Origin of the sequence: Ancylobacter mangrovi (assembly GCF_024752335.1) — a bacterium.
Taxonomy (GTDB): domain Bacteria; phylum Pseudomonadota; class Alphaproteobacteria; order Rhizobiales; family Xanthobacteraceae; genus Ancylobacter; species Ancylobacter mangrovi.
This window is the reverse complement of the sequence record NZ_JANTHY010000002.1, coordinates 341,554-454,594: the sequence shown is the minus strand read 5'-3', so window position 1 is coordinate 454,594 and position 113,041 is coordinate 341,554. Positions and strand designations below refer to the sequence as shown.

The following is a 113,041-nucleotide window of genomic DNA, read 5'->3' as shown; positions in this document are numbered from 1 at the left end:
AGAGCTCCTATCGCAAGCTCGCCATGAAGTGGCACCCGGACCGCAATCCCGACAATTCGGATGCGGAATCGCGCTTCAAGGAGATCAGCGAGGCCTACGACGTCCTCAAGGACCCGCAGAAGCGCGCCGCCTATGACCGCTTCGGCCACCAGGCCTTCGACGGCGGCATGGGCGGCGGCGCCGGTCCCGGCTTCGGCGCGGATTTCGCCTCCACCTTCTCCGACATCTTCGACGACCTGTTCGGCATGGGCGGCCGGCGCGGGGGCGGCGGCGGGGGCCGTGGCCGCGAGCGCGGGGCGGACCTGCGCTACAACATGGAGATCACGCTGGAGGATGCGTTCAACGGCAAGGACGCCACCATCCACCTGCCGACCACCATCGTCTGCGAGACCTGCTCGGGCTCGGGCGCCAAGCCCGGCACCCAGCCGACCACCTGCCGCACCTGCCAGGGTTCGGGCCGCATCCGCCAGGCGCAGGGCTTCTTCACGCTGGAGCGCACCTGCCCGAGCTGCCAGGGCCGGGGCCAGGTGATCGACGAGCCCTGCCCGGCCTGCGCCGGCGCCGGCCGCACCACCAAGGAGCGCACGCTCCAGGTGGCGATCCCGCCGGGCGTCGAGGACGGCACGCGCATCCGCCTCGGCAATGAGGGCGAGGCGGGGCTGCGCGGCGGCCCGCCGGGCGATCTCTACATCTTCCTGTCGATCGCCCCGCACGAATTCTTCCAGCGCGACGGCGCCGACCTGTTCTGCCGCGTGCCGATCTCCATGGTGACGGCGGCGCTCGGCGGCTCCACCGAGGTGCCGACCATCGAGGGCGACACCACCAAGGTGAAGGTTCCCGAGGGCACCCAGTCCAGCCGGCGCTTCCGCCTGTCCGGCCGCGGCATGCCGGTGCTGCGCACGCGCAATCGCGGCGACATGTATGTGCAGGTGGTGGTCGAGACGCCGCAGAACCTCACGCGCCGCCAGCGCGAGCTGCTGGCCGAGTTCGACGCCGAATGTTCGAAGGAAACCCACCCCGAGGCAAATGGGTTCTTCGCCAAGGTAAAGGATTTCTTCGCCGGGGATGCCGACTAGCGGGGCGGGGCCGCGGGTAATCCCGGCCGGCCGGTCCTGTGATCGTCATGTTGTCGTATCGTAATCGGGTCGTCACGACCGGGTCTTAACATCGCCGGCCAAGATCATTAGGGTCACCGAGTCTCTCGACCTGCATTCCGGCTCGACACAGGTCCATCCGGCTCACTGGAATCCACGTGGTATGTTGCATCGTCCCGCCTCCGATTGTTCCAAGTCGCGTCCCGACGAAGTCCGCTTCTTCCAGTCCTGGCTGCAGAACCCGCTACGAACCGGAGCGGTGTCGCCCTCGGGCCGGGCGCTGGCGCGGACCATGGCGGGCTATGTGGATCCCCATTCCGACGGTCCGGTCATCGAGCTCGGGCCCGGCACCGGCCCGGTCACCTCGGCGCTGCTGGCGCGGGGCATCGCGCCCGAGCGGCTGGTGCTGATCGAGTACAATCCGGAATTCTGCAAGCTGCTGAAGGTGCGCTTTCCGGCGGCGACGGTCATTCGCGGCGACGCCTACGACATGAAGGGCACGCTCAACGGCGCCCTCGGCAAGCCGGCGGTCGCAGTCGTTTCCAGCCTGCCGCTGTTCACCCGCCCGGTTCACGAGCGCCACCAGCTGCTCGGCCAGGCGTTCGAGCTCTCGCGCCCGCGTGCGCCCTTCATCCAGTTCACCTATGCCGTGGTGTCGCCGGTGCCGCTCGAGGCTGGCCATCTCGACGCCCATCGCAGCCAGCGCATCTGGGCCAACCTGCCGCCCGCGCGGGTCTGGGTGTACCGCTCGCGCCAGGCCGAGGCGGTCGCCGCCTGATCGGCCGGCTGGCGGCCATCCACGCCCGGCCCTAGAGTGGCGAGGGCCAGCGGTGCGGGTTCTGTCCAGCGGGGCCCATCCGCCGCGGAGCCGAGCGACCGCCACCCACGGAGACCCGCATGCGCCCCCCGAGGATCCTGACCTTCGCCGGATCGATCCGCACCGGCTCCTATTCGGCGAGCCTTGCCGCGCTGGCGGCGAAGGAGCTCGCCCTGCTCGAATGCGAGCCGGTGCTGATCTCGCTCGCCGATTATCCGATGCCGATCTATGACGGCGACCACGAGGCCGCCGAGGGCTCGCCGGAGGCCGCCCGGCTGCTGCGCGAGCAGCTTCTCAGCGCCGACGGCGTGTTCATCGCGACGCCCGAATACAACGCCGCCGTACCGCCGCTGCTGAAGAACGCCATCGACTGGACCAGCCGCGTCAAGGGTGAGGGCGACCCGTTCCGCAAGCCCGTGTTCTGCATCGGCTCCACCTCGCCGGGCGCGCTCGGCGGCTACCGCGCCTCGATGATGCTGCGCCAGGTGCTGGCGCTCGGCCTCGGCGCGCTGGTGCTGGCCGAGCAGGCCATGGTCGCGGGCGCCTCGCAGGCCTTCGCCGAGAACGGCGACCTCAAGGACGAGCGCGCGCAGGAAAGGTTGCGCGCGACGCTTCGGGCGCTTATCGAGCAGGCGGCGCTCAGGGCGGGTCTGCGCGTCTGAGTCGCAGGAAGCCTCGAACGATGAGCCGTGAGCGATGAGCGCGCCAGTCCCCGACCCCCGCGACCGGCTGATCGTCGCGCTCGACCTTCCCTCGGTGGGAGCGGCGGAAAGCGTCGTCTCGCGCATCGGCGAGGCCGCGACCCTCTACAAGATCGGCTATGAGCTCGGCTTCGCCGGCGGCCTCGGCTTCGCCCGCGAGCTGATCGCCGACGGCAAGAAGGTGTTCATCGACTTCAAGCTGCACGACATCGGCAACACGGTGGCGCGCGGGGTGGCGAGCCTCGCCGCGCTCGGCGCAAGCTTCGCCACCGTCCACGCCTATCCCCAGACCATGCGGGCGGCGATGGAGGGCAAGGGCGCGAGCCCGCTGCGCATCCTCGCCGTGACCGTGCTCACGTCCTATGACGAGGCCGACCTCGTGGAGGCCGGCTACGCCCAGGGCGTCGACGCCACTGTCGCCGCGCGGGTGGCGCAGGCGCGCGAGATCGGCGTCGATGGCATCGTCTGCGCCCCGACCGACGCCGCCTCGGTGCGTGCGGCGCTGGGGCCGAAGCGCGCCATCGTCACGCCGGGCGTACGCCCGCACGGCGCCTCGGCGGGCGACCAGAAGCGGGTCGCCACCCCGTCCGAGGCGATCCGGGCCGGCGCCGACCATCTCGTCGTCGGCCGGCCGATCGTCGCCGCGCGCGACCCCGCCGCCGCCGCGCGGGCGGTGCAGGCGGAGATCGCCGCCGCGCTCGCCGCTTCCTGACATGTGAGAAAGGTGCGAAATGGCCAAGGGCTACTGGATCAGCCGGCTCGATGTCACCGATGCCGAAGGCTACAAGCCCTATATCGAGGGCGCCAACGGGGCCATCGCCGCCCATGGCGGGCGGTTCCTGACCCGCGGCGGGGCCTTCGAGGCGCTGGAAGGCGCCTCGCGCTCCCGCAACGTGGTGGTCGAGTTCAAGGACTACGAGACCGCGCTCGCCTGCTTCCATTCGCCCGAATATCAGGCCGCCTACGCGCACCGGCTCGCCTCCTCCGAGGGCGACCATCTGGTGATCGAGGGTTATGAGGGCGACCAGCCGGCGGCGGGCGTCGTCGACGGCCCGGCGGAAGGGCCGGGCGCCGCCTACTGGATCATGCGCATCGACGTGCACGATCCCGAGACCTACAAGTCCTACATCGTCGCCGACGCGGTCGCGATCGAGGCCTATCGCGGCTGGTTCCTGGTGCGCGGCGGGCGGCACGAGGCGGTGCACGGGCCGGCGCGTTCGCGCAACGTGGTGCTCGCCTTCAAGGACTACGAGACCGCGCTCGCCTGCTACCGTTCGCCTGAATATCAGAAGGCCTTCGCCTTCCGCTCCAGGTCGGCGGTCGCCGAAGCGATCGTCATCCAGGGCGGCTGACGGCGCCTGAGGCAACGGAATCGGCGCTGATTCGCGGCGCCGGGCGGCGCGGCGCCGGACTCCATGTGGACAAGTCTGGCGCGGTCTGCTAAGTGCGCCACCTTGACCGTCGGCCCGTGGTGCCACGCCCGTGTGACGCCCGCTTCCGGTCTCCTTACATTCAACGCATGCGCGCAAGCGAAGGCACGAAGAGGAAGCAACGTGCAGGTTCTCGTTCGGGACAACAATGTCGATCAGGCGCTCAAGGCGCTGAAGAAGAAGATGCAGCGCGAAGGCATTTTCCGCGAGATGAAGCTGCGCGGCCACTACGAGAAGCCGTCCGAGAAGCGCGCCCGCGAGGAGGCCGAGGCCATCCGCCGCGCCCGCAAGCTGGCGCGCAAGCGCGCCCAGCGCGAAGGTCTGCTTCCCTCGAAGCCGAAGCCGGCCGGCCGCTGAGCCTGCGGCCCCGCATCGCGGGGCTTCGCTTCATCTGACGAGACGCAAGGCGCGGTGACCGATGTCGCCGCGCTTTTTGTCGTTCCGGGCCAGCCCGCAACGTTTTGGCTCTACCGCCGACGGGCCGGACGAGCCAAGACACGGCTGCTCGCGGCAGCCGGCCAGGTTGGGGGGGAAGCTCAGAGGCGCTGGAAGGTTCGGAGGCGCGGGAAGAAGGCGTCGCCGCTCACTGGCGGTTGAAGGGCACCGTGTATTCGCCCGCGCGGATGCGCACGGCCAGCCGCTCGGCGAATTCGGCGGCGGCGTCCTCGCCATAGGTGGCGACCAGCGAGCGGATCGCGGTGAAGAGGGCGGCCTGGGCCAGGCAATCCTCGTCGAGGCCGTCATAGACCGCCTCGTTCCACGCTTCATCGAGATAGGCGAGCGCGGCGTGCCGCGCGTCCTCATGGGCCTGGTCGGCCTTCTCATCGATGTCATGCGTCTCGGGAAGCTGGGACAAAATGTTTCCTCCGCGCGGCGGTGACATGATCTAGGGGGACACTAGCACGCCAGCCGCGCCGTTCCGCCCAAGAATTGAAGGACGGTTAACATGGTGAGGCAAAAATGGGGCGAGCGCCATTGCGTCGCATGCTTTTTGCCGTCAGTTGCTCCCGTACCGCGCGGCGATGTCGCGCGAGAGCTTCGCGCCCGCCTCCAGATAGCGCTGGCTGGCGAGTTCGGCCGAGGGCGTGCAGCTCCGGTAGACCTGCTTGTAGCTCTCATAGCCGCGGTTGAAGGCGGCGATGAGCTGGCTGCGCCGCCCGTCGGAGGGGTGCTCGGAATTGAGGATTCCGGCCATCTCGTCACGCCAGCGGGTCGGCTCCACCGCGCCGCAGAGCGGGCGGATATAGTGCAGCGCGCCGAGGATCTCCGACAGCCGCAGAAGGTCGCCCTCATAAGGCGGCGGCGCGCCTTCCGTCGTCTGGGCCCGCGCCGGCGCGCCCGCGAGCGTCAGGCCGAGCACTAAGCCGAGCGCCAGTGCCGCGCCGAGCGCGACCCGCGCCGCGTGCGGGGAAGGGCCGAGCCGAAGCGGTGAGGGAAGGAAGGCGGTCATGAGCGATTGGTGGTCTCCCATCGGGGCGTCGTCAAGGCCGGTTCAGCCGAGCGCGTCGGGCGCGTCGTCGGCGATGGCGAGGGCATGGGCCGCCTCGACGATGCCTGCGAGGCCGGGCGTGACGTCGTCCGGCAGCGCATCGGGCGCGAACCAGCCGATCTCGGCCGCCTCCGGCCCGGTCGCCGGCTCGCCCGAAACCCACCGCGCGGCGTGGCTGACCACCACGTAATGCGCGCTCAGGCTGCCCGCCTCGTCGTGCCGGATCACGTCGACCGCACCGGCGACGCCGAGAATGGCGCAGGCGACGCCCACCTCCTCCATCACCTCGCGCATGGCCGCCTGCGCCAGCGTCTCGCCCGGCTCGACCCGTCCGCCCGGCAGCGTCCACAGCCCGAGCGAGGGGCGCTGGCCGCGCCGCGCCAGCAGCACGCGCCCGTCGCGGAACACGGCGGCGCTGGTGGCGAGGACGGGGCGCGGGGTGTTCATGCCAGTCGTCTCAGCGGCCGAAGGTGGCGAAATAGCGCTCGATGATGCCGGCATAGACCCGCGTCAGCGCCTGGATCTCGTCGACCGGCGTCGATTCATCGACCGCATGCATGGTGGTGCCGACGAGGCCGAACTCGATCACCGGGCAGTAGTCCTTGATGAAGCGCGCATCCGAGGTGCCGCCCGTGGTGGAGAGCTCGGGCGTCTGCCCGGTCGCCTGCGCGATCGCCTCCACCGCGAGCTCGACGAAGGCGCCGGGCGCGGTGAGGAAGCTGTCGGAGGAGCGGGCCTCGAAGTCGACGCTCCAGCGCACCGAATTGCCCGCCGCCTCGCGCAGGCGCTTCTCGATCTCGGCGGCCAGCGTCTGCGGCGTCCACAATTCGTTGAAGCGGACGTTGAAGCGCGCCCGCGCCTCGGCCGGAATGACGTTGTAGGCGGGATTGCCGACATCGACCGAGACCACTTCGAGGTTCGACGCCTGGAAATGCGTGTTGCCACTGTCGAGCGGCTCGCCGGAAAGGCCCGCCAGCAGCTTCATCAGGCCGGGAATGGGATTGTCCGCGAGGTGCGGATAGCCCACATGGCCCTGCTTGCCGTGCACGGTGAGCGTGCCCGACAGCGAGCCGCGCCGGCCGATCTTGACCATGTCGCCCAGCACCGCGCGGCTGGAGGGCTCGCCCAGCACGCAATGGTCGAGCCGCTCGTCGCGGTCGGCCAGCCAGCGCAGCAGCTTCTCCGTGCCGTTGATGGCCGGGCCTTCCTCGTCGCCGGTGATGAGGAAGGAGATCGAGCCCGGCGCCATCTCGCCCTCGCTCGCCGCGCCGCCATGGCTGTGCGCGAAGTCGATGCCGGCGGCGACGAAGGCGGCGACGCCTCCCTTCATGTCCACCGCGCCGCGCCCGTAGAGCAGCCCGCCATGGATCGCGCCCTCGAAGGGTGGGAAGCGCCAGTGCGAGGGGTCGCCGGGCGGGACCACGTCGGTATGGCCGGCAAAGCACAGGTTCGGCCCCTTGGTGCCGAAGCGGGCATAGAGGTTTTCGACGTCCGGCGTGTCGGGGCCCGTCAGCTTCACGCGGTGGACGGTGAAGCCGGCGGCGCCGAGCATGCCCTCGAGACAGGCCAGCGCCCCGCCCTCCTGCGGCGTCACCGAGGGGCAGCGGATGAGCGACCGGGCGATCTCGACCGGATCGGTCCCGGAAGGGGCCGTCCCGGCGGCGTCCGCCCCGGGCTGAACGGGAGTTGGGTCGGCCATGCGACATCTCCTCGAACCGTCGCCCCGGCGCGGCCGAGGCCGGTCGGGGCTGTTGGGAAGGCTCGGCGCTCTACCGCCTAGCCGGTGTTTCGGCCGGGATGACGGCAGAACCGCCCCCGGCGATCAATCCCTCAGGAGGTCGTTGATCGAGGTCTTGGAACGGGTCTGCGCGTCGACCCGCTTCACGATCACCGCACAGTAGAGCGAGGGGCCGGGCGTGCCGTCCGGCAGCGGCTTGCCGGGCAGCGAGCCGGGCACCACCACCGAATAGGCCGGCACCTCGCCGACGAACACCTCGCCGGTGCTGCGGTCGATGATCTTGGTGGTGGCGGAGATGAACACGCCCATGGAGAGCACCGAGCCGGTGCGCACGATCACGCCCTCGACCACTTCCGAGCGCGCGCCGATGAAGCAGTCGTCCTCGATGATGACCGGGCCGGCCTGCAGCGGCTCCAGCACGCCGCCGATGCCGACGCCGCCCGACAGGTGCACGTTCCGGCCGATCTGGGCGCAGCTTCCCACCGTCGCCCAGGTGTCGACCATGGAGTTCTCGCCGACATGGGCGCCGAGATTGACGAAGGAGGGCATCAGCACGACGTTCGGCGCGATGAAGGCCGAGCGGCGCACGATCGCGCCCGGCACGGCGCGGAAGCCCGCGGCGCGGAACTCGCCCTCGCCCCAGCCCTCGAACTTGGAGGGCACCTTGTCCCACCAGTGCGCCCCGCCCGGGGCGCCGGGGATCGGCGTCATGTCGTTCAGGCGGAAGGAGAGCAGCACCGCCTTCTTGAGCCACTGGTTGACGGTCCAGTTGCCGTCGGCACCCTGCTCGGCGACCCGCGCCTTGCCGGCATCGAGCAGGGCGAGCGCCTCGTTCACCGCATGGCGCACGGCGCCGCCGGTCTCGAAATTGACCTCGGCGCGCTTTTCGAACGCGTCCTCGACGATGCTCTTCAGTTCGCTCGACATCCGGCCTCTCCTTTATCCGGCGCGTCTTGTCCGGGCGCGGACGGGTTCTGTCAACGGCTGATCGGCGCGCGCATGCCTATGATCGGCGCAGCCCGGTGAGGAAGCCGGTGAGATCGTCGGTCACGACGTCGATATGGCCCGCGTCGCGCCCCTCGTGCTCCCACGCCTCGCGGTCGGCCGGGTTGACGGCGAGGCCCGGCGGGACGACCAGCACGGTGCGCATGCCGAGCGTCGCTGGCACTTCGAGATTGCGCGCCAGATCCTCGAACATGGCGGCCCGTCCCGGGTCGACGTCGAAGCGCCGGAGGAAGCCACGATAGGCCGCCTCCTGCGGCTTGGGGTGGAACTCGGCCGAGACGATGTCGTGCACGTCGGCGAAATGGTGAGAGATGCCGAGCTTGGCCAGCACCGCCTCGGCATGGCGGCGCGAGCCGTTGGTGTAGACGAGCTTGCGCCCGGGCAGCGCGCCGATCGCCTCGCCCAGCGCGGGGGCGGCGTCGAGCTCGGACAGGTCGATGGCGTGGACCTCGGCGAGGAAGGCGTCGGGGTCCATCGCGTGCTCGATCATCAGCCCGCGCAGCGAGGTGCCGTATTTGCGGTAATAGCTCTTCTGCAGCGCGAAGGCCTCGTCGAGCGACAGGCCGAGGAACGCCGCGATATAGGCGCGCATCTTCATGTCGATCTGCCGCCACAGGTCGAGCCCGGGCGGGTAGAGCGTGTTGTCGAGATCGAACACCCAGGTGTCGATCCGCGTGAAGTCGGCCCCGGGGGCGGCGGCGGATTCGGGCATGGTCCCGCCTCAGCGCGTGATCAGCGTGCCGGCGCCGTGGTCGGTCAGCAGCTCCAGCAGCACCGCGTGCGGCACCTTGCCGTCGAGGATGACGACCCCCTCCACGCCCTGCTCGAGCGCGTAGATGCAGGTCTCGACCTTGGGAATCATGCCGCCCGAGATCGTGCCGTCGGCGATCAGCGCGCGCGCCTGCGAGATGGTCAGTTCCTTGATCAGGTTCTTGTCGCGGTCGAGCACGCCGGGCACGTCGGTCAGCAGCAGCAGGCGCTTGGCGTTCAGCGCGCCGGCGATGGCGCCGGCGAAGGTGTCGGCATTGACGTTGAAGGTGCCGCCGTCGCGGCCGGTGGCGACCGGGGCGAGGACCGGGACGAGGTCGCGGCCGAGGATCTGGTCGAGCACCGTGGTGTCCACCTTCTCCGGTTCGCCGACGAAGCCGAGATCGACCACCTTCTCGATGTTGGAATCGGGATCGCGCACGCTGCGCGTCACCTTGGAGGCGACGACCATGTTGCCGTCCTTGCCGGACAGGCCGAGCGCCTTGCCGCCGGCCTCGTTGATGAAGCCGACCAGGGATTTGTTGATCGAGCCGGCCAGCACCATCTCGACGATCTCGACCGTCGCCTTGTCGGTGATGCGCAGCCCGGCGGCGAATTCCGACTTGATGCCGAGCTTGGCCAGCATGGCGCCGATCTGCGGCCCGCCGCCATGCACCACCACCGGGTTCACGCCGGACTGCTCGAGCAGCACGATGTCCTGCGCGAAGTCGCGCGCCACCTGTTCGTCGCCCATGGCGTGGCCGCCATACTTCACCACGATGGTGGCGTCGTCATAGCGCTGCATGTGCGGCAGCGCCTGGACGAGCACGCGCGCCTTGGCGTGGTCATCGATGGGGTCGATGTTGACGTCGTCGGTCGGGGTGGCGGTGGTGGCGGCGGTCATGGCGGATCCGTCTCGCGGGAGGATGCGGGGCTTGCGGCGCGCCGCCGTCCGGCGGGCCGGCAGCGGTGTCGAGGCGTGCCCTTCTAGCCGATTTCGGTGACGCTTCTCAATAATCCGCCGAGGTTTCGGCGCCTTCCCTTCGAGGCGCGGCAGCCGCGCAAGCGCTCGATTGCGGGCCCATGCCTGTCGCGCGCGGCCTTTCGATGCCATATGCGCCTGCATGAGTGCTCCGTCCGCCGGTACCCCCTTCCGCTCCCCGATCAGACCTCGCTTCGTCGAGGGCTCCACGCTGCGTCACGTTGCGGTGATGACGGCGACCGGCTCGATCGGCCTCGTCGCGGTGTTCGTCGTCGACCTGCTCAACCTGTTCTACATCTCGCTGCTCGGCGAGGAGGAACTGGCGGCGGCGATCGGCTATGCCGGCACGGTGATGTTCTTCACCACCTCGGTCGCCATCGGGGTGATGATCGCCGGTTCGGCGCTGGTCTCGCGCGCCATCGGCAGCGGCCACGCGCAGGACGGGCGGCGCCTGTCGACCTCCTCCATGGTCTACATGGTGCTGGCGACGGTGCTGCTGGTCGCGGTGATGCTTCCCTTTGTCGGGCCGATGCTGGCGCTGCTCGGCGCCTCCGGCCGCACGCTGGAGCTCGCCCGCGGCTTTCTCCTCATCGTGCTGCCCTCCACGCCCCTGCTCGGCATCGGCATGGCGGCCTCGGGCGTGCTGCGCGGGGTGGGCGATGCGCGTCGCTCCATGTGGGTGACGCTGTGCGGCGGGCTCGCCACGGCGGTGCTCGATCCGCTGCTGATCCTGGCGCTGGGGCTGGGCGTCGAGGGCGCGGCGATCGCCTCGGTGATCTCGCGCGCGGCGATGACCGCCTACGGGCTCTACGCGGTGGTCCGCATCCATCATCTCGCCGAACGTCCGCGCCTGTCCGCCTTCCTGGCCGATGTCGGACCGCTCTCGGCCATCGCCGTGCCGGCGATCCTGACCAATGTCGCGACCCCGGTCGGCAATGCCTACGTCACTTATGCTCTGGCGCCGCATGGCGACGCGGCGATCGCGGCCTGGGCGGTGATCGGGCGCATCATCCCGGTCGCCTTCGGCCCGCTCTTCGCGCTCACCGGCGCCATCGGCCCGGTGGTCGGCCAGAATGTCGGCGCGCTGCGCTACGACCGGGTGCGGCAGGCGATCCGCGACAGCCTCAAGCTGATCATCTCCTATGTCGTGCTGATCTGGCTGGCCCTGGCGCTGGCGCGCCTGCCGCTCGCCGGCCTGTTCGGCCTGTCGCCGGAGGGCGAGGAACTGGTCGCCTTCTTCTGCCTCTATGCTGCCGGCAGCTTCGTGTTCCAGGGTGCGCTGTTCACCGCCAACGCGGCCTTCAACAATCTCGGCGCGCCGCTGATGTCGACCGGCTTCAACTGGGCGCGGGCGACGATCGGCACCATTCCGCTGGTCTGGCTCGGCGGGCACTGGTTCGGCGCCGAAGGGGTCATCGGCGGACAGGCGATCGGCTCGGTGGCGTTCGGCGTCGCGGCGCTGATCTGCGCCTTCTCGCTTGTGGCGCGGCTGCAGAGCCAGGCCCGTCCGCCCGAGCGCGGCACGCCGCTCGCCGGCGCCGAGCTGCCGCCCTTCTCGCGCGGCGAGGGTGCCTCCGCCATCGAGCAGGAAGGGCTGGGCTGAGAGGCGATTGCCTCAGATGAGGCCGGCCGCCCCCAGTATCGCGCCGCCGGCCATCAGCCAGATCGGGCTGATGCGGGTCAGAAGCAGCACCACCATGGTAACCGCGGTATAGGCGGCGGTGGCATAGCTGCGCGCCGCGCCCTCGGCGAGGATCAGGCCGCTGGCGATGATCAGGCCGACGGTGAGCGGCACCAGCGCGCCCTGCACGACGCGGCGCCAGCGGGCGGCGCGGAAACGGTGCCAGATGCCGCCGACGACATAGGCAATGACGCAGGTCGGCCCGGTCATGGCGAGCGTCGCCACGATCGCGCCCCACACGCCCGCGACGTGCCAGCCGATCAGCGTCACCACCAGCATGTTGGGCCCGGGCGCCGCCTGGGCGATGGCGTAGTTCTGGGCGAACTGGACGTCGCTCATCCAGCCGGCCACGTCCACGACCTGCCGGTGGATTTCCGGCAGCACCACATTAGCGCCGCCGACGGCGAAGATCGAGATCGCCAGGAAGTGCAGCGCGAGCGCGACCAGCGGGTTGGAATCGTTCATCGCGGGCGTCTCTCCACCCACCAGGACAGGGCGATCGAGATCACCCCCAGCGTCAGCATGACCACCGGCAGCGACAGGCCGAGCACGGCGATGGCGATGAAGGCGGCGGCGGCGATGGCGATGGTGTGGACCCGCGGGCGGCGATAGATCGGCTCCGCCATGCGCACGCCCATCGCGAGCACCAGCCCGGCGGCGGCGGCGGCGAGGCCCGCCAGCATGTCCGACACCGCCTGCACGTCCGCATAGTGGCTGAACAGGATGCTCGCCAGCACCACGCCCGTGCCCGGCACCAGCACCAGCCCGAGAAAGGCGACGACGGAGCCGGCCGGACCGCAGAAGCGCCCGCCCACCACGATCGCCAGGTTGATGATGTTCGGGCCGGGCAGGAACTGGGCGAGCCCGATCAGCTCGGTGAACTCGTCCGGGGTGATCCAGCGATAGCGCTCCACCAGCGCGCGCCGGGCGATCGGCAGCACGCCGCCGAAAGCGATCACGGCGACCGACAGGAACCCGACGAAAAGCTGCACCAGTCCGGGCGGCGGACTGAGCGGCTCGATGGGCGATGGCGACTTGTTCATGGAGGCGATCACGGGAGGGAGTGCGTGCCTATTAGACGAATCGCGCGCGGCACGTAACGCCCGTCTGCATTCAATTTACATTGCACGTCGTGTGGCAGGGCGCCGCCTTCCGTTCGCGAATGAGAACGGATAGGGTACGAACATGGATCAGGCGCTCGCTTCCCTCTCCATCGTCATGCCGCTCGACGGACGCCAGTCCGAGACCGCCCGCGCGATCCAGCGCGGCGCGCTGCGCTATCTGGCGGCGCGCGGGCTGGTCGGTGTGCCCGAGTTCTCGCTCGCCTCAGGACGGCGCGCCGACATCGCCGCCATCGACGGGCGCGGCGAGGTGTGGGTGGTGGAGATCAAGTCGTCGGTCACCGATTTCCGCACCGACCGCAAATGGGCGGACTATCGCCTGCATTGCGACCGGCTGTTCTTCGCGGTCGGGCCGGACTTTCCGGTCGAGATCCTGCCCGAGGATGCCGGCGTCATGGTCGCGGACCAGTTCGGCGCCGGGCTGCTGCGCGAGGCGCCCCGCCACCCGATGCCCGGGGCGACGCGGCGCGCGGTGACGCTGCGCCTCGCGCGCACCGCGGCCGGCCGCCTGATGGGGCTGATGGACCCGGACGGCGTGCGCGGCATCGAACTCTAGGAGGGGATAACCGGCGCGCGTGCTTGCATCGCGGGCCGCGCCTCTGCCAGCGTCGTTCCATGGATGCGAGAGCGAATGACACCACGTCCGGCGAGGTGAAGCGTGCACCCGGCGCGGGCGGCGCGACCGACCGCGTCACGCCGATGATGGCGCAGTATGTGGAGATCAAGACCGCCAATCCCGGCAGCCTGCTGTTCTACCGCATGGGCGATTTCTACGAGCTGTTCTTCGAGGACGCCGAGATCGCCTCGCGCGCGCTTGGCATCGTGCTCACCAAGCGCGGCAAGCATCTGGGCGAGGACATCCCGATGTGCGGCGTGCCCGTGGACCGCGCCGAGGAATATCTCAACAAGCTGATCGCCTGCGGCCACCGCGTCAGTGTGTGCGAGCAGACCGAGGACCCGGCCGAGGCGAGGAAGCGCGGCCCGAAGAGCGTGGTGCGGCGCGACGTGATCCGCCTCGTCACCCCCGGCACGCTGACCGAGGACGCGCTGCTCGACGCCCGCCGCGAGAACGTGCTCGCGGCTGTGGCCCGCATGCGCGGCAGCGAGGGCGAGGACGGCTATCTCTACGCGCTCGCCTTCGCCGACATTTCCACCGGCTCGTTCCGCGTTGCCGAGACCGATGCCGGCCGGCTCGCCGCCGACCTCGCCCGCATCGAGCCGGCCGAACTCCTGGTGGCCGACGCCGTCTATGAGGAGCCGCATCTGCGCCCGCTGTGGCGTGCCCTGCCGGCGGTGACGCCGCTGCCCAAGGAGAGCTTCGACGGCGCCAGCGCCGAGAGGCGGCTCGCCGGCTTCTTCGGCGTCGCCACGGTGGAGGCGTTCGGCAGCTTCACCCGCGCGGAGCTCGCCGCCTCCGCCGCCATCGTCGCCTATATCGAGCGCACCCAGCTCGGCGCCCGCCCACCGCTGAACCGTCCGCAGCGCGAAGGTGCCGCCGACGCCATGGTCATCGACCCGGCGACGCGCGCCAATCTCGAAATCCTGCGCACCACCACCGGCGAGCGCACCGGCAGCCTGTGCGCGGCGGTGGACCGCACCGTCACCGCCGCCGGCGCGCGGCTTCTCGCCCGGCGTCTCGCCGAGCCGCTCACCGATCCCGCCCGCATCGCCGCCCGGCTCGACGCGGTGGAGCACCTTGCCGACGAGGCGGCGCTCGCCGGCGCGCTGCGCGAGCGTCTCGCCGGGGCGCCCGATCTCGCCCGCGCGCTCTCGCGCGTGGCGCTGGGCCGCTCCGGGCCGCGCGATCTCTCCGCCATCGGGCGCGGTTTAGCCGAAGGCGGCGCGATCGCCGAGTTGATCGCGGCCTCTCCCGCCCCCGCCGAGCTCGCCGCGGCCGTCCGCGCGGCGAGCGGCGTCGACCCCGCGCTCGCACGGATGCTCGGCGCCGCGCTGGCCGACGAACTGCCGCTCAACCGCCGCGACGGCGGCTTCGTCCGTGCGGGCTATTCGGACGAGCTCGACGCCACCCGGGCGATGCGCGACGAGAGCCGGCGCGTGGTGGCGGCGCTGGAGCGCCGCTACGCCGAGGAGACCGGGGTCCGGTCGCTCAAGATCCGGCACAACGCCGTGCTCGGCTATTTCGTCGAGGTCTCGCAGCAGAACGCCGAGCGCCTGCGCGAGCCGCCGTTCGACGCCGTGTTCGTGCATCGCCAGACCATGGCCGGGGCGATGCGCTTCAAATCGACCGAACTCGCCGAGCTGGAGGCGAAGATCGCCAGCGCCGGCGAGCGCGCGCTGGCGCTGGAACAGGCGATCTTCGACGAGCTGGCCGCCGCGGTGCTGGAGAATGCGGAAGCCATCCGCGCCTGCGCCGAGGCGCTGGCGGTGATCGACGTCGCCGCCGGCCTCGCGCGGCTGGCGGTGGACGAGGGCCATGTGCGCCCGGAGGTCGACGACGGGCGCGACTTCGCGATCGAGGGCGGGCGCCACCCGGTGGTCGAGCAGGCGCTGCGCCGCGAGCACGGCCCCTCGGGCGGGCCCTTCGTCGCCAATGACTGCGAGCTCTCCCCGCCGGAGAACGCGAAATCCGGCCGCATCTGGCTGGTGACCGGCCCCAACATGGCGGGCAAGTCGACCTTCCTGCGCCAGAACGCGCTGATCGCCATCCTCGCCCAGGCGGGCGCCTTCGTGCCCGCGCGGGCGGCGCGCATCGGCGTGGTGGACCGGCTGTTCTCGCGCGTCGGCGCGGCGGACGACCTCGCGCGCGGGCGCTCCACCTTCATGGTCGAGATGGTGGAGACCGCCGCCATCCTCAACCAGGCGACCGAGCGCTCGCTCGTCATCCTCGACGAGATCGGGCGCGGCACGGCGACCTTCGACGGCCTCTCCATCGCCTGGGCGAGCCTTGAGCACCTGCACGAGGTGAACCGCTGCCGGGGCCTGTTCGCCACCCATTTCCACGAGCTGACCGCGCTCTCCCAGCGCCTCACCCGCCTCGTCAACGCGACGGTGAAGGTGAAGGAGTGGGAGGGCGAGGTGATCTTCCTGCACGAGGTGGTGCCGGGCGCCGCCGACCGCTCCTACGGCATCCAGGTCGCCAAGCTGGCCGGCCTGCCGCCGGCCGTGGTGGCGCGGGCCAAGGCGGTGCTGAGCGAGCTCGAGGACGCCGACCGCGCCGCGCCCGCCCAGCGCATCCTCGACGACCTGCCGCTGTTCGCCGCCATCAACCGCGCGCCCGTGGCCGAAGCTGCGCCGGCGCCGAAGGCCGACCCGGCCGCGCAGGCGGTGAAGTCCGCGCTGGCGGGGCTCGACCCCGACGAGATGACCCCGCGCGAGGCGCTGGAGGCGCTCTACCGGCTGAAGGCGGCCGCGAAGGGCGGGTAGGCGCGCGCCGGAACGTCCGTAGCGCTCACCCCGTCCGCCCGGCCAGACGCTCGGGCGGGCTCTCGGCGAAGCAGGTGCGCAGGTTTTCGATGAAGAAGGTGGCGAGCCGCGACAGCCGCTCCGGGCGGCAGACGGCGTAGAGCCGGATCGTCATGCGCGGGGCGAAGCGCAAGCGCTTGACCTGCGGGTATTCGCGCCAGTTCAGCATGTCGCTCGGCAGCAGCGCCACGCCGACCCCCGCCTGTACCAGCGACATGGCGACGGTGGGGTGGTTCGCCTCCACGCCGACATGGAACGGCACGCCCGCCTCCTCGAAGGCGGCGGCGACGCCCACCGCCCAGGGCAGGTTGAAGTTGAACGAGATCAGCCGCTCCCCGGCGATGTCGCGCGGGGTGATCTCGTCGCGCCGCGCCAGCGGCGAGTTGACCGGCACCGCGCAGATGACGTCGAGCCCCGTGAGGTCGATCGCCTGCAGCGAGGCGTCCGGGATCGGGCCGTAGAGCACGCCGAGGTCGACCTGATTGCGCGCGATGCGGGTCACGATTTCGTGCGACGAGAGGATCCGCATCGAGAAGTTCACCTGCGGGCGCTCGACCAGGAAGCGGGCGATCGGCGCCAGCAGCAGGGTCGTGGTGATGCCGGGCGTGGCGGCCACCTGCAGCCGCCCGGTATGGCCGCGCTGCAGGTCCTGCACCGCGCGCTGCATCTGCTCCACCGTGTCGAAGATGCTCTCCGACAGCGCGAACAGGTCCTCCGCCTCGCGGGTGGGATGGAGCTTGCCGCCGCGGCGGGTGAAAAGCGGCATGCCGATCAGGTCTTCGGCGTGCTGGAGGATCTTGCTCGCGGCCGGCTGCGACAGGCCGAGGAACTTGGCCGCGCCCGTCACCGTGCCGGTGCGCATGATGGCCCAGAACACCTCCATCTGCCGAATGTTCATGCCGCTCACGGACCGTGCGCTCCCCGTCCCGACGGTTGCCCGATGCCACCCATTCCTCAGGTTATGGGCGGCGTCGGATTTGGAATTGGACGGCAGCGAAAGTCGAGTGTTTTTCGGGGGTGCCGCGTTATTCGCGATGATCCCCCTTGCAGCCGGTCCAGTTCCTTGCACGCTCCTTATACAGCCCGCACGCCCTTCCTCACGCTGTTTCCCGCGATCATGCTGCCGATGTTCCTCGCGATCATCGACCAGACCATCGTGGCGACCGCGCTGCCGACCATCGGCCAGGAATTCGGCAGCGTCGGGCGGCTGTCCTGGATCATGGTGTCCTACCTCGTCGCCATCACCATCTCGGCGCCGGTGTTCGGCGTACTGGGCGACAGCTTCGGAAGGCGGCGCCTGCTGCTGATCGCGCTGTTCCTGGTCGCGGTGTTCTCGCTGATGTGCGCCATGGCCACCAGCGTCGAGATGCTGGTGATCGGCCGCTTCGCGCAGGGGTTGGGCGGGGGCGGGCTGATGACGCTGTCGCATGCGCTGATCGGCGAATCCGTGCCCCCGCGCGAGCGCGGCCACTACCAGAGCTACACCGCCTCGATCGCCGTGACGGCGAGCACGCTCGGGCCGGTGATCGGCGGCATCCTCGCCGAATATCTCGGTTGGCAGTCGGTGTTCCTCATCAACCTGCCGATCGCCGCGGTCGCGGCGATGCTGGTCTGGCGCCTGCCCTCGCCGCCGCTGATGCCGGAGGATTTCCGCTTCGACTATCCCGGCGTCATGCTGTTCTCGCTGCTCGTGACCTTCGCGCTGGTGGCGCTCGAGCAGCTCCAGAACCCGGCCGACCTCTCGGTCCCGACCTTCAGCGCGCTGGTCGCGGCCGTACTGGTGCTGCTGCCGATGCTCATCTGGCGCGAGCGCCGCGCCCTGCTTCCGCTGCTGCCGCTGAACCTGCTGCGGAGCCCGGCGATCTGGCGCAGCGACACGCTCGCCTTCATGCACGGCGCCTGCATCGTGTCGCTGCTCACCTTCGTGCCGATCTATCTGTGCGTGGTCCACGGCGTCTCGGCCGGGCAGGCGGGCCTCATCATGCTGCCGATGACGGCGGGCGTCGGCATGGGCTCGATCCTTACCGGCCGGCTGGTGAGCAAGACCGGCCGCACCGCGATCTTCCCTACCGTGGGGCTGACGGCCGCCGCGCTGAGCCTGATGGGCTTCGCCTGGCACTCGCCCGACATGTCGACCACCGCGGCCTCGATCTCGCTGGGCGTGACCTCGTTCTTCATGGGCAGCGTGATGGCGGTGGTGCAGATCACCGTGCAATGGGCGGCGGGGCCCGAGCGGCTGGGCCGCGCCGCCGCCTCGGTGCAGCTCTCGCGCTCGCTCGGCGCCGCCTTCGGCACGGCGCTGGTCGGCACGCTGATCTTCATGATGATCAATCTGGCGCACAGCGACGCCTCGCGCATGCTGAGCGACCTGCTGCGTGCCGATCCGGCGACGCTGGCCGCGGTCACGCCGGCGATCCGCCACGACATCGCGGTCGCCTTCCGCGCCGGCTTCATGATGATCGGCGCCATCGCCCTGTGCGCCGTGGCGCTGGCCTCGACGCTGCCGCTGCGCCGCCTCTAGGCGGAAAAACCGACCGGACGGGCGAAACGCAAATGGCCGGGCAGGCCCGGCCATCGCGTCGTCATCGGGTTCTGGCGAGGCGCGTCCTTGCGGGCGGGCCTCGCGTGACCGCGCCTTACGCCTGGCTGGCGGCCTGCGTGCGCAGCGCGGCCTGGGCCGCGGCGAGCCGGGCGATCGGCACCCGGAACGGCGAGCACGAGACGTAGTCGAGCCCGACCTCCTCGCAGAAGGCGACCGAGGCCGGGTCGCCGCCATGCTCGCCGCAGATGCCGAGCTTCAGCTTCGGGCGTACCGAGCGGCCGCGATCGGTGGCGATCCGCACCAGCTCGCCCACGCCCTCGGTGTCGATCGAGACGAACGGGTCGACCTCGAAGATGCCCTTGGCGACATAGGTGCCCAGGAACGTGCCGGCATCGTCGCGCGAGATCCCGTAGGTGGTCTGGGTGAGGTCGTTGGTGCCGTAGGAGAAGAACTCCGCGGTCTCCGCGATCTCGCCCGCCTTCAGCGCGGCGCGCGGCAGCTCGATCATGGTGCCGACCTGGTAGTTCAGCGTGGCGCCGGTCTCGGCCTCGACGAGGCGCGCGACGGTGTCGATCGACTCCTTGACCAGGTCGAACTCCCGCTTGCCGGTGATGAGCGGCACCATGATCTCCGGCACCACCGGCTTGCCGGTGGACTTCTCCGCCGCCACCGCGGCCTCGAAGATGGCCCGCGCCTGCATCTCCGCGATCTCCGGGAAGGCGATGGCGAGGCGGCAGCCGCGGAAGCCGAGCATCGGGTTGAACTCGTCGAACTCCTTCTTGCGGGTCGCGAGCTTGGCCGGGCTCACGCCGAGACCCTCCGCCACCTCGGCGATCTCCTCGTCCGTGTGGGGCAGGAACTCGTGCAGCGGCGGGTCGAGCAGGCGGATCGTGACCGGCAGGCCGTCCATGATCTCGAACAGCTCCTGGAAGTCCGAGCGCTGGGCGGCGAGCAGCTTGGCGAGCGCGGTGCGCCGGCCCTTCTCGTCGTCGGCGAGGATCATCTCGCGCACGGCGCGGATGCGCTCGCCGTCGAAGAACATGTGCTCGGTGCGCGAAAGGCCGATGCCCTCGGCGCCGAAATTCTTCGCCGTGCGGGCGTCGAGCGGGGTCTCGGCATTGGCGCGCACCTTCAGGCGGCGCACGCCGTCGGCCCAGCCCATCAGCGTGCCGAACTCGCCCGAGAGCTCGGGCTGGAGCGTGGGCACGGCGCCGGCGATCACCTGGCCGGTGGCGCCGTCGACGGTGAGGATGTCGCCCTTCTTGAGCGTCACCCCGCCCGAGGTCAGCGTGCTGGCGGCGTAGTCGACGCGGATGGTGCCGGCGCCGCAGACGCAGGGCTTGCCCATGCCGCGCGCCACCACGGCGGCGTGCGAGGTCATGCCGCCGCGGGTGGTGAGGATGCCCTCGGCCGCGTGCATGCCGTGGATGTCCTCCGGCGAGGTCTCGATGCGCACCAGGATGACCTTGCGGCCCTGGCTCTTCAGCAGCTCGGCGTCGTCGGCCGAGAACACGATCTCGCCCGAGGCGGCGCCGGGCGAGGCCGGCAGGCCGGTGCCGATGATGTTCTTGTCCGCCTTCGGGTCGAGCATCGGGTGGAGAAGCTGGTCGAGCGCGGCCGGGTCGACGCGGGCGATCGCCTCCTCGCGGGTGATGACGCCGTCATTGGCGAGCTCGACCGCGATCCGCAGCGAGGCCTTGGCGGTGCGCTTGCCCGAGCGGGTCTGCAGCATCCACAGCTTGCCGCGCTCGACGGTGAATTCGAGGTCCTGCATGTCGCGATAGTGCGATTCCAGCACCCCCGCGATACGCCGGAACTCGGTGAACACGTCCGGCAGCGCCTTCTCCATGGAGGGCTTGTCGGAGCCCGCCTCGATGCGCGCGGCCTCGGTGATATTCTGCGGGGTGCGGATGCCCGCCACCACGTCCTCGCCCTGGGCGTTGATCAGGAACTCGCCATAGAGCGCGTTCTCGCCGGTGGACGGGTTGCGGGTGAAGGCGACGCCGGTGGCGGAGCTGTCGCCCATATTGCCGAACACCATCGCCTGCACGTTCACCGCCGTGCCCCAGCTCTCGGGAATGGTGTGGAGCCGGCGGTAGACGATGGCGCGCTGGTTCATCCAGGAGCCGAACACGGCGCCGATGGCACCCCAGAGCTGGTCGGCCGGCTCCTGCGGGAACGGGCGGCCGAGCTCATGCGCGACCAGCGCCTTGTAGCGGACCACGATCTCCTTCCAGTCGTCGGCGGTGAGATCGGTGTCGAAGCCGTAGCCGTTCTCGGCCTTGAAGCCGTCCAGCACCTCTTCGAAATGATGGTGCGGGAAGTCGAGCACCACGTTCGAGTACATCTGGATGAAGCGGCGGTAGCTGTCATAGGCGAAGCGCGCATCGCCGGAGGAGGCGGCCAGCGCCTCGACGGTGACGTCGTTCAGCCCGAGATTGAGCACCGTGTCCATCATGCCGGGCATGGAGGCCCGCGCGCCCGAGCGCACCGAGACCAGCAGCGGGTTCGCCGGGTCGCCGAAAGTCCGCCCGCTCAGCTCGCCGACATGGGCGAGGGCGGTGTCGACCTGGGCCTTGAGGTCGTCGGGATAGGAATTGCCGTGGGCGTAGTAGTAGGTGCAGACCTCCGTCGAAATGGTAAAGCCGGGAGGAACCGGCAGACCGAGATTCGACATTTCCGCGAGGTTAGCGCCCTTCCCGCCGAGCAGGTTGCGCATATCCGCTGCACCTTCCGCAGTGCCGTCGCCGAAGGTGTAGACCCATTTCGTCATTTCGGAAGCCCTGTTGGTGTGAGGCGCCAGCCACCCCATCGCCCTGGTGGAAATTGCGATGAGGCCAAAAATTAAGCACCGACAATAGGTTCGCACGGGAGAGGACGAGCGTGCCGGACCCTTTCCCAAGGAATGGTCTAGCCCGTTGAGGGGTTTCGTTCAATCCATCATTCGCAGTGCATCATGGCCTCCTCCTTTCGCACCGGAATGTGAGCGGTGCCCGATTGCCGGCCGGTCGCGGCTGGGGCAGGTTCTGCGCGCCGGAATCATCCTCGCCGCGAAGGGGCCCCACATGATTGGCTTTCTCAACCGACTCGCACCCCACGCCCTCAGCCTGCTGCGCGTCATGTCCGCGCTGCTGGTTCTGGAGCACGGGACGACCAAGATCCTCGGCTTCCCCGTGACCCAGATGTCGGGCATCGGCCTCACCACCATGCCGGGCATGGCGGGCATCATCGAGCTCGTCGGCGGCCTGCTGCTGCTGATCGGCCTGTTCTCGCGCGCGTCCGCCTTCATCCTTTCGGGCATGACGGCGGTGGCCTATTTCCTGGTCCACGCACCGCAGGACTTCTTCCCGGTGGTGAACGGGGGCGAAACGGCGGCGCTCTACTGCTTCGTGTTCTTCTACCTCGTCTTCGCCGGTCCCGGCCCGTGGAGCGTCGACTGGCTCCGCGGCGCCGAGAGGGCATGAGCCTGCGGCGGAAGAGGGATCAGCGCACGACATGCCCGGGCCTTCGGCCCGGGCATTTTCACGTTCAGGGGGTGAGGCTTTCGAGCCCGCCATGGCCGAGCAGGCCGACCACGCCGACGAAGATCAGGTAGATCGCGACGATGAAATTGAGCAGGCGCGGGATCACCAGAATGAGGATGCCCGCGATCAGCGCGACGAACGGCTGAAGGGTAATGATGTTGATGTCCATGAAAACGCTCCGAAGGGTGGCAACGCCTTAAGCGAGCGGGCCGGCGGAAGGTTCCCCCATGCGCTCATGACATCGGCACGTTCTTCGGACGCGTTTCCCGGCGCGCGGCCCCTGCGGGGCGCGCCCGCTCAGCCTTCGATGCGGTCGAAATCGGCGATGGCGCGCGTGGCGGTACGGATATCCGCGAGCAGGCGCAGGCGGTTGGCCCGCAGCGCCGGATCGGGCGCGTTCACGGTCACCTTGTCGAAGAAGGCGTCGACCGGCGCGCGCAGCTTTGCCATCTCGGCCATGGCAGCCTCGAAATCCTCCGCCTCCAGCGCCTTCTCGATCGGCTCGCCGACCTTGGCGATCGCTTCGGCGAGCGCGCGCTCCTCCGGCTCGTGGAGGAGCACGAGGTCGACGCCGCCGGCATAGGAGACGCCGTCCTTCTTCTCCTCGATGCGCAGAATGTTGGCCGCGCGCTTGTAGCCGGCCAACAGGGTGCGTCCGTCATCGGTGGCGAGGAACCGGCCCAGCGCCTCGACCCGCTTGACGATCAGCAGGATGTCGTCCTGCCCGGGAAGGGCGAACACCGCGTCGACCAGATCGTGCCGCGCCCCCTGCTCGCGCAGGTGCACCTTCAGCCGGTCGGCGAAGAAGGTGAGGAGCTCCGGCTCGACGATCTCGGCGAGCCGGAGCCGCAGCCCGTTCTCCAGCACGAGGCGCACCACGCCCAGCGCCGCGCGGCGCAGCGCATAGGGATCCTTGGAGCCGGTCGGCTTCTCGTCGATGGACCAGAAGCCCACCAGCGTGTCGAGCTTGTCGGCGAGCGCCACCGCCACCGAGACCGGGGCGGTCGGCACGCGGTCGCTCGGCCCCTGCGGCTTGTAGTGCTCCTCGGCCGCCAGCGCGATTTCCTCCGGCAGGCCCTCGAGGCGGGCATAGTACTTGCCCATCAGCCCCTGCACCTCGGGGAACTCGCCGACCACTTCCGTGCGCAGGTCGCTCTTGGCGTAGAGCGCCGCCTCGCGCGCCAGCTTCGCGTCGGCGCCGACGAGGGGGGCGAGCGTCTCGGCCAGCGCGGCGATGCGTTCGATGCGCTCGAACTGCGAGCCGAGCTTCTCGTGGAAGGTGACGTTGGCGAACTTCTCCAGCCGCTCGGCGAGCGGCACCGTCGCGTTGGTCCGGCGGTCCGTGTCCCAGAAGAACTTGGCGTCCGACAGGCGGGCGCGGATGACCCGCTCATTGCCGGCGATGATCGCCTTGCCGCCGTCGCTGGCCTTCAGGTTCGAGACCAGGATGAAGCGGTTGGCGAGCCGCCCGCTGGCCGGGTCCTTCAGCACGAAGCATTTCTGGTTGGCGCGGATGGTGGCGCGGATCACCTCGTCCGGCACGTCGAGGAAGCTCTCGTCGAAGGTGCCCATGAGCACCACCGGCCATTCGACCAGGCCGCAGATCTCGTCCAGCAGGCCGGCGTCCTCGACCAGCTCCAGCCCCTGCGCGAGCGCGAGGTCCTTGGCGTCGGCGAGGATGATGTCCTTGCGCCGCTCGCGGTCGGCGACCACGAAGGCGGTCTCGAGCTTGGCCATCCAGTCCTCGAGCCGGCGCACGCGGATCGCGCCGGGGGCGAGGAAGCGGTGGCCCTGTGTGACGGCGCCCGAGGCGATGCCGTCGACCTCGAACGGGACCACCTCCGGCTCTTCGGTCTCGGGCCCGAAGGTGCACAGGATCGACTGCAGCGGGCGCACCCAGCGCAGGCTGCCCGAGCCCCAGCGCATCGATTTCGGCCAGGGGAAGGAGCGGATGATGGCGGGCACGATCTCGGCCACTACCTCGGGCGTCGGCCGGCCGGGCCGGTGGATGCGGGCGAGGTAGAAGTCGCCCTTCTTCGGGTCGCTCTCGACGATCGCCTGCTCGATCGATTCCAGCCCCGCCGCCTTCAGGAAGCCCTGGATCGCGCCCTCGGGCGCGCCCACGCGCGGGCCCTTGCGCTCCTCGTGGCTGTCGGGCTGCCCGGCGGGCAGGCCGTGCACGGCGAGGGCGAGGCGGCGCGGGGTGACGAAGGCCTTGGCGCCCTCATAGACGAGCCCGCGCTCGACCAGCGCGTCGGTGACGAGCTTGCGCAGGGTCTCCGCCGCGTCGGCCTGCATGCGGGCCGGGATTTCCTCGCTGAAGAGTTCGAGCAGTAGATCGGGCATGGAACGGTTCGATGCGCTGGCGGGTGGGCGGGCGCCCGCCCCGGAGGAATGTCGCCGGACGCCCTAGCACGGGACGGCGCGCGACGGGAGTGCGGATTTGTCTCGCGCTCAGCCCAGCGGCCGGCCGCGGGTTTCCTTCAGCGTCAGCGCGGCGATGAACGACACCGCCGAGATGGCCATGAGGTAGAGCGCCGGCCCCATGTCGAGCTGCTCGCGGTTGACGAGGTAGACCGCGACCATCGGCGCGGTGCCGCCGGCGAGGCCGAGCGCCACGTTGTAGCTGAGCGAGAGTGCGCTGCAGCGCGTGGCGGGGCGGAACATCTCCACCAGCACGCAGGGGATCGGCCCGGCGAAGGAGGCGATGAGAACGGCGAAGCCGAGCTGGCCGATCAGCGCCTCCTCGGCATTGCCGGCGCTGAGCAGGCGGAACAGCGGCCAGGAGAACACCACCATGCCGGCGAGCCCGGCGCAGATCACCGGCTTGCGCCCGACGCGGTCGGTCAGGGCGGCGAACACCGGCGCCAGCACCAGCACCACGATCATCGAGATGGTGTTGATCTGCAGCGAGAGCCGGTCGGGCAGGCCGTCCACCTGCTGCATGTAGGTGGTGAGGTAGACGAACAGCATGTAGAAGCCGGCGCCGAGCGTGAGGTTCAGCGCCACTGCGCGCAGCATGCTGGCCCCGTCCGTGCGCAGCGCGACGAGCAGCGGCAGCTCGCGCATCGCGGCATGGCCCGGGCCGGGCCGCGGCGGCTCGTGGGCTTCGGCGTCGATGGCGGTGCGGCGCAGATAGAGCGTGAAGCCGCCGAGCACGATGCCGAGCAGGAACGGGATCCGCCAGCCCCAGGCGAGCAGGGCGTCGCTCGACATCATCATCGCCGTGACCGCCCCGACCATCGAGCCGAGCAGCGTGCCGCCCGAGGCGCCGCAGCCGGCGAAGGAGGTGAGCAGGCCGCGCCGGCCGGGGCGCGCGTTCTCGGCGAGGAAGATGGCGGAGGTGGTGTACTCGCCGCCGATCGACAGCCCCTGCAGCAGGCGCAGCAGCAGGAGCAGCACCGGCGCCAGCACGCCGATGGTCGCGAAGGTCGGCAGGAGGCCGATCGCCACCGTCGAGCAGGTCATCATCGCCGCCGAGATCAGCAGCGCCTGCCGCCGGCCGTAGCGGTCGCCCACATGGCCGAACACCACGCCGCCGATCGGGCGCATCAGGAAGGAGGCGGCGAAGATGCCGAAGGCGGAGATCAGCCCGACGAAGGCGTCGCTCTCGGGAAAGAAGTTCTTCGCGAAGATGGCGGCGAGGAAGCCGTAGGCGGCGAAGTCGTACCATTCGAGCGCGTTGCCCAGCGCGCCGGCGACCAGCGTGGCCGGGCTCACGCCGCCTTCGGATGGACGGGTAACGCGGTAGGATGGCTGGTCAAGGCTCGTCACGGACACGGCGAAGCTTCCATGAGGCGCGGTGGAGGGAAGGTGGATGGATCAGGCGGCGGGGGCGCCGCCGGCATCGGTGGCGAGCCAGGCCGCCCCACAGGCCTTGGCGAGCTCGCGTACGCGCAGGATGTAGCTCTGGCGCTCGGTCACCGAGATGACGCCGCGCGCGTCCAGCAGGTTGAACACGTGGCTCGCCTTGATGCACTGGTCATAGGCGGGCTGGGCCATGAGATGGCGGCTGCGGTCGGCGCTCCAGCCGGCCTCGAGATATTTCGCCGCCGCGCCTTCGGCCATGCGGAACTGCTCGAACAGCATGTCGGTGTCGGCGAACTCGAAATTGTGCCGGGAATATTCCTGCTCGGCCTGCAGGAACACGTCGCCATAGGTGACCTTCTCGTCGCCCTCGCGGCCGTTGAAGTTGAGGTCGTAGACGTTCTCGACCCCCTGCACATACATGGCGAGGCGCTCCAGCCCGTAGGTCAGCTCGCCCGAGACCGGGGTGCATTCGAAGCCGGCGACCTGCTGGAAATAGGTGAACTGGGAGACCTCCATGCCGTCGCACCAGCATTCCCAGCCCAGCCCCCAGGCGCCGAGCGTCGGGCTTTCCCAGTCGTCCTCGACGAAGCGCACGTCGTGCAGGTTGAGGTCGATGCCGATCGCCTCCAGCGAGGCGAGGTAGAGGTCCTGGAGGTTGGACGGGGAGGGCTTCAGGATCACCTGGTACTGGTAATAGTGCTGCAGCCGGTTGGGGTTCTCGCCGTAGCGCCCGTCCTTGGGCCGGCGCGAGGGCTGCACATAGGCGGCCTTCCAGTGCTTCGGGCCCAGCGCGCGCAGCGTGGTCGCGGGATGGAAGGTGCCGGCGCCGACCTCCATGTCGTAGGGCTGCAGCACCGCGCAGCCCTTGTCCGCCCAGAAGGCATGGAGCGCGAGGATGAGCCCCTGGAACGACTTGTCGGGGCGCATGTGCGGCGGCAGGGCGGGATCGATCATTGGAGAGGCCGGCAGTTGGCGGGAAAGGGGCGCAACCTAGGCTGCGCCGGGCGTGCGATCAAGCGCGGCGGGCGCTCCGGCAGCGGTAGATGGTAGTCTGACGCCCTCGACACATCCAACACAGGCTCCACCATGCCCCTCGTGCATCAGATGAAAGCTATTCAATTGATCGAGGCGGCGACGGGTCAGCAATTGCTAAAGGCGACTCCACCGTGGCTGCTGCGGCCAGGAGCCCAAGAATGTGCGGGGCGTTGGTACCTCCTGTGCGATATTTACCGTGCACTCACCGGTCTCAATTTGCCGGAGCAGATGCCACGTCGCGAATCGAGGCGCATCGATGCGATATTGCCGGAGCAGGCGGGACCGCGGGTCGTCGAGATTGACGAAGGTCAGCATTTCAACCTCCACAGGAAGCTGACGCTGGATACGTACCCAGCTGATGTGCCGCTAGCCTTCGACCGAAATGTATGGTGCGTACGATCGAACCGTGAACCCCGTCCCCGGAGTGGGGGATGGGCAGCACCCAAGCCGCCGTTGTTCCCGGGTAGCGGAGGGCGTCATCTGCAGCGGGCGTTTCGCGACGCGCTGGCCGATATACTGCCGCCGCTACACGGCTATGCTCCCACGTTGCGTATAGCTGATTTCGAGGTCGCGTTCTGCGGTGCGGCGGTCAATCCCGTTGCTGCCATGCGGGAGCTCCTGGTTGCCAAGGGGGTGCTGTGAAGTCTAGGGGTGGCGGCCGTTTCCGCTCGTCCGCGAAACCGGTTATGACATCATCATGTCTGACTTTTTGACAGAATCACCAACCTCCAATGCCGCCGACTGGACCGTCTCCGAACTCTCCGGGGCGCTCAAGCGCACCGTTGAAGACGCGTTCGGCCATGTGCGCGTGCGCGGCGAGATTTCCGGCTATCGCGGGCCGCACTCCTCCGGCCACGCCTATTTCAGCCTGAAGGACACCAGCGCCCGGCTCGACGCCGTGGTGTGGCGCGGCACCTTCCAGCGCCTGCGGCTCAAGCCCGAGGAAGGGCTGGAGGTGGTCGCCATCGGGCGCATCACCACCTTTCCCGGCAAGTCCTCCTACCAGATCGTCATCGAGCAGCTCGAATTCGCCGGTGCCGGCGCCATCATGGCAATGCTGGAGGAGAGGAAGCAGCGCCTCGCCGCCGAGGGCCTGTTCGCCGCCGAGCGCAAGCGCCGCCCGCCCTTCTTGCCGCGCGTGGTCGGCGTCGTCACCTCGCCGACCGGGGCGGTGATCCGCGACATCCTGCACCGCCTGTCGGACCGCTTCCCGCGCCACGTGCTGGTGTGGCCGGTGCGGGTGCAGGGCGACACCTGCGGGTCGGAAGTCGCCGCCGCCATACGCGGCTTCAACGCGCTGGAGCCCGGCGGCCCGGTGCCGCGCCCGGACGTGCTGATCGTCGCCCGCGGCGGCGGCTCGCTCGAGGACCTGCTCGGCTTCTCCGACGAACAGGTGGTGCGCGCGGCGGCGGAGAGCGCCATCCCGCTGATTTCCGCCGTCGGCCACGAGACCGACGTGACGCTGATCGACTTCGCCTCGGACCTGCGCGCCCCGACCCCGACCGCCGCCGCCGAGATGGTGGTGCCGGTGCGCGGCGAACTCGTCGCCGAGGTGGAGGGCCTGCATGCGCGGCTCGGCGGCGCGCTCGCTCGGGGCGCGGAATACCGGCGCGCCGAGCTGCGCGCGCTCGCCCGCCTGCTGCCGAGCGCCGACGCGCTGCTCGCCGTGCCGCGCCAGCGCCTCGACGTCGCCGGCCAGCGCCTGCCGCGTGCGCTGAAGGCCAATGCGAGCGCGCACCGCCTTCGCCTCACCCGCGCCGAGGGCGGGCTGGCGCCGCAGCGCCTGTCTGTGCTGGTCGAGCGCCGGCGCGAGCGGTTCGAGCTGGTCCGCGGGCGGCTGGCGAGCGCGCTGCGCGCCAATGAGAACGCCCATCGCGAGCGCATTGCCCACGGGCGCGAGCGGCTGATGAGCGTGCATGCGCGCCTCGCACCCTGCCTCGTCCGGGGCAATGAGGAGCGCGCGCGCCGGCTCCGCGCGCTCGAGCAGCTCATGCAGGCGCTGTCCTACAAGGGCGTGCTGGCGCGCGGCTATGCGCTGGTGCGCGACGCTTCGGGCGCGCCGGTGCATGCGGCGCGCGAGGTGGTCGCCGGGCAGGGGCTGGAGATCGAGTTCCGCGACGGCACGGTGGCCGCGGTCGCGGCGGGAGCCGGAGACGTTCCGCCGGCCGCTGCGCCCGCGCGCGGGGCAGGGCGGGGTACGCGCAAGTCCAGTCGGGGCTTGCCGAAGGAGCCCGCGCAGCCCACCTTGTTCGAGACCTGACGCGCCCGGTCCGGGCGCATCGCCGGCCGATGCCGGCGGCCCGACTTGCGGCCGGGGTCCCCGTTTCATTATGTTGTCCCGCCGGCCACAGGAGGGCGCCGCCATGCGCCGCCACGCACGATGAACCGCTTCGAACGATTTTCCGCCTCCGGCGAGGCCGAGGTCCGCTATCTCGACGGCGACTTCCGCGTCGTGCGTCCGGGCACCTATGTGCGCTGCGCGGTGACCGGCCAGCCGATCCCGCTCGACGAGCTGCGCTACTGGAGCGTCGACCTGCAGGAAGCCTACGCCACCCCCGAGGCCGTGCTCGCCCGCCTCTATCCCGAGCGCGTGCGCGCGCGCTGAATGCGCGTCAGGCGATCGCGCCGGCCAGCATCCGGTCGAGCGCCTTGGCGCTGTGCGGCTCCAGTGCGAGACGGACCGGGAGCACCTCGGAGGCTTCGAGCAGCCCCTCCCCCGCCTCGCTTCCGGCAAGGCGCACCGCGTCCTTCTCCGTGGTGACGAGGAGCAGGTCCTCCTCCTCCGCCTGCTGGCGCAGCTCGGCCGCCTCCGCCGCCGTGAAGACGTGGTGGTCGGGAAATTCCCGCGTCACCACCGGCAGCACGCCGAGGCTCTTCAGCGTCTCGAAGAACTTTCCCGGACGGCCGATCCCCGCATAGGCCAGCACCCGCCGGCCGAACAGCCGCGCCACCGCCTGCGCCTCCGGCGCCAGCCGCCCGCGCAGCACGACGAGGCCGGCCGCGTAGCCCTCGCGCGCGACCCGCTCGCCCGGCGCGCCCTCGCCCAGCACCAGCAGCGCCTGCGCGCGCGCGAGCTGCGGGCCGAGCGGCGCGCGCAGCGGCCCGGCCGGCACGCACAGCCCGTTGCCCACCCCCACCCCGGCATCGACGACGAGGATCGACAGCGACTTGGCGAGCGCCGGATTCTGGAACCCGTCGTCCATCAGCAGGATGTCGGCGCTGTCTTGCACCGCGGTCAGCGCGCCGGCGATCCGGTCGCGGGCGACATAGGTCGGGGCGGCGCGTGCCAGCAGCAGCGGCTCGTCGCCGACATCCTCAGCGTGGTGATGGGCGGGGTCGACCTGCACCGGCCCGTGCTCGCGCCCGCCATAGCCTCGGGTGAGGATCGCCGGGCGCCGCCCCTGCCGCGCGAGGCGGCGGGCGAGATGGATCGCGGTCGGGGTCTTGCCGGCGCCGCCGACGGTCGGGTTGCCGATGCAGACCACGGGAAGCCCGACCGAGGCGCCGGTCCCGCGCATCCGCGCCAGCGTCAGGGCCCCGAGCACGGTGCCGAGCGGGGAGAGCAGCTTCGCCATTGTGCTGCGCTCGCGTCGCCACCAGAAGTCGGGCGCCTGCATGGTCGCTAATGCCTTTCCAGCCTTATCTGCACCAGGTAGGGATCGATGGCCGCGAGCGTGCGCTCCAGCGCGCCGCCGAAGCTCGCCACCGTCGTCTTGCCGGCCTCGATCATACGCTGGCGCACGGCCCGTTCCGCCAGCAGGGTGAAGGCGGTGGCGGCGAGCGAGCGCGCGTCGGTGACCGGCGCGGCGCCGCGGCTGGCGTCGAGCGCGCCGTAAAGATCGCTGAAATTGGTGACGTGCGGGCCGTGCAGGATGGCGGTGTCGAGCTTGATCGGCTCGATCGGGTTCTGCCCGCCCTTGCGCACCAGCGAGCCGCCGAGCAGCGCCACCGGGCCGAGCCGGTAGAACAGGCCGAGCTCGCCGATGGTGTCGGCGACATAGATCGAGGTGCCGCGATCGGGCAGGTAGCCGTCCGAGCGCAGCACGGCGGGGCAGCCGGCCTCGCTCGCGAGCGCGATCACCGACAGGCCGCGCTCGGGATGGCGCGGGGCGATGATGGTGAGCAGGTTCGGCCGCTCCTTGGCGAGGCGCTTATGGGCCTCGATCACGATCTCCTCCTCGCCCGGATGGGTGGAGGCGGCGACCAGCACCTCGCGCCCCGCCGAGGCGGCGCGCAGCGTGTCGAAGGCGGCGAGGTCGACGGGCGGCGGGGGCGAATCGAACTTCAGGTTACCGGTCACCGCCACCCGCGGCGCGCCGAGCTGCGTCAGCCGCTCGCCGTCGTCCGGTCCCTGGGCGAGGCACAGGTCGACCCGGCCGAGCAGCGCCTTCACGCTGGTCGAGATGCGCTGCCAGCTGGCGAAGGATCGCGGCGACATGCGCGCGTTCACCAGCACCAGCGGCACGCGGCGCGCGTTCACCTCGATCAGGATGTTGGGCCAGAGCTCGGATTCCACCAGCAGCACGAGGTCCGGGCGCCAGTGCTTGAGGAAGCGGCGCAGGAACAGCGGCGAATCGAGCGGCACGAACTGGTGCACGATGTCGGGCGGCAGCCGGCTCGCGGCGAGCTTGGCCGAGGTGAGCGTGCCGGAGGTGAGCAGCACGTTGAATCCGCGCGCGCGCAGCCGGTCCATCAGCGGCAGCACCGCCAGCATCTCGCCGACGCTCGCCCCGTGCAGCCACACCAGCGGTCCCTTCGGCCGCGGCGCGCTGGCATGGCCGTAGCGCTCGCGCAGCCGCGCCGGGTCCTCCTTGCCGCGCTTCAGCCGGCGCGCCAGCAGCAGGCGCACGAAGGGCGGCGCCAGCCAGGTGCCGAGCCGGTAGAGGCGGATCAGGAAGGTGGAGCGCGGTCTAGCCATGCATGCTAGCCCTGCGTGTTTCCGTCGGCGATGGCGGAAGGATGGGGAAGCTGCGGGGCGCGCCGGCCGACCAGTTCCTCGGCGCGGGCGGTCGCGACCTCGAGCTGGCGCTGCACCTCGCGCCGCGCGGCCTCCATCTCCTGCGCGTCGGCATCGGCGGGCACGCGCACGCCGTCGCCCGCGACTACCGCCGCCCGGCCGAACGGCAGGTGGATCGCCGCCCGGTCCCAGGAGCGCGCGAGGATGCGGTTCGAGGTGGCTATGGCCACCGGATAGATCGGCCGGCCGGAATGCTTGGCGATGGTCACCACGCCGAGCCCGGCATGGCGCGCGATCTTCGGCACGTCCGCGGTCATGGCGACGTTGGTGCCTTCCGACAGGTGGCGGATCATCTCCAGCGTCGCGTTGAAGCCGCCCTTGGTGCGGAAGTCGCGCCCCTGCGCGCCGGAACCGCGCACGGTGCCGATGCCAAGCGCCTCGGCGGCGATGGCGTTCACGTCGGCGTCGGCGCTGCGCGAGATCATGACCCGTGCCTTGTGGTGGGGCTTTACCAGGAACGGGGTGAGGAAGTGCTGCCCATGCCAGAAGGTCAGGATCATCGGCAGCTGCACTTCGGCGAGATCGTACAGATCCGCCGGTTCCATCACCACGCGCTGGGTCCGCCAGACGAAACGCAGATACGATGCCATGCCGCGACCGAGCGCGGTGCGCACCGCCTGCGACGTACGCAACTTACGCCACATGGACCCGGGCCGGGCTCAGCGGCTGCCGGTGCTGGTCTCGGGATCCAGCAGGCGGTGGAGATGGACGATGAAGTAGCGCATATGCGCGTTGTCCACGGTCTGCTGCGCCTTCGCCTTCCAGGCGGTATGGGCGGTCGCGTAGTTCGGATAGATGCCCACGATGTCGAGCGAGTCGAGATCCTTGAAGGTCACGCCGCTGATGTCCTCGAGTTCGCCGCCGAAGACGAGATGGAGAAGCTGGGGGCTGTTCATGTTCCCGGTCGATTCCCGTTGCATAGCGATCCTGCGAACCCGCCTCAGCGCGCCCCGCCCGTCAGGGAGGGATGCAGCCGCAGGCCGGCCGAAACCAGCGCTCCATGACGAGGCACGGGCGCGTTATAGGCCAGGGCGAGGCCGTCGAGTGTTGTCAGGCGTCCGCCTGCTTCGTGCACCAAAAGGTCGGCGGCGGCAAGGTCCCAGTCATTGCCATTGGGCGACGCAAATGCCGCATCCAGCTCGCCGGTGGCGACGCGCGCGATGCGCAGTGCCAGCGAACGGATGCGCGGGACGCGGTGGAACGTGTCATGCCCCTTTATGTGGCTCTGCCACTGCGCCGGCCCGTCGACCATCGCGCCGGCGGCGAAGTTGCGCTCGGAGACGCGGATCGGCAGGCCGTTGCGGGTCGCGCCGCCGCCCTGGACGGCGACGAACAGCTCCTCGGTCGCGGGGGCGAACAGCGCGCCGGCGATCGGACGCCCGTCCTCCACCAGCGCCGCTTCCACGCACCAGTCGAGCCCGCCGGACATGTAGGAGCGGGTGCCGTCGATCGGGTCGACGATCCACACCCGGCGCCGCGACAGGCGCGAGGGCTCGTCCACCGTCTCCTCCGACAGCCAGCCATAGTCCGGGCCGATCAGGCTGAGCCGCTCGCGCAGCATCACGTCGACGGCGAGGTCGGCCTCGGTGACGGGGGAATCATTGTGTTTCGACCACGATTTCACGCCGGTGCGGAACATGGCGAGCGCCACCGCCCCGGCGGCGACGACGGAGTCGGCGAGGTGGCGGGCGGCGATGGCCGGGTCGGCGAGAGGGTCGTGATGTCGCGTCGGGAGCGGACCCTCGGGTGCTCCGCCCGGCGCCTCTGTCGGGGGTTGGTTCATCATGGGGGATTAGGCGGTCGCTGCCGCTCTGGCAAGCCGTATGTCGGGTCCGGACCCGCTCAAATCAAGCTTTCGCGACAAGGTTTCATCAAGCATGCGCCGGAAATCCGCCCGCGAAGAAACGGTCAACCATGTCGATTAAGCCGTCTGCGACCGGGGCGGGTCTAGCTTTGCCGCAACACCGGGCCGCGAGAGCCCGAAAGGACGGCGGGGTTGCATGATGAACTGCCAGCTCAAGTCGGAGGCGCTGCCTCCCATCACGGCCTATCCCCATGTGGCGCTGGACCTGCCAGCCGGCGCCGAGGGCTGGCCGGTGACGTTCCAGTCGATCGACCCGTGCGCGGATGGCGGTGTGCGGCTCGTCGAGCTGCACCGCGACCATCTGCTGCTGCGCCGGCGCATGGCCGGCATTCCGATGAAGCTGCGGATCGACATGGCGGCCTATGAGGGGCTGGCCGTGGCGCTGCTCGATCCCGACGGCGAAGGCGAGGGCGTCGCGGTGGTGCTGCTGCATCCCGATCCGGCGCTGTCGGTGACGCTCTACAGCGCGCCGCATATCGACGACGTGGTCGCCGAGTGGCGGCGCTGGAGCGCCGAGCTCGGCCGGCCGATGCTGGTGACCGAGGCCGACGGCTCGCGCTCGCCCGCCTATCCCATGCTCGGCCGCCTCACGGTCGCCGGGGTGCTGGCGCGCCGGCGACGGCGCGGGGCGCTGAAGGATCGCCGGCCGAGCGTGTTCCGCCGCCGCGCGGCCGGTCGCCCGCTCGCCCGCTGCGCCGGCGGGCCGGACGTCTCCGGCACCTGAGATGAGGCGCATCCGCGCCCGAAAAGCCGCGACGCTTCCTGAAATACCGTGACACGTCTCGAAATGCCGCGGCGCTTGGCGCTAGACTTCGATACCCGTCGAGACCGTCCACCGGAGAGAGACCCCATGAAGCCCTTCCTGACGACGCTGGCCGCGCTGGTAATGCTCGGCACGGCCCCGGCCTTCGCCGACTGCGCGCAGGAGATGACCAAGACCCAGGCCGCGCTCGACAAGCTGATCGAGAAGCTGGCGGCGAAGGGCCCGGAGGCGCCGGAGAGCAGCGGCGCGCTGCTGAACCAGGACCCGAGCCCGATGGGGCTGGCCAAGACCGAGGCCAAGATCGGCGACGGCCTGCAGCCGGAAGACGCCCAGAAGGCGCTCGACCGTGCCCACGCGGCCGCGGCGGCTGGCGACGAGGCGACCTGCCTGAAGGAAGTCTCCGCCGCGCAGGCGGCCATCGCCCAGAACTAGGCGCGGGCGAGGTAGGCGCGGGCCAGGGGGCCCGCCCACCGGCGCGCCTCAGTCGCCGCCCGTCTCGCCCACCGCGTGGAGCAGATGGCCGTGGAACGCGTAGGCGAGCGCGGCCAGCGCCACCAATAGCAGGCACGCCCCGCCCACCGCGGCCGACAGCCCGGTCGCGGCCAGCACCAGCGTGCCGATCGCCGCGCCGGCGACGAAGGATCCCCATGAGGCGGCATAGGCCGTCGCCTCCCCCGCGCTTTCGCGGCCGGAGACGAAACGGGCCAGCGACTGGCCGAGGCCGAACAGCGCGCCGGTGACGAAGCTCTTGCCGATATCGGCCCCGGCGACGAGCTGGTGCACGCTGTTCTGCATGCCCATGGCGAGCGCCACCGGCAGCAGCGCAGCGAAGCCGACCCCGCTGGCGACCAGTGCCCAGGCGAGCGCGAACAGCACGATCTCGGCGCACAATATCGCCGTCAGCTTCCATTCCCCCGCGCGGTCGGAGACCAGCGTGCCGGCAAAGGCCCCTGTGACGAAGCCGCCGATGACGCAGGCGGTGAGCGCGGCGTGGGCACGGTCGGCCTCGGCGATCTGGATGCCGAGCCGCGTGCTGTTGCCGCTCATGAAGGACAGGAACAGCCCGCCCAGATGTGCGTAGCCGACCGCGTCGACGAAGCCGGCGACCATGGTGGCGAAGGTCGCGAAGGCGAAGCGGCGCAGCGGCGAGGGTATCGGCAGCGAAGAGATCGGCGGCGAAGAGGGCATCGGTCGTCAGGCTAGGGTGGTGGCGGGCCGACGGCGGCGCGCGAGGAGCCGTGCCGCCGGGAGCTGTCCGGGCGGCAGGTGGTGGTGGTGATCGGCGGCAACGGGCGGACCGGCCGCCGATATGCGGGGGAAGGACGTGCGCCCGCGATTACGGGCAGACGTGCACCCAGGCGCCGCCCCAGCGGCGGGTCCAGTAGCAGTTCGGCCGCACCGGCGGGCCCCAGCCCCGCGCATAGCGCGGCACGTACCAGTAGGCGGGATAGTTCGGCCGCCACACGCACCGCCAGGGTCCACAGACCCAGTGCACCGGCTCGGCCAGCGGAGCGGGCGTGTCGAGGAGCGACGTGGCGGCGGCCGGCGCGGCGAGGGCGGGGGTGGCGAGCGCGGCATCGGCGCGGTCGGCCGTGCCGGCGGCGACGAGGCCGGCGAGGGCGAGCAGGACGGCCAGCAGGCCGGCGCGCAGGTGGGTGAGGCGAGAGGACGGCACGAAGGTCTGGCAGAAGCGTCTCATAATGCACTCCCGAGCGGAAAAAGACCAACTCCGGCACGATAGCACGGCGCCCGCCGGGCACCAGAGGCGTGTATCGATAAGCCGATGCGATAACGGAATCTTTTCGGTTCGACCGTCATCCTCGCGCGGTCGTCGCGGCCCGTTTCGCCGCCGGCTCCCGGCGTGCCCGTTCATCGAACCCGTTCCATAGGCTACGGTCCGGTCGACCCTGTTTCATCGATCCGGTCCCTCGTGCGCAGGAGGCTCCCATGCAGCACAAGATCATCGGCACCACCTTGCCCGTCCTGGAGATCGGCCTCGAGGCCGGCGAGAAGGTCGTCGGCGTTCCCGACCAGCTTTCCTGGATGTCCGGCGACATCGTCCTCACAACCTCCATGGGCGGTGGCGGCAGCAGCGGCCTGTTCGGGCTGATGAGCCGCGCCGTCTCCGGCGGCGGCCTGTTCATGACCGAGTTCCACGCCGAGCGCGGGCCCGGCAACGTCGCCTTCGCGGCCAAGCTGCCCGGCAATATCCTTCCGACCCAGGTCAGCGGCGAAGGCTATCTGGTGCACCGCCACGGCTTCATCTGCGGCACGCCGGGGATCGAGGTGGCGAGCGCGTTCCAGCAGACGCTGGGCGGCGCCGTGTTCGGCGGTGAGGGCTTCATCCTGCAGAAGCTGTCGGGCAATGGCACCGCCTGGATCGAGCTCGGCGGCGAGATCGTCACCTACGACCTCCAGCCGGGCCAGTTCCTGATGGTGCATCCCGGCCATGTCGGGCTGTTCGAGGCGAGCGTCGCCTTCGAGCTCACCACCATGCGCGGCATCAAGAACGCGCTGTTCGGCGGCGACGGGCTGTTCCTGGTGAAGCTGTCCGGCCCGGGCAAGGTGTGGCTGCAGACGCTGACCGCGCCGGGCCTCGCCCACACCATCAGCCACTATCTGCCGAACCGCCAGGGCTGATCAGGACGGCTGACCGGATGGCTGATCGGGACGGCCGATGCGGCAGGCTATTGCGTCGGGCCGGCCCGTCAGGGCTGGCCCGCGCCGGTGCCGCTGAGCAGCGCCAGCCCCACAAGCCCGCCGGCCAGCACGAACAGGGCCGGGTTGACCCGCTTGGCGAAATAGACGCCCGCGAACACCGCGATGGCGATGGCGATCGTGGTCGCGCCGTCGATCGCGGTGCGGGCGATCGACACCGTGCCGGCCGCCATCAGCCCGACCACCAGCGGGGCGAGGCCGCGCTGCAGCGCGCCGCGCCAGGGCGAGCCCTCGAAATGGTCCCACACCCGCGAGGCGCCCCAGGAGATCGCCCCCGCCGGCACGAAGAAGCCGAGAAAGGCGAGCAGCGCGCCGAGATAGCCGGTGACGTGGTAGCCGATGACGAGCACCATCAGCATGTTCGGTCCCGGCACCACCTGCCCGAGGCCGTAAATGTCGCGGAACTGGTCGTCGGTGAGCCAGTGATGGGCGCCGACCACCAGCGCCTTGGTCTCCGGCAGCACCGCCGCGCCGCCGCCGACCGCGAGCACGGAAAGCAGCGAGAACACGCCGAGGACGGACAGATTCTCGTTCATGCCGCGGGCTCCGAGGGTTCGTCGGGGTCGAGCGCCGGCGATTTGCGCGGCCGGTAGATGAAGATCGCCGCCGGCCCGACCGTGAGCAGCACCCAGATCAGCGAGATGTGCAGCACGCTGACCATGACCAGCGTCACCACGATGATGGCGATGTCAATCAGGCTGCCGAGTTGCTTGCGCCCGATCTGCAGCGTCACCGCCGTGAGCATGCCGACCGCCGCCGCGCCGACGCCAACCAGCGTCGCGTTGACATAGGGGTTGCTGGCATTGGAGGCGTAGAGCACGCCGAGGATCATCACCAGCGTCGCGCCCGGCAGGGTGATGCCGAGGAAGGCGACGACCGCGCCCGGCACGCCGCGCAGGCGGTCGCCGACGATGATGCTCATATTGGTGGCGTTGAGGCCCGGCAGCGCCTGCGCGATCTCAAGCGCCGAGAGGAAGCGCTCCTCATCGAGCCACTTCTTCTGCAGCACGAGGCCCGCGCGCAGATAGGCCACCACCCCGCCGCCGAAGCTGACCGCGCCGATGAACAGGAAGGTGGCGAAGATCTCCCACAGCGGCACGCTGCGCGGGATGGCGAAGGAGGCGTCCCCGGGCGCGGCGTCGCGCTCGGCCGGGGAGCCGGCGGGTGCCCCGGCCCCGTCGGGCGCGGGCGGCGCGGGCATGCTCATCGACGCGCGCTCACCCTTCCTGGCTCGCCACCAGCTGGTTGCCGAAATTGTAGACCAGCGCGGTCTTGGTGGTGCCGAGCTGCACCCATTCGGGGGCGTGGTTCTGCGCCGCCTTGAAGAATTCCTCCGAGCGCGCGCGCGCCTTGGCGTGCAGATCGTCATAGCGGTCGAACTTCGCCTGGAAGGCGAATTCGCCGACGATCGTGGTCTCTGTGACCCGTTCGCGCCAGACCGAGATCGTCGCCTTGGCGACGAGCCCGTGGCCGAAGTCGAACGAGCCGACATTCACCTGCACCTCGACCACCGGCAGGTTGTTGACCAGCGAGACCTGCGCGCTCTTATGCGTCGGGCAGTGCTCGGCCAGCGCCGGGAACACCTGGCTGATGCGCTCCAGCCCCTCGTTGAGCACGAGGCCGGGCGTCATCAGCACGCAATTGTGCGAGAACAGCGCGCGCATGCCGCCGACGCCGTCCTTCAGCGGCAGCAGTTCCTCCTTGAACTTGATGTCGGCGGCGCCCTGCAGGTGCGGGGTCACGTCCACCGCCGCCGCCATGTCGAGGTCGGGGTGGCGGAACTTGAGCGTCAGCTCGTGCTCCGGGTCCGGCCAACCGTCGGTGTAGAAGGTACGTTTGCGCAGGATGAAGGCGTTTCGGTAGAGGTCGTGCTCGGGCGTGTCGTAGAACAGCACCTCGCGGACATGGCGCTTGAAGCCGTCCTTGTTGGTGGCGACGCCAACCTTGAATTCCGGTGCGATCAGGCACAGCTTGTGCCAGTAGACCTCGAACTGATGGGGATCGAAGAAACGCTCGGGACGGAGCAGTATCTTGTATTCACGGTAGTGGATGTCGTCCATTCCCCGGCCTCGGCAACGCGCGTCCGGCACGCCAATGTCGGATTTACGCCGAAGTTTCGATCCGCCACAAGTGCCCGTGTCGCGCGGCCGTCACATCGTCGGGTACCTTGATGCGACGGCCGGTTCTGTGGTCCAAGAAGCGGTCCGCCATACGCGGCCATCCCGGCGCCTGCGGGTGAGGTGATCCGGGCTCCCGCAAGAGAGAGAAATCGCCATGCCCTCGAAGCTCGACCAACTGCGTGCCATGACCGTCGTCGTCTCCGATACCGGGGACATCGAAACGGTCCGGCGGCTCAAGCCGCAGGATTGCACCACCAATCCCACGCTGCTGCTGAAGGCGGCCGAGATGCCGGCCTATGCCCATCTCGTCGACGAGGCGATCGACTGGGGCAAGCGCCAGGGCGGCTCGCACGACGGTGCCGTGATGGCGACCTGCGACCGGCTGGCGCTCAACTTCGGCGCCGAGCTCGCCTCCATCGTCCCCGGCCGGGTCTCGACCGAGGTCGACGCGGACCTCTCCTTCGACACCAAGGCGACCATCGCCAAGGCGCACTCCTTCATCAAGGCCTATGAGGACCGCGGCGTCGGGCGCGAGCGCATCCTCATCAAGATCGCCTCCACCTGGGAGGGGCTGCGCGCCGCCGAGGTGCTGCAGAAGGAAGGCATCGACTGCAACCTGACCCTGCTGTTCTCGCTGGCCCAGGCGGTGGGCGCGGCGGATGCGGGCGCCTTCCTCATCTCGCCCTTCGTCGGGCGCATTCTCGACTGGCACGTCAAGGCGGGCGAGGGCCCGTTCACTCCGGACACCGATCCCGGCGTGGTCTCGGTGCGCCAGATCTACGCCTACTACAAGAAGTACGGCATCAAGACCGTGGTGATGGGCGCCTCCTTCCGCAACACCGGCGAGATCGAGGCGCTGGCCGGCTGCGACCGGCTCACCATCGGCCCGGCGCTGCTCGACCAGCTCGCCGCCGACGAGGGCACGCTGGTGCGCCAGCTCGACCCGTCCAACACCGAGGCCGCCCCGGCCAAGGTGGAGCTGGACGAGAAGGCGTTCCGCTTCATGCTGAACGAGGACCAGATGGCGACGGAGAAGCTTTCCGACGGCATCCGCCTGTTCGTGAAGGATCTGCGCACGCTGCGCTCGATGGTGGCGAAGCGGCTGGAAGGCGCCGAGGCGGCCTGACCGGCCGCCCTCCCCGCCGTCCCGCGTCTTCACGTTCCCGCTTCCATGCCGGTTCCCGAGCTGGCCGCCCTCGCGCTCGTCGCCGTGCCCGCGGCGGCGGTCGTCGGCATGAGCAAGGGCGGGCTGCCGATGATCGGCACGCTCGCCGTTCCGATCATGTCGCTCGTCATGTCGCCGGTCGCCGCCGCCGGGCTGCTGCTGCCGGTCTATGTGGTCAGCGACATGTTTGGCGTGTGGGCGTACCGGCGCGAATTCTCCGGGCGCAACCTCGCCATATTGATGCCGGCGGCCGCCGCCGGCATCGGCATCGGCTGGGCCACCGCGGCCATCGTCACCGACGCGCTGGTGGCGCTCATGGTGGGGCTGATCGGCATTTCCTTCTGCCTCAACCGCTGGTTCGGCGGCGCCTCGCGCGCGGCCAAGCCCGCCGACCTGCCGCGCGGCCTGTTCTGGGGCACCATCGCCGGCTTCACCAGCTTCGTGACGCATGCGGGCGGGCCGCCCTTCCAGATGTATGTCGTGCCCCAGCGCCTGCCGAAGATGGTGTTCGCCGGCACCTCGACCCTGCTCTTCGCCGCCGTCAATGCGATGAAGCTGGTGCCCTACTGGGCGCTCGGCCAGCTCAGCATCGCCAATCTGAAGATCGCCGGGCTGCTGCTGCCGGTCGCGGTGATGGGGACCTTCGCCGGCGTGCGGCTGACCCGCGTGCTGCCGGAGGCGCTGTTCTTCCGGCTGGTGGTGGCGGCGCTGTTCCTGCTCTCGCTCCGTCTCACCTATGACGGCGTGACGCGGATCGCCGGGTTCTGACGCCGACCCGCGTCAGTCCTCGGGTCCCGCGCCCGCCAGCGCGGCGGCGGTCCAGAAGCCGGCGGCGAGGACCAGCGAGCCGGCGATGATCGCCATCAGCACCGCGTCGTAGCTGCCACTCGCGGTCCACAGCATGGCGAGGCCCGCCGGGGCGAGCGCGCGCGAGACGGTGGCCGGCACCGCCAGCGCGCCGTTGACCGCGCCATAGGCGCGCCGGGTGATGAGCTCGGGCACCACCAGCCCGCGCACGATGGTGATGATGCCGTTGACCGCGCCGAAGCCGAGCGCGAACAGCGCTACCAGCGTGAAGTCCGGCGGCATCAGCTCGAGCGCGAGGAAGGCCAGCGGGAACACCGCGACGATCACCGAGCCGAGCAGGCGCACCGGCGTGCGCGGCGCGAACAGCCAGACCGCCAGCCGCCCCGTCACCTGCGCCGGTCCGATCATGGCGATGGCGCCGACTACGGTTGCGGTGTCGAAGCCGCGCTCGATCAGCAGCGGGTAGGCGTGGAAGGTGAAGCCTGAGAACATCGCCGCATAGGCGGTGAAGGCGACCGCCAGCGCCCAGAAGGCCGGCTGGCGGATCGCGTCCGCGATCGCCGAGCGCTCCTTCGGCTCCCCCTCGCCCGCCGGCCGGCGCACCGGCGCGTCGGCGACGGTGTCGATGGTGGCGAAGTTCACCGCGCCGCAGACGACGATGTTGATGGCGCCGAGTATGATCAGCGTGTCGCGCCAGCCGACATGGTCGAGCAGGAGCTGGATCAGCGGGATGAACACGGTGGAGGCGAAGCCGCCCCACATGGTGAGCGCGGTGATGCCCGCGCGCGCATGGGCGGGGCCGGCCTTGCGCGCCACCACCGCGAAGGCGGGATCGTACAGCGTCGCCGCCTGCATGGCGCCAATGCCCGCGACCGCGACATAGAACAGGGCGAGGCTCTCTATGTGCGCCCACAGCACCAGCAGCAGGCCGGCGGCGAGCGAGCCGCCGGTCATCACCGCCCGCCCGTAGCCGCGGTCGATGGCGACGCCGACCGGATAGGCGGCGAGGCCGGCGAGGCCGAGGCCCAGCGTCGCCGCGCCGTAGAGCTCGGCCTTGGACCAGCCGAGATCGGCGCTCATCGCCTGCGCGATCAGCGGGAAGGAATAGTAGAGCGAGCCCCAGGAGCAGAGCTGGCCGAGCCCCAGCCCGTTGATGAACAGGCCGCGCGTGCTGGGCGGCTGGTGGGGGGCGGCGGGTGAGGAGAAGGTCACGGCGGCGCCGCCCCGACTGTCAGCCGGCGGGTGCCAGCACGCGATGGACGAGATTGACCCAGTAGCTGGCGCCGACCGGCAGCAGCGCGTCGTTGAAGTCGTACTGCGCGTTGTGCAGGTTCGGCCCCGGCCCGCTGGCGAGGCACAGATAGGCGCCCGGCACCGCCTGCAGCATGTAGGCGAAGTCCTCCGCGGCCATGATGGGCTCGAAATCGGCCACCACATGGTCGTCCCCGGCCATGGCGCGTGCCGTCTCGACGGCGGTGCCGAACGGCTCGGTCCAGTTCACCAGCGAGGGATAGCGGCGCTCGTAGCGGATCTCGCTGTCGGCGCCCTGTGCCGCGCACACGCCCTCGACCACGGCGCGGAAGCGCCGCTCGACGAGGTCGCGCGTCTCCGGCGTGAAGGTGCGCGCCGTGCCGCGCAGCACCACCTCGTCGGGAATGATGTTCCAGGTCTCGCCGCCATGGATCTGCGTCACGGTCACCACCGCCGCCTCCTGCGGACTCACCGAGCGCGAGACGATCGACTGCAGCTGGGCGACGACGAGCGAGGCGGTCAGCACCGGATCGACGCCGCGCTGGGGCATGGCGGCGTGGGCGCCGCGGCCGATGATCTTCACCTCGAAGGTGTCGAAGGCGGCGAACATCGGCCCGACCCGGCCGAGGAAGGTGCCGAACGGCGCGTTGGGCCAGTTGTGCAGCCCGTAGACCTGGTCCATCGGGAAGCGCTCGAACAGGCCCTGCTCCACCATCACCCTGCCGCCGCCCTCGTTCTCCTCGGCCGGCTGGAAGATGAAATGCACCGTGCCGGCGAAGTCCGGGTTGGCGGCGAGATGGCGCGCCGCGCCGAGCAGCATGGTCATGTGCCCGTCATGGCCGCAGGCGTGCATCTTGCCAGGCGTGTCGGAGCGATAGGCAAGGTTGGTCGCCTCGTAGATGTCGAGCGCGTCCATGTCCGCGCGCAGGCCGATCGCCGGGCCCTCGCCGAGCCGGCCCTTCAGCGTCGCCACGAGGCCGGTGCCGGCGAGGCCGCGATCGACGCTCAGGCCGAAGCTCTCGAGCTTTGCGGCGACGAAGGCGCTGGTGCGGTGCTCCTCGAAGGCGGTCTCGGCCATGGTGTGCAGCGCGTGCCGCCAGTCGGTCAACTCATGCGCGCCGGCCGCGACGGCGGGCAGAACGCCCGGAACCGGTTGCTCGCTCATGCTGCCTGCTCCCCGCCCTGCCTCGGCTCCGGCCGTGGCAGCAGACCAGATATCCCGGCCCATGCTGCCGCTTCGTCGGCTCTATAGTCTGCCGCCCGGCACCGGACAAGCGCGGCCCGGGCATTGCCGCCCTGCGGGAAAGGGCGGGGAACCTTGCGCGGGGCCGCGCGGTTGACCCGCCGTGACCCCGCCCGCGCAAGCCGGCGGAGCCAGCACGGGAGACCGCCATCGATCATGCCGCAAAATTCGCCCCCGCTCGCTGAAGACCTCGTCGAAAGCGCCCTCGCCGAACGCCCGGTGCCAACGTCCGCCATGCCGCCGGCCGTGCTCGACGAAGGCCCCCTGCTGCGCCCCGGACGCAATGTCTGGCGCGTGGAGCAGGCCGCGCGCGCCAGCGTGCTGGTCGACGGCGCCTCCTATTTCGGCGCGCTGCGCGAAGCGATGACCAAGGCGCGAGAGACCATCCACATCGCCGGCTGGGACCTCGACAGCCGGATGAAGCTGGTGGGCGAGAGCGGCGAAGCGGAGGACGGGCTGCCTGATACGCTGGCCGCCTTCCTGTCCGCGCTGGTGGAGCGCAACCCGCGCCTGCGGGTGCGGCTGCTGCTGTGGGACTATTCGGTCCTGTTCGCCTTCGAGCGCGAGCTCACCCCGCTCTATTCCTTCCTGTGGAGCACGCCGCCGCAGATCGAGCTGTGCCTCGATGACGAGCTGCCGCTCGGCGCCTCCCATCACCAGAAGATCGTTGTCATCGACGACAACGTCGCCTTCTCCGGCGGCCTCGATCTGACCCGGCGGCGCTGGGACACCAGCGCGCACCTGCCGGACGACCCGCGCCGGGTCGACCCGACCGGGGCCGCCTACGGCCCGTTCCACGACGTGCAGATGGCGGCCGATGGCGGCGTCGCGCGCGCGCTCGGACGGCTGTTCCGCGAGCGCTGGCGGCGCGCCGCCTGCGAGCGCCTGCCGGTGCCGCGGATGCGCCGTGCCACCGATTGCTGGCCCGACAGCCTCGCGCCCGACTTCCACGAGGTCGGCGTCGGCATCGCCCGCACCATGCCCGCCTATCCGGACGCGCCGCAGGTGCGCGAGGTGGAGGCGCTGTTCTTCGACATGATCGATGCCGCCGAGCGCGTCATCTATGTCGAGAACCAGTTCATCGCCTGCGAGCGCTTCGCCGAGCGGCTGGTGGAGCGGATGCGCGAGCGCCCGGAGCTCGAGGCGGTGCTGATCGTGCCGGAAGGCTATCGCGGCTGGTTCGAGCACCGTGCCATGGGCATCGGCCGCCAGCGCGTGCTGGAGCGTTTTGCCCAGGCCGGTGTCTCGCACCGGGTGCGCATGCTCTACCCCGAATCCACGGCCGGCGAGGATGACGCCTCGATCATGGTCCACGCCAAGGTCATGATCGTCGACGACCGCATCCTGCGCATCGGCTCGGCCAATCTGTGCAACCGCTCGATGGGGTTCGACAGCGAATGCGACCTCGTGGTCGACGCCTCGGGTGAGGACCAGCGCGCGGCCGTCGCATCGGTGCGCAATCGGCTGCTCGCCGAGCATGTCGGCATGAGCGCGGAGGAGGTCGGCGCCATCGTCGCGCGCACCGGTTCGCTCGCCGCGGTCATCGACGCCGCCGGGAAAGGGCGCGCGCGCCGGCTGATCGACGTGCCGCCGGCCACCGAGACCGACGAGCCGGGCCTTGGCGCGATCGACGCCATCGCCGACCCGATCGAGCCGATCTATGACGAGCGGCCCGCGCCGGCGACGCCGAGCCGGCGCAAATGGGTGCTGGCGCTGGCGGTTGCCGTCGCGCTTATCGCCGCGCTGATGCTCATCTGGACCAAGTCGCCCTTCGCCGAGCCGGACCGGATCGTCGAGGCGCTGGAGGGCATCTCGCAGCGGCCCTGGGCGCCCGCGCTGATGGTGGCGATCTTCGTGCTCGGCGGGCTGGTGGCGTTTCCCGTAACCGTGCTCATGGTGGCGACGGTAGCGGTGTTCAGCGGCTGGTTGGGCGCCATCCTGGCCGCCTTCGGCGTGCTGGCAAGCGCGGCCGTGACCTACGCCATCGGGCGCTATCTCGGCGCCGGGCTGGTGCGCCGCTTCATCGGCCCGCGCATCAACCGCATCCGGCGCAGCCTGTCCGACCGCGGCGTGCTGACGGTGGCGACGATGCGCCTGATGCCGGTGGCACCCTTCACCGTGGTCAATCTGGTGGCCGGGGCGGCCGAGCTTCGCTTCATGGACTACATGATCGGCTCGGCCATCGGCATGCTGCCGGGGCTGGTGGTGATGACCGCGCTCGGGCGGCAGATCGTCGAGCTGATCACCGACCCGTCCCTGTTCAGCATCGCCGCGCTGATCGGCGTCATCGTGCTGTGGGCGCTGTGCTCGTTCGGGCTGCAGCTCCTCGTCAGCCGCTTCCGGAGGACGGCTTGAGCGTTGTCCGGCTGCCGGGAACGCTGCGGCTGATGACCTGGAACATCCATGGCGGCATCGGTCCCGACCGGCGCTTCGACCTCGACCGTATCGCCGTCCTGGTGGCGCTCCACGCGCCGGACATTCTCGCCCTGCAGGAGATCGACACGCGCGGGCGCGGCGTCGATTGCCTCGCGCCGCTGCGCGGGCTCTCCATCGACCATTTCGCGGAGGCGCGCACCATCGCCGTGCCGGACGGGCATTACGGGCACGCGCTGTTCTCGCGCTGGCCGACCGAGGAGGTGCGGCTGCACGATTTGTCGGTGCGCCGGCGCGAGCCGCGGCTCGCCATCGAGGCGGTGCTGCGCACCGAGCGCGGGCCGCTCCACCTCGTCGCCGTGCATCTCGGCCTCGCCATCGTCGAGCGGCGCCGGCAGGCAATCAAGCTCGCCGCCATGGCCCGGCGCGTCGCCGCCATGCCGACGGTGATGCTGGGCGACTTCAACGACTGGTTTTCCTTCGGCGAGGTCAGCCGCGCCCTGCGCCGGGTGCTGCCCGAGCGCACGGACCTGCGCACCTTTCCCGCCCGCCGCCCGACGCTGCGGCTCGACCGGGTCTATTGCAGCAGGCCCGGCATGCTGGCGGGGGCCTTCACCGACCCGCAGGCGCGCCGCGCCTCCGACCATTTGCCGATCATCGCCGACATCCGCCTGCCGGCGACCGCCTCGGTGCAGGAACCGCTCCCCTCACCACACGTTGACCCCGGAGGTCGCGACACGACCCGTCGCGAGATGGGAGGAGCCAGTGACGACCCCCAACGAGCCGACCCCTGAACATCCCACTCCCGGAGTGCCGCCGATGCCCGAACATCCGGGCGCGCCCGCGCCGAACCCGGTGCCCGATCCCGCGCCGATCCACGATCCGGTGCAGCCGCCGGTGCACGATCCCGACGTGCCGGGCATCCGCGATCCCGAACCGCCCGGCGTCAGCGATCCCCCGCCCGCACCGCCTCCGCCGCCGGCCTTTCCCGGTGGCGGGACGGCGATAGCGATGCCGTCGCCGCTGACGCCCGGCACGCCGCCGCCGGACACGCCGCCCGGGCGGCGTCCGCCGGCGATCATCGACGACCCGCTTATCCCGCCCGATCCCGACCCGGACATCGGCCCGGATGTCGGCGAGCCCGAGGACGAGCCCGACGCCCCGCCGATCGACCTGCCGCCACGGACTCCCCCGTCGCCACCGCCGGGTACTCCCGGTTTCTGATCGGGAGGTAAAGCAAAGGCGGGGCGGAACGTTCGCCTAGTTCGCCCGTTTTTCCTGTATCCGACGGCGCATGAATTTCATGCGCGGGTTCGAATACCTCAAAGATCATCAAAACAGAAAATAGACAGGAGGATCCTACCATGGGTCTGTTCTCAAAGGACATCAAGACGATGAACGATCTCTTCGTTCATCAGCTTCAGGACATTTACTACGCCGAGAAGCAGATCGTGAAAGCCCTGCCGAAAATGATCGACAAGGCCACCGACGATCAGCTCAAGAGCGACTTCTCCAAGCATCTGACCGAGACCGAGGGCCATGTCGGCCGCGTCGAGGAAGTGTTCCGGATGCATGGCGTGGAGCCGAAGGCGGTGGACTGCCCGGCTATTGACGGCATCCTCAAGGAGGCCGACGAGGTGGCTGGCGATGTCGCCGACAAGCAGGTGCTGGACGCCGCGCTGATCGCTTCGGCGCAGGCCGTCGAGCATTATGAGATGACGCGCTACGGCACGCTCATCGCCTGGGCGAAGCTGCTCGGCCGCCCGGACTGCGCCAGCGTGCTGGCGAAGAACCTCGCCGACGAGCAGAAGGCCGACGCCACGCTGACCAAGCTGGCCGAGGCGCGGGTCAACATCCAGGCCGCCGAATAGGCTACAGGATTTCGCTCGAAGGATATCGCTCTCTACCGGGAGGAGGATTCCATGCCTGCCAAATCAAAGGCCCAGCAGATGGCCGCGGGCGCCGCGCTCGCTGCCAAGCGGGGCGAGATGAAGAAGAGCGAACTGCGCGGTGCCTCGAAGTCGATGGAGAAATCCATGACCAAGAAGGAACTGGAGGAGTTCGCCTCCACCTCGCGCAAGGGCAAGCCCGGCCACGTCGATCACCATCGATAAGCCGGCTAAGTTAATGACGGGATCCCTTCGGGGGTCCCGACGGACTGGGCGCTATCGGCGCCGGCCCCGCCGCGAGAGCGGCCCGGCCGGCGGGTGGCGCCCTTCCTTTTGGTCTCCGCCATGCAGCGCGCCCGCATCCGGGACGGGAGTCCGCCGGATCAGGCTGGCGAGGATCGCACGGCCACGGAAGCACGCGTGTTCCGTCCGCCCGCGTACGTATCGGCGCGGCCTGCTCCGTAAAGCGTGACCGGCCCGGGCCCTTTCCGCCCCCTATCGGCCATGGTCGTCGCCATATTCATCCCAGACAATGCGGCGGTTGGCATCGAGGATCTGCACCGGCTTGCGGGCGCGATCGTTCATCATCGCGCGCGCATAGCGGCGGGCGTCGTCGAGCCGGGCGAAGGTGCGCGCGTTCATCATGGCGCACAGGCCCGGCGGCGGATCGCGCGGTTCCTGGAAGAGCAGCCGGAACGGCGGCAGCGGCGCGGGCGAACGGACGGCAGGTGAATGGCGCATGGTTATGGGGTCCATGGGCAGGATCGGCGGAAGCGGGCCGACAGGGGGTAAACGGTCGCACTCCGCGCGCGTTCCCGGCACGCTCGCGCGGCCCGGCTGCGGAACGGGTTCGATTCCGGCGCGGCTGACCTTCGGGAATAGAAAGGCGGGCCGCTCCGTATACGGATCATGAGGCGGGAATCCTCCATATCCGGCAACGGGTCCTCCGGCACCGGCGCAGCCGACCGCGGGCGGTTCGACGTCGTCGGGCAGCTTCCGGCGCTGCGCCGCTATGCGCGGGTGCTGACGCGAGACGACGCGGAGGCCGAGGACCTAGTGCACGACGCGCTGCTGCGCGCCTATGAGCGGCGCGGCAGCTTCGCGCCCGCGCGCGGCGCGGGGGAAGGCCGTGCAAATGCGGGCCGGACGGGAGGCGCCGCTCCGGGCGGCGGTCTGCGCGTCTGGCTGATGTCCATTCTTCACAACGTCTTCATCGACCGCCGCCGCAGCCGCGTCGCCGAGGAGCGCCGCGCGGGCGAGGCGGCCCAGCTCGCCGCCACCCAGTCCGCGCCCGCGCAGGAGCATCACGTCCGGCTGGCGCAGATCCGCGAGGCGTTCATGGAACTGCCCGAGGAGCAGCGCGCCGCGCTTCACCTCGTGGCGATCGAAGGGCTCGGCTATGCCGAGGCGGCCAGCGCTCTCGGCATCCCGCAGGGCACGCTGATGTCACGCCTGTCACGGGCGCGCGCCACGCTGCGCGCGATCGAGGAGGGCGGCGCCCGCATCACCCATCTCCGGCTGGTGGGAGGCTCCGATGACGCGGCCCGTTGACCCCATCTCCGACGACGACCTGCAGGCCTATGTCGACGACGAGATCGACGTGGCGCGACGGATCGAGGTCGAGGCCTATCTCAGCGCCCATCCGGCCGAGGCGTCGCGGGTGATGGCGGATCTGCGCATCCGCGACGAGCTCAGACTGTCGCTCGCCGACATGCCGGCCGATCCCGCGCAGGCGGGCCTGCGCTTCGCCACCGCCGAGGCGGCGCGCCGGCTCGGGGGTGCGCTCTCGCGCGACCGCTGGCTGCGCGGCCTGCGCCGCGTCGCGGCGGTGGGGCTGCTGGTCGGCGCGGGCTGGTTCGCCCATGCCGAGTTCGGCCCGCTGGCGGTGAGCCGCGTCGTCGCCTCCGACCTGCCGCCCGCCTATGTGGAGGACGCGCTGCGCGCTCACCGCACGGCGCAGGTGCGCGCGGGCATGCTGTCCCAGACCGGGGCGAGCTACGACCCGGCCGAGATCCGCGCCGCCACCGCCATCGTCATGCCGGAGCTTCCCACCGGCTGGTCGGTGGAGGACGTGCAGGTCTTCCCTTCGGCCTTCGGCCCGAGCGTGGAGATGTCGGTCAAGACGCGCGATTTCGGCCCGGTCTCGCTGTTCGCCGTGCGCCCCGGCAGCTTCGACGTGGTGCAGGCGCGCACGGTGTCGAGCGAGGATCTCAACGCCGCCTACTGGCAGATCGGCGAGGTCGCCTACGCCCTCGTCGCCCAGGCCCCGCCGCGCGAGCTGGACCGCACCGCGGAACGGCTGGCGCGCTCGCTCTACTGACATGAACCGCCTTTATCATCGCCTTTCCCAGGAGAGAAAGACATGAACACGCCGAATTACGGCTTCCAGTGGCAGAGCGGCGCGCGCGGCGCCGACCGGGCCGTCTTCGACGAGGGACTGCGCCGCCACATGCTGCGCGTCTACAACTATATGGGCATCGGGCTGGTGCTGACCGGCCTCGTCGCCTTCATCGTCGGCACCACGCCGGCGCTCTACGTGCCGATCTTCTCCAGCCCCCTGAAATGGGTGGCGATGCTGGCGCCGCTCGCCTTCGTGCTGTTCTTCTCGTTCCGCATGCAGTCCATGTCGGCGAGCGGCGCGCAGACCATGTTCTGGGCGTTCTGCGCGGTGATGGGCGTGTCGATGGCGTCGATCTTCCTGGTGTTCACCGGCACCTCGATCGCGCGCACCTTCTTCATCGCCGCGGCCATGTTCGGGGCCACCAGCCTCTACGGCTACACCACCCGGCGCGACCTCTCGCAGTTCGGCTCGTTCCTGATGATGGGCCTGATTGGCGTGGTGATCGCGAGCCTGGTGAACCTGTTCCTCGGTTCGACCATGCTGCAGTTCATCGTCTCGGTGGTCGGCATAGTGGTGTTCGTCGGCCTCACCGCCTGGGACACGCAGGCGATCAAGGAGCAGTACGCCGACCATTTCGATTCCGAATCGCAGCAGAAGCTCGCTGTGTTCGGCGCGTTCTCGCTCTATCTGAACTTCGTGAACATCTTCCAGCTCCTGCTCAATTTCACCGGCGAGCGCGAGTGAGGAAGGTTCCCCACGCGGAGGATCCCAGATGAACGAGCAGGATCGCCAGGCTATTGACGGCCTCTTCGCCAGGCTCGCCGAGGCCGAGCAGCGCAGCGGGCCGCGCGACGGGGAGGCGGAGGGCTTCATCGCCGAGCGCGTCGCCGGCCAGCCGGCCGCGCCCTACCTGATGGCGCAGACCATCGTCATGCAGGACTACGCGCTGCAGCAGGCGCAGGCGCGCATCGAGGCGTTGGAGCGTCAGGCGGCCGAACTGGAACGCCAGGCGGCGGAGACGGCGCAGCAGGCGCCGGCTTCCGGCGGCTTTCTGGGCGGGCTGTTCGGCTCGTCCCAGCCGCCCCAGCGCCGCAGCTCCGTCCCCGCCATGCCCCGGGCCGCGACGCCCGCGGCCGTGCCGGCGGGCCCCGGTCCTTCGGGCAATTGGGGGCCGAGCGCCGGCGGGCCGCCGCAGGGCGCGCAGCCGGGTGTGGGTGCGGGCATGCAGCCGGGCTTCGGTGCCCGGCCCGGCTTCGGCGGCGGGGGCTTTCTCGCCGGCGCCGCGCAGACCGCGATGGGCGTCGCCGGCGGCGTGCTGCTCGGCCATGCCATCGCCGGCATGTTCGGCGGCAGCGAGGCGCAGGCCGCCGAAGTTCCGGCCGACACCTCCGCCGCGACCGACACGTCCCAGGATACGGAGGCGGATGCCTCCGCTCAGGACGCGGCCGCCCAGGATGCCTCCTACGAGCCCGACCAGAGCGCCGACGCCGGCTATGACGACATCTCCGCCTCAGACGAGGGCGGCTGGTTCGATGGCGGCGGCTTCTTCGGCGACGGGGAGATCTGACCACCCGGGATCCGCCCCCCTCGATCACGGGTACTTGAAGGGCCGGCCTCTCTGCCGGCCCTTCCTTTATGGCGACGCCGGCTTGCCTAAGGGAAAGTCCGGATGTCCGATGCCCGCCTGCCGGTAGCGTTAGCGTTCCTCCCTCGCCGCGAGCTTCCTTCCCGCGATGACCGACAGCGCCGTTCCGACGCCCAGCCCCTTTGACACCGCCGCCGCCCCGCTGCCGACCTCCTGGCACGCGATGCCGCACGAGGAGGTCGCGGCCCGGCTCGGCGTCTCGCTCGATGGGCTGAGCGAGGACGAGGCGCGCCAGCGGCTGGCCGAGCACGGGCCGAACGCGCTGCCCGAACCGCCCCGGCCGAGCCCGATCCGGCGCTTCCTCGCCCAGTTCAACAGCGCGCTGATCTATTTCCTGCTGGCCGGCGCGGCGGCGGCGTTCGCGCTCGGCCACGTGGTCGACGCGGTGGTCATCATCGCCGTGGTGATGGTCAATGCGGTGGTCGGCTTCCTCCAGGAGGGCCGCGCCGAGCAGGCGCTGCGCGCCATCCGCAACATGATCTCGCCCCATGCGGCGGTGATCCGCGGCCGGCAGCGCATCAGCGTGCATGCGCGCGACCTCGTGCCCGGCGACCTCGTGCTGCTGGAGGCGGGCGACCGGGTGCCGGCCGACACGCGCCTGCTGCGCGCGCGCGGCATGCTGGTCGATGAATCGATCCTCACCGGCGAATCCGTCGCCGCCTCCAAGCGCGAGGAACCGGCGGCGGCCGATGCGGCGCTCGGCGACCGTCATTCCATGGCGTTCTCCGGCACCACGGTCGCCGCCGGCCAGGGGGCGGGGATCGTCGTCTCCACCGGCAGCCACACCGAGATCGGCCGCATCGGCCGGCTGATCGCCGAGGTCGAGCCGCTGGCGACGCCGCTGCTGCGCCAGATCGACAATTTCGCCCGCCGCTTCACCTGGGCGGCGATCCTCGCGGCGGGGGCGCTGTTCGTCTTCGCCGTGGCCGTGCGCGGCTATGGCTGGACCGAGGCGCTGATCGCCGTCGTGGCGCTGGCGGTCGGCGTGGTGCCGGAGGGCCTGCCGGCGGTCATCACCATCACGCTGGCGATCGGCGTGCGGCGCATGGCGCGGCTCAACGCGGTCATTCGCCGCCTGCCGGCGGTGGAGACGCTGGGCGCCACCTCGGTCATCTGCTCCGACAAGACCGGCACGCTGACCCGCAACGAGATGACGGTCCGCCGCGTCGTGCTGCCGGAGACCGACGCGACGGAGGCGATCGAGGTCTCGGGCGCGGGATACGAGCCGGTCGGCACGCTGAGCTGGGCCAATTCGGGCGATCCTTCCGCGGCGGCCGAGGCGCTGGCCCGCTGCGGCCTGTTGTGCAACGACGCGCATCTCCACGCCAGGGACAGCCTCTGGCGCGCCGAGGGCGATCCGATGGAAGGCGCGCTGGTCGCCTTCGCCGCCAAGGCGGGCCTCAGCCCGGCGGTAGAGCGCGGCGACTGGCGCCGGCTCGACGAGATCCCCTTCGATGCGGCCTACCGCTTCATGGCGAGCCTTCATTGCGGCCCGCAGGAGGAGATCGTCGTCTTCGTGAAGGGCGCGCCGGAGGCGGTACTCGCCATGTGCGCCCTTTCCCCTTCCGAGAGGGAGCGCTGGGGCGAGGCGATCGCCGGCGTCGCCGCCGAGGGCGAGCGGCTGCTCGGCTTCGCCATGAAGACGCTCGACGCCGCGCCCGACCGGCTGACCTTCGACGACGTCGCCGGCGGCTTCTGCTTCCTCGGCCTCGCGGGCTTCATCGATCCCCCGCGCCCGGAGGCGATCGCCGCCATCGCCGAGTGCCGCAGCGCCGGCATCGGCGTGAAGATGATCACCGGCGACCATGGCGTCACCGCCGGCGCCATCGCCCGCCAGCTCGGCCTCGCGCGCGAGCCGGTCGTGGTGACCGGCGCCGAGGTCGACGCGGTGTCCGACGCCGAGCTGGTGGAGCTGGCGGACCGCACCTCGGTGTTCGCCCGCACCAGCCCGGAGAACAAGCTGCGCATCGTGCGTGCGCTCCAGTCCACCGGCGCGGTGGTGGCGATGACCGGCGACGGGGTGAACGACGCCCCCTCGCTGCGCCAGGCGGATGTCGGCATCGCCATGGGGGTGAAGGGCACGGAGGCCGCCAAGGAGGCGGCCGAGGTAGTGCTGCTCGACGACAATTTCGCTTCCATCGTCGCGGCGGTGACGCAGGGGCGCACCGTCTACGACAATATCCGCAAGATGATCGCCTGGACGCTGCCGACCAATGGCGGCGAGGTGCTGTCGGTGATCGGCGCCATCGCCTTCGGCTTCACCATGCCGATGTCGGCGGCGCAGATCCTGTGGATCAACCTCGCCACCAGCATCACGCTCGGCCTCGCGCTCGCCTTCGAGCCGACCGAGCCGGGGATCATGAACCGCCCGCCGCGCCGCGCCGATGGCGGTCTCGTCACCCGCTTCATGCTGTGGCGGATCGTGCTGGTGTCGGTGCTGTTCATGCTGGCGACGGCGGCGATGTTCACCCTGTCGCTGGCGCGCGGGCAGGGGATCGAGATGGCGCGCACCATCGTGGTCAACACCATCGTGGTGATGGAGATCTTCTACCTGTTCAGCGTGCGCTTCATGCACATGAGCTCGATCACTTGGCGCGGGGCGCTCGGCACGCCGGCGGTGCTGGCGGCGCTGGTGGCGGTGGTGGCGGGGCAGTTCGCCTTCACCTATCTGCCGCCGATGCAGCATATGTTCGGCACCCGGCCGGTGGCCCTGCTCGACGGGGTGATGATCGTGGGCTTGGGCGTGCTGCTGATGCTGCTGCTGGAGGCCGAGAAGGCACTGGTCCGCCGCTTCCGCCTGTTCGACCCCGAGGATCTCTAGGCGCGGCCGTCACAGCGCCTCTTGCCGGCTCAGGCCACCTGGCAGCGCAGGCGCGGCGACCACACCTCCGCCGGCTCCGGCCGGCCGTAGCGGAAGCCCTGGGCGTGGGTGATGCCGAGCCCGATCAGCGTGCGCTCGACCGCCTCCGTCTCCACGCCTTCCGCCACCAGGTCGAGCTCCAGCCGGCGCGCCAGCTCGACGATGGCGCGGATGGTGTTCGTTGCCTCGGCCGAGGCGGCACAGGCGGAGACGAAGGAACGGTCGATCTTCAATTCGGAGAAGGGCAGGCGCTGTAGCTGCGCCAGCGACGAGTAGCCGGTGCCGAAATCGTCGATCGACAGCGCGAACTGCTTCAGCCGCAGCCGCACCAGGATGTCGAGCGCGTCGACGAGGTTGGTGATCGCGGCGCTCTCCGTCAGCTCCAGGATGAAGCAGGAGCAGTCGAGACCCCGCGCGCGCACGATCTCGGCGAACTCGTCGGCCACGGTGAGCGACATCAGGTTGCGCGCCGACAGGTTGACCGAGACCTGCGCGCTTATGCCCTCGCTTTTCCAGCCGGCGAGGACGTCGGCCGCGCGCCCGAGAATCCAGCGCGTCAGCGGCTCGATCAGCCCGCTCTGCTCGGCGAGCGGGATGAAGTTGATCGGCGATTGCAGGCCGAGCCGGGGGTGATTCCAGCGCACCAGCGCCTCGAATCCGGTGATCCGCCCGCCGGGCAGGCGCACCTTGGGCTGCATGAAGAGCCGGAACTCGTCGTTTTCGATGCCCTTGGCGATGGCGTCGGCGCCGAGCGGGTTCTCGTGCACGATCCGGGTCAGCATCTCGTTGAGCCTCGCCATGCCCCACGGTTTGGTCAGGGTCCCGGCGATGTCGAGCCCCCGCTCGCGCCCGAGCAGGGCCGCCATCTCGAGCACCTTGGCGTCGACCCCGCTCACCAGCACGATGCGCGCGTTGCTGCCGCGCTCGGCGAGGGCGCGGATGGTCTCCACCCCGTCATAGCCCGGCATTTGCAGGTCGAGCGTGATGTGGGTGGGGCGCCACTCGGCCAGCGCCCGGTCGAAATCCTCGAAGGTGGTGACCGAGCGGGCCTCGTAGTTGAGCATGCGGATCGCCGTCACCAGCAGGGCGCCGATGTCGGGCTCGTCGTCCAGAACTAGGAACCGGCACTCAGGCATGTTCGGCCTCCTGGTCGATCAGGCGGCGGATCGCGGCGGCCATGTCGGCAACCGCAGGTGGCTTACGTACAACGGCGCAGCGCGGATCGCGTTCGATCCAGGGTGGCAGAACATAGGCGTCGAAACCCGAGCAGATGATGATCTTCATCTCGGGCTGGGTATCCAGCACCTGCCGCGCCAGCATCACGCCGTCCACCCCGCCCGGCATGGCGATGTCGGTCACCATCACGTCGATTCCGAGCCCGGCGCGAAACATGGAGAGCGCCTCCTGCGCGTTCGCCGCCTCCCGCGTGGCGTAGCCGAGGCCGCGGATCTGGCTCACCAGCATCTTGCGCACGTTGTCCTGGTCGTCGACCACCAGCACGCATTCGTCCGGCAGCGCCCGTTCGGCGGTGGCGGAGGTGGCGTCCGCCACGTCGCCATCCTCCAGCGGCAGGTTGATGCGGATCGTGGTGCCGCGGCCGACCTCGCTGTAGAGCGCGATCCGCCCGCCCGAGCGCTTCACGAAGGCATAGACGAGGCTCAGCCCGAGGCCGGTACCCTTGCCGCGGTCCTTGGTGGTGAAATAGGGCTCGAACACCTGCTCCTTGACGTGCTCGGGGATGCCGGTGCCGGTGTCGGAGACGGTGATCTCGGCGTAGCGCCCCGGACGCAGGTCGCCCAGATGCGCGATGTCGGCCTCGGTGAAGGTCTGCACGTCGGTGCTGACCACGAAGCGGCCGCCGTCCGGCATCGCGTCCATGGCGTTGACCGCGAGGTTCATCAGCGCGGTCTCGAGCTCGGTGGTGTCGACCTTGCAGCGGCAGGGCGTCTCGGACTCGCGGAACACGACCTCGATGTTGCTCGCGAAGGAGCGCTTCATCAGCGCCAGCATGTCCTCGACGAGGTCGTTGATGTCGACCGTGTCGGCCTTGAGGATCTGGCGGCGCGAGAGCGCGAGCAGGCGCCGGGTGAGCTCGGTCGCCCGGTTCGCGCCCTGCAGCGCGCCGCGCACCAGCGTCGCCTCCAGCGAATCGGCGGTGACGCGCTGCTGCAGCGGCTCCAGATTGCCGATGATGACCGTCAGCAGGTTGTTGAAGTCGTGGGCGATGCCGCCGGTCAGGCGGCCGATCGCGTCCATCCGTTGCAGATGGCTGATCTTGGCCTGCGCCTCGCGCTGCTCGGTGACGTCCTCGAGAACGGCGATGGCGTATTCGGCCTGCCCGTCCGTGCCGCGCTTGACCGACATGGTGATGCGCGCCCAGCGCTCGTGGCCGTGCCGGTTCAGGCAGCGCGCCTCCTCCACGCTCTGGTCGATCTCGCCGCTGAACAGGCGACGGGTGGTTTCCTCCATGATGCCGCGATGCTCAGGATGGATGAAGGTGAAGAAGCTCCGCGCTTCCAGCTCCTGTCTATCGTATCCGAATACCGTTCCGATGTGAACATTGGAGCGGCGCCAGCTGCCGTCGGCATTGAGGTGGGCGATGCCGATCGGGGCCTGCTGGAAGGTGGCGCGGAACTCGTCCTCGCTGTGCTTCAGCGCCGCCAGCCCCTCCGCCCGGTTCATCGCCGCGCCGACCACGTTGGCGACCGACGACAGGAAGGTGATGTCGCTCGCGTCGAACCGGCGGGCGGCATCGCTGTGGAGCGCGAACACCCCGCTCACATGGTCGGGGCCGTGGATCGGCACCGCGAGCGTGGAGCGGATCTCGTGGATGCCGAAGACGGCCGGCCGCTCGTCCTCGGGCTGCTGGCGCCAGTCCTCGATCGCGACATGGGAGTTCGTCAGCGTCGGGCCGAAGACGGACTGACAGGCCATCGGAATCGCGCGCGGATCGCCGGTATCCTCCCACCCATGGGCGGCGATCATGGTCAGGTGGTCGGTGGAGGGGGCATAGAGCCAGACGCTGCCGCGCGGCATGCGCAGCACCTTGCAGGCGCACTCGACGGCTTCGCGGAACAGCGTGTCGGGGGTGCTGTCGGTGAGCGCGAGATTGCCGAGCCGGACCAGCTCGGCGAGCTGGGCGCTGCGCACCATCTCCGCTTCCTGCGCCTCGCGGCGGGCGCTCACCTCGCGTTGGAGCTCGGCGGTCCGGTGCTCCACCGTCTCCTCCAGCCCCGCCAGCAGGCGAGCCCGCTCGATCGCCACGCCGGCCTGCTGGCCGACCGCGGTCAGCAGCCCGTGCATGCGCTCGTCGATGGCGACGGGCTCGGGCAGGCGCAGGTTGAGGCTGCCGAGCGTCTGGCCGTCGATCGCGATCGGGATGTGCAGATGGTCGGTCGCGGGCCGGCCGTCGGCCGGCACGGAGCGGCGCCAGTGGACGCCTGCCGAAGGACCGTCCGTCTCGACCGGCTGCGAGGTAAGCGGGATCTCGGTCGGGTAGATCCCGTCCCACGCCGCCGGCATGGCGGCCTCGAGGGTCGCGTCCTTCAGCGTCAGCCAGCCGGCGTCGGCGTCCAGCAGTTCCACCACCCCGCTCAGCGCCTCGTGCAGCACCGTGTCCATCGAGGTCGAGCGGTTCAGCGCCTCGATGATCCGGGTCAGCCCGTCGAGGCTCTTGATCGAGACTTCGAGGTCCTGCTGGCGGTCGCGCAGGTCGTCGTTGAGCCGCACCGCGGCGTCGTAGGTCGAGATCAGCAGGTCGAGCACCTGCTTGCGCTCGGCGATGATGAAGTGGCTCTCGCCCTGCAGCTCGATCTGCACGCCGAGATGCATCTTGTCGCTCGCCCGCAGCCGGCTGTTCGCGGTCAGGTAGCGCAGCCGGGCGATGAGGTGATCGCCGTCATAGGGCTTGGTGATGAAGTTGTCGGCGCCGCAATTGAGCCCGGCGATGACGTCGCGCGGATGCGACATCGAGGTGACCAGCACCACTGGCACCGACTTCAGCTCCGGGTCGTCCTTGATCGCCTTGCACAGCTCGTAGCCGCCCATGCCCGGCATCACCACGTCGCTGATGACGAGGTCCGGCCGCTCCTGCCGCGCCAGCTCCAGCGCCTCCCGACCGTTGGTGGCGGCGGCGACGCGGTAGCCGGCGTCCTCCAGCAGCCAGCGCAGATGCTCGGCCTGGGTCGGGCTGTCCTCGGCCATCAGGATAAGTTCGGCGCGAAGCTCGGTCTCGGACGACCTCAGGGTGTTAGGGATCTGCATGATCGACCTCCATGCCGACCAGGCGGCGCAGCTCGGCGCCGATCCGGTCGGGTGGCAGAACGAGGCTGGATTTCGCGGCGGCGACCGCCGCCAGCGGCATGCTGGCGACCGCGCAGCTCGCCGGCTCCTGTACGATGATCGGCGCGCTCTGCTGGCTCAGTCGGCGGCAGCCTTCCGCGCCGTCCCGGCCCATGCCGGTGAGCAGCACGCCGATCGCCGCGCCCGCCCAGATCTCGGCCGCGGCGCCGAACAGATGGCTGATGGAGGGGCGGAAGCCGCACACCGGCGGGTCGCGGGTGAGCCGCAGCTCGCCGGTCTCGGCGAAGCCGAGCTGCATGTCGTCGGGGGCGAAATAGACGTGGCCGGAACGTGCGCGCAGTCCCGTCTTCGCCATCTCCACCGTCAGCGGACACTCGTCGTTGAGCCAGCTCACGAACGCCTCGATGAAGCCCGGCGAGATGTGCTGGACCACGCACACCGGCGTGCGCAGATCGTGCGGCAGGTCGCGCAGGATCTGCGCCAGCACCCGCGGCCCGCCGGTGGAAGCGCCCATCACCACCATCCGGTAGCCGGGCGGGCGGGACGGAGCGGGCGCGGGCGCGGGGACGGTCTCGCGTGCCGGCCAGCGCCGCACCACCTCGACCTCGCTCATCGTGCGGATGGTCTCGAACAGCCGGCGCAGCGATCTCTCATGGTCGCGGTGGCCGGGCCCCCAGGGCTTCTCGACGATGGCGAGCGCACCGGCCTCCAGGCTCTGCATGGAGATGCGCATGTCCGATGGCTCGAAGCTCGCTGTGACGATGATGATGCGGGTCGGGCAGCGCTCCATGATCTGGCGGGTGGCGCGGAACCCGTCCATCACCGGCATGTTGGCGTCCATCAGGATGACGTCGGGGAGGGTGTCGACGGCGGCGGCGACCCCCGCCGCGCCGTCCTCGGCGACGCCCGCGAGCGCGAAGTCGGGCTCCCCGGCCACGACCTGGGTAAGGAACTCGCGCACGGCGGCGGAGTCCTCCACGATCAGGATGCGTATGGGGCGCCTGGACATCAATGCAGTGTCAGCCTCTGGACGATTTCGAGCAGATGGGTCTGGTCGAAGGCGGATTTGGCGACATAGGCGTTGGCGCCCGCGCGCAACCCCTCCTCCTTGTCCTCGCGGCTCTCGAGCGCGGTGACGAGCACGATCGGTTTCCTCGCCAGCGCCGCCTCGCGCCGGATCTGGCGCGTCAGCTCGAAGCCGTCGAGATTGGGCATGTCGACGTCGGAGATGATCATGTCGATGTCGACCTGGCGCAGCAGGGCGAGCGCCTCGACGCCGTCCGAGGCGAGATGGACCTCGTAGCCGGCGGCCTCGAACAGGCTCTGCTCCATCAGCCGTGTGGTGACGGAATCGTCGACCACGAGAAGCTTGCGGCGCTCGCCTCGCACCGGCGCCGGCCGTGCCGGGCGCGCGCCGTGGTCGAGCGCCAGCGCGCGCAAGAGGTCGGCCGCGCGCAGCACCGGCAGCAGGTTGCCCTCGTCGGCGACCGCCACCGCCAGAACGTGCCGCACCCGCACCAGCGGGGCGGGCAGCGGCTTCAGCAGCAGCGACTGCTCGCTGCCGAGCACGTCGACCAGCAGGGCGCCACGCTGTTCGCCCGCCTGCAGGATCACCGCGCTCGTCCGCACCACCGGCTCGCCGGCGTGGCCGGGCAGGGCCAGCACGTCCGAGAGAGCGGCCGCCGGCAGCACCTCGCCGCGCCATCTCAGCGTCCGGCCGAGGCTGCCGGCCGGCATCGATTCCTCGCCGTGACGCACCACGCCGAGAACGTTCTCCATCGGCAGCAGGAACGGGTGGCCGCCCGCCTCCACCACCAGCCCGCGGAAGGTGTCGACGCTGGTCGGCACCAGCATGCGCACCGTGGCGCCCTTGCCGGGCACCGAGACCAGCTCGACATGGCCGCCCAGCGCCTCCACCCGGTCGCGCACGATGGCGAGGCCGAGGCCGTGGCCGGACAGGGTGGTGACGACGGTGGCGGTGCTAAGCCCGGCCCGGAAGGCGAGCGCCATCAGCCGGTCCTCCGGCATGGCGGCGAGGTCCTCGGCCGTCTCGATGCGCAGCCGCGCCGCCGATTCCCGCAGCCGGTCCATGTCGATGCCCCGGCCGTCGTCGCTGATCTCGATCGCGATGCGGCGCTCGTCGTGGCGCGAGAGCCGCAGCGCGATCTGCGCCGTCTCCGGCTTTCCGGCGGCGCGCCGCTCGGCCACCGGTTCGACGCCGTGGTCGATCGCGTTGCGGGCGAGGTGCACCAGCGGGTCCTTGATGGCGTCGAGGATGCGCCGATCCAGCACCTCGTTGAAGCCGGCGATGTCGGCGTTCGCCTGCTTGCCCTGCTCGGCGGCGATGTCCTCCAGCATGGCGCCGAGCCCCTCGACGACGCTCCAGGCCGGCGACAGGCGCAGCTCGCGCGCCTGCTCGCCGAGCGCCGAGAGCGAGCCGTCGAAGCGGCGCCGGTCGGCCGCCATCGCCCGGTGCATCTGCCGCAGCCGGCCTTCCATCAGCCTGAGGTCGTGGTCGAGCTGCTCGGACGAGAGCGAGGCGGGACCGGCCGTGCGCAGCAGGTGGCGGCGCAGGGTGAGCTGCTCGAGCGTGTCCTCCAGCGCGTCGAGCTGCTGGTCGAGGGACTGGCGGTGGGTCAGCAGCTCGCCGACCCCGTGCAGCAGCGCGTCGAGCGCGGCGATGTTGGCGCGGGTGGTGGCCGGCGCCGCCATGGAGGGGGACGGTGAGGGCGCCGCGGGTGACGTGGCGACAGGTGCCGGTGCGGCCGGCGCGGAGGCTTGCGGAGTGAAGGCTTGCGGAGCCGGGGCGGGATCGGCGGGGGGCGCCGCGCCCGTGCCTTCCGGTGCGGCGCCGGGCGGCGTCGCGGCCGTCGGCGTTGCGGCCGTCGGCGTTGCAGTCTGCGGCTGCGGGGCGGGGGCCGGGCTCTGGCGCGTTTCCGCGCTGATCGCCCGCCTCAGCCGTTCGACCGCGCGGCGCAGCTGCATGCCGTCGGTCGGCGCGCCCTCGCGCAGCGCGGTGGAGAGCGTCGTCTCCAGCTTCTGGCACTGGCCCTCTATGTCCTGCCGCGCGACCGAGCGCGCCGCGCCCTTCAGCGTGTGAACGATCTTGAACAGCTGCTCGATGATGGCCGGCCCGGGCTGCTCGGGCGGGGCGGGCCACTCGCGCAGCAGGCCGTCCATGCCGTGCAGATGCTCTCCCGCCTCGGTCCGGAAGGCGGCGAGCAGCCTCTCGCGCAGTGCGGCCTGTCGGTCGTTCATTGCGGAGGTTCCCTCGACGAGGCGAAGGCGACCAGGGCGGAAAGCCGGCTCGCGAGGTCGTTCAGGTCGCGCGCCGAGCGCTCGACCTGCCGCGTCGCGGCGACGGTCTGGCTGGTGGACTGCTCGATGTTGCGCATGGCGGCGGCGATCTGGTCCATCCCCGCGCTTTGTTCCTGGCTGGCGGCGGCGATCTGCTGCCCGGCCCGCGCCGCCTCGTTGATGCTGTCGGCGAGCACCCCGATGGTGTTGCCGGACTCGGCCGCGCGCACCGAGCCCACCTCGGCCGCCTTCACCCCCTGCTCGGCGGCGAGCATCGCCGCCTGCGAGGCCTTCTGGATGTCGACCAGGATGCGGCGTACCTGCGCGGTGGCCTGCTTGGACTGGTCCGCCAGCGTCTTGATCTCGCTGGCGACGACGGCGAAGCCGCGGCCGAACTCACCGGCCTTGGCGGCCTCGATGCTGGCATTGACGGCGAGCAGGTTGGACTGCTCGGCGAGGTCGCCCACCGTGGTGTTGATCTCGGCGATCGCCTCGGCCTGCTCGATGAAGCCGAGGATGCGCTGGGCAACCGTCTCCATGCGCTGGCGCGCCTCCTGGCTGCCGGCGATGGTGGCCTCCACCGTGGAGCGGCCGGTCTCGGCGACGTCGCTGGCGCGCTGCGCCGCCTGCGCTACCGCGCCGGCCTTCTGCATGGCGAGGGTGCTGGTCTGCTTGACCTCGATCACGCTCGAGGCGGTCTGCTTCACCGCGACGGCCTCCTCGGCGGTGGCCGAGACCTGCTGGCTGGTGGCGACCAGGATCTCCGAGCTCGCGCTCGACAGGTTGGCAGTCGCCTCGCGGATCTCGCTCACCAGCCGCGCCATCGATTCCGTCATGCCGTTGAGGCTGGTGGCGAGCAGGCTGAGCTCGGGATGGTCGCTCACCGGCGCGCGCGCCGACAGGTCGCCCTGGACGATGCGGCGGGCGACGTCGGAATAGTCGCTCACCGCCTGGCGCAGTTCCTGCTGCGTGTCCTGCTCGGAGGCGATGCGCTCGCGCAGCGACAGCGACATCGCATTGATGGCGCGGCCGAGATCGCTGATTTCCCTCGGCCCCTGATCACCGGCCTTCTGGTCGAGATCGCCGGCGGCGATGGCGTTGGCGGTGCCGCGCAGCCGCTCGATCGGGCCGGCCAGCGCGCCGGCGCCGAAGAATGCCAGCAGCAGGCCGCCACCGGCGCCGATCGCGCCGATCAGCGAGGCGCGGGCATAGGCCTTGTAGAGCACGTCGTCGGCGGTCGTGGCGGGCTCCACCACCCACACCTTCCAGCCCGTGCTCGGCACCGTGGCGAAGCCGCCGATCAGCGGCTTGCCCTCCAGCCCGACGAAGGTGGGGATGGTGCCGGTCGCGTTGTCCTTCGCCTGCGGCCAGAAGCCCTGCCCCGTCACCGTCTGGCCGGCGTCGACCAGCTCGCTGCGCGGATAGGCGAGCAGCAGGCCCTCGGCCGTGGCGACGCCGGCATGGCCAGCCCCATCCTTGCCGACCGGCCGCTTGGCCAGCCGCCCGATCTCGCCGAGGTCGAGCCCGCCCGACACCACCGCGATCACCCGTCCGCCGGCGTCCAGCACCGGCGCGGCGAGCGGGACGATGAGCCGGCCCGTCAGCCGCGAGCGCACCACCTTGTGGTCGACGAAGGGCTTGCGCGTCTCCACCGTGGTCTTGAACCAGTCGCGGTCGCCGACATTGAGGTCCGCCGCCTGGTCGGCCTCCGAGGCCGCCGCCGCGATCACCCGGCCCGACAGGTCGACGAGGATGACGCTGCTGGCAAAGCCCGCATAGTTCGACTTCACCCGGGTCAGCGCCTGCTGGTCGACCGCGACGTCCGCTATGCCGCTGGTCGCGAGGGCATCGGAGAGCGTGTCGAGCGCCTGGACGTGCTTGTCGAGATAGCCGCCATAGATCAGTGCCAGCTCCTGCGCGCTCCACTGCCCGCGCTGCAGCGTGTTCTCGGTGAGATAGTCGCGGATGTAGAGACCCGCGCCGACGACCACCACCAGCGCCGGCACGGCGGCGATGACGCCGGCGGCGATGATGAGAAGGGCGCGAATGCTGAACCTTGGCATGCTCTCTCCGTCAGGCTATCCGCCCACCTCTTCCTGCACGCGGAACCGGGCGTCCGCGGCGAGCAGGTCGAGGTCGACAATGTTGAGCAGGTCGTCGGCGAGGCCGACGACGAAGGGCGGCAGGCGGCCGGAGGCGTGCATCGCCGCGCCGCCGGCCGAGGGATCGAGGGAGCGCACCTCGTCGAGGAGATCGGCCGCCAGCGCGAAGCGCGTGCCGCCCGCCTCGACCACCAGCAGCAGCGCCGGGGCCTCGGCCTGGACGAGGTCCGGGTCGAGGAACCAGCCGGCCTCGACCACCGGCACCACCTCGCCGCGATTGAGCACCACGCCGCGTATGTGCGGGGGGACGCCGGGAAGCGGCAGCACCGAGCGCGGCCGCACCGCCTCGCGCAGCGCCTCCATGGCGATGGCGATCCGGTCCTCGCCGCGGCGGAAGGCGAGATAGGGCCGCTCATTGCCGGCCGGGGCGTCGGCCGGCCGAGCGGCGAGGCGCGCGGCGCGCCGGCGCAGCAGCTCGGCCTCGTCGCGCCGCCTGCCGTGGAGCGCGTCGGCGAGCCGAGCGAGGCGCTCCTCGGCGGCGCGCCAGTCGACGCCGCCCGTGCTGGCGGCGCGGGACGTGGCAGATGGGCCGTCGGGGTCGAGCGGGGCGTCAGACACGGTCGCGCGTCTCCCCCCGTCGGCCGCTGCCGCGCGGCTGGTTCGGCGGGCCGTTCCCGGCCGGCCGTCCCTGGCCGCTCCGCAGCCGGTGCTGCAGCCCGGCGAGGCGGAGCTGCGCCGAGCCGTCGGCGCCGTCGATATAGAGCGCGCGCTTCAGGCTCTGGAAGGCGCCGTGATGGTCGCCCTCCATCTCCTGCAGCGTCGCCATCAGGTGGACGAGGCCGGAATCGAGCGGCGCCCGCTCCATCGCCAGCGCGCAGAGGCGGCGGGCTTCCGCGAGGCGGCCGGCGGCGATCAGCGCGTCGAGATGGGCGACGAGTTCGTCGCGCGCGAGCGGCGCGAGCGACGGGGTGGCCGTCTGGCTCGGCGGCGGCATGGCGGCCGGGTGTTCGGCCGCGCGCGGCATGGGAGCGCCCGCCGGGCGAGTGGCTGGCGCGAGACCAGCCGACGATTTGGCGCGTGGCGGCCGGCGGAACAGCAGCAGTTCCTCGTGGTCGCTCCGCAGCAGCGGGTGGAACAGCTCGGGCGAGGCCTCGGACGGGGCGCTCACCAGCACGCCCTGCGCGGCCAGCCGGCCGGCGAGATGCTCCGTCACCCGCCGCCGTGCCGACGGTTCGAGATGCATCAGCACGTTGCGGCACACGATGATGTCGAAGGCCGGCTTCAGCGTGGTCCAGGGGCCGCTTTCCGGGTCCAGCAGGTCGCCGAGGTCGAACGTCACCAGCGCCCGCAGCACCGCGCCGGCCTCGAACTGGTCGTCCTGCTGCCGGAAGTGGAGCGCCCGGCGCTCGGGAGAGACCTCGCGCAGCGACCAGCCGCGGTAGCGCCCGCGCCGGGCCTCCTCGACCGCGCTCGCGCACAGGTCCGTGCCGATGATGCGGATGTCCCAGTCGGCGAGGTCCGGCAGCCTTTCGGCGAACAGGAGGGCGAGGCCGTACGCCTCCTCGCCGCTGGAGCAGCCCGCGCTCCAGATCGCGACGTCGCGCCGGCCTGCGGCGCGGCGGGCGGCGATCAGCGGGTCGACCACGTGGCGGGCGAGCAGCTCGAACCAGGACAGATGGCGCAGCAGCGAGGATTCGCGGATGGTGATGGCCCGGATCAGGAGCTGCAGCTCCGGCCCGTCCAGCGGCTGGCCGGCAGCCCGCGCCAGCAACTCCTTCAGCCGGGCGCGGGAGCCGAGCCGCGGGCCGAGCCCGGCGACCAGACGGTGGGAGAGCTCGTCGTCGCCGAGGCTGGCGCGCAGCAGCCCGAAGCGCGAGACGAAAAGGTCGCGGACCTCGGCCAGCAGCTCGGGATCGACGGAGCGCTCGGGCGTCATTGCGCGAACTCCCGCCGCACCGCCTCGAGCTCCAGCCGCTCCTCGTCGGAGAGGAAGCGGTCGAGATCGGTGATCAGGAGGATGTCGTCGTCGATGACCGCCGCGCCGGCGATGGTCTCGCCGTCGCGCTCCAGCCCGTAGCGGGAGACGTCGGCGGCCGGGACCTCGATCACCGCGGCCACCTCGTCGACGACGATGCCGACAACTTCGTCGCGGGCCTTCGCGAGCACGATGCAATCATCGGCTTCGGACGGACGAGGATCGTATCCGAGCTTGCCGCGCAAGCCGTATATGGCGACGAACCGCCCGCCATGGATCATGCCGCCCGTGACGTTGGGTACCGGCCGCGGCAGGGGCAGCGTCTCGACCATCGCCTCGACGCGCACAACCTTCTCGAGCGGCAGCGCCATCCGCACCTGATCGATCTTGAACGGCAGTAAAAGCAACGGCGATGCTCCCGAGAGTACCGGGGCATCACTCTACGCCAATGGTTTAACAATTCAAATAAGATAGAAATATATTCGGACTATTTGACCTCCAGATCCTGATTCCGCAACCGGTCAATCAACCGTCTGTGGCTGTGAATACGGGCCTTGGCGCAACTCACTTGCATGACAACGAACGGGTTGCACGGCACTGCACCATCCCCGCCGCCATTGCTGGTATACGGCGCCGCCCGCCGTTGCGGATGCTTGGAAAAGAAAAACCCCGGAGCGTGAGCTCCGGGGTTCCTCTAGGTCCGAATGTCCGACTGCTGGGCAGTCCTTCATATTCAGATCGAGCTGCTGATCCACTGCAGCATTTTTGCTTTCGGCGCTGCACCAACCTGCCGCGAGGCAAGCTGGCCGTCCTTGAAAAGAAGCAGCGTCGGGATCGACATGATGCCGTACTTGGAAGCCGTGGCAGGATTCTCGTCCACGTTGAGCTTCACGATCTTCAGCTTGTCGCCCAGCTCGCCGGCGACCTCGTCGAGCACCGGGGCGACCATGCGGCACGGGCCGCACCATTCCGCCCAGAAATCGACCAGCACCGGACCGGAGGACTTGATCACGTCGGACTCGAAGCTCTGGTCCGACACCTTTTCGACGCCCATGGCGACACCTCACATTCCTGAGAATTCAGCAGAAGTTGAGCAGAAGGTAGGAAGGCGGCCCCGGCCGCGTCAAGGCACCGTCACGCCGACGTGACGCTCTCCACCGCTCGTTCCAGCAGGGCGGCGTCCGGCCGGTGCACCAGCGGGGCGGCGGTATAGACCAGCAGCGCCGCGATCTCCTTGTCGGGAAAGAGCTTTCCGAGCAGGCGCACATAGAGCCCGAGCTGGCGCAGCTGCGCTGGCGGGATCGCCGCCGGCTGCCGCGGCACCTGCCGGTCGGTCTTGAAATCGGCGATCACCACCCGCCCGCCGTCGAGGCGCAGGCGATCGATTCGCCCCGACACCGGCGTGCCGTCGTCGAGCGTCCCGACGAGCGGCACCTCCGCGCGCCCCTCGAGGGCGAACAGCGCCGCGAGCTCCGGCAGGGCGAGCACGCCGAGCGCCTCGCCGAGCAGCGCCTCGCGCTCGGCCTCCGTCATCGCCGTTGCGGCGGCGAGGAAGCGCCGTCCGGCCTCCGCCCGCTGCGCCGGCGCGATCGGGCCGAGCGCGGCCAGCAGCCGGTGAATAAGCTTGCCCCGTCGCCGGCCGGCCTCCTCGCCCGCTCCCCCGCCCGTCTCCGCCTCGCCGGCCGGCAGCGCCGGCGCGGAGGGACGCAGAGGTTGCGCGCGCGGCGGGCTCGGCACCGGGCGCATCAGGGCGTCGGCGAGGCGGCGCTCGGCGTCGTCGGTCGCCAGCGCCGACGCCGGGAGCGCGCCCGTGGCGGCCGGCTCGTCGGCGGCGCGCGGGCGCCAGTGCAGCACCGAGCCCTCGAAGCCGGTGGCGGCCCGCGCGATCGCTTCGGCCTCGAGGGCGCCGCGCACCAGCGCGTACCAGCAATCCTCCGGCCGGGATTTCAGCCCGTCCGCCCCGCACAGCACCAGCGCGCTCTCGGCCCGGGTGAGCGCGACATAGAGCAGGCGGCGATATTCGTCCTTGGTCGCCTCGTCGGCCCGCTGGCGGTGCTCGGCCATGGCGGGGGTGTCGAGCGTCTTGGCGCGCAGATGGAGCGCGAGCCGGCGCCCGTTCCGCTCGAAGCGCAGCAGGCCGGAAGGGCGCCGCGTCGAGGGGCCGCTGGTGGTGTCGGCGAGGATGACATAGGGCGCCTCCAGCCCCTTGGCGCCGTGCACCGTCATCACGCGCACCTGGTCGCGCCCGTCCTCCATGTCGCGCTTGGCCTGCGCCTCGCCGCGCCGCAGGAAGGCGAGGAAACCGGGCAGCGAGGCGGGCTCGATGTTCTCATAGGCGCGCGCCAGCGCCAGCACCTCGTCGAGCGCGTCGGCCGCCTCCGGCCCGAGCCGCGCAAGCATGGCGGCTCGCCCGCGCTCGCGCCCGAGCACGCGGGCGAGGAAGTCGAAGGGGCGAAGGCGCATCGCCTCGGGGCGCAGCCGGTCGAGCCGCTCGACCGCCGCCCGCCATTTCGGCTTCTCGTCCGCGCGCGCCCGGAGCGCGTCCTCCAGCAGGCCGGTGCGGCCCGGGGCGAGCTCCATCAGGTCCTGATCGTCGAAGCCGAACAGCGGGCTCTTGAGCGCGCTCGCCAGCGCCAGCTCGTCCTCGCGCATGAGCAGCGCGTCGGCGAGCGCCATCAGGTCCAGCACGGCGATGTGCTCGGCCACCACCAGCCGGTCGGCGCCGGCGACCGCGACCCCGGCGCGCTTCAGCTCGCGGATGATCGCCTCGAACAGCCCGTCGCGCCGGCGCACCAGGATGAGGAAATCGCCCGGGCGCGCGGGGCGCGTGCCCTCGCGGCCGGTCAGCGGGAAGCCCTGCCCGATCCGGGCCGCGATATGGGCGGCGATCTTCACCGCCAGACGTCCTTTCGGGTCGTCGGTCGGCGGGGCGTCGAGCGGGCGCTGCCAGCCATCCTCGTCGGCGCGCGGCTCGGGCTGCTCGGTGTCCCAGATCTCGACCAGCGCCGGCAGGGCGCCGCGGATCGGCTCGTGCACCGGGCGCACATTCTCGGCCGAGAGGCCGTGATGGACCTCCGGCGCGGTGAACACGGCGTCGACCGCGTCCAGTATGCCGGGCGCGGAGCGGAAGGAGTGGCGCAGCTTCACATGCTCGAAGCGCCCCGGCGCCGCCAGCCCGGCGAGCTCGCGGCGCACCTCGTCGAAGCGGCGCGGGTCCGCGCCCTGGAAGGAGAAGATCGACTGCTTCTCGTCGCCGACCACGAACAGGCTGCGCGCCGGGTCGGGCGGCACGTCGCGCGCGCCGGCGCCGGAGAAGAACTCGGCCACCAGCGGACGGATCACTTCCCACTGCTCGGGGCTGGTGTCCTGCGCCTCGTCGAGCAGCACGTGGTCGATGCCCTGGTCGAGCTTGTAGTGCACCCAGGCCGAGGCGCCCGAGCCGAGCAGGCGGCGCGCCGCGTCGATCAGGTCGGCGAAGTCGAGCACGCCGCGCGCCGCCTTGGCGCCGGCATAGCGCCGCGCCGCCTCGCGCCCGAGCAGCAGCGCGGCGCGGCTGCGCTCGAAGGCGCGCGCTGCGGCGAGCATCGCGCCGAGCGGGGCCAGCCGGTCGCGCTCGGCGAGGAGCTGGGGATAGCGCTCGCGGATCTCCGCCTTGCCGAACTGCATGTCGGCATAGGCGCTGCCGTCTTCCTTCAGGAACACGCCGGCATAGGTGTCGGCGACGCTGTCCTCGGGCGCGCGGGCGGCGGCGAGCAGGGCATGGCCGCGCCGGGCACAGTTGCCGCCCTCGACCACCAGCGCCTCGCCGAGCCCGATCCAGGCGCCGCGGGCGATCGTCGCTTCGTCGACGATGCGCCGCTCGATCTCGCGCGAGGCGAGCGGGCGCTCGAGGCCGACGGCGGCGGCGAGGTCGGCCTCGCTCGCCTCCAGCACGCCAGGATCGTCGACAAGGTCGGCGAGCATCTGGTCGATGCCCTCGTCCGACGCCTCGCCGGTGATCAGCGCGAGCGCCTGCCCGAGCGCGCTTTCCGGCTGGCCGGCGGCTTCCAGCACCACCTCGGCCCGCACCCGGGCCAGCAGCTCAGCGCGGGTCGCGTCCTCCAGCTCGCCGAAGCCGGCCGGAACCCCTGCCTCGAACGGGAAGGCGTGCAGCAGCGCGCCGCAGAAGGCGTGGATGGTCTGGATCTTGAGGCCGCCCGGCGTCTCCAGAGCCAGCGCGAACAGCCGGCGCGCGCGGGCGCGGCGCGCGGGGTCCGGGGCGCCGCCATCCGCCGCCATGATCGCCGCGTCGAGCGCGGCATCGTCGAGCGTCACCCAGCTTCGCAGCTCGCCGAGCACGCGGTTGGCCATGTTGGCCGCCGCCGCCTTGGTGTAGGTGAGGCACAGGATGCGGCTGGGCGCGACGCCGCGCATCAGCAGCCGGATCACCCGCCGCGCCAGCACATGGGTCTTGCCCGAGCCGGCATTGGCCGACACCCAGGCCGAGATGGCGGGGTCCGAGGCGCGGGACTGCAGCTCGGTCGCCGCGCTGAGGGCGGGGCTGTCGGGAAGGGTGCTCACGCCTCGCCCTCCGGTCCGGTCGACCATTCGCGGATGCGCGCAAGGTGGTCGTAATCGCCATAGCGGCCGCGGAACATCGGGCTGTGCAGCGAGACATAGCCGCGCGAGGGGTTCTCGAACGCCAGCACCAGCTTCTCGAGCTGCTCGCGCGCCTCTTTCGCCAGCTCGGCGGCGGTGGTCTCCTTCACCACGGCCGAGCCCTCCTTCAGCTCGCGCGTGCCCAGATGCACGTAGAGCAGCGCGGCCGCCTCCTCGGCCGCGACGTCGCGGAACCCGCCCGCCGCCGCCATGGCAGCCTCCAGCGGGAGCTGGGGCGAGAGGCCGGACTTCACCTGCTTCGGGCTCGGCACGCCGCCGGTTTTGAAGTCGACGATGGCGAGGCCGCCCGCGCGCAGCTCCTCGATGCGGTCGGCCTTGCCGGTGAGGCGGAACCGCCCGCCCGCCAGCACCATGGCGCCGCCGGTCTCGGCATGGACGCGCGCCAGCGTCGGGCGGCGCGTGCGCTCCCAGGCGATGTAGCGCCCGACGAGGCGCTCGAAGCGCGCCCACCACAGCGCATGCTCGGCCGGGAACGTCTCGAGCGAGGCGAAGGCCTCCTGGCCGAAGGCGGCGAGCCGGGCCTCGGCGTCCTCCGGCAGCTCGCGCGGGAAGGCGCGGGCGAAGCGGCCGAGCGCCTCGTGGATCGCGGTGCCGCGCTCGGCGGCATTCGGCTCCTGGTCGAGCGGGTCGAGCGGGCGCAGCCTGAGCACGTGGCGGGCGTAGATCGTGTAGGGATCGCGCAGCCACGCCTCGATCTCGGTGACGCTGAGCTGCGTCGGGCGCAGCTCGACCCTGGGCTGCGGTGCGGGACGGGTGAGGCGCGGGGCGGGCGGGTCGGCGTCGATCAGCTCCGCGAGACGGCGGAAACGGTCGCCGCGCGCCAGCGCCGCCTGCCAGCGCGCCGGCCCGCTGACGGCGGCGAGGCGCTGGAGAAAGCGCGAGGGCACGGTCGGCGCGCCGCCGAGCTTGCGCGGGCGCGACAGCACCAGCTCGCGCGCGCCGCATCCTTGCGCGAAGTCGTGGGCGGAAAGGCCGATCCGCCGCTCGGGCGCTTCCAGCCCCAGCGCGGCGCGCATCGGCCGGCTGAGCCACGGGTCGGTCCGCACCGAGGCGGGCCAGGTCTCCTCGACCAGCCCGGCCAGCACGACCCGGTCGACCGCCACCAGGCGCGCCTCCAGCGGCCCGAGGATGCGCAGCCGCGCCTCGGGTTCGATCGGCGGGCGCACCGGGCGGTCGGCGAGCAGCAGCGGGAGGGCGGCGGCGTAATGGGCGAGCGTCATGGCGCCGGCCTCGGAAGCGGCCTCGCCCATTTCCGCGAACACCCGCGCGAGCTCGGCGCGGGCGATCTCCTCCGCCTCGTCGCCGGCCTCTTCCTCCGGTTCTTCCCCCGCGCGCCAGCTCGCCATGATGGCCTCGCCATGGGCGGCGGCGAGCTCGGCGAAGGGGTGCTCGCCTTCCGCCAGCGCCAGCAGCCGCGAGAGCGCCGCGGCGATGCGGGCGGCGAGGTCGGCGGCGCGCGCGCGGGTCGCTTCGTCGATGCTCGCGCGCGGGTCGCTGCGATAGTGGAGTGCCGGGTCGAAGGCGGCGACGGCGTCGACCAGCCCCTGCGCCCCGGGGGCGGGGCGCGGGCCGCGCAGCACCATCAGTTCCAGCGCGTCCGCCGCCGCGCCGAGTGCCTCGCGGGTAAGTCCGAAGCGCGCGAGGCCATGGCGCACCAGCGCCACCAGCGGCACCGGCGCCAGCGCTTCGGCGCAGACATCGGCGACGAGGCGGGCGAACCGACCGGGGGCGCTCTCGGACAGCGGCTCGCCGGCGGAATCGTCGATCCGCACGCCGAAGCGCAGCAGCTCGGCGGCGACGCGGCGGGCGAGGTCGCGGTCCGGGGTGATGAGCGCGGCGGTGCCCTCGGGCGCGAGCAAGGCTTCGCGTAGCGCTACCGCGATCGACAGTGCCTCCTCGCGGGCGTCGTCCGCCTCGATCACGGCGACGCCGGCGAGCGCGGCCTCGATCGCCTCGGCCGGCAGCCGCTCGCCGAGACTGGCCCAGGCATCGGTGGAATCGACCGGGCGCAGCGCCTCCGACAGCAGCGCCTCGCGCCCGTGCGGGGCGGGCGGGGCGAGGGCGACCACGGCGTCGCGTCCGACGCCCATCTGCTGGCGCATCAGCAGGGCGAGGCCGTATTGGGGATGGCTTGGCGCGGGCGAGGCGTCGTCGGTCAGCGAGGCCCAGGAGGCCTCGTCCAGCATCGGGTCGAGGCCGGGGAGCACGACGCAGCCCTGCGGCAGCCGCGCCACCACGCCGAGCAGCCGCGCGGTGGCGGGCATGGAGCCGGTCGAGCCGGCGGCGATCACCGGGCCGCTCGCCTGCCCCGCCGCCAGACGCGCGGCTTCGGCGGCGATCAGCCGGTCGCGCCGGACCGCGCCGTCGACGCGGTTCAGCTCGGCGAGCCGGGTCGGCCAGAAGGCGCGGGCGATGGTGAGGAAGTCGAGCGCCATGTCCCAGTAGAGGTCGTGCTCGCCCGGCACCAGCCGGTCGAGCCGCTCCCACGGCACCTGCTGGGCCGCCATCTCGTCGATGAGGTGGGCGAGCGCGTCGGCGAGCGCGATCTCGGCGCCCGGTCCGCTCGCCACCGCCAGCCGGCCGTCGCCGGCGCGCAGCAGCGCACGCCATCTGCCGATGAGATGGGCGAGCGCCAGCCGGCGGGTCATCGCCGGCACCGCGTCGGGCGGGTCGACGAAGCTGTCGGCGAAGGCGAGCGCGTCCTCGTCCACGTCGCCGACCGGCACAATGCGCGGCAGCAGCGCGACGCCCGAGGGCGCGCGCCGGCGCAGGGCCTCGGCGAACAGCCGGCCGGCGCGGCGGGTCGGCAGGAACACGGTGGCGGAGGCGAGCGCGAACGGGTCGGCGCGCGGCGCGAAGCCCTCGATCAGCCGGCCGTCGAGCAGCGCGTCGGCCAGCGTGTCGAGGAACGGCACCGAGGCGGGAATGGTGAAGAGGCGAGGCTCGGCACGGCGCAGGTCGCCGCTCATGTCAGCGCTCATGCCGGCGCTCCCGGACGTCGCGCGTCGCTCGGCAGGCAGCAGAGACAGCGCCGGTCAGTCCTTCGAGCGCTGTATCGTCGCCTCGGCTTCGCTGATGGCATCGACGGTGCCGACATGCATCCATAGCCCTTCCATGCGCAGGCCGAACAGCCGCCCGGCCGCGGCGGCACGGGCGAACAGCCGGACCAGCGAGAACGCGCCCTCCGGTGCGCCCTCGAACAGGCGGGGCGAGAGCACGGCGGCACCAGCATAGACGAAGGGAGCGATCTCGCGCTCGGCGCGCGGCTCCAGCCGTCCCTCGCTGGTCATGAGGAAATCGCCCCGCCCGTCATAGCCGATCGAGGAGGAGGTGGCGGCGAGCAGCAGCCGCGCATCCATCCGCTCCGGGTCGAAGCCGGCGGCGAGGTTCGACAGGTTCGGGCAAATCCCCTCGATCCATATGGTGTCCGCGTTGATCGAGAAGAAGGGGTCTTCGCCCAGCAGCGGCAGCGCCCGGCGGATGCCGCCGCCGGTCTCGAGCAGCTCGCCGCGCTCGTCGGAGAAGACGATGCGGGGCTGCGTGCGTCCCGCCAGATGGCGCTCCAGCATGTCGGCGTAATGGTGGAGATTGACCACCGCGGTCTCGACGCCCGCATCCGCGAGGCGGTCGAGCACGTGGTCGATCAGCGGCCGGCCGCTGACCTCGACCATCGGCTTGGGCATGCGGTCGGTCAGCGGACGCATGCGCGTGCCGAGACCGGCCGCGAGTACCATGGCGGAGCGGATGGAGGTCATGAACGGGTCGGAGCGCTCGACGATTCGGAAGGGTGCCCGGCGGATATATCCGATTTTGCCGTCGCATTCGCCTCGGCCAACGCCGTTTCGTCGCCGCGGGGAACGCTCGCCGGGGTGCCGACCGGCGGCGGCACCGGGCGCGGCCAGGCCGAGTCCTCGGGCGCGGGGACGTAGGAATCGTACCAGTCCTTCAGCGCGGCGAGGTCGGTGAAGGCGAGGTCGCGCTGGAGATAGCTCCAGATGCGCGGCAGGTGGCGAAGATAGCCGGGCTTGCCGTCGCGCCGGTCGAGCCGGGCGAAGATGCCGAGGATCTTGGTCGCGCGTTGCGCGGCCATCACCGCATAGGACGCCGCGAAGCCGCGCATGTCGAAGCCGGGGTCGCCGTGGCGGCGGGCCTTCACGTAGCGCCCGAGCAGGGTGAGCTCCAGTTCCTCGGAGACATCGACGCGCGCATCCTGCGCCAGCGAGGCGAGGTCGTAGGCGGGCGGGCCCATCACCGCGTCCTGGAAATCGAGCAGGCCGAGCCGGGCGAGGCCGTCGCGCTCGGGCAGCCACATCAGGTTCGGCGAATGGTAGTCGCGCAGCACCCAGACCGGGCGCTGCGCCACCGACGGCGCCAGCGCGGCGCTCCAGAGCCGGCGGAACTCGCCACGCGCGGCGTCCGAGGGCGGGCGCGTGCCGAGATGCGGCAGGTACCAGTCGAGCATCAGCTCGACCTCGATCAGCAGCGCCTCGATGTCGTAGGCCGGCAGGCGGTGCTCGATCTCCGGCGCCACGGTCAGCGTCGCCGGCAGGTCGAGCCCGTGCAGCGCCGCGAGCACGTCGGCGGCCAGCTCGTAGCGCTCGGCCAGCGGCGAGGGCGGCGTGCCGGCGACCACGCCCTCGTCGCCGAGATCCTCGATGATGAGCAGCCCGGCCTCGAGATCGGCGGCGTAGAGGGCGGGTGCGGAAAATCCCCTCGCCTTCAGCGCCCGCGCCATGGCGACGAACGGCTTCACGTCCTCGGCGAGATGGGCGATGGCGCTGTAGGGCCGGCCGCCCCGCACCGGCGGTCCGTCCGGCCGGCGCGGGGCGTTCATCAGCACCGCGTCGCGCTTGCCGCCGGTCAGGCGCTCATAGCTGCGGGTGGAGGCGTCGCCCTGCAGGTGGCGCCGCTGGGCCGGGCCGAAGCCCGACTGGTCGATCAGCGAGCGGATCGCCCGCATGCGGTGCAGCGCGCCGGCGAGCCGGCCATGACCCAGCAGCCGCACCCGGCGCAGCGTCGGCGGCGCGTCCGGCACCAGCGCCATGCGTACCTCCAGCCGGTCCGGCACCCGCAGCGCCGCCCCGGCGCGCTCGGGCCACTCGACCAGCGCGATGGCGCCGTCGGTCTGCTCGTCCCAGCCGAGCTCGTCGAGCTCGAGCGCGTCGCCCAGCCGGTAGAAATCGGCGTGTACCACCCGGTGGCGTGGCAGGTCGTAGCCCTGCATCAGGGTGAAGGTCGGGCTCGGCACTTCGAGCTCGGGATCCTCGGCCAGTTCGCGCAGCAGCGCCCGCGCCAGGGTGGACTTGCCCGCCCCGAGATCGCCGCTCAGCAGCACCAGGTCGCCGGGCTGCAGCATGGCGGCGAGGTCCATGGCGAGGCGGCCGGTGGCCTTCTCGTCCGGAAGGACGACGTCCCAATGGGCGGTGGCCGGCTGTCCCTGATAGGTGCGGGGCTCGACCATGGTGGCTACTCCGCCGCTGCCCGGCCCGCCCCGGCGGCCGGAAAGATGCAGGTGACGAGCGTTCCCCCGCCGGGCGCGGGGGCGATGGCGACGCTGCCGCCGTGCAGCGCCATCAGCGCGCGCACGATCGACAGGCCGAGGCCGACGCCGCGATGGCGCGAGCCGGCGGTGTGGCTCTCGAAGCGGTCGAACACGCGCTCGCCGATCTCGGGCGGGATGCCGGGGCCGAGGTCGCGCACGCGGAACATCACCTCGCCGTCGCGGCGCTCGGCCGAGAGCGTGACGGTGGAGCCTTCCGGCGCGAAGCCGACGGCGTTGGAGAGCAGGTTGTAGAGGATCTGGCGCACGCGCTTGGCGTCGGCGCGGAAGGTGCCGGCGGCGTTGCCGGGCTCGATGGCGAGCCTCAGCCCGCCCTCGGCGAGGCGGTCGCGCACGCCTTCGGCGGCCGCCTGCATGGCGGTGCGCACGTCGACGTCGCCGAGCTCGAGCGCCACCGTGCCGGCGTCGATCGTGGCGAGGTCGAGGATGTCGTTGATGATGGCGAGCAGCGCCGCGCTGGATTCGGTGATGTGCGTCACATAGGCCCGCTGCTTGGTGTTGAGCGGGCCGATGGCGACGTCGTCGAGAAGCTGGGCGAAGCCGATGATGGTGGTGAGCGGCGAGCGCAGCTCGTAGGAGACGTGGCTGACGAAGCTGCTCTTCAGATGGTCGGCGGCGACCAGCGCCTCGTTGCGGTCCACCAGCGCGCGCTCGACATGGACGCTGTCGGTCACGTCGCGCAGCGTCACCAGCGTGCCGCCGTCCGGCAGCGGCTGGGTGGAGCCGTCGAACACGCTGCCGTCGGTGCGCTCCAGCCGGAACTCGGTCGGCACGCGCGCCTCGATGCCGGTGACGGCGGCGCGCAGGCGCGTCCACACCACGCTGTCGGCGGTGAGCGGGTCGCAGGCCTCGGCGACGAGGTCGATGTGCGGCTGGCGCTTGAGCACGGCCGGCTCCAGCTTCCACATGCGCGCGAAGGCGGAATTGCTGAGCCCGAGCCGCCCGTCGCTGCCGAACACCGCGACCGCCTCGGCGAGCGCGTCCAGCGTCTCGCTCTGGATGCGGGTGAGCGAGTTGAAGCGGCTCTCCAGCGCGAGCCGCTCGGTGACCTCGTCGAACAGATAGGTCACGCCGCCTTCGGGATTGGGGGCGGTGACCACGCGCAGCGTGCGCCCGCCGGGCAGGTGCCACCAGTGCTCGCGCGGCTCCAGCGAGCGGTAGGCGGCGTGGAGCTCGTCGCGCCAGACGCGGAAGTCCGCCTGCTCGGGAAGCCGCCGGGCGGCGCGCAGGCGGTCGAGCGTTGCGGTGTCGGTCGGGCGCTCGTCGAGGAAGGTGGGGTCGAGCTCGAACAGGCTGGCATAGGCGGCGTTGTGGAACACCAGCCGCTGGTCGGCGCCGAAGATGGCGACCGCGGTGGCGAGCTGGTCGAGCGTGCGCCGGTGCGCGCCGATGACGTGGGCGAGCTCGACCCGCACCGCCTCGGCCTCGGTGGCGTCGAGCGCGATGCCGGCGGTGCCCTCAGTGGTGCTCACCTCCTGCACGTCGAGCACGCGGCGCGACCCGGCGACCACCACCGGCAGGCGGGCGGCGAAGGGTTTGCCCTCGGCGCGGGCCTGGGCGGCCTGGTCGCGGCCGGTCTTGTCGAGCAGGGCGAGGTCGCGCGCCACCGCGTCCGCCCCGTCGCGGGCCTCGACCGCATGGGCATAGGCGCGGTTGGCCCACAGCAGCCGTCCGGCCGCGTCGCCGACCCAGGCCGGGACGGCCAGCGCGTCGAGCAGGGCGCGCACCGCCGAGCTTTCCGCGTCGAGTGCGCGATAGCCTTCGTGCAGGCGGGCATAGTCGAGCCGCACGCCGGTGATGTCGCGCAGCCGCAGGATCACCGCCGAGCCGACCGGGCGCCCGTCCGCCTCGACATGGCGGTCGTCCTGGGTGGCGAGGGTGGTGGCGAAGGGCGCTCCGCGCCGGCGCAGCAGGTCGACCGCGCTCTCGATCTCGCGCGCCGAGGAGGGCGCCAGCCAGGCGCCGAAGGCGAGGATGCGCCCGGGCGCGGCGACGCCGGTGAAGGCGGGCGTGTTGCCGATGATTTCCGGCTCCGCCGCCGGGTCGCGCCAGACCACGACGATCTGCGGCTCGGCCAGCAGCAGCGCGCGCGCCTCCTCGATCTGCGCCTCGAGCCGCGAGATCTCCCCGAAAGCGAAGGTCTCGCGCTCCAGCGCCAGGCGGCGGAAGCGCACATGGACGATGGCGGTGGTGGTGGCGAAGGCGATGAGGCCCAGAACCAGCGCGAGGCCGATCAGCACGTCCGGCCCGAGCGCGGCGAGCGGGGCGAAGAGGGAGTGACCGGCCGATGGGGCGATGGCAGTCTGTGCGGCCGCGCCCGAGACGCCGCCCGCCCACAGCACGGCGGCGCTCAGGGCCGAGGTAACGAGGGAAAGGGCGGATGCCGAGCGACGACGCCGGGTGCGGGGGCCGGACGTCCGGTTTCCTCCCGCCACCTCAATGGCTGCGCCGCTGCCGGCCGGCTGCGCCATCCGCGCCTGTCCCCCCTTGCCGACGTTTCGCCCCGGCGGGCCGCGCGCACGGCGCGGTCCGAATCACCCGAACTTTACCGGAGCGGGAGTCCCGCTAGAAGGGCACCGGCGTCGAAGAGCCGGCGAGGAGTCACAGACCTTCGAAAAGAGCGGTCGACAGGTACCGTTCGGCGAAGGAGGGGATGATGACGACGATCGTCTTGCCCTCGTTCTCCGGCCGGGCGCCGACCTCCAGCGCCGCGGCCAGCGCGGCCCCGGAGGAGATGCCGACCGGGATGCCGTCGAGCCGGGCCACGGCGCGGGCGGTCTCGAAGGCGGTCTGGTTGCCCACCGTCACCACCTCGTCGATCACCGAGCGGTCGAGCACGTCCGGCACGAAGCCGGCGCCGATGCCCTGGATCTTGTGCGGACCCGGCTGGCCGCCGGACAGGACCGGGCTGTCCTCGGGCTCGACCGCGACCATGGTGAGGCCCGGCTTGCGCGGCTTCAGCACCTGGCCGATGCCGGTGATGGTGCCGCCGGTGCCGATGCCGGAGACGACGATATCCACCGCGCCGTCGGTGTCGTTCCAGATCTCCTCCGCCGTGGTGCGGCGGTGGACGGCCGGGTTGGCCGGGTTGCGGAACTGCTGGGGAATGATGGCGTCCGGCAGCTCGGCGACCAGTTCCTCGGCCTTGGCGACCGCGCCGCGCATGCCCTGGGCGGCCGGGGTGAGCACCAGCTCGGCGCCGAGCAGCGCCAGCATCTTGCGCCGTTCCACCGACATCGATTCCGGCATCACCAGGATCAGCCGGTAGCCGCGGGCGGCGGCGACGAAGGCGAGCGCGATGCCGGTATTGCCCGAGGTCGGCTCGACCAGCACCGTGCCGGGCTTGATGAGGCCGGCCTCCTCCAGCGCGTCGATCATGGACACGCCGATGCGGTCCTTGACGCTGGAGAGCGGATTGAAGAATTCGAGCTTGGCGAGGATGCGGGCCTTGATCCCGCGCTCGGCGGGAAGCCGCTTCACCTCGACCAGCGGGGTGTCGCCGACGGTTTCGGTGATCGAGCTGTAGACGCGGCCCCGGCCGGGCCTCGCGGCGACGGGGGGCTGGTGCAGGGTGGCTTCGGCCATGGGTGCCTCCTCAGGGCTCGATGCCGAGGCGGCTCTGCGCCCCGGGCGCACGTCCGGCGCATCGAGATCGGCCCGGTGCTACCATATTCACGAAATAATGTCGAGGAACGCTATAATATACAAAATTATATGGTGAAATCGATGCCCTCGGGCAGTCCCCTGCGCAGCGTGTTCTGCGCGGCGGCGCGGCACAGAGTCTCGATCGTGATCTCGTCGAGCGCGTTCTCGAAGGCGCGCTCCGCCTCCGCCACGGCGGGCTGCACGATGTCGATGACGATCGGCGGGAAGGCGGCCATGGCCTCGCCCGCCTCCGCCTCGACCACCCGCACCACTTCGGCCACGGTGATGCGCCGGCGCTCGCGCGCGAGCTCATAGCCGCCGCGCGGGCCGCGAACGCCCTTCAGCACCCCCGCATGCACGAGCGACTGCAGCACCGGCTCGAGATGGCGCGGGGGAAGCTGGTGACGGGCCGCCAGCGCCTTCGCGGCCACCGGCGCGCCGCGCGCGTGAAGCGCGACGTCGACCACGGCGGCAATGGCGAGCAGGCTTTTGTCGGATAAGCGCGGCATGGCCTCTCGCTAACGCGATATTGTCCCGCCGTCGAGCCCCGTTGAACCGAATCCACCGCTGCCGCGTGTTGTTTCGGTTAATTCCCCGGCCTCGATGAGCTGAATGCGCGTCACCGGCGCCACCACCATCTGCGCGATGCGCTGGCCGCGCTCGAGGATAACCGGCGCCTCGCCGAGATTGACCAGCAGCACCTTCACCTCGCCGCGATAGTCGGAATCGACCGTGCCGGGCGCGTTGAGGACGGTGAGCCCCTGCTTCAGCGCGAGGCCCGAGCGCGGCCGGATCTGCGCCTCGTAGCCCTCCGGCAGCGCGAGGCACAGCCCGGTCGGCACGGCGGCGCGGGCGCGCGGGGCGAGCACCAGCGGCTCATCCGCCGGCAGGGCGGCGAGAAGGTCGAGCCCGGCCGCGCCGTCGGTGGCGTAGGCCGGCAGCGGCAGGCCGGCGGCGTGGGGCAGGACGGTGACGGGAACGGGAACGCTCACGTGGCGGCCTCCATCGGCCCGAGCGCGGCGGCGACCCGCGCTACCAGCCGGCCGGCGACGTCGGCCTTGGAGGCGCGCGGCCAGTGCTCGACGCCCTCCGCGGTGATGAGGTGGACAGCGTTCTCGTCGCCGCCCATCACCCCGCCCTCGATGCCGCTGCGGCGCGACACGTCGTTGGCGACGATCCAGTCGCAGCCCTTGCGCGCGCGTTTCGCCTGCGCATAAGCGACGACGTCCTGCGTCTCCGCCGCGAAGCCGACGACGAGGCGCGGCCGGCGGTTCGACAGATGCGCCACGGTGGCGAGGATGTCGGGATTCTCGGCCAGCGCCAGCGCGGGGATCGCCTTGCCGTCCTTCTTCATCTTCTCGTCCGCCTCGCTCGCGGTGCGCCAGTCGGCCACGGCGGCGGCGAAGATGGCGGCGTCCGCCGGCAACGCCGCCTCCACCGCCGCCAGCATCTCGCGCGCGGTCTCGACATGGCGCACCGCGACGCCCTGCGGGTCGGGCAGGTTCACCGGGCCGGAGACGAGCGTGACCTGCGCGCCCGCCCGCGCGGCGGCGGCGGCGATGGCGTGGCCCTGCTTGCCCGAGGACCGGTTGGCGATGTAGCGCACCGGGTCGATCGGCTCGTGCGTCGGGCCGGAGGTGATGAGCACGTGCCGTCCGGCGAGCGGGCCGGCGGGCGCGAGCACCTGCTCGGCCGCGGCGACGATCTCGAGCGGTTCGGCCATGCGCCCGGCGCCCTCCTCGCCGCGCTCGGCCATGGCGCCGGCATTCGGCCCGACGAAGGCGATGCCGTCGGCGACGAGCCGGTCGACGTTGCGACGGGTGGCTGCGTGAGCCCACATCAGCGGGTTCATCGCCGGGGCGACGAGCACCTTCTTGTCGCTGGCGAGCAGCACGGCGGAGGCGAGGTCGTCGGCGAGGCCGTGCGCCATCTTCGCCATCAGGTCGGCGGTGGCCGGCGCGACGATCACGAGGTCCGCCTCGCGCGAGAGCCGGATATGGCCGACATCCTGCTCGTCCTCGCGGTCGAACAGCTCGGTGAACACCCGGTCATGGGCGAGCGCGCCGGCGGCGAGCGGGGTGATGAAGTGCTGCGCCGCCGCGGTCATGACCACGCGCACGCCCGCACCCCGCTCCTTCAGCCGGCGGATCAGGTCGAGGCTCTTATAGGCGGCGATGCCGCCGCCGATGATGAGCAGGATGCGCTTGTCCGCGAGCATGGTCCTTCCACCTTCCGCGCCCTGGCAGCGTTGATGCCGCCGCCGGCGCCGTCACGTCAGCAGGTTGAACGCGAGCAGTACCACGATGACCCAGAGTGCGATGCTCATCCAGCGATTGCCGCGCCCCTCGGCACGCCCGATCGCCTCCGTGGTCTCCGGCGCGAGGGTGAGCCCGTGCCGCGTCGCGGCGTCGAGCTGGTCGGCGATGCGCTGGCCCTGGGCGATGAGGTCCGGCAGCGACTGCAGCGAGCGGCCGATCGCGCTGACGCCGTGGGCGACCTCCTCGATCCGCCCGACCGGGCCGAGATTGCGCTCGATCCAGTTCCGCACCACCGGCTCGGAGGTCTTCCACATGTCGAGCTGCGGGTCGAGCGAGCGGGCGACGCCCTCCACCACCACCATGGTCTTCTGCAGCAGCAGCAGCTCGGGCCGCGTCTTCATGTCGAACAGGGCGGTGACTTCGAACAGCAGCGTGAGCAGCTTCGCCATCGAGATCTGGTCGGCGCGGCGCGAATAGATCGGCTCGCCGATGGCGCGGATCGCCTGCGCGAAGTCCTCCACCGAATGATGCGCGGGCACGTAGCCGGCTTCGAAATGCACCTCGGCGGTGCGCTTCCAGTTGCGGGTGATGAAGCCGTAGAGGATCTCGGCGAGGAAGCGCCGCTCCTTCAGCCCGAGCCGGCCCATGATGCCGCAATCGACCGCCACCAGCCGGCCGTCGGGATCGACGAACAGATTGCCCGGGTGCATGTCGGCATGGAAGAAGCCGTCGCGCAGCGCGTGGCGCAGGAAGGACTGCATGACGATGCGCCCGATCGCCGGCAGGTCGTGGCCGGCGGCGCGCAGCCCCTCGAGGTCGTTCAGCTTGATGCCGTCGATCCACTCGGTGGTGAGCACCTCGCGGCCGGTGCGGTCCCAGTCCACCGCGGGCACGCGGAAATCGGGCTCGGCCTGCGTGTTCTGGGCGAGCTCCGAGAGCGCGGCCGCCTCCAGCCGGAGGTCCATCTCCATCGCCACCGAGCGCGCCAGCGTGTCGACGATGGCGACGAGCCGCAGCCGCTGGCCCTCGGGCGAGGCGCGCTCGCCGAGGCGGGCGGCGCGGTAGAAGGAGGAGAGGTCGATGCGGAAGCGGCGCTGGACGTCCGGGCGCAGCACCTTCACCGCCACCTTTCGCACCGTGCCGTCGGGATCGCTCACCTCGCCCTGGTGCACCTGGGCGATGGAGGCGGCCGCCAGCGGCGGGCCGAGCCGCTGATAGACGACGCTCGCCGGCTGGTCGAAATTGCGGACGATGGTCCGCTCCGCCACTTCCTGCGGGAAGGGCGGCATGCGGTCCTGCAGCGTCTCGAGATCGCGCGCGAGCTGCGCGCCGACCACGTCCGGGCGCGTGGCGAGGAACTGGCCGAGCTTGACGTAGGACGGGCCGAGCCGGGAGATGGCGGCGCCGAGGCGCGCGGCGCTGGAGGCCGGCCCGCGCCGCTCGATCAGCTTCGCCACCGCGAACAGCGGCTCCGAGCCGGGCGGCAGCATGGCCGGATCGATGCGCGAGACGACGCCCTCCCGCGCGAGCACGAAGCCCGCCCGGGCGAGACGCAGGAAATCGCCGAGGGGTGTGGCCACGCCGCTAGATCCGCACGCCGGAATGCAGGGCGACGATGCCCCCGGTCAGCGGCGTGTAGTCCACGCGCTTGAGGCCCGCGGCGCGCATCATCTCCGCGAACGCCTCCGGCGGGGGAAAGCGGCGGATCGATTCGACGAGGTACTGGTAGGATTCGGCATCGCCCGTCACCATCCGGCCCATGCCGGGGATGAGCTTGAACGAATAGGTGTCGTAGATCGCGTCGAGGACCGGCACGTCGACGCGCGAGAATTCCAGCACGAAGCAGCGCCCGCCCGGCTTCAGCACCCGGCGCATCTCGGCCAGCGCCTTGTCCATGCGCGGCACGTTGCGGATGCCGAAGGCGATGGAGGTGGCGTCGAAGGAGCGGTCGGGAAAGGGCAGCTCCTCGGCATTGGCCTCGACGAACTCGACGCGGTCGGCAAGGCCGAGCCCGGCGGCGCGCTCGCGCCCGACGGTGAGCATGCCGCCATTGATGTCGGCGACGGTGGCGCGGGTGCCGGCCCCGCCGGCCTCGACCGTGCGGAACGAGACGTCGCCGGTGCCGCCCGCCACGTCCAGCAGCGCGAACGGCCGGGCGCTCCTGGGCGGGCGGATGCGCGAGACCAGCAGGTCCTTCCACACCCGGTGCAGGCCCATCGACATAAGGTCGTTCATGAGATCGTAGCGGCGGGCGACCGAATGGAACACCTCGTCCACCATCCGCTGCTTCTCGCCCAGCGGCACCGTGCGGAAGCCGAAATGAGTGTCGGCGGCGCCCGCGGCGCTCATACCGGCGGCGTCCGCGCCCAGCGCGTTGCTACCTGCGGAGTCCGTGCCTGCCGCTTCCGTGCCCGCAGCCATCTGCCTCGTCGCTCCGCCGTTGAACCGAAAACGCGGCGGACCATAGCGGAGAGGGCGCGCGCATCCAAGCCGCACCCCGCAGTGCGGCATGGGGGTGTCAGATGACGCGCACCAGGGTGCCGACCTGCACGCGATTGTAGAGGTCGATCACGTCGTCATTGCGCATGCGGATACAGCCCGAGGACACGGCCTGGCCGATCGTGCCGGGCTCGTTGGAGCCGTGGATGCGGTAGAGCGTGTTGCCGAGATAGAGCGCGCGGGCGCCGAGCGGGTTGTCGGGCCCGCCGGGCATCATGTCCGGCAGGTCGGGACGCCGGGCGACCATTTCCGCCGGCGGGCGCCAGTCCGGCCATTCGCGCTTGCTAGAGATGCGCTGCGTGCCGCTCCAGGCGAAGCCCTCGCGGCCGACGCCGATGCCGTAGCGCAGCGCCTTGCCGCCGGGCTCGATGAGGTAGAGGAAGCGCGCCCCGGTATCGACGATGATGGTGCCCGGCGGGTCGGCGCTGGAATAGCTCACGACGTGGCGGTTGAACTTGGGATCGACGCCCTGCCCGCCGCTGACCTCGCGGCGCACCGGCAGCGCCGGGCCGTCCTCGTCGTAATAGTCGTCGTCATAGTCGGGCGTGGCCGCCGCCATCTGCGGTGCGGTGCGGCCGGCGCCATAGTTCGATCCGCCGCGTGCGACGGCCGCGCCCGGGACATTGCCGGGCGGCACGAAGCCGGACGTGGTGTTGCCGCGCGGGACGGTGCCGTAGACCCCGCCGCCCGAGCCGTAGGCCGAGCCCACGGCGAGCGTGCCGGCGCCATAGCCGGGGCCGCCATGGCCGCGGGGAGGCGCCCGGTAGACCTGCCCGGGCGGATAGACGCTCGGCGCGCCGGGCTGCCAGCCATGCGAGCCGCCGGCGCGCGGCGAGCCGTTGCCGGAGAACAGCCGGTAGGAGGATTCGAAGCCGTACATGCCGCTCTGGGCTGCCGCCGGCGCGGCGAAGGCGAAGAGCGCCATCAGCGCTCCGCCGGCGATCCCGGCCACCGCGGGGCGCGGGAGCCCGATGTCAGTTCCTGCGCGGCGCGAATCACGCATGGCGGCGGCAACCTGATGTCGTTTCGTTGGCCACAGTTTTCCCGAACCATGGTTAACGAAGGGTTATAAGCTACCGCCGCTCTGTTCCCGGGAGCCGGGGCGCCGCCTCACGGGCAGCGCACATAGACCATGGTGCCGTAGCGCCCGGCGACTTCCGGGTCGACCCATTTGAGCACCATCACATTGCTGTCGAAGCGCACCACCTCGCGGTCGGTCTGCGCGCCCGGGGGCTCGTCCGGCAGGCCGATATAGGTCGGGCCGGGCGGGGTCTGCTTCGACACCACTTCCGAGGGCTGCGATTCGTCGGCGAGGTACATCATGAAGCCCCCGGAGGGGCCGGCATTGATGACGTAGGGCTGGCGGCAGCCTTCGCGGGCCTGCTTCTCGGTGCGCACCGCATCGTCCGGACGATGATAGGCGGCGAGGCCCCATTTGCCTTCCACCTGCTGCGGCGTGATCGGCGAGATGAACTGCGGCGTCGCCGGCGTGGCGACCGGCGGCGCCGTGGTGGACGGTGCGCAGGCGGCAGCCAGGGAAGCGGCCGCGCCAATCGCGGCGAGATGCAGGAAGCGGGAATGAGACTTCATCGAGCACTCCGGGACGGAAGGATGCCGCACGGACATTCGAGGGCCGGACGCGCGCCCGTCACTGGTGAGATTCGCACGCGCCCACAATGATTCAGCTTTACGCGAGATGACGGGCCGAACATAGTCCGCGCACGCCACAACTTGGAATATTGACGACCCCGCGCCGGTTTTTTCGCGCCCGGCGGGTCGGAGAGTGCGCCCGTGAACGACCTGATCGTGCGGCCGGCCAGCGATGGCGACGGCGACGCCATCGCCGCGCTGATCGCCGAGGCCTTCGCCGAATATGAGGGCTGCGTCTTCGACCGGGCGACCGAATTTCCCGAGCTCGACGCCATCGCCAGCCACTTCGCCGCCCGCGACGGCGCGATCTGGGTGGCGGAAGCGGCGGGCACGGTGCTCGGCTCGCTCGCCATCGCGCCGAGCCGCGATGAGGGCCTCGCCGACGGAGCGATGGAGATCACCAAGGTCTATGTGGCGCGGTCCGCCCGTCGTCGCGGCGTCGCACGCGCGCTCTATGCACGGGCGCGGGCGCTGGCCGAAGAGCGCGCCGCGCCGCTGATTCACCTGTGGACGGATACGCGCTTCGCCGACGCTCATCGTTTCTACGAGAGCTGCGGCTTCGTGCGCCTGCCTGGCGCGCGTGCGCTCGAGGACCTTTCCGCGACCTGGGAATACCCTTATAGCCTCGCCCTGACCTCCCGCTCCCCCGCTTCTCCCGAAGGCTAGGCCATGTCCCGCTCATCCGTCGCGCCGGCCCTGATGGCGGTGGCGGGCATCGGCCTGCTGTCGATCATGGACGGGCTGGTGAAATACGCCGCCGCCAGCCACGACGTGACGCAGGTCGCCGCGCTGCGCTACCTGGTGGGGGCGATCGTGGCGTTCGCGGTGTTCCGCGCCTCGCGCACCGCCTGGCCGGACATGGCGACGCTGCGCCCGCACGCCTGGCGCTCGGTGATCGTCGCCACCACGGCGCTCGCCTTCTTTTACGCGCTCGCCGCGCTGCCGCTGGCGGTCGCGCTGGCGCTGTCCTTCACCTCGCCGATCTTCATCGCGCTGTTCGCCGCGGTCGTGCTGGGCGAGCGGCCGGGGCGCTCGATTTTCGTCGCGCTGGGGCTCGGCTTCGTCGGCGTGCTGGTGGTGCTGTCGGACCAACTCGGCCGGGGCGGGGCGGGCGGCAACCTGTTCGGCGTGGTGGCGGCGCTGATCGCCGCGGTCACCTATGCGATGGCCATGGTCACGCTGAAGACGAGGGCGGCGCGCGACCCGCTGCCCACCATCGTGCTGCTGCAGAATGTGTTCGCCGGCCTGCTGCTGGCTCCGGCGGGGCTGATCCACTGGACCCGGCCGGCCGGGCCGGAGCTGATCCTGTTCGCCGCCATCGGCGTGCTCGGCACCGCCGGGCACCTGTGCATGGCCTGGGCCTATGGCCGAGCCGACGCCAGCCGGCTCGGCGTGCTGGAATACACCGCCTTCGTCTGGGCCGCCGGCATCGGCCTCGCCGTGTTCGGCGAGGTGCCGGCGCCGAGCACGCTGCTGGGCGCGGCGCTCATCGTCGGCGGCGCGCTGATCGCCTCGCGCGGGCCGGCGCAGGTCGCCGAGCCCGAGGTGGAGATCGGGCCGTAATCTCTTGCCGCATCTCTTGCCGCACCTCCTGCCGCCAATTTCGTGCCGCCGGCCGGCGTTGCGGGGTGGACGGGCCGGCGCCGCGCGATACCTTGGTGCGGTCTGAGCCCACCAGTCGGGGAAGAGCCATGCGCCATCCTTACCCTCTGCGCACCGTTTTCGCGGGGGTCGTGCTGATGCTGGCCGCGATGGGGGCCGCGCGGCCGTCCCAGGCGGCCGATCCGATCCGCATCGGCGAACTGAACAGCTACAAGTCCCAGCCGGCCTTTCTCGGCCCCTACCGCCAGGGCATGCAGCTCGCCGTCGACGAGATCAACGCCGCCGGCGGCATAGATGGCCGGCCGCTCGAGCTGATCTCGCGCGACGACGGCGGCAATCCGGGCGACGCGGTGCGTGTGGCGGAGGAGCTGGTCACGCGCGAGCGGGTGGACGTGCTCGCCGGCACCTTCCTCTCCCATGTCGGGCTCGCCGTGGCGGGCTATGCCGGCAAGCGCAAGGTGTTCTTCCTCGCCGCCGAGCCGCTGACCGACAAGATCACCTGGTCCGACGGCAACCGCTACACCTTCCGCCTGCGCGCCTCCACCTACATGCAGGTGGCGATGCTGATGCCGGAGGCGGTGGCTGCCAAGCGCAAGCGCTGGGCTCTGGTCTACCCGAACTACGAATACGGCCAGTCCGCCGCCGAGACCTTCAAGAAGCTGCTGAAGCAGGCCCAGCCCGACGTCGAATTCGTCGCCGAGCAGGCGACCCCGCTCGGCAAGCTCGATGCCGGGCCGGTGGTGCAGGCGATCGCCGACGCCAAGCCCGACGCCGTCTTCAACGTGCTGTTCGGCCCGGACCTCGCCCGCTTCGTGCGCGAGATCGACAATCGCGGTGCGCTGAAGGACGCGTTCGTGGTCAGCCTTCTGTCGGGCGAGCCGGAATATCTCGACCCGCTAAAGGCCGAGGCGCCCGCCGGCTGGGTGGTGACGGGCTATCCCTGGTACGCCATCGACATTCCCGCCCACAAGGCGTTCCTCGACGCCTATCGCAAGGCCTATGACGACTATCCCCGCCTCGGCTCGGTGGTCGGCTACGCCACCATCAAGTCGCTGGCGGCCGGCATTGCCAAGGCCGGCAGCACGGATCCCGAGAAGCTGGTCGAGGCGTTCGAGGGGCTCGAGGTTGTCGGCCCGTTCGGGCCCTTCACCTACCGCGCCAGCGACCATCAGGCGACCATGGGCGCCTTCGTGGGGACGCTCGGGGTGAAGGATGGCGGCGGGGTGATGCTCGATCCGAAATATGTCGACGGGCTCTCTGTCCTGCCCTCCGACGCCGAGGTGAAGGCGCTGCGCCCCGCGTCCGACTGACGGACGCGGGCCTGTGGGCGACGGGCGCGGGCCGCGGGCGCGCCGGGCGGCGGAAAGGCCGGAATGACGTTCGATTCCTCCCTGCTGCAGTCGCTGCTGTTCCAGTCGCTGAACGGATTCGCCTCCGCCTCCGGCCTGTTCCTGGTGGCGGCGGGGCTGTCGATCATCTTCGGCGTCACCCGCATCGTGAACATGGCCCACGGCTCGTTCTACATGCTCGGGCTCTACGGCGCGGTCACGCTGGCGCCGCGGCTCGGTGCGGTGCTGGGGCCCGATCTCGGCTACTGGGCGGCGGTCGCCTGCGCCGCGCTGGGCGTGGCGGTGCTCGGCGCGCTGGTCGAGGTGGTGCTGCTGCGCCGGATCTACGGCGCGCCGGAGCTCTACCAGCTCCTCGCCACCTTCGCGCTGCTCCTGGTGATCAGCGACGCGGTGCTCTGGCTCTGGGGGCCGGAGGACATTCTCGGCCCGCGCGCGCCGGGGCTTTCCGGCGCCGTCGAACTGCTCGGCCGCAACCTTCCGCGCTACGACGTCTTCCTCGCCCTCGCCGGCCCGGCGGTGCTCGCCGGCCTGCACCTGCTGCTCGCCCGCAGCCGCTTCGGCCGGCTGATAAGGGCGGCGACGCAGGACCGCGAGATGGTCGCCGCGCTCGGCATCAACGAGGCGCTGCTGTTCACCGCCGTGTTCGCGCTGGGCGCGGGCATCGCCGGGCTCGGCGGCGCGCTGCAGATGGCGCGCGAGCCGGCTAATCTCGCCATCGACCTGTCCGTGCTGGGCGACGCCTTCGTCGTGGTGGTGGTCGGCGGCATGGGCTCCATCCGCGGCGCCTACGTCGCCGCCGTGCTGGTGGCGCAGGTGAAGGCGCTGTGCATCGCTCTCGGCACGGTGGAGATCGGCGCGCTCGCCTTCAACCTGTCGCGGCTGACCCTCGTCGCCGAGTTCCTGATCATGGCGCTGGTGCTGGTGGTGCGCCCGCACGGGCTGTTCGGCCGTCCGCAGGCCGCCATTCCCCATCGCGGCACGAGCGAGGCGCCGCTGCGCCCGCTCGGAAGGCCGGCCCGTCTCGCGCTGCTTGCCGGGCTGGCGCTGCTCGCCCTGTTGCCGCTGGCCGAGGGCGCGTTCCCCTACGCCCCCGTGCTGGCGCTCGACATGCTGATCGCGGTGCTGTTCGCCGCTTCGCTGCACTTCATCATGGGGCCGGGCGGCATGGATTCCTTCGGCCACGCCGCCTATTTCGGGCTCGGCGCCTATGGCGCGGCGCTGGCGGCGACCGTGCTCGGGGCGCCGACGCCGGTGGCGCTGCTGGCGGGGATCGGCGTGGCGGCCGCCGGCGCGGTGCTGTTCGGCTGGTTCTGCGTGCGGCTCGAAGGCGTCTACCTCGCCATGCTCACCCTCGCCTTCGCGCAGATCGTCTGGTCGGTCGCGTTCCAGTGGGAGGAGGTGACCGGCGGCTCGAGCGGGCTGTTCGGGGTGTGGCCGGACTGGCCGTTCGACAGCCGCGCCGGGCTCTACCTCGCCGCGCTGGTGCTGGTGGCGCTGGCGCTGCTGGCGATCCGGCGGATGGTGTTCGCCCCGTTCGGGCTCGCCCTGCGCGCCTGCCGCGATTCCAGCCTGCGGGCGGAGGCGCTGGGCATTCCGGTGGCGCGGGTGCGCTGGCTCGCCTTCGCCCTCGCCGGCACGATGTGCGGCGCCGCCGGCGGCCTCTACGCCTTTGCCAAGGGCTCGATCTCGCCGGAGGCGATCTCGGTGAGCCGCTCGATCGACGGGCTGGTGATGGTGCTGCTCGGCGGCGTCGAAAGCCTCGCCGGGCCGGTGCTCGGCGCCACCACGCTGACCTTCCTGAAGGACAATGTGATGCGCGAGACCGACTACTGGCGGGCCCTGCTCGGCGCGCTCATCCTCGCCATGGTGCTCGTCGCGCCGGGCGGCATCGCCGGCGCGCTGCGCCGCCTGCGGCCGCGCGCGGGGCGCGCGCCATGAGCGTCCTGGAGGTGGAGGGGCTCGCCAAGTCCTATGGCGGCGTGCAGGCGCTGGACGGGGTGAGCTTTGTGGTCGGCGCGGGCGAATTGCTGGCGCTGATTGGCCCCAACGGGGCGGGCAAGTCGACCTGCTTCAACATTGTCGACGGCCAGATCCGGCCGGATCGCGGCACGGTCCGTCTCGCCGGGCGCGAGGTGACCGGCCTGCCGCCGCGGCGCATGGCCCGGCTCGGCGTCGGCCGCACCTTCCAGATCGCGGCGGTGTTCGATTCGCTCACCGTGATCGAGAACGTGCAGGCGGCGCTGATCGCCGCGCGTCGGCAGACCTTCGCGCTGTGGCGCCCGGCAGCCACGATCGCGCGCGAGGAGGCGCAGCATCTGCTCGAGCAGACCGGCATGGCGGCCCATGCCGGACGCCCCGCCTCCGAGCTCGCCTATGGCGACGTGAAGCGGCTGGAACTCGCCATGGCCATCGCCTCCGAGCCGCTTCTGCTGCTGATGGACGAGCCGACCGCCGGCATGGCGCCGGCGGAGCGGCTGGCGCTGATCGAGCTGGTCAAGCGGCTGACGCGCTCGCGCGGGCTCGCCGTGCTGTTCACCGAGCATTCGATGGATGTCGTGTTCGGCCATGCCGACCGGGTGGTCGTGCTGGCGGGCGGCCAGATCGTCGCCAGCGGCGATGTCGACGCGATCCGCGCCGACCCGCAGGTGCGCGCCCTCTATCTCGGCACCGGACGGGCGGCGGGAGGGCGGGCATGAGCGCGCCGATGCTCGAGGTCGAGGGGCTCGACGCCTGGTACGGCGCCGCGAGGATCCTGTTCGATCTGTCCTTCGAGGTGCGGCGCGGCGAGGCGGTGGCGCTGATCGGCCCGAACGGGGCCGGCAAATCGACCACGCTGAAGGCGCTGATGGGGCTGGTGCGCCGGCGGGCGCGGCGGCTGGCGTTCGACGGCGTGGACATCGCCGACCTGCCTACCTACCGCATCGCCCGGCTCGGCATCGGCTACGTGCCCGAGGACCGGCGGATCTTCACCGACCTGACGGTGGCCGAAAATCTCGACATCGCCGCCCGCCCCGGCGCCGCGGGCGGGCACGGCCCGGCCTGGAGCCGGGAGGCGCTGTTCGACCTCTTTCCCAACCTCGCGCGGATGCAGGACCGCCGCGGCGGCGCCATGTCCGGCGGCGAGCAGCAGATGCTGTCGCTGGCGCGGGCCCTGGTTTCGGCGCCACAACTCCTGGTTCTCGACGAGCCCTCGGAAGGAGTCGCGCCAATCATTGTTGAACAGATGATTGATACCATCGGCGCTCTGAAGGCGAGCGGACTGTCGATCCTGCTTTCGGAACAGAATTACGCCGTATGCAACTCGATTTGCGATCGTGCTTACGTGATCGGGCAGGGCGAATTGCGCTGGAGCGGCCCGATGGCGAGCCTTGACGAGGCTCGAAATCACGATTCAGCGTCGCCGTTGGATTGAAAAAATTGCTGAATGCCTTTGTAATGAAGCTGTGAGCCGGCTTGCCCAGGGTCTGGCCCGTCCGAACAAAAGACCAGGAGAAACCGATGACGGTGGCCCGCGGGTCCAAGGAGACGGATGCTGACGAGAGAGTGGTTCAATCGTACCGTCTGGACGATCAGATCGGCTTTCTCCTGCGCGTTGCCAACCAGCGGCACACCGCCCTGTTCATGGCCCGCATGGTCGGCGGGCTGACCCCGCCGCAGTTCGCGACGCTTGCCCGGCTGCGTGAAGTGGGACCCTGCTCGCAGAATCGGCTCGGCCGGCTGGTGTATCTGGATGCCGCCACCATCAAGGGCGTGGTCGATCGGCTCATCGGTCGCGGCTTCGTGATGACGGCCGACGACCCGCTCGACCGCCGGCGCCGCGCCGTCGGCCTGACCGAGAGCGGCATGGCGATCGCCGAGGAGGCGATCGAGGCGGCGAAGGTCATCAGCGCCGCCACGCTGGAGCCGCTGGAGCCCGACGAGCGCGAGCAAATGGTCCGCCTGCTGAAGAAGATCAGCTAGCGCGTACAGGGTCGCGCGTAGGGTGAGGGGCGGACCCCGTCAGTCCGGTGGTGTCAGTCCAGCTTGGGCAGGCCCGGCGGGGCGAAGTCGGCGAGGCGGCCGACATAGCCCTTCGGCCGTGGCGGCGCGTAGGCGCCGGCCTTGGAGGTGGCGAGGCCGGCGCGCACCAGCCCCTCGGCCAGCGTCACGGCGCCGGCGACCCCGTCCACCACCGGCACGCCGTGCTCGAGCGCCAGCGCACGGGCGAGGTCGGCCATGCCGGCGCAGCCGAGCACGATCGCCTCCGCCCGGTCCTCGCGCACCGCGCGGCCGATCTCGGCCGAGATGCGCGCGCGCGCATCCGAAAGGGGATCCTCGAGCTCCAGCACGGCGACGTCGGAGGCGCGGACCGCGCAGCAGCGCCGGTCGAGCCCGTAGCGCTGCAGATTGCCCTCGATCACGGGAATCGAGCGCGACAGCGTGGTCACCACCGCGAAGCGGTGCGCGATCAGGCTGGCGAGATGAAAGCCGGCCTCGCCGATGCCGATCACCGGGGCGCGGGCGAGGGCGCGGGCGGCGTCGACGCCGGTATCGTCGAAGCAGGCGACGATATGGGCGTCGGCACCCTCCGCCTCGGCCTGCGCGACCGCCGCCAGCAGGCCGGGCAGCGCAAGCGCGTCGTCGTAATAGCCCTCGATCGAGGCCGGTCCCATGGCGGAGGTGGCGGCGCGGATCTCGGTCTGCGGCCCGGCCACCGCCCGCGCGGCGGCGGCGATCTTGTCGGTCATCGAGCGCGTGGTGTTCGGATTGACGAGATGGATGCGCAAGGGCCGGCCGCAGGCGTTCGAATGACAGGACGATGAGCTTCTAGCACGGGAGCTGGCTGGGGCGGGAGGATTCGAACCTCCGCATGGGGGAATCAAAATCCCCTGCCTTACCACTTGGCGACGCCCCAACGGGCGGGGAGGCCCGCATCGGCGCGGACATAGCCACAGGAGCGCGCAGCTTTCAACTGCGGCGGCGGCGGCCCGCACCCGCCCTTGTCCACTGCTGTGCCGGTCATCCACGAGAAGCGACGCCGGCGCCCTTGCGGCGGGCCGCATCGGCGTGCTAGAGGCTCGCGCCGCGGCGGAGTGTAGCGCAGCCTGGTAGCGCACCTCGTTCGGGACGAGGGGGTCGCAGGTTCAAATCCTGCCACTCCGACCAAAATTTCCCGAGTTCTTTCAATAAATTATGCCACCGCGACGGGCGACGCCGAGAGGCGCGCCCATGAAATGGTCCACGAAGCAGCGGCTCCGTGAGCGGGAAGGTCCATAACCTTCTTCGCTGCCCGACGTGCTGAATCACCGGAACGGCCGTCGCAGGGGAGTCGAAAGGCCCTTTCGTCTCTTGATCGGCGACGTGCGAACGCCCATCGGTTTCGAACACATTTATCGGCGGATGGTCGGCCGGGATGTCGACCTTTGCTGTGAGAACTGCCGGGCATCGGCGCTGCTTTCTCGACGGCCGCCCCCCGGGGCATCGTCTGCCAATTCCCCCGTCCCAGACCATCCGGCTTTTCTTCTCCCTCGTCCCACGGATCGAACGGGCGCTTCTTGCCCCCATCTTGCGTCTGTAGAGACCGCCGAAGGCATTGGGCGCCAGCTTCATAGTCGATCGCAGACCGCGCGGTCGTTCTGCGCTGCAACTCCATTTGCAAGGCCACTGCAGTCTAACCGCAGGCAACCTTCATCGGCATGATGAGGTCGGGCGGCCGCAACTCCTTCCGGCAAGAGGCAAAAAGGAGCTTCGCAAGCTGAATCGATCCTTTTGAGGCGTCGAATGCAGCGTCGTGCGCTCCGGCCTGCAGCGCGGTAGCTCCGGGCCCGAGAAAGCGACGTTCCGTCCGCCGTATTCCGGCATCGGGGGCAGGAGGCGCCGTCGCAGGCGGATCTCTATATGTCGACTACTGACATATCTATTGCATGTTATTGCCCGATCTGATTGGGTTCGTTCTCCGACTGAAAAAATTAAAATGTAGGGAGGACGATTACCGTGTCAGATCTAGCTTCCGACCAGGCGGCGGGAGCCGCTTTGGCTTCTGCCAGAACCGCTGCCACTGCCGACACCACTGCCGATGTCATGATCGCCGCACGACTCGAGCGGCTGCCCATGACCGGCTATCAGCGGCTGATCTTCGGCATCATCGCGACGGCGTGGCTGTTCGATTCCATCGATCTGGGATCGCTGACCTTTCTGCTCGGATCGATCCGTGAGGAATTCGGCCTCACGACGACCCAGGCAGGCCTTCTCTCCAGCATGAGCTTCGTCGGCATGTTCCTGGGCGCCGCGCTCGCGGGGATGCTTGCGGATCGGATCGGCCGGAAGTCGGTCTTCCAGATCAGCATGATCTTCTGGGGTCTCGGCAGTCTCTGGTGTGCCTATGCGTCGAACGCCGAGACGCTCGGCTATGCGAGGCTGCTGCTCGGCTTCGGCATGGGAATGGAGTTCCCGGTCGCGCTGGCGATCCTCTCCGAATTCCTGCCGACCGCGAAGCGGGGGCGTTATCTCGCGATCCTCGAAGGGTTCTGGCCGCTCGGCTTCATTGCTGCGGGCGTGCTCAGCCTCTACTTCCTGAGCCATCACGACTGGCGCACCATGTTCCTGTTCCAGGCGTTCCCGGCCCTGTTCCTGTTCGTCGTCCGGGTCATCATCCCGGAGTCGCCGCGCTGGCTGGTAGATGCCGGCCGGACCCGGGAAGCCGAGCGCGTCATGGTCGGGATCGAAGCCAAGGTGCTGAAGCGCCTTCCGGCCGGCACGCTGCTCGACGAGCCGAAACCCCTGCCTCCCCGTCCGCGCCGCGAACGGCGCTCTTCCTTTATGGAGCTCTGGGCCGACGGCTATGCGCGCCGTACCATCATGATCTGGACGGTGTGGTTCTTCGCGCTGCTCGGTTTCTACGGCCTCACCACCTGGCTCAGCGCGCTGCTGCAGGAAGCCGGCTTCAGCGTCATGAAGTCGGTCACCTATACGATCACGATCTCGCTCGCGGGCGTCCCCGGGTTCATCGCCGCGGCGATACTGCTCGACAAATGGGGACGCAAGCCGACGGCGATGCTCATGCTGGTTGGCGCGGCGGTCGCGGCCTACTTCTACGGCAACGCGCCGTCGGTCACCTTGCTGATCGCCTATGGCCTCGCGATGCAGTTCTTCCTGTTCGGCATGTGGTCGGTGCTGTACGCCTACACGCCGGAACTCTACCCGACGCGCTCGCGCGCAACCGGCGCCGGTTGCGCCTCCGCCGTGGGCCGGATCGGCTCGCTCCTGGGCCCCTATGTGATCGGCGTGGTCCTGCCGACGCTTGGCAATCACGGGGTCTTCGCGCTAGGTGCTGGGTCCTTCGTGGTGGCCGCATTGGCGATCGGACTTCTTGGCGTCGAAACCAAGGGAAAGTCGCTCGAGGCGATCTCGCACTGAGGAAGCTTTTTTGAAGCGCGCGGCCGCCGGGCCGCCGGCGGCCGCGCACATCGTTCGGGACGGGGGGGCCGGCGCAAATACTGCCCCTGCGACGACTATTCCAGCTTTTGTCGCGACAAAATTGGCGTTGGCGGTCGATGTGCAATCTCTACAGCCACCACTCCAATGTCGACGCGATCGCTGATCTCGTCGGCACGCTGAAGAACAAAGCCGGCAACCTTCCCCCGCAGCCGGAGATCTTCCCGGACTATCCCGCGCCGGTCGTGCGCATGGGCGTGGACGGCGCAGAGCTCGCCATGGCCCGGTGGGGCATGCCCTCGCCGGTGTTCGTGCTGAAGGGGAAGAATCGCGACCCCGGCGTCACCAACATCCGCAATGTCGGCTCGCCGCACTGGCGCCGCTGGCTCGGGCCGGCGCATCGCTGCCTGGTGCCGTTCACCAGCTTTTCGGAGAACGCGCCGGTGACGCACGAGGTCACCTGGTTCGCGCTCGACGAGACCCGCCCGCTCGCCTTCTTCGCCGGCCTGTGGACCAACTGGACCAGCGTGCGCAAGGTGAAGGAGGGTGAGGTCACAGCCGACATCTTCGCCTTCCTGACGACGGAGCCGAACGCGGTGGTGAAGCCGATCCACCCCAAGGCGATGCCGGTCATCCTCACCACCGCCGAGGAGCGCGAGGTCTGGCTGCGCGCACCGTGGGAGGAGGCGAAGGCCCTGCAGCGCCCGCTGCCGGACGACGCGCTCAGGATCGTCGGCCACGGCCTGCTAGAATCGACCGGCCGCCCTGCCCAGGGCGACCTGTTCACATCCCCCGCGCGCGAAATATCCTGATCCCCGCCGGGAACGGCTGGCAGCGAGAGATGTTGCCGGCAGGCAGGCACTATGCTGCCGGGGCGAGGGCCTCGGCGGGTGCCGGCGGCACGGGTGGTCGATACTGGCGACCAGGGATCAGGGGCACAGATGAGACGCGTCAATCCGGGCTACGCCTTTCCTCTCGGTGTGACGGTCGACAGCACGGGGACCAACTTCGCGCTGTTCTCCGACAATGCGGCCGGGGTCACGCTGTGCCTGTTCGACCGGCTCGGCGAGCGCGAGGTGGAGCGCATCGAGCTGCACGAATGCACGAACGGGGTCTGGCATTGCCACCTGCCCGGCGTCGGACGCGGGCAGGTCTATGGCTGGCGCGTCTCCGGGCCCTGGCTGCCGCAGGAAGGCCACCGCTTCAACTTCAACAAGCTTCTGCTCGACCCCTATGCGCGCGCGCTGGTGGGCGGCATCAGCTGGGACGACGCGCTCTACGGCTACACCATCGACGGCAGCCCCGATTCCGACCTCGTCATGGACGAGCGCGACAGCGCGCCCTTCATGCCCAAGGCCCGCGTGGTGGCGGGCGCGCCGCTGGTCGCCACCGCCCACCCGCGCGTGTTCTGGCCCAAGACGGTGATCTACGAGGGGCATGTGCGCGGGCTGACCATGCGCCACCCTTTGGTGCCCGAATCGATCCGCGGCACCTTCACCGCGCTCGGCCAGCCGGAATTCGTCGACCAGCTGGTAAAGCTCGGCGTCACTGCGCTGGAGCTGCTGCCGGTCCACGCCTTCCTGCAGGACCGCCACCTCGTCGACCGGGGGCTGAGCAATTACTGGGGCTACAACACGCTGAACTATTTCGCCCCGGAGCCGCGCTATCTCGGCGAGGACGGGCTGGAATCGATCGGCGAGGCGGTGGACCGGCTGCATCAGGCGGGGATCGAGGTGATCCTCGACGTGGTCTACAACCACACCTGCGAGGGCAACCATTTCGGCCCGACGCTCTCCTTCCGTGGCATCGACAACGCGTCCTACTACCGGCTGCTGCCGGGCGACCCGCGCTACTATGACGACCTGACCGGCTGCGGCAACGCGGTCAATACCGACCATCCGCGCGTCCTGCAGATGATCATGGATTCGCTGCGCATGTGGGCGCAGCTCTACGGTATCGACGGCTTCCGCTTCGACCTCGCCGCCACGCTGGGCCGGCGGCCGGACGGCTTCGATCCCGGCCATGCCTTCTTCAACGCGATCCTTCAGGACCCGGTGCTGGGCGATCTCAAGCTGATCGCCGAGCCGTGGGACGTCGGGCCGGGCGGCTACCAGCTCGGCGCCTTCCCGCCCGGCTTCTCGGAGTGGAACGGCGACTATCGCGACGTGGTGCGCCAGTTCTGGTGCGGCTCGGAAGGGCTGCTGCCGAGCTTCGCCACCCGCTTCGCGGCCTCGGCCGACATCTTCTCGGAAGGGCGCCGCCGGCCGTGGTCAAGCGTGAACTTCATCACCGCGCATGACGGTTTCACCCTGCACGACCTCGTCTCCTACAACGACAAGCACAACGAGGCGAATGGCGAGGACAACCGCGACGGCCACGACGACAACCGGAGCTGGAACTGCGGCGTCGAGGGCGAGACCGACGATCCCGAGGTGCTGGCGCTGCGCCAGCGCCAGAAGCGCAACCTGCTGGCGACGCTGTTCCTCAGCCAGGGCATTCCCATGCTGCTGGGCGGCGACGAGCGCTCCAACTCGCAGGGCGGCAACAACAACGCCTACTGCCAGGACAACGAGATCGGCTGGATCGACTGGTCGGACGAGGACCCCGAGCTCACCGATTTCGTCGCCCGGCTGGCGGCGCTGCGCAAGCGCAACTCGGCCCTCTCGCGCCCCGAATTCCTGACCGGCGCCCGCAACGAGCTCGGCCATCCCGACGTCGCCTGGTTCTCCAATGGCGGCAAGCGCATGAGCGAGGAGGACTGGGCCAACCCGCACAGCAAATGCCTGACGGTGCGCCTCTCCCCGGTCTTCCGCGACGAACATTCGCTGACCATCATGCTCAACGCCTCCCATGTCGACGTCGACTTCGTCGCCCTGCCGACCAAGTCGGGCGGATGGGAGGCGGTCCTCGCCACGGGCAACGATCTGGAAGGCGCGCGCCTCGCGCCCGGCGAGACCTTCACCATGCCCGCGCGCACCCTCGTCGTATGGGAGTGGCACGAATGAGTGGGAGTTCCGACACGACGCCGCCCGATAATCCGCCGCCCGATAATCCGCCGCCCGATAATCCGCCGCCCGGCGCGCCGCCACGGTTCGGGCCGCTGGCGATCGCGGGCGGCACGCGCTTTCGCCTCTGGGCGCCCGACGCGCCGGCGGTCGAGCTGCTGATCGAGGGCGCCGAGCCGCGTCCCATGCAGCCGGCGGAAGACGGGTTCCACGTCGCCGACGTTCCCGGCGCCGGCCCGGGCACGGCCTATATGTTCCGGGTCGGCGGGAAGGACGTGCCGGACCCCGCCTCGCGCGGGCAGCGCGAGGATGCCGAGGGCTGGAGCCTGGTGCCCGAGCCGCCGGCGGACGATGCGCCCTTCGCAAGACGGCCCTGGCACGAGGCGGTCATCGCCGAGCTTCATGTCGGCGCGGCTACCCCCGACGGCACGCTGCGCGCCCTGATCGAGCGGCTCGACCATTACCGCGACGCCGGCTTCACCGTGATCGAACTGATGCCGCTCGCCGATTTTCCCGGGCGCTGGAACTGGGGCTATGACGGCGTGCTGCTCTATGCGCCCGACCGCAGCTACGGCACGCCGGCGGACCTCCACGCGCTGATCGAGGCCGCCCATGCGCGCGGCCTCGCGGTGATGCTGGACGTCGTCTACAACCATTTCGGCCCGAGCGGGAACTTCCTGCCGCTCTATGCGGGCTCCTTCTTCCGCGAGGACGTGCGCACCCCGTGGGGGCCGGCGGTGGACCTCGAGAACCCGCTGGTGCGCGCCTTCTTCGTCGAGAACGCCCGCTACTGGCTGGGCGATGTCGGCTTCGACGGGCTGCGCTTCGACGCCGTCCACGCCCTCACCACCGGCGGCGTCGAGACCTTCCTGCGCGAGCTGGCGCTGGGCTGCCGGGCGGTGAAGCCGGACGCCTATCTGGTGCTCGAGAACCACGACAACATCGCCGGCTGGATGACCCGCGAGGAGGGGCTCTACGACGCGCAGTGGAACGACGACTGGCACCATGTCTTCCACGTGCTCGCGACCGGCGAGAGCCGGGGCTACTACCGGCCCTATGCCGGCGACCCGGTCGGCGGGGCCGGGCGGGCGCTGGCGGAAGGCTTCGTGTTCCAGGGCGAACCCTACCCGGACGCGGAAGGGGCGCCGCGCGGCGAGGCCTCGCGCGACCTGCCGCCGGAGGCCTTCGTCGCCTTCATCCAGAACCACGATCATATCGGCAACCGCCCGCTGGGCGACCGGCTCGCCGGCGCGGTGGAGCCCAAGCGGCTCGCCTTCCTGCGCTTCGTGCTGATGCTCTCGCCTTCCGTGCCGCTGCTGTTCATGGGGGAGGAGGCGCTGCTGGCGACGCCCTTCCCCTTCTTCTGCGATTTCGGCGGCGAACTCGCGGACGCCGTGCGCGAGGGACGTCGCAGCGAGTTTCCCGACTTCTTCAGGGACCACGACGCGGCGAGCTTTCCCGATCCGCTCGACCCCGCGACCTTCCAGTCCGCCAAGCTGCGTCCGGCCGATTTCGCCTCCGCTTCGGCGCAGGCCGAGCTCGACGCCTTCCACCGGCTGGCGGAATTGCGCCGGCGCCTCGTCTGGCCGCTCACGGCGAGCGAGTTCCTCGGCGCCGACCAGGCGCGCGAGGGCGACGCGCTGCGCCTCGTCTGGCGCTTTGCCGCCGGCACGCTGGTGATGGCGCTGAACCCGGGCACGGAGCGCGTGGTGATGGCCGCGCCGACCGGACGGCCCGGCATGCCGGTGGCGACCAGCCTCGGCGACGTGCTCCACGAGACGGACGGGCGGCTTGCGCTCGGCCCCTTCGCCGCGGCCGTGTGGAGCCTTGCCGCATGACGCCTCCGCTGCGCGCGACCTACCGGCTGCAATTCCACCGCGATTTTCCCTTCGCCGCGGCCGAGGCCATCGTGCCCTATCTGGCGCGGCTCGGCGTCAGCCACGTCTACGCCTCGCCGATCCTGGCGGCGGTGCCGGGCTCAATGCACGGCTATGACGCGGTCGACCCGAACCTGATCAATCCCGAGCTCGGCGGCGCGGCGGGCTTCGAGGCGCTGGCGGCAGCGCTGGCGGCGAACGGCCTCGGCCTGATCCTCGACGTCGTGCCGAACCACATGGCGGCCTCCAGCCACAATCCCTACTGGATGGAGACGCTGGAATTCGGCCCCGCGGCGCCCGCCGCCGCGCTGTTCGACATCTGGTGGGAGGCGGGCCGGCTGCTGCTTCCCGTGCTCGGCGACCCGCTGCGGGCGACGCTGGAAGAAAGACGCCTTCGCCTGCGCGCCGACTGGGAGGCCGGGCGCTTCGTCGTCGCCTATGCCGAGCATGCCTTCCCGCTCGGGCCCGTCAGCGTCTCCGCCCTTCTGGAGCCGCTGGCGCATCGCGAGGGCGCGCTCGCCCCGCTCGCCGGCGTCTGGGCGGCACTGGCCTCCGGCAATGTCCACGCGCCCGCCATCGCGGCGGCGCGCGAGGCGATGCGCGTGCTCCCCGAGGCGGCGCGGGAGAGGGTGGAGGAGGCGCTCGCCGGCGCCGACCTCGCCGCACTGCTGGAGACCCAGCACTGGCGCCTCGCCTGGTGGCGCACGGCGGCGGACGAGCTCAACTACCGTCGCTTCTTCAACATCACCGACCTCGTCGGCGTGCGGGTCGAGGACCCGGCGGTGTTCGAGGCGACGCATGCGCTGATCCTGTCGCTGGTGCGGCGCGGCCTCGTGCAGGGGCTTCGCATCGACCATGTCGACGGGCTCGTCGACCCCGCCGGATATCTGGAGCGGCTGCGCGCGGCGGTCGGCCCCGACGTGCCGGTATTCGTCGAGAAGATCCTGGAGCCGGGCGAGGTTCTGCCCGCCTGGCCGATCGACGGCACCACCGGCTATGAGCGGCTGAACGACATCAACGCCCTGTTCGTCGACGAGGCCGGCTACCGCGCCTTCGAGGCGGAGCTGCGCGCCGCCAACCTGCTGCGCGGCACCACGGGCGAACGCGTCGCGGCGGCCAAGCGCGAGATCATGCGCACCAGTCTCGGCGCCGAGCTCTCCCGGCTGGTCGGGCTGGTGCGCGAGGGGCTTCGCGAGGAAATGGAGCGCGGCGACATCACCGAGGGTGCGCTCGCGCGCGCGGTCCTCGCCCTTCTCGTCCACTGCCCGGTCTATCGCAGCTACGCGACCGACCACGCGCACGATCCGGCCGATACGGCCATCTGGGCGGCGACGCTGGAGCGCGTCGAGGCGCATGAGGACCCGATGACGGTGGCGGCGGCGCGCCTGCTGCTCAAGCGGCTCGAAAAGCCCGAAGTCGCCGGCGACCGCGCGTTCCGCCGCTATTTCCAGCAGGTCTCGGGGCCGGCCATGGCGAAGGGCTTCGAGGACACCGAGCTCTACCGCACGCCGATCCTGGTCTCGGTCAACGAGGTCGGCGGCGATCTCGACCATCCCGCGCGCGAGCCGGGCGAACTGCGCCGCCTGTTCGCAGCGCGGGCGCGGATGGGTGCGTGCGACCTCGTCCCGCTGGAGACCCACGACACCAAGCGCGGTCCGGAGACGCGTGCCCGGCTCAACGCCCTGTCGCATCGCCCCGCGCTCTGGCGCGACTTCCTGCGCGAGGCCGCCCCGACGCTCGCCCGGCTGCGGGAAAAGGGCGAGGGGGGCGCCGTCCCCGACGGGCTGGAGGAGCGGCTGATCCACCAGACGCTGATCGCGACCTGGCCGATCACCATGGCGCGCCTCGAGGGTTATCTTCTCAAGGCGCTGCGGGAGGCCAAGCGCCACACCACCTGGGAGACGCCCGACCAGGCTTATGAGGCGGCGGTGCTGCGCGTCGCCGGTGAACTGGTCGAGGGCGCCGGGGGCGAGGACTATCGCCGCCTTGTCGTGGAACTGGTGGCGCGCCTCGCGCCGGCCACGCATGTGCTCTCGCTCGCCCAGACGGCGCTGCAGCTTACCTTGCCGGGCACGCCGGACATCTATCAGGGCACGGAATTCCGGGATTTCTCGCTGGTCGACCCCGACAATCGCCGCCCGGTCGATTTCGAGCGTCGTCTCGCCGCGCTGTCGGGCGAGGGGGAGCCGGAGGATGTGGAGAAATGCGGGCTGACGCACCGCCTGCTCGGGCTGCGGCGCGACCTCGGCTGCTTTTCCGGCGGCGGTTACCGACCGCTCGACTTTGCGCCTTCGCCATGGCACTGGTTCGGCTTCGTGCGCGAGGGCGAGGGTGATGCGGTGCTCGTCGTGGTGCCGACCCGCGTGCCGGAGGGCGTGCCGCCGGAGATGACGGCACTTGAGCCGCCGGCGGGGTTCCGCGATCTCGAAGGCCGGCAGGTCTCTCTTGCCGGCCACATGCTGGAAGCGCGCCTGCCGCTGCTGGTCGCGCTGAGGCGGGGCTGAGCCCCGCGCCGCTCAGCTCGCCAGCGGCATGGAGGACGCGACGCTCCGCGAGGCCGACGAGCGCCGCCCGGCCTGCGCATTCAGCCGGCGCTCGGCGAGCAGGTACATGCTGTCGGCGCCATGCTGGTGGCGGGCGCGGCATTTCTGCAGCAGCCGGGCGGTTTCGGGCCGGTCGAGCTCGCGGGTCCAGCCGATGACCGTGACATAGCGGGCGCTGGCGTAGTTCTCGACTGCCTGCATCGCCGCGGCGATGGCGGTGTCGAGCACGTGATAGCCGTCGATCTCGTCGTTCAGCTCTTCCGCGCTGATGAAGATGCCGTCAATGGCCGGACACTCGATGCTGCCGGGAAGGGCACCGAGGAGCGTGAAGGCCTCCTCGAGGTGCCGGGCGTTCTCGGTCGCCGCCTGCAGGCAGTCGTCGAGCTCGCGCCTGAGCATCGGGTCGCGAACCTTGCTGCGCAGGGCCGGAATGGCCCGCCTGATGCGCCGTTCGCTGTACAGCAGCTCGCCGAGTCCCTGCCGCAGGAGGTCGTCGAGCGACTTGATGTCCTTCGTGAGCAACCCCATGGCGCTCTCCTCCTCGAAATGTCTTGATTGGACGAAATACTCCGCCAGTCGATTCAACTCTTCCCAAGGCGCCTTGTTCCGGTGTGCAATACCGAAATCGACGGCGCAGGAACCCTTCGCCTACCCGCTTCTCCTTACCTTGGGACAAGCGCATTGGTCACATGGCTGAAGCGGTATCGCGGTCGATTCGACGCGTATGATCGCGAGGTGAGTGATTCGATGGGCCGCATCGGCGGCCATTCCCGGAGATGAGGCAATGGACGAGCTGCAGGACCGTATCCGCGAACGTGCCTATCTTCTGTGGATCGAGGAAGGTTGCCCGCACGGGCGGGCCGATCATCACTGGTACAGGGCGAGCGAGATCGTGGCGGCGGAAATCGCGCCGGTGCCGGCGCCTGCCGTCGCGGCGCCGAAGAAGCCGCGCAAGCCCGCCGCTCCGGCGCCCGACAGCGTAGCGCCGAAGACCGTCACGCCGAAGGCGACCGCCGTGGGGGCGCCGGCGCCGAAGGCAGCCAAGACTGTCGCGAGCAAACCCGCAGCGAGCAAGCCCGCCGCCGGCAAGCCCGCGCCCGCGCCGGCCGAGCCTGCTCAGGCCGCGCCGAAGGTGCCGTCGGCCCGCAGTCGCTCCAAGACGCCCGTCGCCACAGCGAAATAGGCCCCGTGCAGCACGAGCTGCCCCTCCTCGACCCTCTTCCGGATCCAGGGAAAGGTCTCGAGGTTGTGCAGCGAGAGCTTGACGCACTGGTACTCGACGATCCGGCGCCGCTCGGCGGCGTCCTCGCTCAGGTTGAGCGCGACGTCGCGCGCCGGCGCGGCGATCTTGATCCAGTCGGGCAGGAAGTCGCGCGCCGCCTCGGGCGCGCCGTCGATCAGCGCCCCGGCGCCACCGCACAGCGCATGGCCGAGGACCACGATCTGCCGGACCTCCAGCACCCGCACGGCGAACTCGATCGCCGCGCTGGTGCCGTGATGGGCGTGGTCGGGGGCGGAATAGGGCGGCACCAGATTGGCGACGTTGCGCACCACGAACAGTTCGCCCGGCCCGGCGTCGAAGATCATGCTCGGGTCGACACGGCTGTCCGAGCAGGCGATGACGAGGGTCTGCGGGCGCTGGCCGAGGGCCGCCAGCTTCTCGAACAGCGCCTTGCGCCCCGGCCACGCCGAGTTGCGGAACCGGCGGTAGCCATCAACGAGATTGTCCATCGCTCACCCTCATCGCACGCGACACATCGCTGCATAGCCGGGCATGGCGCGGGGCGCAATCGCCCGGAGGTCGCAGTCTCGACCCGCCCGTTGCGCTGCGCTAGTTGAAGGGCGGCGAAACGGGTGCGAGAGGTGCGGCCATGGCAGACGACATTCCGTTCGACCGGCGCTTCGACGCCGTCCCCGGCGTGGCCGAGACCGTGGCCCCGGGCGTGCGCCGCGTGCTGGCGCCCAATCCCGGCCCCTTCACCTTCACCGGCACCTGCAGCTACATCGTCGGCGAAGGCGAGGTGGCGATCGTCGATCCCGGCCCCGACGAGCCCGCGCATGTCGCGGCGCTGCTGGAGGCGGTGCGCGGCGAGCGGGTCACCCACATCTTCCTGACCCATACCCATCGCGACCATTCCGGCGCGCTCGACGCGCTGCGGCAGGCGACCGGGGCGCCGACCTATGCCGAGGGCCCGCACAGGCCGGCACGCGCGCTGCACGGCGGGGAGACCAACGCGCTCGACGCGGCCGGCGACCGGCATTTCTTCCCCGATGTCGCGCTGGCGGACGGCGCCCGCATCGAGGGCGCGGGCTGGGCGCTCGCCGCGCTCGCCACGCCCGGCCACACCGCCAACCACATGGCCTTCGTGCTGGAAGGAGAGGACGTGATCTTCGTCGGCGACCATGTCATGGCCTGGTCGACCTCGATCGTCGCCCCGCCGGACGGCTCGATGAGCGACTACATGGATTCGCTGCGCCGCCTCGGCGAGCGGCCGGAGCGTTTCTACCTGCCCGGCCATGGCGGGCCGGTGCGCGAGGGCCCGGCCTTCGTCGCGCGCTATCTGCGCCACCGCGTGGCGCGCGAGCAGGCCATAATGCGCGCGCTCGCCCGCGGGCCGATGGCGATCCCGGAGATCGTGCGGGCGATCTATATCGGCCTCGACCCGCGCCTCGTCGGCGCGGCCGGCCTGTCGACGCTCGCCCATCTGGAGGACCTCGTGGGGCGCGGCGAGGTGCTGACCGAGGGGCCGGCGGCGCTGGAAGGAACCTATTCGCTGGCCTGACGGCCGCGCTTTCCGGCCTGACCGCGCGCTCTCCGGGCTCAGCGGCGCGGGCGGCCCTGCGCTTCGGAGAGCTCGGAGAACAGCGTGTCGATGCGCCGTGCGTTGGAGCCGAAGTCGCGGTCGCTGTTGCGCGAGAGCGAGCGCATGTCGACCCGGGTGCCGTTCGCCGTCGGGCGGATGCGGATCACGATGTCGTCGCGCAGGCCGAAGGGCATGCTGCGCGCCACCGCCTCGATGCGCCCGTCGCGTATGCCCCCGCGCGGCGGCACAGCGTCGATGACGAGCCATTTGTGGTGCGCGACGAGCCGCATCAGCGCGGTGTAGATGTCGTCCGGCAGGCCGTCGAACTCGATCGGCTTGATGCCCGGATAGGCGATGCGCTGCTCGTCGGCGGCGCTGTCGCCGGCATAGGCGAGCGGGTTGGTGTTGCGCCCGCGCGCCATGGCGAGGGTGACGAATTGCGGCGGGTCCTCGGTGTCGGTGGTGATGTCGTGCATCACCGGCAGGCCGACGCTGAAGGCCGCCAGCGCCGCCACCGGGGTGATCAGCACCAGCGCCAGCGCGGCGGCGCCGAGCACGCGGCCGAGCCCGCGCAGCCCCTCGTTCCAGATCACCACGAAGCCGGCCAGCGCCATCAGCAGCGCCAGCGCCGCGACGGCGACGCCCGCCATCACCGTGTAGGCCGCGCTGCGGAAATCCAGCGCCTCGACGAGGTAGAGCGCGAGGCCGATCAGCGTGACGGGCAGCGCGAAGACGGCGGTCCGCAGGCTCCACACGGCGAGCCGCGAGACCCGCTCCTCGACATAGAGCCGGCGGCGGATCACGGCGCGATCTCCGCGGAAAGAATATCCGCCGGCCCGCCGGCGAGAAGGAGGTCGGCCAGCGCGCCGACATCGTCGACCACCAGATCGGCCTCGTCGGCGAAGTCGTCGACCGGGCTCGGGCCGCAGCGCACGAGGATCGCGAGCGCGCCCGCCGCACGGGCGGTGTCGAGGTCGTGCTTGGTGTCGCCGACCAGCGCGATGGCGCCCGGCGGCAGCCCGGTGACGTGGCTGAAGGCCGCGATCATCCCCGGCGCGGGCTTGGAGCCGTGGCCCGAATCATAGCCGTAGACCGCGCTCACCAGCCCGGCGATGCCGAGCAGGTCGGCCTGGATATGGGCGTTGGCCTCCGCGTCGTTGGTGGCGATGCCGAGCACGAGGCCGGAGCGATGCAGGCGGGTGAGGTCCTGACGCGGCGCGCCGATCGGCGTCAGGAAGCGGCGGCCCTCCAGCGCGAACAGGCGGTCGATCTCGAGGAAGAAGGCGAGATCGGCCGGCCGGCCCAGCGTCTCGGCCCAGAGCGGGCCGAACTGGCGCGACGAGCCGGCGATGAGCGGGGAGGACTGCAGGAAGCGGCGCTCGGCGGGCAGATAGTGGCTGACGGCGTGAAGGCGTGCCAGTGTGGCCGCGTCGCCGGCGGCGAACCGCTCCATGACGGCGCCGGCGGCCGGACCCCAGGTGCGGTCGAAGTCGACCAGCGTACCGTCCTTGTCGAACAGAATGGCGCGAACGGCGTTCACTTGAAGTGCATTCACGGCTTGGCACGACCCGATTGGCAAGACCGACCGAACAGGAAAGGCCTGATAGCATGGATTTCCGCGCGCTCCCACGGCGACGGTCCGAAGGTCGCCTGCCTGTTCGTCCGGCTGCCTGCCGCGGTACCTTTCTCAGCCCGCTGCTGCTGGGGGTGCTGATCGCCGTGCCGCTGGCCGGCTTCGCCCGCCCCGCCGCCGCCGAGCCGCTGGCCGAGATCGGCTCCTCCTTCGACGATGCCGGCCGGGCGCTGAACAACCAGCTCGGCGAATGGTTCGGCGACAAGCCGCACAAGACGACGCGGCCCGCCCGCCGGCAGGCGATGCCCGCCCGCGCGCCGCTGCCCCCGCCGCGCCCGGCGCAGGTGGGCGAGGCGGCGTCGGACGAAGAGGGCGCGAAGCCGGGCGAGACGGCGGCCACGCCGGCCAAGACGGCGCCGCCTCCCGCCTCCGAATCCGCGACGGCGGGGACGACGCCGAAGGACGCGGCGCCAGCCGGCGCCAATGCGGTGGATGAGGCCAAGGTGCAAGCCCCCCCGGCGGGGCCGGCGCAGGCGAAGCAGGCGCAGAACAAGCCCACACAGGAACCCTCGGCGCAGGGCGCTCCCGCTCCGGCCCCGCCCGCGACCACCGCCGCGACGTCTCCTCCCCCGAAGGCGACGCCCGTAAAGCCTGCGAAGCCCGCCCGGGTCGCCACGGCGCCCTTGCCGCCGCCCTCGCCCGAACGGCGGGTGGCGGCCGCACCCGCGCCGTCGCCGGCCGAACCGGCGCCTACCGCAGCGAACCCGCAGCACAATGCGAGCGCAGCGCTGGACGAAGAGCCGGCCGAGGCGCCGATGCCGCTCGCCACGCCGGAGGCGACGGCGAAGCCGTCCGCCACGCCCTCGGCGCGCTCATCAGTGAAGCTCGCGGCTTCGGCTCCCCTGCCGCCGGCCCGTCCGGCCGAGGTGCCGCCCGCGGCCGACGGCGCGCGCGTCGCCGCGCTGACGCCGGACAGCGCGCCGCAAGCCGAGGGCGCCGCCCCGAAGACGCCGGCGATCCCGACCGTCTGCCCCGAACTCTCGAACGGCGATCTCGGCGAGTTCACCCCCGTCACCGTCACCGCGACCAACCCGCTGTGCACGGTCGACCGGGCGGTCTCGCTCTCTGCGGTACGGATGAAGGACGGGCGGCTCGTGAAGCTCGAGCCGGCCGCAACCCTGCGCTGCGAGATGGCGGCCTCGGTCGCGCACTGGCTGCGCGAGCAGGTCGACCCGGCGGTCGCCACGCTCGGCGCGCCGCTCGACACGGTGCTGGTCGCCGCCTCGCAGCAGTGCCGCCCGCGCAACCGCGTCGCCGGCGCCAAGATCAGCGAGCACGGGCGCGGCAACGCCATGGACACGCGCGGCTACCGGCTCTCAGACGGCCGCGTCTTCGTCATCGGCCCCGGCAAGGGCAAGGAGGAGACGATGCCGCAGGCGTTCCAGGAGATCCTCAAGGCCAGCGCCTGCACCGACTTCACCACCATCCTCGGCCCCGGCTCGGACGGCTATCACGAGCATCACCTGCATGTGGACCGGGCGGAGCGGCGCTCGGGCATGGTGATCTGCCATTGGGCGATCGGCAGCAGCAAATAGCGCGCCTGCCGTTACGGAATGAGAAGGCGTCGCCACCGGGCGGGAAACGGCGGCGGGTGGGCGACGATGCCGCGGGCGGGCGGGCGATCCGACCAAGGATGCGCTTTCGGTCCGACCCGCGCCGCACTAGGGTGAGCCAACCCATGCTTACCCCCGGAGTTGCCCCGCCATGCTCACCAATCTTCAGGCTCGCGACGTCGAGACGTTGATCCACCCCTACACCAATCTCGCCTCGTTCCGCGAGACCGGCCCGCTCGTGCTCGAGCGTGGCCAGGGCGTGTGGGTTTATGACGTCGACGGCAAGCCGTATCTCGAAGGCATGGCGGGCCTGTGGTGCACCTCGCTCGGCTACGGCAATGAGGAGCTGGTCGAGGCGGCGGCGACGCAGATGCGCAAGCTGCCCTACACCCACATCTTCGGCGGCAAGAGCCACGATCCGGCGATCGAGCTGGCCGAGAAGCTGAAGGAGATGGCGCCGGTGCCGATCTCCAAGGTGTTCTTCACCTGCTCGGGCTCGGAAGCCAACGACACCCAGATGAAGCTCGTCTGGTACATGAACAACGGGCTCGGGCGGCCGAAGAAGAAGAAGATCATCTCGCGCATGCGCGCCTATCACGGCGTGACCATCGCCTCCGCCTCGCTGACCGGCCTCGCCAACAACCACAATGATTTCGACCTGCCGATCGCGGGCGTGAAGCACACCACCTGCCCGCACCACTACCGCCTCGCCGAGCCGGGCGAGAGCGAGGAGGATTTCGCCACCCGCCTCGCCGCCGACCTCGAGGCGCTGATCCTCGCCGAGGGGCCGGAGACGGTCGCCGCCTTCATCGCCGAGCCGGTGCTGGGCGCGGGCGGGGTGATCGTGCCGCCGAAGACCTACTACCCGAAGATCCAGCACGTGCTGTCGAAATACGACGTGTTCTTCATCGCCGACGAGGTCATCACCGGCTTCGGGCGTCTCGGCACCGCCTTCGGCTCCGACGCGATGGAGATGAAGCCGGATTCAATCTCGGTCGCCAAGGCGCTGTCCTCGGCCTACCAGCCGATCGGCGCGGTGATGATCCCCGAGGTGATGTACGAGGCGATGCTGTCCGAGAGCACCAAGATCGGCAGCTTCGGCCACGGCTTCACCTATTCGGGCCATCCGGTGCCGGCGGCGGTCGCGCTGAAGACGCTGGAGATCTACGAGCGCGACAACGTGTTCGAGCGGGTGCGGGCGAAGATCCCGCAGTTCAACGCCCGCCGCGCGGCGCTGGAGGACCATCCGCTGGTCGGCGAGGCGCGCGGCGCCGGCATGGTGGCCGGCATCGAGCTGGTGGCGGACAAGAAGACCAAGCACCAGTTCGACCCGAAGCTCGGCGTCGCCGCCAAATGCGTCGGCTTCGCCCAGCAGGAGGGCCTGATCGTGCGCAGCGTGTTCGGCGATGCGGTGACGATCTGCCCGCCGCTGGTCATCTCGCCGGCGGAGATCGACGAGCTGTTCGACCGCCTCACCCGCGCGCTCGACCGGACGCTCGACTGGGCCGTGCGCGAGAACCTGCTGGCGGCCTGAGGGCGGGCGCGGCGCGCTCTGCGCCGCGATCCCCTTCGCCATGGACGACATCGTGCCCGGGCGCCTGCCCGGGCATTTTTGTTGCCGGCGCGGTGCCGGTCAGGGAAGGCGCGCAACAAAAAAGGCGCTGCCGCGGCAGCGCCTTGATGTCGTCCGGGCCCGGTTCCGGGCCGGCGCCGGTCGTTCAGAGAACGACGACGTTCGCGCCCTGCGGCACGCGGGAATAGAGATCGATCACGTCCTCGTTCAGCATGCGGATGCAGCCGGAGGAGATCGCCTGCCCGATATATTCGGGCTGGTTGGTTCCGTGGATGCGGAACAGCGTGTCCTTGTTGCCCTGGTAGAGGTAGAGCGCGCGCGCACCCATCGGGTTCTGCGGGCCGGGGCCGACGAAGTTCGGCACGCCGGCGAGGCGCTCCTTGATCTCGGCGGTCGGCGTCCAGGTCGGCCATTCGGCCTTGCGCCCGACCTTGGCCTCGCCGTGGAAGGCGAGGCCCTCCTCGCCGACGGTTACGCCGTAGCGGATCGCCTTGCCGTCGTTCTCGACCAGGTAGAGGAACTTCTTGTTGGTATCGACGACGATCGT

The 113,041-nt window shown here is 70.9% G+C and carries 101 protein-coding genes, 2 tRNA genes and 1 pseudogene (2 of these 104 running past the window's edge); 47 read left to right on the top strand and 57 right to left on the bottom strand.

The window, feature by feature from the left end; translation table 11 throughout:
• The 7 genes and pseudogenes from dnaJ to rpsU all read left to right on the top strand — a co-directional run.
• Positions 1–1,076 carry the 3' portion of a molecular chaperone DnaJ gene (gene dnaJ, locus NVS83_RS07925; RefSeq protein WP_258738834.1) on the top strand. It extends 64 nt beyond the left edge of the window, so only the last 1,076 of its 1,140 coding nucleotides appear in the window; its start codon lies off the left edge, out of view; its stop codon occupies positions 1,074–1,076.
• A 181-nt stretch (positions 1,077–1,257) separates the two neighbouring features.
• Positions 1,258–1,872, top strand: a complete 615-nt coding sequence (locus tag NVS83_RS07920; RefSeq protein ID WP_258731971.1) for a class I SAM-dependent methyltransferase — start codon at positions 1,258–1,260, stop codon at positions 1,870–1,872.
• 119 nt (positions 1,873–1,991) lie between these two features.
• Positions 1,992–2,573 carry an NADPH-dependent FMN reductase gene (locus NVS83_RS07915; RefSeq protein ID WP_258738833.1) on the top strand — a complete coding sequence of 194 codons (582 nt, stop codon included), beginning with the start codon at positions 1,992–1,994 and terminating at the stop codon, positions 2,571–2,573.
• Between the two features lie 34 nt (positions 2,574–2,607).
• Positions 2,608–3,324, top strand: coding sequence for an orotidine-5'-phosphate decarboxylase (gene pyrF, locus NVS83_RS07910; RefSeq protein ID WP_258738832.1), 717 nt, complete (start codon positions 2,608–2,610; stop codon positions 3,322–3,324).
• Between the two features lie 19 nt (positions 3,325–3,343).
• Positions 3,344–3,643: pseudogene (locus NVS83_RS23535) on the top strand (DUF1330 domain-containing protein); the annotation flags it as partial.
• A 54-nt stretch (positions 3,644–3,697) separates the two neighbouring features.
• Positions 3,698–3,964, top strand: coding sequence for a DUF1330 domain-containing protein (locus NVS83_RS23530; protein ID WP_374115033.1), 267 nt, complete (start codon positions 3,698–3,700; stop codon positions 3,962–3,964).
• Positions 3,965–4,165: 201 nt separating this feature from the next.
• Positions 4,166–4,399 carry a 30S ribosomal protein S21 gene (rpsU, locus tag NVS83_RS07900; protein ID WP_144341544.1) on the top strand — a complete coding sequence of 78 codons (234 nt, stop codon included), beginning with the start codon at positions 4,166–4,168 and terminating at the stop codon, positions 4,397–4,399.
• A 226-nt stretch (positions 4,400–4,625) separates the two neighbouring features.
• Here the strand turns inward: rpsU and NVS83_RS07895 are convergent, their stop codons facing one another.
• The 7 genes from NVS83_RS07895 to argB all read right to left on the bottom strand — a co-directional run bounded on the left by NVS83_RS07895 (position 4,626) and on the right by argB (position 9,925).
• On the bottom strand, positions 4,626–4,898 hold the full coding sequence (locus NVS83_RS07895; RefSeq protein WP_258731968.1) for a hypothetical protein: 273 nt from the start codon (positions 4,896–4,898) through the stop codon (positions 4,626–4,628).
• 141 nt (positions 4,899–5,039) lie between these two features.
• Complete coding sequence (locus NVS83_RS07890; protein WP_258731967.1) at positions 5,040–5,492, bottom strand: TIGR02301 family protein; 453 nt, start codon at positions 5,490–5,492, stop codon at positions 5,040–5,042.
• Positions 5,493–5,534: 42 nt separating this feature from the next.
• On the bottom strand, positions 5,535–5,978 hold the full coding sequence (locus NVS83_RS07885; protein WP_258738830.1) for an NUDIX hydrolase: 444 nt from the start codon (positions 5,976–5,978) through the stop codon (positions 5,535–5,537).
• 10 nt (positions 5,979–5,988) lie between these two features.
• Positions 5,989–7,230, bottom strand: a complete 1,242-nt coding sequence (gene dapE / locus NVS83_RS07880; RefSeq protein WP_258738829.1) for a succinyl-diaminopimelate desuccinylase — start codon at positions 7,228–7,230, stop codon at positions 5,989–5,991.
• 123 nt (positions 7,231–7,353) lie between these two features.
• Positions 7,354–8,196: a 2,3,4,5-tetrahydropyridine-2,6-dicarboxylate N-succinyltransferase gene (gene dapD, locus NVS83_RS07875; RefSeq protein WP_258738828.1), complete on the bottom strand. Its 843-nt coding sequence runs from the start codon at positions 8,194–8,196 to the stop codon at positions 7,354–7,356.
• 76 nt (positions 8,197–8,272) lie between these two features.
• Positions 8,273–8,986: a pyrimidine 5'-nucleotidase gene (locus tag NVS83_RS07870; protein WP_258738827.1), complete on the bottom strand. Its 714-nt coding sequence runs from the start codon at positions 8,984–8,986 to the stop codon at positions 8,273–8,275.
• A gap of 9 nt (positions 8,987–8,995) precedes the next feature.
• Positions 8,996–9,925, bottom strand: coding sequence for an acetylglutamate kinase (gene argB, locus NVS83_RS07865; RefSeq protein WP_258731962.1), 930 nt, complete (start codon positions 9,923–9,925; stop codon positions 8,996–8,998).
• A gap of 307 nt (positions 9,926–10,232) precedes the next feature.
• Between argB and NVS83_RS07860 the strand changes: the two genes are divergently transcribed.
• The gene (locus NVS83_RS07860) at positions 10,233–11,606 is read left to right on the top strand and encodes an MATE family efflux transporter (protein WP_258738826.1); all 1,374 of its coding nucleotides are present in this window, start codon (positions 10,233–10,235) and stop codon (positions 11,604–11,606) included.
• Positions 11,607–11,618: 12 nt separating this feature from the next.
• Here NVS83_RS07860 and NVS83_RS07855 read toward each other — a convergent pair whose 3' ends face one another.
• Both NVS83_RS07855 and NVS83_RS07850 read right to left on the bottom strand, forming a co-directional pair.
• Positions 11,619–12,149 carry a chromate transporter gene (locus NVS83_RS07855; RefSeq protein ID WP_258731959.1) on the bottom strand — a complete coding sequence of 177 codons (531 nt, stop codon included), beginning with the start codon at positions 12,147–12,149 and terminating at the stop codon, positions 11,619–11,621.
• Entirely contained in the window at positions 12,146–12,727 is a 582-nt protein-coding gene (locus NVS83_RS07850) for a chromate transporter (RefSeq protein ID WP_258731958.1), read from the bottom strand. The genes NVS83_RS07855 and NVS83_RS07850 overlap by 4 nt, the downstream gene beginning before the upstream one ends.
• A 142-nt stretch (positions 12,728–12,869) precedes the next feature.
• Between NVS83_RS07850 and NVS83_RS07845 the strand changes: the two genes are divergently transcribed.
• Together NVS83_RS07845 and mutS are read left to right on the top strand one after the other, a co-directional pair.
• Positions 12,870–13,361, top strand: a complete 492-nt coding sequence (locus NVS83_RS07845) for an MmcB family DNA repair protein (protein ID WP_258738825.1) — start codon at positions 12,870–12,872, stop codon at positions 13,359–13,361.
• A 59-nt stretch (positions 13,362–13,420) separates the two neighbouring features.
• Positions 13,421–16,189, top strand: a complete 2,769-nt coding sequence (mutS, locus tag NVS83_RS07840; RefSeq protein WP_374115027.1) for a DNA mismatch repair protein MutS — start codon at positions 13,421–13,423, stop codon at positions 16,187–16,189.
• Positions 16,190–16,214: 25 nt separating this feature from the next.
• Here the strand turns inward: mutS and NVS83_RS07835 are convergent, their stop codons facing one another.
• Positions 16,215–17,126 (bottom strand): LysR family transcriptional regulator, encoded by a 912-nt coding sequence (locus tag NVS83_RS07835; RefSeq protein ID WP_258738824.1) that lies wholly within the window; start codon positions 17,124–17,126, stop codon positions 16,215–16,217.
• 165 nt (positions 17,127–17,291) lie between these two features.
• Between NVS83_RS07835 and NVS83_RS07830 the strand changes: the two genes are divergently transcribed.
• The gene (locus NVS83_RS07830; RefSeq protein WP_258731954.1) at positions 17,292–18,749 is read left to right on the top strand and encodes an MFS transporter; all 1,458 of its coding nucleotides are present in this window, start codon (positions 17,292–17,294) and stop codon (positions 18,747–18,749) included.
• 115 nt (positions 18,750–18,864) lie between these two features.
• On the opposite strand, the gene ppdK is transcribed toward NVS83_RS07830, so the two are convergent.
• Positions 18,865–21,543: a pyruvate, phosphate dikinase gene (gene ppdK / locus NVS83_RS07825; protein ID WP_258738823.1), complete on the bottom strand. Its 2,679-nt coding sequence runs from the start codon at positions 21,541–21,543 to the stop codon at positions 18,865–18,867.
• A gap of 292 nt (positions 21,544–21,835) precedes the next feature.
• Here ppdK and NVS83_RS07820 point away from each other — a divergent pair, with 292 nt between their 5' ends.
• A complete protein-coding gene (locus NVS83_RS07820; protein WP_258738822.1) occupies positions 21,836–22,234 on the top strand; it encodes a DoxX family protein in 399 nt (132 codons plus the stop codon).
• A gap of 64 nt (positions 22,235–22,298) precedes the next feature.
• Here the strand turns inward: NVS83_RS07820 and NVS83_RS07815 are convergent, their stop codons facing one another.
• The 4 genes from NVS83_RS07815 to NVS83_RS07800 form a co-directional block, all read right to left on the bottom strand.
• Positions 22,299–22,463: a DUF3096 domain-containing protein gene (locus NVS83_RS07815; RefSeq protein WP_258738821.1), complete on the bottom strand. Its 165-nt coding sequence runs from the start codon at positions 22,461–22,463 to the stop codon at positions 22,299–22,301.
• Positions 22,464–22,591: 128 nt separating this feature from the next.
• A complete protein-coding gene (glyS, locus tag NVS83_RS07810) occupies positions 22,592–24,640 on the bottom strand; it encodes a glycine--tRNA ligase subunit beta (RefSeq protein WP_258738820.1) in 2,049 nt (682 codons plus the stop codon).
• A 108-nt stretch (positions 24,641–24,748) separates the two neighbouring features.
• The gene (locus tag NVS83_RS07805; RefSeq protein ID WP_258738819.1) at positions 24,749–26,014 is read right to left on the bottom strand and encodes an MFS transporter; all 1,266 of its coding nucleotides are present in this window, start codon (positions 26,012–26,014) and stop codon (positions 24,749–24,751) included.
• A gap of 102 nt (positions 26,015–26,116) precedes the next feature.
• Entirely contained in the window at positions 26,117–27,058 is a 942-nt protein-coding gene (locus NVS83_RS07800; RefSeq protein WP_258738818.1) for a glycine--tRNA ligase subunit alpha, read from the bottom strand.
• A 132-nt stretch (positions 27,059–27,190) separates the two neighbouring features.
• Between NVS83_RS07800 and NVS83_RS07795 the strand changes: the two genes are divergently transcribed.
• The 3 genes from NVS83_RS07795 (at position 27,191) to NVS83_RS07785 (ending at position 29,744) form a co-directional block, all read left to right on the top strand.
• The gene (locus NVS83_RS07795) at positions 27,191–27,781 is read left to right on the top strand and encodes a hypothetical protein (protein WP_258738817.1); all 591 of its coding nucleotides are present in this window, start codon (positions 27,191–27,193) and stop codon (positions 27,779–27,781) included.
• Between the two features lie 55 nt (positions 27,782–27,836).
• Positions 27,837–29,399: an exodeoxyribonuclease VII large subunit gene (gene xseA / locus NVS83_RS07790; protein WP_258738816.1), complete on the top strand. Its 1,563-nt coding sequence runs from the start codon at positions 27,837–27,839 to the stop codon at positions 29,397–29,399.
• Positions 29,400–29,519: 120 nt separating this feature from the next.
• On the top strand, positions 29,520–29,744 hold the full coding sequence (locus NVS83_RS07785) for a DUF2093 domain-containing protein (protein WP_258731946.1): 225 nt from the start codon (positions 29,520–29,522) through the stop codon (positions 29,742–29,744).
• 7 nt (positions 29,745–29,751) lie between these two features.
• Here the strand turns inward: NVS83_RS07785 and lpxK are convergent, their stop codons facing one another.
• Genes lpxK through NVS83_RS07760 form a run of 5 tightly spaced genes read right to left on the bottom strand, consistent with a single transcriptional unit; the run spans position 29,752 to position 33,942 of the window.
• Complete coding sequence (lpxK, locus tag NVS83_RS07780; RefSeq protein ID WP_258731945.1) at positions 29,752–30,756, bottom strand: tetraacyldisaccharide 4'-kinase; 1,005 nt, start codon at positions 30,754–30,756, stop codon at positions 29,752–29,754.
• A gap of 5 nt (positions 30,757–30,761) precedes the next feature.
• The gene (locus NVS83_RS07775) at positions 30,762–32,057 is read right to left on the bottom strand and encodes a 3-deoxy-D-manno-octulosonic acid transferase (RefSeq protein WP_258738815.1); all 1,296 of its coding nucleotides are present in this window, start codon (positions 32,055–32,057) and stop codon (positions 30,762–30,764) included.
• A gap of 5 nt (positions 32,058–32,062) precedes the next feature.
• Entirely contained in the window at positions 32,063–32,800 is a 738-nt protein-coding gene (locus NVS83_RS07770) for a lysophospholipid acyltransferase family protein (RefSeq protein WP_258738814.1), read from the bottom strand.
• Between the two features lie 15 nt (positions 32,801–32,815).
• Entirely contained in the window at positions 32,816–33,052 is a 237-nt protein-coding gene (locus tag NVS83_RS07765; protein WP_258731942.1) for a DUF4170 domain-containing protein, read from the bottom strand.
• 44 nt (positions 33,053–33,096) lie between these two features.
• Positions 33,097–33,942, bottom strand: a complete 846-nt coding sequence (locus tag NVS83_RS07760; protein WP_258738813.1) for a 3'(2'),5'-bisphosphate nucleotidase CysQ — start codon at positions 33,940–33,942, stop codon at positions 33,097–33,099.
• Between the two features lie 214 nt (positions 33,943–34,156).
• On the opposite strand from NVS83_RS07760, the gene NVS83_RS07755 reads away from it, so the two are divergent.
• Entirely contained in the window at positions 34,157–34,744 is a 588-nt protein-coding gene (locus tag NVS83_RS07755) for a DUF6101 family protein (protein ID WP_258738812.1), read from the top strand.
• A 126-nt stretch (positions 34,745–34,870) separates the two neighbouring features.
• Positions 34,871–35,215, top strand: coding sequence for a hypothetical protein (locus NVS83_RS07750; RefSeq protein ID WP_258738811.1), 345 nt, complete (start codon positions 34,871–34,873; stop codon positions 35,213–35,215).
• A gap of 48 nt (positions 35,216–35,263) precedes the next feature.
• Here the strand turns inward: NVS83_RS07750 and NVS83_RS07745 are convergent, their stop codons facing one another.
• On the bottom strand, positions 35,264–35,971 hold the full coding sequence (locus NVS83_RS07745) for a YoaK family protein (RefSeq protein WP_258738810.1): 708 nt from the start codon (positions 35,969–35,971) through the stop codon (positions 35,264–35,266).
• 148 nt (positions 35,972–36,119) lie between these two features.
• Positions 36,120–36,482 (bottom strand): hypothetical protein, encoded by a 363-nt coding sequence (locus NVS83_RS07740; RefSeq protein ID WP_258738809.1) that lies wholly within the window; start codon positions 36,480–36,482, stop codon positions 36,120–36,122.
• 248 nt (positions 36,483–36,730) lie between these two features.
• On the opposite strand from NVS83_RS07740, the gene NVS83_RS07735 reads away from it, so the two are divergent.
• Entirely contained in the window at positions 36,731–37,423 is a 693-nt protein-coding gene (locus NVS83_RS07735) for a TIGR00266 family protein (protein ID WP_258731936.1), read from the top strand.
• A 68-nt stretch (positions 37,424–37,491) separates the two neighbouring features.
• On the opposite strand, the gene NVS83_RS07730 is transcribed toward NVS83_RS07735, so the two are convergent.
• The 3 genes from NVS83_RS07730 to NVS83_RS07720 are packed head-to-tail and all read right to left on the bottom strand — an operon-like array spanning position 37,492 to position 39,561.
• Positions 37,492–38,037, bottom strand: coding sequence for a chromate transporter (locus NVS83_RS07730; protein ID WP_258738808.1), 546 nt, complete (start codon positions 38,035–38,037; stop codon positions 37,492–37,494).
• Positions 38,034–38,708, bottom strand: a complete 675-nt coding sequence (locus tag NVS83_RS07725) for a chromate transporter (RefSeq protein ID WP_258738807.1) — start codon at positions 38,706–38,708, stop codon at positions 38,034–38,036. Before NVS83_RS07725 ends, NVS83_RS07730 begins: the two co-directional genes overlap by 4 nt.
• A gap of 10 nt (positions 38,709–38,718) precedes the next feature.
• The gene (locus tag NVS83_RS07720; protein ID WP_258738806.1) at positions 38,719–39,561 is read right to left on the bottom strand and encodes a hypothetical protein; all 843 of its coding nucleotides are present in this window, start codon (positions 39,559–39,561) and stop codon (positions 38,719–38,721) included.
• Between the two features lie 214 nt (positions 39,562–39,775).
• Between NVS83_RS07720 and tal the strand changes: the two genes are divergently transcribed.
• Entirely contained in the window at positions 39,776–40,747 is a 972-nt protein-coding gene (gene tal, locus NVS83_RS07715; RefSeq protein WP_258731931.1) for a transaldolase, read from the top strand.
• 45 nt (positions 40,748–40,792) lie between these two features.
• A complete protein-coding gene (locus NVS83_RS07710) occupies positions 40,793–41,554 on the top strand; it encodes a sulfite exporter TauE/SafE family protein (protein ID WP_258738805.1) in 762 nt (253 codons plus the stop codon).
• Between the two features lie 12 nt (positions 41,555–41,566).
• Here the strand turns inward: NVS83_RS07710 and NVS83_RS07705 are convergent, their stop codons facing one another.
• Together NVS83_RS07705 and NVS83_RS07700 are read right to left on the bottom strand one after the other, a co-directional pair.
• On the bottom strand, positions 41,567–42,805 hold the full coding sequence (locus NVS83_RS07705; RefSeq protein ID WP_258738803.1) for an MFS transporter: 1,239 nt from the start codon (positions 42,803–42,805) through the stop codon (positions 41,567–41,569).
• Between the two features lie 19 nt (positions 42,806–42,824).
• Complete coding sequence (locus tag NVS83_RS07700) at positions 42,825–44,009, bottom strand: M20 aminoacylase family protein (protein WP_258738801.1); 1,185 nt, start codon at positions 44,007–44,009, stop codon at positions 42,825–42,827.
• 234 nt (positions 44,010–44,243) lie between these two features.
• Between NVS83_RS07700 and NVS83_RS23525 the strand changes: the two genes are divergently transcribed.
• The 5 genes from NVS83_RS23525 to NVS83_RS07665 all read left to right on the top strand — a co-directional run bounded on the left by NVS83_RS23525 (position 44,244) and on the right by NVS83_RS07665 (position 48,574).
• On the top strand, positions 44,244–46,442 hold the full coding sequence (locus NVS83_RS23525; protein WP_374115026.1) for a VTT domain-containing protein: 2,199 nt from the start codon (positions 44,244–44,246) through the stop codon (positions 46,440–46,442).
• Complete coding sequence (locus NVS83_RS07680; RefSeq protein ID WP_258738800.1) at positions 46,439–47,254, top strand: endonuclease/exonuclease/phosphatase family protein; 816 nt, start codon at positions 46,439–46,441, stop codon at positions 47,252–47,254. The genes NVS83_RS23525 and NVS83_RS07680 overlap by 4 nt, the downstream gene beginning before the upstream one ends.
• A 25-nt stretch (positions 47,255–47,279) precedes the next feature.
• Complete coding sequence (locus tag NVS83_RS07675; protein ID WP_258738799.1) at positions 47,280–47,684, top strand: hypothetical protein; 405 nt, start codon at positions 47,280–47,282, stop codon at positions 47,682–47,684.
• A 140-nt stretch (positions 47,685–47,824) separates the two neighbouring features.
• Positions 47,825–48,331 carry a YciE/YciF ferroxidase family protein gene (locus tag NVS83_RS07670; protein WP_258738798.1) on the top strand — a complete coding sequence of 169 codons (507 nt, stop codon included), beginning with the start codon at positions 47,825–47,827 and terminating at the stop codon, positions 48,329–48,331.
• Between the two features lie 51 nt (positions 48,332–48,382).
• A complete protein-coding gene (locus NVS83_RS07665) occupies positions 48,383–48,574 on the top strand; it encodes a DUF3008 family protein (RefSeq protein WP_258731924.1) in 192 nt (63 codons plus the stop codon).
• 270 nt (positions 48,575–48,844) lie between these two features.
• Here the strand turns inward: NVS83_RS07665 and NVS83_RS07660 are convergent, their stop codons facing one another.
• Positions 48,845–49,105, bottom strand: a complete 261-nt coding sequence (locus NVS83_RS07660; RefSeq protein ID WP_258738797.1) for a hypothetical protein — start codon at positions 49,103–49,105, stop codon at positions 48,845–48,847.
• 153 nt (positions 49,106–49,258) lie between these two features.
• Here NVS83_RS07660 and NVS83_RS07655 point away from each other — a divergent pair, with 153 nt between their 5' ends.
• The 5 genes from NVS83_RS07655 (at position 49,259) to NVS83_RS07635 (ending at position 55,156) form a co-directional block, all read left to right on the top strand.
• Positions 49,259–49,900 carry a sigma-70 family RNA polymerase sigma factor gene (locus tag NVS83_RS07655; RefSeq protein WP_258738796.1) on the top strand — a complete coding sequence of 214 codons (642 nt, stop codon included), beginning with the start codon at positions 49,259–49,261 and terminating at the stop codon, positions 49,898–49,900.
• Positions 49,884–50,669, top strand: a complete 786-nt coding sequence (locus NVS83_RS07650) for an anti-sigma factor family protein (RefSeq protein ID WP_258738795.1) — start codon at positions 49,884–49,886, stop codon at positions 50,667–50,669. The genes NVS83_RS07655 and NVS83_RS07650 overlap by 17 nt, the downstream gene beginning before the upstream one ends.
• A gap of 42 nt (positions 50,670–50,711) precedes the next feature.
• Complete coding sequence (locus NVS83_RS07645) at positions 50,712–51,434, top strand: Bax inhibitor-1/YccA family protein (protein ID WP_258731920.1); 723 nt, start codon at positions 50,712–50,714, stop codon at positions 51,432–51,434.
• Between the two features lie 28 nt (positions 51,435–51,462).
• Positions 51,463–52,257, top strand: a complete 795-nt coding sequence (locus NVS83_RS07640; RefSeq protein ID WP_258738793.1) for a DUF2076 domain-containing protein — start codon at positions 51,463–51,465, stop codon at positions 52,255–52,257.
• Between the two features lie 166 nt (positions 52,258–52,423).
• A complete protein-coding gene (locus tag NVS83_RS07635; protein WP_258738792.1) occupies positions 52,424–55,156 on the top strand; it encodes an HAD-IC family P-type ATPase in 2,733 nt (910 codons plus the stop codon).
• 29 nt (positions 55,157–55,185) lie between these two features.
• Here the strand turns inward: NVS83_RS07635 and NVS83_RS07630 are convergent, their stop codons facing one another.
• The 22 genes from NVS83_RS07630 to NVS83_RS07525 form a co-directional block, all read right to left on the bottom strand.
• The gene (locus NVS83_RS07630) at positions 55,186–56,331 is read right to left on the bottom strand and encodes an EAL domain-containing response regulator (protein ID WP_258738791.1); all 1,146 of its coding nucleotides are present in this window, start codon (positions 56,329–56,331) and stop codon (positions 55,186–55,188) included.
• Positions 56,324–59,458 carry a response regulator gene (locus NVS83_RS07625; protein ID WP_258738790.1) on the bottom strand — a complete coding sequence of 1,045 codons (3,135 nt, stop codon included), beginning with the start codon at positions 59,456–59,458 and terminating at the stop codon, positions 56,324–56,326. Before NVS83_RS07625 ends, NVS83_RS07630 begins: the two co-directional genes overlap by 8 nt.
• Entirely contained in the window at positions 59,445–60,506 is a 1,062-nt protein-coding gene (locus tag NVS83_RS07620) for a chemotaxis protein CheB (RefSeq protein ID WP_258738789.1), read from the bottom strand. Before NVS83_RS07620 ends, NVS83_RS07625 begins: the two co-directional genes overlap by 14 nt.
• Entirely contained in the window at positions 60,506–62,755 is a 2,250-nt protein-coding gene (locus NVS83_RS07615; protein WP_258738788.1) for a hybrid sensor histidine kinase/response regulator, read from the bottom strand. The genes NVS83_RS07620 and NVS83_RS07615 overlap by 1 nt, the downstream gene beginning before the upstream one ends.
• Positions 62,752–64,857, bottom strand: a complete 2,106-nt coding sequence (locus tag NVS83_RS07610; RefSeq protein WP_258738787.1) for a methyl-accepting chemotaxis protein — start codon at positions 64,855–64,857, stop codon at positions 62,752–62,754. The genes NVS83_RS07615 and NVS83_RS07610 overlap by 4 nt, the downstream gene beginning before the upstream one ends.
• A gap of 15 nt (positions 64,858–64,872) precedes the next feature.
• Positions 64,873–65,514: a chemotaxis protein CheW gene (locus NVS83_RS07605; protein WP_258738786.1), complete on the bottom strand. Its 642-nt coding sequence runs from the start codon at positions 65,512–65,514 to the stop codon at positions 64,873–64,875.
• On the bottom strand, positions 65,507–66,832 hold the full coding sequence (locus NVS83_RS07600; RefSeq protein WP_258738785.1) for a CheR family methyltransferase: 1,326 nt from the start codon (positions 66,830–66,832) through the stop codon (positions 65,507–65,509). Before NVS83_RS07600 ends, NVS83_RS07605 begins: the two co-directional genes overlap by 8 nt.
• The gene (locus NVS83_RS07595) at positions 66,829–67,278 is read right to left on the bottom strand and encodes a chemotaxis protein CheW (protein ID WP_258738784.1); all 450 of its coding nucleotides are present in this window, start codon (positions 67,276–67,278) and stop codon (positions 66,829–66,831) included. The genes NVS83_RS07600 and NVS83_RS07595 overlap by 4 nt, the downstream gene beginning before the upstream one ends.
• A 326-nt stretch (positions 67,279–67,604) precedes the next feature.
• Entirely contained in the window at positions 67,605–67,925 is a 321-nt protein-coding gene (trxA, locus tag NVS83_RS07590) for a thioredoxin (RefSeq protein WP_258731909.1), read from the bottom strand.
• 80 nt (positions 67,926–68,005) lie between these two features.
• On the bottom strand, positions 68,006–71,431 hold the full coding sequence (gene addA / locus NVS83_RS07585; RefSeq protein ID WP_258738783.1) for a double-strand break repair helicase AddA: 3,426 nt from the start codon (positions 71,429–71,431) through the stop codon (positions 68,006–68,008).
• The gene (gene addB, locus NVS83_RS07580) at positions 71,428–74,511 is read right to left on the bottom strand and encodes a double-strand break repair protein AddB (RefSeq protein ID WP_258738782.1); all 3,084 of its coding nucleotides are present in this window, start codon (positions 74,509–74,511) and stop codon (positions 71,428–71,430) included. The genes addA and addB overlap by 4 nt, the downstream gene beginning before the upstream one ends.
• Before the next feature lie 54 nt (positions 74,512–74,565).
• Entirely contained in the window at positions 74,566–75,285 is a 720-nt protein-coding gene (locus NVS83_RS07575; protein WP_258738781.1) for a nucleotidyltransferase family protein, read from the bottom strand.
• A complete protein-coding gene (gene tsaE / locus NVS83_RS07570; protein WP_258738780.1) occupies positions 75,282–76,991 on the bottom strand; it encodes a tRNA (adenosine(37)-N6)-threonylcarbamoyltransferase complex ATPase subunit type 1 TsaE in 1,710 nt (569 codons plus the stop codon). The genes NVS83_RS07575 and tsaE overlap by 4 nt, the downstream gene beginning before the upstream one ends.
• A gap of 5 nt (positions 76,992–76,996) precedes the next feature.
• Entirely contained in the window at positions 76,997–79,561 is a 2,565-nt protein-coding gene (locus NVS83_RS07565; protein WP_374115025.1) for an ATP-binding protein, read from the bottom strand.
• Between the two features lie 130 nt (positions 79,562–79,691).
• Positions 79,692–80,675, bottom strand: a complete 984-nt coding sequence (gene cysK / locus NVS83_RS07560; protein WP_258738778.1) for a cysteine synthase A — start codon at positions 80,673–80,675, stop codon at positions 79,692–79,694.
• 125 nt (positions 80,676–80,800) lie between these two features.
• Positions 80,801–81,244, bottom strand: coding sequence for an RrF2 family transcriptional regulator (locus NVS83_RS07555; RefSeq protein ID WP_258731902.1), 444 nt, complete (start codon positions 81,242–81,244; stop codon positions 80,801–80,803).
• Between the two features lie 9 nt (positions 81,245–81,253).
• The gene (gene dut / locus NVS83_RS07550; RefSeq protein ID WP_258738777.1) at positions 81,254–81,727 is read right to left on the bottom strand and encodes a dUTP diphosphatase; all 474 of its coding nucleotides are present in this window, start codon (positions 81,725–81,727) and stop codon (positions 81,254–81,256) included.
• On the bottom strand, positions 81,724–82,953 hold the full coding sequence (coaBC, locus tag NVS83_RS07545; protein ID WP_258738776.1) for a bifunctional phosphopantothenoylcysteine decarboxylase/phosphopantothenate--cysteine ligase CoaBC: 1,230 nt from the start codon (positions 82,951–82,953) through the stop codon (positions 81,724–81,726). Before coaBC ends, dut begins: the two co-directional genes overlap by 4 nt.
• 51 nt (positions 82,954–83,004) lie before the next feature.
• Positions 83,005–84,573, bottom strand: a complete 1,569-nt coding sequence (ubiB, locus tag NVS83_RS07540) for a 2-polyprenylphenol 6-hydroxylase (protein WP_258738775.1) — start codon at positions 84,571–84,573, stop codon at positions 83,005–83,007.
• Positions 84,574–84,577: 4 nt separating this feature from the next.
• Positions 84,578–85,342, bottom strand: coding sequence for a bifunctional demethylmenaquinone methyltransferase/2-methoxy-6-polyprenyl-1,4-benzoquinol methylase UbiE (gene ubiE, locus NVS83_RS07535; protein WP_258738774.1), 765 nt, complete (start codon positions 85,340–85,342; stop codon positions 84,578–84,580).
• 169 nt (positions 85,343–85,511) lie between these two features.
• On the bottom strand, positions 85,512–86,417 hold the full coding sequence (locus tag NVS83_RS07530; RefSeq protein ID WP_258738773.1) for a L,D-transpeptidase: 906 nt from the start codon (positions 86,415–86,417) through the stop codon (positions 85,512–85,514).
• A 185-nt stretch (positions 86,418–86,602) separates the two neighbouring features.
• Positions 86,603–87,082: a hypothetical protein gene (locus tag NVS83_RS07525; RefSeq protein WP_258731896.1), complete on the bottom strand. Its 480-nt coding sequence runs from the start codon at positions 87,080–87,082 to the stop codon at positions 86,603–86,605.
• Between the two features lie 201 nt (positions 87,083–87,283).
• On the opposite strand from NVS83_RS07525, the gene NVS83_RS07520 reads away from it, so the two are divergent.
• The 7 genes from NVS83_RS07520 to NVS83_RS07490 all read left to right on the top strand — a co-directional run bounded on the left by NVS83_RS07520 (position 87,284) and on the right by NVS83_RS07490 (position 94,053).
• Complete coding sequence (locus NVS83_RS07520; protein WP_258738772.1) at positions 87,284–87,808, top strand: GNAT family N-acetyltransferase; 525 nt, start codon at positions 87,284–87,286, stop codon at positions 87,806–87,808.
• Positions 87,809–87,811: 3 nt separating this feature from the next.
• The gene (locus tag NVS83_RS07515; RefSeq protein ID WP_258738771.1) at positions 87,812–88,705 is read left to right on the top strand and encodes a DMT family transporter; all 894 of its coding nucleotides are present in this window, start codon (positions 87,812–87,814) and stop codon (positions 88,703–88,705) included.
• Positions 88,706–88,833: 128 nt separating this feature from the next.
• A complete protein-coding gene (locus tag NVS83_RS07510) occupies positions 88,834–90,054 on the top strand; it encodes an ABC transporter substrate-binding protein (protein ID WP_374115024.1) in 1,221 nt (406 codons plus the stop codon).
• 63 nt (positions 90,055–90,117) lie between these two features.
• Positions 90,118–92,031, top strand: a complete 1,914-nt coding sequence (locus NVS83_RS07505) for an ABC transporter permease (RefSeq protein WP_258738770.1) — start codon at positions 90,118–90,120, stop codon at positions 92,029–92,031.
• Entirely contained in the window at positions 92,028–92,789 is a 762-nt protein-coding gene (locus NVS83_RS07500; protein WP_258738769.1) for an ABC transporter ATP-binding protein, read from the top strand. Before NVS83_RS07505 ends, NVS83_RS07500 begins: the two co-directional genes overlap by 4 nt.
• Positions 92,786–93,505 (top strand): ABC transporter ATP-binding protein, encoded by a 720-nt coding sequence (locus tag NVS83_RS07495; RefSeq protein WP_258738768.1) that lies wholly within the window; start codon positions 92,786–92,788, stop codon positions 93,503–93,505. The genes NVS83_RS07500 and NVS83_RS07495 overlap by 4 nt, the downstream gene beginning before the upstream one ends.
• Before the next feature lie 86 nt (positions 93,506–93,591).
• Complete coding sequence (locus tag NVS83_RS07490; protein ID WP_258738767.1) at positions 93,592–94,053, top strand: MarR family winged helix-turn-helix transcriptional regulator; 462 nt, start codon at positions 93,592–93,594, stop codon at positions 94,051–94,053.
• A gap of 53 nt (positions 94,054–94,106) precedes the next feature.
• Here the strand turns inward: NVS83_RS07490 and NVS83_RS07485 are convergent, their stop codons facing one another.
• Both NVS83_RS07485 and NVS83_RS07480 read right to left on the bottom strand, forming a co-directional pair.
• Positions 94,107–94,859, bottom strand: a complete 753-nt coding sequence (locus tag NVS83_RS07485) for an aspartate/glutamate racemase family protein (protein ID WP_258738766.1) — start codon at positions 94,857–94,859, stop codon at positions 94,107–94,109.
• Positions 94,860–94,912: 53 nt separating this feature from the next.
• Positions 94,913–94,987 (bottom strand) — tRNA-Gln (locus NVS83_RS07480).
• A gap of 174 nt (positions 94,988–95,161) precedes the next feature.
• Between NVS83_RS07480 and NVS83_RS07475 the strand changes: the two genes are divergently transcribed.
• The 6 genes from NVS83_RS07475 to treY all read left to right on the top strand — a co-directional run bounded on the left by NVS83_RS07475 (position 95,162) and on the right by treY (position 104,892).
• Positions 95,162–95,238, top strand: a tRNA-Pro gene (locus tag NVS83_RS07475).
• Between the two features lie 915 nt (positions 95,239–96,153).
• Positions 96,154–97,488 (top strand): MFS transporter, encoded by a 1,335-nt coding sequence (locus tag NVS83_RS07470; RefSeq protein WP_258739118.1) that lies wholly within the window; start codon positions 96,154–96,156, stop codon positions 97,486–97,488.
• Between the two features lie 137 nt (positions 97,489–97,625).
• Complete coding sequence (locus NVS83_RS07465) at positions 97,626–98,318, top strand: SOS response-associated peptidase (protein ID WP_258738765.1); 693 nt, start codon at positions 97,626–97,628, stop codon at positions 98,316–98,318.
• A gap of 129 nt (positions 98,319–98,447) precedes the next feature.
• Positions 98,448–100,511 (top strand): glycogen debranching protein GlgX, encoded by a 2,064-nt coding sequence (glgX, locus tag NVS83_RS07460; protein ID WP_258738764.1) that lies wholly within the window; start codon positions 98,448–98,450, stop codon positions 100,509–100,511.
• Positions 100,508–102,349, top strand: a complete 1,842-nt coding sequence (gene treZ / locus NVS83_RS07455) for a malto-oligosyltrehalose trehalohydrolase (RefSeq protein WP_258738763.1) — start codon at positions 100,508–100,510, stop codon at positions 102,347–102,349. Before glgX ends, treZ begins: the two co-directional genes overlap by 4 nt.
• A complete protein-coding gene (gene treY, locus NVS83_RS07450; RefSeq protein WP_258738762.1) occupies positions 102,346–104,892 on the top strand; it encodes a malto-oligosyltrehalose synthase in 2,547 nt (848 codons plus the stop codon). Before treZ ends, treY begins: the two co-directional genes overlap by 4 nt.
• A 12-nt stretch (positions 104,893–104,904) precedes the next feature.
• Here the strand turns inward: treY and NVS83_RS07445 are convergent, their stop codons facing one another.
• A complete protein-coding gene (locus NVS83_RS07445) occupies positions 104,905–105,459 on the bottom strand; it encodes a YciE/YciF ferroxidase family protein (RefSeq protein WP_258738761.1) in 555 nt (184 codons plus the stop codon).
• A 256-nt stretch (positions 105,460–105,715) separates the two neighbouring features.
• Between NVS83_RS07445 and NVS83_RS07440 the strand changes: the two genes are divergently transcribed.
• Positions 105,716–106,114 carry a DUF2934 domain-containing protein gene (locus tag NVS83_RS07440; protein WP_258738760.1) on the top strand — a complete coding sequence of 133 codons (399 nt, stop codon included), beginning with the start codon at positions 105,716–105,718 and terminating at the stop codon, positions 106,112–106,114.
• Here the strand turns inward: NVS83_RS07440 and NVS83_RS07435 are convergent.
• The gene (locus NVS83_RS07435; protein ID WP_258738759.1) at positions 106,048–106,662 is read right to left on the bottom strand and encodes a carbonic anhydrase; all 615 of its coding nucleotides are present in this window, start codon (positions 106,660–106,662) and stop codon (positions 106,048–106,050) included. The genes NVS83_RS07440 and NVS83_RS07435 overlap by 67 nt on opposite strands.
• Positions 106,663–106,802: 140 nt before the next feature.
• Here NVS83_RS07435 and NVS83_RS07430 point away from each other — a divergent pair, with 140 nt between their 5' ends.
• Positions 106,803–107,714 (top strand): MBL fold metallo-hydrolase, encoded by a 912-nt coding sequence (locus tag NVS83_RS07430; protein WP_258738758.1) that lies wholly within the window; start codon positions 106,803–106,805, stop codon positions 107,712–107,714.
• A 38-nt stretch (positions 107,715–107,752) separates the two neighbouring features.
• Here NVS83_RS07430 and NVS83_RS07425 read toward each other — a convergent pair whose 3' ends face one another.
• A complete protein-coding gene (locus NVS83_RS07425) occupies positions 107,753–108,538 on the bottom strand; it encodes a DUF1499 domain-containing protein (protein ID WP_258738757.1) in 786 nt (261 codons plus the stop codon).
• Positions 108,535–109,275, bottom strand: coding sequence for an HAD family hydrolase (locus NVS83_RS07420; RefSeq protein WP_258738756.1), 741 nt, complete (start codon positions 109,273–109,275; stop codon positions 108,535–108,537). Before NVS83_RS07420 ends, NVS83_RS07425 begins: the two co-directional genes overlap by 4 nt.
• Positions 109,276–109,343: 68 nt before the next feature.
• Between NVS83_RS07420 and NVS83_RS07415 the strand changes: the two genes are divergently transcribed.
• Together NVS83_RS07415 and NVS83_RS07410 are read left to right on the top strand one after the other, a co-directional pair.
• Positions 109,344–110,903, top strand: coding sequence for an extensin family protein (locus NVS83_RS07415; RefSeq protein ID WP_258738755.1), 1,560 nt, complete (start codon positions 109,344–109,346; stop codon positions 110,901–110,903).
• 169 nt (positions 110,904–111,072) lie between these two features.
• The gene (locus NVS83_RS07410) at positions 111,073–112,455 is read left to right on the top strand and encodes an aminotransferase (protein WP_258738754.1); all 1,383 of its coding nucleotides are present in this window, start codon (positions 111,073–111,075) and stop codon (positions 112,453–112,455) included.
• A gap of 184 nt (positions 112,456–112,639) precedes the next feature.
• Here NVS83_RS07410 and NVS83_RS07405 read toward each other — a convergent pair whose 3' ends face one another.
• Positions 112,640–113,041, bottom strand: the 3' portion of a protein-coding gene (locus NVS83_RS07405; RefSeq protein WP_258731874.1) for a L,D-transpeptidase. It continues 201 nt past the right edge of the window; only the last 402 of its 603 coding nucleotides appear in the window; its start codon lies beyond the right edge, outside the window — the gene reads right to left on this strand; its stop codon occupies positions 112,640–112,642.

Bases quoted from the DNA above. Each gene is read 5' to 3' on its own strand.
- NVS83_RS07415 (WP_258738755.1), top strand. From the start codon at position 109,344: ATGGATTTCCGCGCGCTCCCACGGCGACGGTCCGAAGGTCGCCTGCCT.
- NVS83_RS07775 (WP_258738815.1), bottom strand. From the start codon at position 32,057: ATGGCTAGACCGCGCTCCACCTTCCTGATCCGCCTCTACCGGCTCGGC.
- NVS83_RS07445 (WP_258738761.1), bottom strand. From the start codon at position 105,459: ATGGGGTTGCTCACGAAGGACATCAAGTCGCTCGACGACCTCCTGCGG.
- dapD (WP_258738828.1), bottom strand. From the start codon at position 8,196: ATGTCGAGCGAACTGAAGAGCATCGTCGAGGACGCGTTCGAAAAGCGC.
- NVS83_RS07770 (WP_258738814.1), bottom strand. From the start codon at position 32,800: ATGTGGCGTAAGTTGCGTACGTCGCAGGCGGTGCGCACCGCGCTCGGT.
- NVS83_RS07440 (WP_258738760.1), top strand. From the start codon at position 105,716: ATGGACGAGCTGCAGGACCGTATCCGCGAACGTGCCTATCTTCTGTGG.
- NVS83_RS07565 (WP_374115025.1), bottom strand. From the start codon at position 79,561: ATGGCGCAGCCGGCCGGCAGCGGCGCAGCCATTGAGGTGGCGGGAGGA.
- NVS83_RS07430 (WP_258738758.1), top strand. From the start codon at position 106,803: ATGGCAGACGACATTCCGTTCGACCGGCGCTTCGACGCCGTCCCCGGC.
- NVS83_RS07750 (WP_258738811.1), top strand. From the start codon at position 34,871: ATGAAGCCCTTCCTGACGACGCTGGCCGCGCTGGTAATGCTCGGCACG.
- NVS83_RS07495 (WP_258738768.1), top strand. From the start codon at position 92,786: ATGAGCGCGCCGATGCTCGAGGTCGAGGGGCTCGACGCCTGGTACGGC.
- coaBC (WP_258738776.1), bottom strand. From the start codon at position 82,953: ATGCTCGCGGACAAGCGCATCCTGCTCATCATCGGCGGCGGCATCGCC.
- NVS83_RS07625 (WP_258738790.1), bottom strand. From the start codon at position 59,458: ATGCAGATCCCTAACACCCTGAGGTCGTCCGAGACCGAGCTTCGCGCC.
- ubiE (WP_258738774.1), bottom strand. From the start codon at position 85,342: ATGAGCGCCGCGGGCGCCGCCGACACTCATTTCGGCTTCCGCACGGTG.
- NVS83_RS07730 (WP_258738808.1), bottom strand. From the start codon at position 38,037: ATGAACGAGAATCTGTCCGTCCTCGGCGTGTTCTCGCTGCTTTCCGTG.
- NVS83_RS07745 (WP_258738810.1), bottom strand. From the start codon at position 35,971: ATGCCCTCTTCGCCGCCGATCTCTTCGCTGCCGATACCCTCGCCGCTG.
- NVS83_RS07640 (WP_258738793.1), top strand. From the start codon at position 51,463: ATGAACGAGCAGGATCGCCAGGCTATTGACGGCCTCTTCGCCAGGCTC.
- NVS83_RS07860 (WP_258738826.1), top strand. From the start codon at position 10,233: ATGACGGCGACCGGCTCGATCGGCCTCGTCGCGGTGTTCGTCGTCGAC.
- NVS83_RS07635 (WP_258738792.1), top strand. From the start codon at position 52,424: ATGACCGACAGCGCCGTTCCGACGCCCAGCCCCTTTGACACCGCCGCC.
- NVS83_RS07785 (WP_258731946.1), top strand. From the start codon at position 29,520: ATGAACCGCTTCGAACGATTTTCCGCCTCCGGCGAGGCCGAGGTCCGC.
- NVS83_RS07600 (WP_258738785.1), bottom strand. From the start codon at position 66,832: ATGACGCCCGAGCGCTCCGTCGATCCCGAGCTGCTGGCCGAGGTCCGC.
- NVS83_RS07870 (WP_258738827.1), bottom strand. From the start codon at position 8,986: ATGCCCGAATCCGCCGCCGCCCCCGGGGCCGACTTCACGCGGATCGAC.
- NVS83_RS07815 (WP_258738821.1), bottom strand. From the start codon at position 22,463: ATGGACATCAACATCATTACCCTTCAGCCGTTCGTCGCGCTGATCGCG.
- NVS83_RS07610 (WP_258738787.1), bottom strand. From the start codon at position 64,857: ATGCCAAGGTTCAGCATTCGCGCCCTTCTCATCATCGCCGCCGGCGTC.
- NVS83_RS07620 (WP_258738789.1), bottom strand. From the start codon at position 60,506: ATGTCCAGGCGCCCCATACGCATCCTGATCGTGGAGGACTCCGCCGCC.
- NVS83_RS23525 (WP_374115026.1), top strand. From the start codon at position 44,244: ATGCCGCAAAATTCGCCCCCGCTCGCTGAAGACCTCGTCGAAAGCGCC.
- NVS83_RS07765 (WP_258731942.1), bottom strand. From the start codon at position 33,052: ATGAACAGCCCCCAGCTTCTCCATCTCGTCTTCGGCGGCGAACTCGAG.
- NVS83_RS07820 (WP_258738822.1), top strand. From the start codon at position 21,836: ATGATTGGCTTTCTCAACCGACTCGCACCCCACGCCCTCAGCCTGCTG.
- NVS83_RS07655 (WP_258738796.1), top strand. From the start codon at position 49,259: ATGAGGCGGGAATCCTCCATATCCGGCAACGGGTCCTCCGGCACCGGC.
- NVS83_RS07760 (WP_258738813.1), bottom strand. From the start codon at position 33,942: ATGATGAACCAACCCCCGACAGAGGCGCCGGGCGGAGCACCCGAGGGT.
- NVS83_RS07555 (WP_258731902.1), bottom strand. From the start codon at position 81,244: ATGCCGCGCTTATCCGACAAAAGCCTGCTCGCCATTGCCGCCGTGGTC.
- NVS83_RS23530 (WP_374115033.1), top strand. From the start codon at position 3,698: ATGCGCATCGACGTGCACGATCCCGAGACCTACAAGTCCTACATCGTC.
- lpxK (WP_258731945.1), bottom strand. From the start codon at position 30,756: ATGCAGGCGCCCGACTTCTGGTGGCGACGCGAGCGCAGCACAATGGCG.
- treY (WP_258738762.1), top strand. From the start codon at position 102,346: ATGACGCCTCCGCTGCGCGCGACCTACCGGCTGCAATTCCACCGCGAT.
- NVS83_RS07630 (WP_258738791.1), bottom strand. From the start codon at position 56,331: ATGCCTGAGTGCCGGTTCCTAGTTCTGGACGACGAGCCCGACATCGGC.
- NVS83_RS07530 (WP_258738773.1), bottom strand. From the start codon at position 86,417: ATGGCGCTCTTCGCCTTCGCCGCGCCGGCGGCAGCCCAGAGCGGCATG.
- NVS83_RS07510 (WP_374115024.1), top strand. From the start codon at position 88,834: ATGCGCCATCCTTACCCTCTGCGCACCGTTTTCGCGGGGGTCGTGCTG.
- NVS83_RS07885 (WP_258738830.1), bottom strand. From the start codon at position 5,978: ATGAACACCCCGCGCCCCGTCCTCGCCACCAGCGCCGCCGTGTTCCGC.
- NVS83_RS07710 (WP_258738805.1), top strand. From the start codon at position 40,793: ATGCCGGTTCCCGAGCTGGCCGCCCTCGCGCTCGTCGCCGTGCCCGCG.
- NVS83_RS07700 (WP_258738801.1), bottom strand. From the start codon at position 44,009: ATGAGCGAGCAACCGGTTCCGGGCGTTCTGCCCGCCGTCGCGGCCGGC.
- NVS83_RS07500 (WP_258738769.1), top strand. From the start codon at position 92,028: ATGAGCGTCCTGGAGGTGGAGGGGCTCGCCAAGTCCTATGGCGGCGTG.
- NVS83_RS07490 (WP_258738767.1), top strand. From the start codon at position 93,592: ATGACGGTGGCCCGCGGGTCCAAGGAGACGGATGCTGACGAGAGAGTG.
- NVS83_RS07410 (WP_258738754.1), top strand. From the start codon at position 111,073: ATGCTCACCAATCTTCAGGCTCGCGACGTCGAGACGTTGATCCACCCC.
- NVS83_RS07845 (WP_258738825.1), top strand. From the start codon at position 12,870: ATGGATCAGGCGCTCGCTTCCCTCTCCATCGTCATGCCGCTCGACGGA.
- pyrF (WP_258738832.1), top strand. From the start codon at position 2,608: ATGAGCGCGCCAGTCCCCGACCCCCGCGACCGGCTGATCGTCGCGCTC.
- NVS83_RS07470 (WP_258739118.1), top strand. From the start codon at position 96,154: ATGATCGCCGCACGACTCGAGCGGCTGCCCATGACCGGCTATCAGCGG.
- NVS83_RS07650 (WP_258738795.1), top strand. From the start codon at position 49,884: ATGACGCGGCCCGTTGACCCCATCTCCGACGACGACCTGCAGGCCTAT.
- NVS83_RS07920 (WP_258731971.1), top strand. From the start codon at position 1,258: ATGTTGCATCGTCCCGCCTCCGATTGTTCCAAGTCGCGTCCCGACGAA.
- NVS83_RS07915 (WP_258738833.1), top strand. From the start codon at position 1,992: ATGCGCCCCCCGAGGATCCTGACCTTCGCCGGATCGATCCGCACCGGC.
- tsaE (WP_258738780.1), bottom strand. From the start codon at position 76,991: ATGGTCGAGCCCCGCACCTATCAGGGACAGCCGGCCACCGCCCATTGG.
- ppdK (WP_258738823.1), bottom strand. From the start codon at position 21,543: ATGACGAAATGGGTCTACACCTTCGGCGACGGCACTGCGGAAGGTGCA.
- NVS83_RS07720 (WP_258738806.1), bottom strand. From the start codon at position 39,561: ATGGACGACATCCACTACCGTGAATACAAGATACTGCTCCGTCCCGAG.
- NVS83_RS07755 (WP_258738812.1), top strand. From the start codon at position 34,157: ATGATGAACTGCCAGCTCAAGTCGGAGGCGCTGCCTCCCATCACGGCC.
- dapE (WP_258738829.1), bottom strand. From the start codon at position 7,230: ATGGCCGACCCAACTCCCGTTCAGCCCGGGGCGGACGCCGCCGGGACG.
- NVS83_RS07665 (WP_258731924.1), top strand. From the start codon at position 48,383: ATGCCTGCCAAATCAAAGGCCCAGCAGATGGCCGCGGGCGCCGCGCTC.
- NVS83_RS07725 (WP_258738807.1), bottom strand. From the start codon at position 38,708: ATGAGCATGCCCGCGCCGCCCGCGCCCGACGGGGCCGGGGCACCCGCC.
- NVS83_RS07515 (WP_258738771.1), top strand. From the start codon at position 87,812: ATGTCCCGCTCATCCGTCGCGCCGGCCCTGATGGCGGTGGCGGGCATC.
- argB (WP_258731962.1), bottom strand. From the start codon at position 9,925: ATGACCGCCGCCACCACCGCCACCCCGACCGACGACGTCAACATCGAC.
- NVS83_RS07525 (WP_258731896.1), bottom strand. From the start codon at position 87,082: ATGAAGTCTCATTCCCGCTTCCTGCATCTCGCCGCGATTGGCGCGGCC.
- NVS83_RS07740 (WP_258738809.1), bottom strand. From the start codon at position 36,482: ATGAGACGCTTCTGCCAGACCTTCGTGCCGTCCTCTCGCCTCACCCAC.
- NVS83_RS07575 (WP_258738781.1), bottom strand. From the start codon at position 75,285: ATGACCTCCATCCGCTCCGCCATGGTACTCGCGGCCGGTCTCGGCACG.
- NVS83_RS07850 (WP_258731958.1), bottom strand. From the start codon at position 12,727: ATGAACAAGTCGCCATCGCCCATCGAGCCGCTCAGTCCGCCGCCCGGA.
- NVS83_RS07835 (WP_258738824.1), bottom strand. From the start codon at position 17,126: ATGAACATTCGGCAGATGGAGGTGTTCTGGGCCATCATGCGCACCGGC.
- NVS83_RS07890 (WP_258731967.1), bottom strand. From the start codon at position 5,492: ATGACCGCCTTCCTTCCCTCACCGCTTCGGCTCGGCCCTTCCCCGCAC.
- NVS83_RS07660 (WP_258738797.1), bottom strand. From the start codon at position 49,105: ATGGACCCCATAACCATGCGCCATTCACCTGCCGTCCGTTCGCCCGCG.
- NVS83_RS07675 (WP_258738799.1), top strand. From the start codon at position 47,280: ATGCCCGAACATCCGGGCGCGCCCGCGCCGAACCCGGTGCCCGATCCC.
- cysK (WP_258738778.1), bottom strand. From the start codon at position 80,675: ATGGCCGAAGCCACCCTGCACCAGCCCCCCGTCGCCGCGAGGCCCGGC.
- NVS83_RS07735 (WP_258731936.1), top strand. From the start codon at position 36,731: ATGCAGCACAAGATCATCGGCACCACCTTGCCCGTCCTGGAGATCGGC.
- glyS (WP_258738820.1), bottom strand. From the start codon at position 24,640: ATGCCCGATCTACTGCTCGAACTCTTCAGCGAGGAAATCCCGGCCCGC.
- trxA (WP_258731909.1), bottom strand. From the start codon at position 67,925: ATGGGCGTCGAAAAGGTGTCGGACCAGAGCTTCGAGTCCGACGTGATC.
- NVS83_RS07465 (WP_258738765.1), top strand. From the start codon at position 97,626: ATGTGCAATCTCTACAGCCACCACTCCAATGTCGACGCGATCGCTGAT.
- mutS (WP_374115027.1), top strand. From the start codon at position 13,421: ATGGATGCGAGAGCGAATGACACCACGTCCGGCGAGGTGAAGCGTGCA.
- glgX (WP_258738764.1), top strand. From the start codon at position 98,448: ATGAGACGCGTCAATCCGGGCTACGCCTTTCCTCTCGGTGTGACGGTC.
- NVS83_RS07645 (WP_258731920.1), top strand. From the start codon at position 50,712: ATGAACACGCCGAATTACGGCTTCCAGTGGCAGAGCGGCGCGCGCGGC.
- NVS83_RS07505 (WP_258738770.1), top strand. From the start codon at position 90,118: ATGACGTTCGATTCCTCCCTGCTGCAGTCGCTGCTGTTCCAGTCGCTG.
- NVS83_RS07435 (WP_258738759.1), bottom strand. From the start codon at position 106,662: ATGGACAATCTCGTTGATGGCTACCGCCGGTTCCGCAACTCGGCGTGG.
- NVS83_RS07855 (WP_258731959.1), bottom strand. From the start codon at position 12,149: ATGAACGATTCCAACCCGCTGGTCGCGCTCGCGCTGCACTTCCTGGCG.
- treZ (WP_258738763.1), top strand. From the start codon at position 100,508: ATGAGTGGGAGTTCCGACACGACGCCGCCCGATAATCCGCCGCCCGAT.
- NVS83_RS07615 (WP_258738788.1), bottom strand. From the start codon at position 62,755: ATGAACGACCGACAGGCCGCACTGCGCGAGAGGCTGCTCGCCGCCTTC.
- addB (WP_258738782.1), bottom strand. From the start codon at position 74,511: ATGAGCGCTGACATGAGCGGCGACCTGCGCCGTGCCGAGCCTCGCCTC.
- NVS83_RS07670 (WP_258738798.1), top strand. From the start codon at position 47,825: ATGGGTCTGTTCTCAAAGGACATCAAGACGATGAACGATCTCTTCGTT.
- NVS83_RS07800 (WP_258738818.1), bottom strand. From the start codon at position 27,058: ATGATCGATCCCGCCCTGCCGCCGCACATGCGCCCCGACAAGTCGTTC.
- tal (WP_258731931.1), top strand. From the start codon at position 39,776: ATGCCCTCGAAGCTCGACCAACTGCGTGCCATGACCGTCGTCGTCTCC.
- xseA (WP_258738816.1), top strand. From the start codon at position 27,837: ATGTCTGACTTTTTGACAGAATCACCAACCTCCAATGCCGCCGACTGG.
- NVS83_RS07795 (WP_258738817.1), top strand. From the start codon at position 27,191: ATGCCCCTCGTGCATCAGATGAAAGCTATTCAATTGATCGAGGCGGCG.